We start from the raw sequence: 112,399 nt of genomic DNA, 5'->3' as shown, positions 1-112,399 counted from the left end.
GCGCGATGGACGAGCTGCGCCTGCCCGACGAGTCGAAGGTCTCGATCGCGCTGCTGCTCATGGGCTACATCGGCCTGTTCGGCGAGTCGGGCCACGAGACGCGCATCGACGACGACATGCGCGGGGCGCTGCGCGAGCTCGTCACGGTCGAGCGCTTCCCGCATCTCGCAGGTGCCGTGCAGGACGGCATCCTCGACGAGCCGCTCGCGAGCACCGACCGGGCGTTCTTCTTCGGCCTCAACCGGCTGCTCGACGGCCTGCAGGCGTGGATGGACCACGGTGGTCACGACGACGCCGCGATCGATCGCATCCCGCCCGCCGTCGTCGCCGACCGCAAGGTGAAGGATGCGATGAAGGCGGTGCGCGAGGCGGAGGCGCGGCTCGCGGAGGCCAGGCGCGAGGCGCAGAGGATCGCCGAGCGGGCCATCGAGCGCGAGGCCGCCGCCGAGGAGCGCACGCGCGAGCGCGAGGCGAAGGCGCAGGAGAAGGCGGACGCGAAGGCGCGCAAGCGGTCCTGAGGACCACGGACGCCGCGTCCGTCGGACGTGCGAATGCCCGCCTCGGTTGGGCTGCGGCGCGCGGGGGCCGCGGCCTACCGTGCGAGCATGCGCACCATCGCTCCCCTCGCCGCGGCAGTCGCGACCCTGCTGCTGGCCGGCTGCGCCTCGACGCAGTCCGGCACCTCCGCGGAGTCCGCTCCGCAGCCCATGCCCGCCGTCGAGCAGGGGTCGCCCGACGTCGCGTCGTCGGGCGGCGGCGGGTTCGACGCATCCCAGCCCGCCGTCGACGCCGACGGCCAGTCGGTCATCGTGACCGGCTGGGTGTCGATCGTCGCCGAGGCGCCCATCGAGGCGGCCGACGCGGCCGCCGACCTCGCGACCGCCGCGGGCGGCTCGGTGTCGTCGCGGTCGGAGTCGGCGGGCGCCGACGACGTGCCCGAGCGCGCCGAGCTCACGTTGCGCGTGCCCGCCGATCGGGTCGACGCGATGCTCGACGACCTGCGCGGCGTCGGCGACGTGCGCGACGTCGACGTGTCGAGCATCGACGTCTCGCAGCAGGTGCAGGACCTCGACGTGCGGGTCGCGTCGACGCGCGCGTCGGTCGACCGCCTCACGACCCTGCTCGCGACGGCGGCCGACACCGAGACCCTGCTCGAGATCGAGGGGCAGCTGACGGCGCGCACGACCGAGCTCGAGTCGCTGCTCGCCCAGCAGTCGTCGCTCGCCGACCAGGTCGCGCTGTCGACCATCACGGTGTCGATCGCGTCCGAGGCGATCGCACCGAGCGAGCCTGCGACGTTCCTCGACGGCCTGGCCGCCGGCTGGGGCTCGCTCGTCGCGGCGGCAGGCGCGGTGGCGATCGCGGCAGGCGCCGCGCTGCCGTGGCTCGCGGTGCTCGCGATCCCCGTGGTCGTCGTCGTGGTGGTCGCACGGCGTCGCACCGCGCGACCGTCCCCCAGCGCGCCTGCGCGAGGGGACGCCGCGTCGCCCATAGCATGACCGCGTGAGACGTGCGACCTCCTGGGTGACGCTCGCGGCGGCACTGCTCGTCGCTCCCCTCGTCGCGCCCGTCGCGGCGACCGCGGTCCCGGCCGCGCCCGCGGCCGCATCCGCCGATCCGCTCGAGACGCAGCGCACGCAGCTCGCGGTGCTCGACGACGTCGCGCGATGGGATGCCCTGCAATCGGTCTCGCACCTCGGCTCCACCGCGATCGTGCCCGAGACGGGCGCCATCACGATCGGCTGGGTCGGCGACGTGCCCGAGGCCGTGCGCGCGCTCGCCGTCGCCGACGGCATCACGGTCTCGTTCGTCGCCGAGGCGCAGAGCGCCGCGGCGCTGACGTCGGGACTGCTCGACGCCGCGGCATCGCTGCCGAGCGACGCGCCCCTCGCATTCGAGGTCGACGGCGAGGCGGTCACCGTGGCGGTGCCGACGCCCGAGGCCGCCGAGGCGGCCGGCGTCGAGGCGCTGCCGCTCGACGCCGCGGGCATCGCTGCCATCGAGGATGCGGTCGCCGACGCGACCGAGGCCGACGTCGACGTGGCCGTCGAGGCCGTCGACGCCGTGCCCGACACGACCGCGAGGCGCGGCGACGTGCAGGACCTGCTCGGCGGATCGACGTACGCGACGCGACTGCCGTCGGGCGCGAACCAGTGGTGCACGAGCGGCTTCCAGGCCGTGTCCGGGCACTTCCAGCACTTCATCACCGCAGCGCACTGCAGCAACTGGGCCGACGGCCTCAGCGTGCTCGCCTCCGGAGGCCAGACGCTCGGCGTGACGACGGGCGCCGACGTGCTCGTGCGCGGCGCCGACTCGCACGACCTCCAGCTCGTGCGCCTCGGGCTCGACGTGCGCAACCGCCCCGACATCTACACGAGCGACTCGACGTCGCTGCGGATCAGCGGCTGGCTGCGCTCGCTGCCCGCAGGCACGTACCTGTGCAAGTCGGGCACGACGTCGGGCAACGCGTGCAACCTGCAGGTCACGGGCCCCGGCGTCGCCTGCTACGCGCTGGCTTCGGGCGGCGCGCAGTGCGTCGACATCGTGCGCGTCTCGTCGACGAGCGGCACGGCCTTCTGCCTCGGCGACTCGGGCGGCCCCGTCTACACGTGGGGCGACGGCGGCTCCGCGCTCGCCGCCGGCGTCGTGAGCGGCGTGCGCCTGGCAGCCGCCGGCGACCGCTGCTCGACCCTCGGCTACGTCGCGCCGATCGCCGACCTCATGCGCGTCATCCCCGGCGTGCAGCTGCGCGCCATCACGTTCTGACCTCGCGCAGCCCCTTGCGACGGCGCGAGCCGCTCGCAAGGGTGGATGCATGCCCTTCGACCCGCATGCCGTGCTCGCCGCGATCGCCGAGTGGGCGCCGGGCAGGCGCTGGTACCCGCTGAAGGGCGGCGACGAGACGCTGACGCTCGAGGCCCTGTTGCCCGTCGCCGACGACGTGGCGGTCGCGATCGTGCGCGCAGGCACCGCGACGCTGCAGGTGCCGTTCGCGATGCGCGACGAGCCGGGCGAGGCGCCGATCGGCGTCGTCGACGGGCGATGGCTCGTCGACGCGACGCACGACGCTGCGGCGCTGCAGGCGATGCTGCGACCCTCGGAGGCCATCGCCATCGAGGGGGACGTGCCGCACGCGTCGACCGTGCGCGTCATCGCGGGCGAGCAGTCGAACACGTCGGCGATCGGCGCCGCCGAGCCCGCGTGGATCGCGAAGGTCTTCCGCGTCGTCGACGACGGCGAGCATCCCGACGTCGTCGTGACGGGCGCGCTCACGCGCGCGGGCTGCGATCGCGTGCCTGCGCTCATCGCGGCCTCGCACGCGACGTGGACCGCCGACGGCATCGAGCGCTCGGCCGGCCTCGCCGCGGTGTCGGAGTTCGTGGCCGACGCCGACGACGCGTGGACCCTCGTGCGCGACGACGCGGTGCGCGCGCTGCTCGGTCGGCCGCGCGACGACCTCGCGCTCGACGACCTGGGCCGCGCCGTGGCGCAGGTGCACGTGGCGCTCGCCGAGACCCTCGGCGCACGCGGCACCGACCAGCAGGCGTCGGATGCGTTCGTCGCCACGCTGCGCGAGCGCGCCGCGTGGGCGCGTGCGCAGTCCCGCGGCGCGCTCGCGCACCTCGACGCCGCGATCGACGCGCACGTGCGCACGCTCGACGCCGTGCGCGTGGGGCTCGTGCAGCGCATCCACGGCGACCTGCACCTCGGGCAGGTGCTGCGCGAGCCGAGCCGCGGCTACCTGCTGCTCGACTTCGAGGGCGAACCATTGCGACCGCTCGCCGAACGACTGCTGCCGGAGCCGACCGAGCGCGACGTCGCGGGCATGCTGCGCTCGTTCGACTACGCCGCCGGCTCGGCGGCCCTCGAGGCGGGCGTCGACGTCGCAGCTGCTGCCGACTGGTACGCCACGACCGAGGCGGCGTTCCTCGCCGGCTACCGCTCGGTGCGCGGCGAGGGCGATGCCGCCCTCATCCGCGCGCTGCTCGTCGACAAGGCGCTGTACGAGGTCGTGTACGAGGTGCGCAGCAGACCCGACTGGGTGCCCATCCCGCGATCGGCGCTCGAGCGCCTGCTCGCGTGATCGCGAGCGCGATCGATCGCGGTCAGCGAGCCTCGTAGGCCTCGACGACGTTCGCGGGGATGCGTCCGCGCGTCGCGACCTGATGGCCGTTCGCGGCAGCCCACTCGCGGATCGCCTGCACGTCCTTCGAGGCGCGCGACGAGCCCGAGCGACGCGGGCTCGATGCACGACTCGTGGCCGAGACGCGCCGCGAGGCGGCGATCCAGGGCTCGAGCGCCTCGCGCAGCTCGTCGGCGTGCTCGTGCGTCAGGTCGATCTCGTACTGCGCGCCGTCGAACGCGAACGCGACGGTCCGACCCGCGCCATCTGCGAGCCGCTCTCCGGAGATGTCGTCGACGATCTCGACGATGGTCTGCTTTGCCATGGATGAATGCTATTCGCAATGCCGCGAGAATGGAAATGCGAATGCGAAATGCGTCGAATTTCCTGGGGCATTCCCACGTGCATTCGCATATGAGGAGACGCAAAGCCGCTCACCATACGATCGACGGATGAGCATGGACGAGCACGCAGCCGACGCCACCACGGGCCGACGACGACGCGCGCCGTGGTCGCGCCGCCGCAAGGTCGTCGTCGGCATCGCCTCTGCGCTCGTGCTCGCGCTCGTCGCCACCATCGGCGTCTTCGCCATCCGCCTGCAGACGTCGTCGGCAGGCGTCGAGCGCGTCGAGGAGGCCTTCCCCGACGAGTCGGTGCGGCCCGACGCCGACGACGCCGGTGCGCTCAACTACCTGCTGCTCGGCAGCGACTCGCGCGGCGAGGGCGGCTCGCTGCTCGACTCGCTCGGCGATCGCGCGGACACGATCCTGCTCGTGCACGTGCCGCCGGACCGCCAGACCGTGCAGATCATGTCGATCATGCGCGACTCGTGGGTCGACATCCCGGGCTACGGCATGTCGAAGATCAACGCGGCGCTCTCGTACGGTGGCGTGCCGCTCATGGTGCAGACGGTCGAGCAGCTCATCGACCAGCGCATCGACGACGTCGCCATCATCGACTTCGCGGGATTCGAGGGCCTCACGGATGCGCTCGGCGGCGTGACCGTGCAGAACGAGGTCGCGTTCTCGGCGGGCCACTCGGGGCCCATCCACTCGTTCGAGGCCGGCGAGATCACCCTCGACGGCGCCTCGGCGCTCGACTACGTGCGCGAGCGGTACGCGTTCTCCGACGGCGACTACCAGCGCGTGCGCAACCAGCAGGCGTACATGCGCGGCCTGCTCGACGCTCTGCTCGAGCCCTCGGTCGTGGCGAACCCCGTCGCGATCACCGACCTCGTCGAGGTCATGGCCCCGTACATGGCGACGACCGACGGCCTCACGACGACGGGCGTGCTCGGCATCGCGGCGGAGTTCGTCGGCGCCGGCGTGCCCGAGGTGCGCACGTTCACGATGCCGACGACCGGCGTCGGCACCGTGGGGTCGCAGTCGGTCGTGCTCGTCGACGATGCCGCGCTGCAGCTCGTGCGCGAGGCGTTCGCCGCCGAGTCGATGACCGACTTCGTGGCTCCGGAGCCGGTCACGACCACCCCGTAGCGCCGATCCGCGCTGGGAGCGCGCTGAGCACTGCTCGAGCGCGCCGGGCGGACGACGGGGTACGGCGTCCCCTATCGGTTGCATCGTTCCGGGATGCCTGAACCTCCGGAATCGACCGGTTTGTACCCTCTGCCCGATGAAGCCCGTTCCGGCTGCCATGGTGTGCGCAGCCGTGATGGGCTGAGCATCTCTCAGACGCAGAGCTGCCGCCCTCCACGCCGGACGCGAAGGGGGCTTCGCCGTGCAGGACATGACCGACGTGCGAGCTCGGGTGCTGACCGAGGTCGATGCAGACGCAGGCGCGCGCATCGAGGCACCGCGCCTGCCGTGGCGCTCGCCGATCGCGACGACGACGGGGCTGCGCAGCCTCGACGCCGCGAACCCGAGCGACCGCGCCGTGTGGCTGCGCCGCTGGCGCGCGACGGGGCGCGAGCCGTTCGCGCACCCCGTGCTCGGCGAGGTGTTCGCCGCCGGCGACGACCGCGTCGTCGCCATCACCTCCGACGCCGGCGTGCTGCTGCCGCTGCGACTGCGCCCCATCCCGGGCACCCGCGGCCTGCTCGACGCCACGGGTCCGTACGGCTTCGGCGGCGCCTACCGCCCGCAGGGCTCGCCGAGCAGGCAGCCGGAGTTCTGGACGGCGTTCGCCGCCTGGGCGCAGCGGCATCGGGTCGTGACGGCGTTCGCGCGCATGCACCCGTTCGGCGACGAGGTCCTCGCGCCGCCCAGCGCCGCGCTCGTGGACCGCAGCGTCACGGTCGTGCGCTCCGTGCTCGACGACGACGACGCCGTGCTCGCCGACGCCGACCGCAAGGTGGGCAAGAACGTGCGCCGCGCCATCGCCGACGGCGTGCAGGTGCACGTGACGACGTCGACCGACGGCTTCGAGGACTTCGCCCGCATCTACGCGGCCACGATGGATCGGCGCGCGGCGAGCGCCGCCTACCGCTTCGACGAGGCGTTCTTCGAGCGGATCCACCTCGAGCTCGCCGGCAGCCTCGCCTACGCCTACGCGACGCTCGACGGCGTGGTCGTGTCGGCCGAGCTCGTGCTGCACTCCGATCGCCACGCCTACTCGTTCCTCGGCGGCACCGACGCGGCCGCCTACGCCTCCCGCCCCAACGAGCTGCTGAAGCTCGCCGTCGTGCGCTGGTGCCGCGAGCGCGGCATCGCCGACTACGTGCTCGGCGGCGGCGCGACGTCCGGCGACGGCATCGAGCGCTACAAGCGCGCCTTCGCGCCGCGCGGCGTGCAGCCGTTCCGCACCCTCGAGCTCGTGCTCGACGCCGACGAGGAGGCGCGCCTCTCGCACGGCTGCGAGCGGGGCTCCTTCCCCGCGTACCGCGGCGCGACCGGGGCCGCAGCGACGACCGGGGGGCGAGCGTGATGCCGCTGCGCGCCTCCCACACCCGTCTGCGACGACGCGTCGTCGCTGGGATCGCCGTGGGCCTCGTCCTCACCGCCGTCGCGGTCGTCGGCACGACCACCGCGCGCGTCGGCGCAGCGATCGAGCGCATCGAGCGCGTGCCCGACGCCTTCCCGGCCGAGTCCACGCGCCCGGCACCCCATCCCGTCGGCACCGTCGCCCCGCGCAACTACCTGCTGCTCGGCAGCGACTCGCGCGGCGAGGTCGGCTCGCCGCTCACGAGCCTCGGCGACCGCGCGGACGCCATCCTGCTCGTGCACGTGCCCGCCGATCGCGAGACGGTGCAGGTCATCTCGATCATGCGCGACTCGTGGGTCGACATCCCCGGCGTCGGCATGGCGAAGATCAACGCCGCGCTCGCGTACGGCGGCGTGCCGCTCATGGTGCAGGTCGTCGAGTCGCTCGTCGGCCAGCGCATCGACGACGTCGCCATCGTCGACTTCGCCGGCTTCGCGGCGCTCACCGACGCCGTCGGCGGGGTCACGGTGCAGAACGACGTGGCGTTCTCCGTGCTCGACGCGCACTTCGCGCAGGGCGCGATCACGCTGACCGGCGCCGACGCCCTCCCGTACGTGCGCGAGCGCTACGCGTTCCCCGACGGCGACTACCAGCGCGTGCGCAACCAGCAGGCGTACCTGCGCGGCCTGCTGGCCGCGATCCTGCAGCCGTCGACGCTCGCGAACCCGTGGGCCGTCGCGGGCCTCGTCGACGCCATGTCGCCCTACCTCGCAGCCACCGACGGGCTGTCGGCGCAGGCCGCCGTGCAGCTCGCCGCCGAGCTGGCGTCGGCGGGCACGCCCGAGGTCTCGACCTTCACCCTGCCGACGGCGGGCACGGCCACGATCGGCGACCAGTCTGTCGTGCTGCTCGACGCCACGGACGTCGCGGTCGTGCAGGCCGCGCTGCAGCAGGACTCCATGACGGGCTTCGTGCCCCCGGCAGAGCGCTAGCGAAGGGATGCAGCGATGAGCACGATGCGAACGGCCACCACGGCGAGGACGCCGCGCCGTGCGGAGCTCGCCGACGCCGCCACCCACCTGCGCCGCCTCGTGGAGCGCGTGCTCATGCGCGACGGCGTCGCGCGGCCCGTGCCGTCGATCGTGGGCGACGCGCTCGCGTGGACCATCGCGATGCCCATCGCGATCTGGCTGCGCGAGGACCTCGTGCTCGGCTGGCTGCGCCCGCTCGCCCTCGTCGGCGTCATCGCCGCCGTCGTGCTCGCGCAGGTGCTGGTCGGGCACGCCGTCGGGCTCTACCGCGGCAGGCACGGCTACGGCAGCGCCGAGGAGGTCGCGACCGTCGTGGGGGTCGCCACCGCGGCGACCCTGCTCGTGGGCGCCCCGCTGCTCGTGCTCGCGCCGGCGCTGGGCCTCCCCCGCACGGCGCTCGTCATCGCCGCACCCATCGCGCTGCTGCTCATGGCCGGCACCCGCTACGCCCTGCGCGTCCTGCTCGAGAGCGCCCACCGGCCGACGCCCACGGCGCAGCCTGCGCTCATCCTCGGCGCCGGCTACGCGGGCACGCACCTCGTGCGACGCATGCGCACCGACGAGCACTCCCCGCTGCGCGCCGTCGGCCTCGTCGACGACGACGCCAGGCTGCGCGGCGCCACGCGCTGCGGCGTGCGGGTGCTGGGCACCCGCGCGGACCTCGCGCGCATCGTCGCCGACACGGGCGCCTCGCGGCTCGTCGTCGCGATCGCCCGCGCCGACGCGGCGCTGCTCGGCGAGATCGAGGCGCAGACGAGCGCGCTCGGCGTCGAGGTGCTCGTCATGCCGCCGTTCGCCGACATGATGCGCGGCACGGCGCAGGTCACCGACCTGCGTGCCCTGCGCATCGAGGACATCGTCGGGCGTCGTCCCATCGACACCGACGTCGAGCGCGTCGCGGGCTGCGTCACGGGCCGCCGCGTGCTCGTGACCGGCGCGGGGGGATCGATCGGTGCCGAGCTGTGCAGGCAGCTCGCGAAGTGGTCGCCCGCCGAGCTCATCATGCTCGACCGCGACGAGTCGGCGCTGCAGGCCGTGCAGCTCGACGTGCACGGCAACGGCCTGCTGGCGACGCGCGACGTCGTGCTCGCCGACGTGCGCGACGAGCAGGCGATCGCCGAGATCTTCGCCGATCGTCGCCCCGAGGTCGTCTTCCACGCGGCAGCGCTCAAGCACCTGCCGATGCTCGAGCAGTACCCCGACGAGGGGTGGAAGACCAACGTGCTCGGCACGCGCTCGGTGCTCGCCGCCGCCGAGGCCGTCGGCGTCGAGACGTTCGTGAACATCTCGACCGACAAGGCCGCGAACCCCACGAGCGTGCTGGGGCACTCCAAGCGGCTCGCCGAGCGCCTCACGGCTGCGACCGCCGCACGCGCCCGGGGACGGTTCCTGTCGGTGCGGTTCGGCAACGTGCTCGGCAGTCGCGGCTCGATGGTGCCCGTGTTCGCCGCGCTCATCGAGGCCGGCGGGCCGCTCACCGTCACGCATCCCGACATCACGCGGTACTTCATGTCGATCCCCGAGGCGTGCCAGCTCGTCGTGCAGGCCGCCGCCATCGGCCGACCGGGCGAGGTGCTCATCCTCGACATGGGCGAGCCCGTGCGCATCCTCGACGTCGCCAAGCGCATGATCGCGATGTCGGGCAAGCCCATCGACATCGTCTTCACGGGGCTGCGCCCGCACGAGAAGCTGCACGAGGAGCTCATCGGGCCCGACGAGTGCGGCGAGCGGCTGCTGCACCCGCTCATCACGCAGGCGCCCGTGCCGCCGCTCGCGCACGACGACCTCGACAAGGACGCGTGGGATGCGCGCTGGCGCCGCACGCCGTCGCCGTCGACCACCCCCGCGCCCGTCGCCGCCCGCGCGATCGCGCCCGTCGGTGCCGTGTCCCGCTTCCTCGACCGGACGGAGACCCTCCGATGAGCCCGCGCATCCTGCTGTCCGCCCCCGACGTCGGCGCCGCCGAGGAGCGCGCGGTCGTCGCCGCGCTCCGCTCGGGATGGGTCGCCCCGCTGGGGCCCGACGTCGACGCCTTCGAGCGCGAGCTCGCCGCGCGCGTCGGCGTCGCGCACGGCGTCGCCCTCTCGTCGGGCACCGCGGCGCTGCACCTCGGCCTCCTCGCCCTCGGCGTGCAGGCGGGCGACCGCGTCGTGACGTCGTCGATGACCTTCGCCGCCACGGCGAACGCCATCGCATACGTCGGCGCGCATCCGGTCTTCGTCGACTCCGATCCCGAGACCGGCAACCTCGACGTCGGCCTGCTCGCCGAGGCGATGGCGACGCTCGAGCGCGAGGGCACGCCCGCCCGCGCGATCGTGCCCGTCGACCTGCTGGGCCGCGTCGCAGACCACGACGCCATCGAGGCCATCGCGGCGCGGCACGGCGCGCGCGTGCTCGTCGACGCCGCCGAGTCGCTCGGCTCGATGCGCGACGGCCGGCCCGCGGGGTCGTGGGGCGACGCGTCCATCGTCTCGTTCAACGGCAACAAGGTCATGACGACGTCGGGCGGCGGGATGCTGCTCACCGACGACCGTGCGATCGCCGACCGCGTGCGGCACCTCGCGACGCAGGCCCGCATGCCCGTCGAGCACTACGAGCACGACGAGGTCGGCTACAACTACCGGCTGTCGAACCTGCTGGCCGCGCTCGGCCGCGCGCAGCTGCAGCGCCTGGACGCCATGATCGCCAGGCGTCGCGCGATCCGCGCCCGCTACCGCGCCGTCGTGGCCGGCATCGACGGCCTCGCGCTGCTGGGCGACGGCGACGGCGACGACAACGCGTGGCTCACCGCCGTGCTCGTCGATCCCGCCGCCGCGCTCGTCGACGCCGGCGCCGTGCGCCGCGTCCTCGACTCCCGCGGCATCGAGACGCGACCGCTGTGGAAGCCCATGCACCTGCAGCCCGCGTTCGCCGGCGCTCGCGCGTTCACGACGGGTACGAGCGAGCGGCTCTTCCGCACGGGCATCGCGCTGCCGAGCGGCTCGGCGCTCGACGACGCGAGCATCGACCGCGTCGTCGAGGCGCTGCGCGCCGCCGTCGCGCCGCGCTCGTGCCGGCGTCCCATCGGCTCCGACTTCCCCCTCGACGTCGCCATGAGCGCCGCGCGCCCGCGGCGACGCCCGTGGAGCGACACGACCGTCATGGTCGAGACGGGCAGGCAGGCGATCGCCGCGATCGTCACGGTGCTCGAGCGATCGGGCGCGAGCCGCATCGCCGTGCCCGCGTTCGTGTGCGACAGCATGCTCGCCCCGATCCGGGCCCGAGGATGGCGCATCCACGACTACCCCGTGCTCGACGACCTCTCCCCCGACCTGTCGGTCGCGCGTCGCATGGCCCAGGCCGGTCGGGTGGATGCCGTGCTCGTCATGCGGTACTTCGGCGCCGCCCCGACCTTCGCCGAGCTCTCCGACGTCGCGGCCATCCGCGCGACCGGCGTCGCCGTCATCGCCGACGAGACGCACCTGCCGTTCTCGATGAACCAGTGGGGCGCCGACTTCGCCTACGCGAGCCTGCGCAAGGTGCTGCCGACGACCGACGGCGCCTACCTGCACATGCCCGCAGGCACCGAGGTGCCGATGCTGCGCCGCGCACGCGAGACCGGCAGGTACGCGGCGATGGCGTCGTTCGACTCACGGCGCGGCATCACGCAGCACTCTCGCATCATGCTCGACGCGTCGATGGCGCTCATCGAGCGCGACGCCGCGCCGCGCCGCATGAGCAGGCGCGGTCGGTCGCTGCTCGACACGCTCGACCTCGACGCGATCGCCGAGCGGCGCATCGCGAACGCCCGCGCGCTCGCCGCCGCGCTCGACGACGTCGGCATCGCGACGGCCGTGCCCGTGCGGTCGCTCGAGGTGCCCTCGCACCTGCCCGTGCGGGTCGCCGACCCCGTCGCGACCCAGGCGGCCCTCGCGCGCGCCGAGGTGTACTGCCCCATCCACTGGCCGAGGCCGCAGGGGTTCGCGACGCAGGAGGCGTGGCCCGACGACCTGCTGTCGCTGCCGGTCGACCATCGCTACGACCACGTCGACATGCAGCGCATCGCCCAGGAGCTGCAGCACGCGGCGTTCGACCTCGCGGGGGTGACGCGATGAGCCCCTCGCGCTACCTCGCGGTGCGCGCCGTCACCGACCGCATCGTCGCAGGCACGGCGCTCGTCGTGCTCTCGCCGCTCATGCTCGCGATCGCGGCGTCGATCCTCGTCGCGATGGGCAGGCCCGTGCTGTTCCGCCAGCGACGCGTCGGCACGGGCGGCGAGGACTTCTCGATCGTGAAGTTCCGCACGCTCGTGCGCGACGCCGAGCGCCTCGGGGCCGGCTACGTGCTGCCCGGCATGGACCTCGTGCCGCCGCTCGGCCACGTGCTGCGGTCGACGAGCCTCGACGAGCTGCCGCAGCTGTGGAACATCCTCGTCGGCGAGATGGCCTTCGTCGGGCCGCGCCCCGCGATGCGCGACCAGTACGAGCGCTACACCGACCGGCAGCGCGGCCGCGTGTCGGTGCCGCAGGGCGTCACGGGCCTCGCGCAGGTGCGCTACCGCGACGCCGCCACCTTCTCCACGCGCATCGAGGCCGACCTCGAGTACGTCGCGACCGTGAGCCTGCGCACCGACGTGCGCCTGCTCGTCGCGACCATCAGCGCGGTGACCCGGCACGACGGCATCGTGCAGCACCAGACGCCCGAGGACATCGACGACCTCGGCGATCGCAGGACCAGCGTCGCACCCGACGCGACCACCGAGGGGAAGAGCAGATGACCGCCACCATGCAGCTCGCCGACGCACCCGCCGGCCGCCGACTGCGCGTGCTCGTCGTGACCCAGTACTACTGGCCGGAGCACGCCTTCATCCCGACGCTCCTCGCCGAGGAGCTGCAGCGTCGCGGCCACCACGTGCGGGTGCTCACGACCTTCCCCAACTACCCCACCGGACGCCTGCCCGACGGCCAGCGGCAGCGGCCGCACGTCGTCGAGACCGTGCGCGGCGTGCGGGTGCACCGCGTGCCGATGGTGCTCGACCGGTCCGAGCGCACGCTGGCCAGGGCAGCGAGCTACGCGAGCTTCGCGCTGTCGAGCGCGCTGTGGGGTCGGCTCGGGATGTCGGCCGACGTCGTGTACGTGTACGCGACGCAGATGACCCCGGCGCTCGGCCCCGCCGTGTGGCGTCGCAACGGCGGTCCGCCGTTCGTGCTGCACGTGCAGGACCTGTGGCCCGACGCCATCGTGGGCGCCTCGTTCGTGCGCTCGGGAGCCGGCAAGGCCATCGCAGGCTCGCTCGAGCCGCTGCTGCGCCGCGCATACCGCGAGGCGTCGGCGACCATCGGCATCTCCGCCGAGATGGCCGCGACGCTCGTCGAGCGCGGCGCGCCCCGCTCGCGCGTGCACGCCGTGTCGAACTGGGCCTGGGAGCGCGAGGCGCCCGCGCCGGAGCGCAGGCACAAGCGCGGTCGCCGCTCGACCTCGTTCCTCTACGCGGGCAACCTCGGCGACGCGCAGCAGCTCGACGAGGTGCTGCGCGCCGCCGCCATGGTCGACGGCGATCCGCGCTTCTCGCTCGACGTCTACGGCTCCGGCAGCGCCGAGCATCGCCTCCGGGCGCTCGCGACGCTGCTGGGCCTGCGCTCGGTGCGGTTCCGCGGCCGCGTGTCGGCCGAGACGATGTCGGAGGTCTACCGCGACCACGACTTCCAGGTCGTGCCGCTGGCCGAGACGCCCGCGCTGCGCGCCGCGGTGCCGTCGAAGCTGCCCGCGAGCCTCATGCACGGACTGCCCGTCGTCGCCTCGGCGCAGGGCGCCGCGGCCGACCTCGTGGCCGAGCACGGCGCGGGCATCGTGGCGGCGAGCGCCGATGCGCAGGGCATCGCCGACGCGTTCCGCGAGGCGATGGATCTCGACGACGCCGAGCACCGCGCCATGTCGCGCCGCGCGCGATCGGCCTACGAGCGGTCGATGTCGCTCACGGCAGGCGTCGACGCGATCGAGACGATCCTGCGCAACGTCGTGCGCGAGGAGACCCTGCGACCCGGCGCCGCCCGCGGTCGCCCGAACCCGAGCGGCACCGGCGGCCGCACCCCGTCGCGATCCGCGGCACGAGCGAAGGCGAGCCACCGATGACGTCAGGGCACGAGGACGCGACGGTCCTCATCACGGGAGGCACGGGCTCCTTCGGTCGCACGGTCGCGGCACGTCTGCTGCGTGACGGCGTCGGCCAGGTGCGCATCCTGAGCCGCGACGAGGCGAAGCAGGACGACATGCGCCACGCGATGGGCGACGATCGGCTGCGGTTCTACCTCGGCGACGTGCGCGACGAGGGCAGCGTCGACAAGGCGATGCGCGGCGTCGACCACGTGTTCCACGCGGCCGCGCTCAAGCAGGTGCCGTCGTGCGAGTTCTTCCCCATGGAGGCGGTGCGCACGAACGTGCAGGGCAGCGAGAACGTCGTGCGCTCCGCCGACCGTGCCGGCGTGCGCTCGGCCGTCTTCCTCAGCACCGACAAGGCCGTCTACCCCGTGAACGCCATGGGCATGAGCAAGGCGCTCATGGAGAAGGTCGCGCGCTCGCACGGCCTCAACAACCCGACGACCGCGACGACGATGGCGTGCGTGCGCTACGGCAACGTCATGTACTCGCGCGGCTCCGTCATCCCGCTGTTCCTGTCGCAGATGCGCGCGGTCAAGCCCATCACGATCACGAATCCCCACATGACGCGGTTCATGATGTCGCTCGCCGACTCCGTCGACCTCGTCGAGTTCGCCTTCCACAACGCCAGGCAGGGCGACCTGTTCATCCGCAAGGCGCAGGCGTGCACCATCGCGGACCTCGCCACGGCGATGCTGCGGCTGTTCCGGTCGGACTCGCAGATCGAGATCATCGGCACGCGGCACGCCGAGAAGGTGTCGGAGGCGCTCGCGAGCCGCGAGGAGCTGTCGAAGGCCATCGACATGGGCGACTACTTCCGCATCCCCCTCGACTCGCGCGGCCTCGACTACGAGCTGTACGTGGCCGAGGGCGACGCCAGGCAGGCGGAGTTCCTCGACTACGACTCGCACACGGTGCCGCGCATGACCGTCGAGGACGTCGAGGAGCTGCTGCTGACGCTGCCCGAGATCCGTGCGGAGCTCGCGCTCGCTGGCCTGATGAGCAGCCGGGTGTGATGCGCGTCGCGGTGACGGGCGCGGGCGGCTTCCTCGGGCTGCACGTGCGAGGGGCGCTGCTCGAGGCCGGCGTCGAGGCGGTGCCCGTCGCGCTCGGCGAGCGCTTCGACGAGCGCGCGGCCCTCGCCGCCGTCGACGGCGCGGATGCCGTGCTGCATCTCGCGGGCGTGCATCGTGCGCCCGAGGCGCTCGTGCGCGACGGCAACCGCCTGCTGGCGAGGCAGCTCGCACGCACGGTGCTCGACGTGCCGACGCCGCCGCGCACCGTCGCCTACGCGAGCACGACGCAGGTCGGCAACGGCTCGGCGTACGGCGAGGCGAAGGAGCAGGCGGGCGACCTGGTGCGGGCCGCGGCCGATGCCGTCGGAGCGCGGTTCGTCGACCACCGGCTGCCGAACCTGTTCGGCGAGCACGGCCAGCCGTTCACGAACTCCGTCGTCGCGACGTTCTGCCATCTCCTCGCCACCGGCGGCCGCCCCGAGGTGCACGAGGACCGCACGCTCGACCTGCTGCACGCGCAGGATGCCGCCGACCTGCTGCTCGGCGACGCCGCAGCGGCCGACCGCGTGCACCGCGCGAGCGTGACGGGCGTGCTCGCGCGCCTCGAGCGCATCGCCGCCGCCTACGCCGTCGGCGAGGTGCCCGACATCGCCGAGCGCCTCGACCGCGATCTCTTCAACACGTACCGCTCGCACCTCGTCGCCCGGCGTCCGTCGATCCGGCTCGCGAGCCGCGCCGACGAGCGCGGCGCGTTCATCGAGCTCGTGCGCGCCCGCGGCGGCAGCGGCCAGGCGTCGATCTCGACGACGGCGCCGGGAGTGACGCGCGGCGATCACTTCCACCGCCGCAAGTTCGAGCGCTTCACCGTCGTGTCGGGCCGCGCCGTCATCCGCCTGCGTCGCATCCTCACGGCCGACGTCGTCGCGATCCGCGTCGACGGCGACGAGCCCGTGGCCGTCGACATGCCCACGCTGTGGAGCCACAGCATCGAGAACGTCGGCGACGGCCCGCTGCACACGAGCTTCTGGACCGACGACCTCTTCGACGCCGCGAAGCCCGACACGATCCCGGAGCGGGTGCTGCCGTGAGCGAGCGCATCAAGGTCATGACGGTCGTCGGCACCAGGCCCGAGGTCATCCGCCTCGCCGCGACGATGCGACTGCTCGACCGCATCGCCGACCACGTCGTCGTGCACACGGGGCAGAACTACGACTACGAGCTCAACGAGCTGCTCTTCGAGGACCTCGAGCTGCGCCGCCCCGACCGCTTCCTCGACGCCGACACGTCGTCGCTCGGCGCCGCGCTCGGCACGATCCTCGCCCGCATCGAGGTCGCGATCCGCGAGGAGCAGCCCGACGCGATGCTCGTGCTCGGCGACACGAACAGCTGCATCGCCGCCGTCATGGGCAAGCGCATGCGCGTGCCCGTCTTCCACATGGAGGCCGGCAACCGCGCGTTCGACGAGAACGTGCCGGAGGAGACGAACCGCAGGCTCGTCGACCACGTCGCCGACTACAACCTCGCCTACACCGAGCACGCGCGCCGCAACCTGCTCGCGGAGGGGCTGCATCCGTCGCGCATCCTCGTGACGGGCTCGCCGATGCGCGAGGTGCTCGACCAGAGCCGCGAGCGCATCGCGACGAGCGACGTCGTCGCGCGCCAGGGACTCGTCGCCGGCGGCTACCTGCTCGTGAGCCTGCACCGCGAGGAGACGGTCGACGACCCCGCTCGGCTGCGCCAGGCGCTGCAGGCGCTCGACGCCCTCGCGATCGAGCACGACATGCCCGTGCTCGTCTCGACGCATCCGCGCACCCGCAAGCGGCTCGCCGACCAGGAGCCCGAGCTGCAGCGCAGGCTCACGCTGCATCCGCCGTTCGGATTCCACGACTACGTGGCCCTGCAGCGGTCGGCCCTCGTCGTGCTGTCGGACAGCGGCACGATCGGCGAGGAGTCGAGCATCCTGGGCTTCCCCGCCGTCACGCTGCGCGACGCGATCGAGCGACCGGAGGCCCTCGACGTCGGCGCGCTCGTGACGTGCGGCGTCGACCCCGACGGCGTCGTGGAGGCCGTGCGGGCGACGCTCGCGATGCACGACGCCATGGGGCCGCCGAGCGCGCCCGCCGACTACGGGCCCGACGACGTGTCGCGGCGGGTCGTGTCGTTCATCCTCTCCAGCACGCGATCGCACCGGGCGCGCGCGGGCCTGCGACGGTGATCGTGGTCGCGCCGCCGCGGGCACCGAGCATCGCGCGCTCGGTGAGCACGACGCTCGTCGACCAGGCCGCGTCGAGCGGCGCGAACCTGCTCATGGTCGTCGCGGTGGCCCAGCGGCTCGCGCCCGACGCGTTCGGCGCGTTCGCGATCGCGTACGCGGGCCTCGTGCTCGTGCTCGCGTGCTGTCGCGCGTGGCTGGGGCTACCGCTCGCGCTGTCGACGTCCGCGGATGCGACCGAGCGGCGCAGGCTGCTGGGCGGCGCGTGCCTGCTCGTGCTCGCCGCGGCACCGCTGATCGTCGGGGGCATCGGGTTCGCGCTGCCCGGCGTGCTCGCGCTCGTCGGCACGACGACGTCGGCGTCGACGGCGCTCGCGGTGGCCGTGGCAGCGCTGCTCGCGTGCCTGCAGGACCTCGCGCGCTACGCCGCGGTCGCCGACGATCGGCCCGGCCGCGCGCTCGCCTCCGATCTCGTGTGGCTCGTCGGCGTCGCGCTGCTGCTCGCCGCGCCGGTCGCGCTCGACGAGCGTCAGGTCATGCTGGCGTGGTTCGCCGTGATCGCGGCGAGCGCGGCGACGGGGCTCGTGCTCACGCGGCCGATCCTCTCGCTGCGGCACGCGAGCGCGCTCGTGGAGCGCGGCGGCGGCGCTCGGGGCGGGTCGACGATCGTCGCGCTGCTCGCGAGCGGCACGGCGCTCGCCCTCTCGACGCTCGTCGGCGCGGCGTTCGGGGCAGCCGCGAGCGGCAGCCTGCTCGGCGCCGGCACGCTGCTCGGACCCGTGAACCTGCTGCTCGCGCTGCTCGACCTCGCGGTGCTCGGCCGCATCGTGGGGCTGCCCCCGCCGCGTCGTCGCCACGTGCTCGTGCGCGTGCTCGCCGCGCTGTGGGTCGTGCAGCTCGCGTGGACCCTCGTGCTGGTCGCGCTGCCGAGCGCGGTCGGCGAGGCGGTGCTCGGCGCGACCTGGCCGGGGGCGCATGCGCTCGTGGCGCTCGTGAGCGTCGAGTACGCCGTCGCCGCTGCCGTGGCCGTCGTGTCGCTCGACCTCAAGGTGCGCGACGTCGGCGGCGCCATGGTGCTCGCGCGCGTCGCGGCGGGCGTCGTCGTGCTCGGCGGCACCGCGATGCTCGCGGCGCTCGCCGCACCGGTCGTCGCCGTGCCGCTCGCGATGCTCGCGGGCACCGTCGCGGCCCTCGCCATCGTGCTCGCGGGCGTCGTCCGCGCACCGGAGCGCCTCCATCGGCGCACGATCGCGAGGGCCGCCTCGTGAGGGTCGATCGCAGGATCGCGCTCGAGGCGATCGCCGTCGGGCTCGTCGGCGCCGTCCTGGCCGCCGTGGGGCTCGGGCCCGCTGCGCTCGTCATCGCCGGCGCGGTCGCCGCATGCGCGTGGCTGGCGAGGCAGGGGCTCTTCCGATTCGCCCTCGGGCTCGTCGTCATCACGACCCTCGGAGCCGCCTCGTCGGTCGAGCTCTGGGCGTCGGCGTCGACGTACGGCCGGCTCGTGGCCCTCGGGCTGCTCGCGATCGCCGTGCTGCGCGAGCCCACGGCATCCGACGCCCCGACGGCCTCGCAGCGCTGGGTGCTCGGGGCCCTCGTGGCCATCGCGGCCACGGCGACGGCGACGACGCTGTGGTCGATCGACGTCTCGACGACGCTCGAGCAGGTCGTGCTGCTGTGGACGATGATCGTGATCGCCGGCGTCGCGTCGCGCCGTCGGTGGCGCACGGTCGACGTCGTCGTCGGCGACGTGCGCGTCATGGTGGCGGTCATCGCCGTCGTGCTGCTCGCAGGGCTCGCCGGGCACGCGCTCGGGGTCGTGCCCCTGCCCTACGGCGGCCGGTTCCAGGGCCTCATGGCGAACCCGAACATGGCCGCGCAGGTGGGCACGCTCGCGATCTTCCTCGCGCTCGCGGTGCTGCGCCGCCGCCGCTCGTGGAGCGCCCTGGCGTGCATCGCGGCGTCGGGCGCGACGATCCTGCTGTCGGAGTCGCGGACCGCGATCGTGGCCGTCGTGATCGGCGTCGTGTGGATGGCGGTGCTCGCGGGAGCGCGAGGGCTCGTCGCCGTCGTGGGCCTGGGCATCGCGGGCCTGTGCGCGGCGACGCTGCTGGGCCCGAGCCCGCTGCAGCTCGCGCTCGGACGCTTCGGCGAGGTCACGGCCGGCGACGGGCTCTCGGGCCGCAGCTTCATCTGGGCGGCCGGCCTCGACGCGGTCGGCGACCGCATGCACGGCTGGGGCTGGGGCACGAGCGATCTCGTGCTCGCCGGCGCATACCGGGCCGGCGCGACGCGCGAGCTCGCGCTCACCTTCCACAACAGCCTGCTGCAGGTCGCCGTCGAGGGCGGCGTGCTCGCGGCGGTGCTGCTGCTCGTGGCCTACGCCGGCATCGTCGTGCCGATGCTGCGCACGCGGCGCTCGAGCGTCGCCGCCGCACTGTCGGGGCTCGCGGTGGCGGGCATCGTCGCGCAGATGTCGGAGTCGGGAGTGTTCGGCACCGGCCAGGTGTTCCCGTACCTGTTCTGGTTCGGGGTCTGCGCGCTGCTGGGGCTCCACGCCGCCGGGCGCGGCGACGCCGGCGGCGTCGGCCTGCCCGCCGACGGCGCTGCGCGGATGGTGGCGCGATGAGCGGGGCGGCGCACGTGCGCCTGCGCGTGCTCGTCTCCGCACCGCTGTTCCCGCCGGCGTTCCGCGGCGGTGGGCCCATCCGCACGCTCGCGGCCCTCGTCGAGACGGCACCGCACGACGTCGCGGTCGCCGTCGTGTGCGGCGACCGGGACCTCGGCGCGGCCGAGCCGCTGCCCGTGCCGCGCCGCGACTGGCTGCCGCAGGGCCGCGCGCGCATCCGCTACGTCGATCGCCGTCGACCCGACGCGGTGCTGCGCGCGCTCGCCAGCTCGCCGCCGCCCGACGTCGTCTACGTCAACGGCCTCTTCGATCCCGTCTTCTCGATGCTCGTGCGGGCGTGGGCTCGACGCCGCGGGCTGCAGGTGCTGCTCGCGCCGCGCGGCGAGCTCGCGCCGGCTGCGCTGGCGATCCGGGGCGGGCGGAAGCGGGCGTTCCTGCGCGTCGCCGCCGCCTCCGGGCTCGACGCCGGCGTCGTGTGGCACGCGTCGTCGGAGCGCGAGTCGCGGGACATCCGCGCGGCGGTCGGCGACGACGCGACGGTGCTCGTGCGCGAGGACGACCACGCGCTGCCGCGCCACGCCTCGCGCGCGGCCGCACCGCCTGGCCCGCTGCGGCTCGTGTTCGTGAGCAGGCTCGTGCCCAACAAGGGCCTCGACGTGCTGCTGGAGGCCCTCGCGCTCGTCGACGAGCCCTGGACGCTCGACGTGCACGGGATCGCCGAGGATGCCGAGCACGCCGAGCGCTGCCGGGCGCTGGCCGAGGCTCCCGGGATGCGCGGCCGGGTGGCGTTCCACGGGCCGCTCGAGCCGCACGAGGTGCGCGACGCGTTCGCGGAGCACGACCTGTTCGCGTTCCCCACCGCCTTCGAGAACTTCGGCCACGTGATCGCCGAGGCGCTGTCGGTGGGCTGCCCCGTGCTCGCACCGGACACGACGCCCTGGACGCCCCGGCTGGACGCCGGCGCCGGCGGCGTCGTCGACTCGCTCGAGCCCGCGGCCTGGGCCGACCGCATCCGCGCGTGGGCGAGCGCCGACGCGACGGAGCGCACGACGCGTCGCGAGGCTGCGGCCGACGCGTACGACCGCTGGCGCGACGACGCCGCGCCGCACGTGCTCGCGATGCTGCGGGATCGCGTGGGCGGCGCCTGACGCGCCGCCCCCTCAGCGATCGCGGGACGGGCGCTCGCGCTTGGGCCGGGGCGCGCGCCGCGTGCGGGTCTTCGCGGGCGTCGCGGTGCCGCGGCCGCGAGCGGGGGTCGGCTCGTCGGCGGGCTCGGGCGCCACGACCTCCGGTGCCGCGGCTGCGGCGCCCTCGTCGGCGACGGGCTCGTCGTCCGGCGTCCCGTCCGCCGGCACGTCGCCAGGCACCGCCGCGCGGGCGGCGGACGACGAGGCATCGCGCTCGACCCGATCGGACCCGCGGGCGAGCGCCGAGCGCTCGCCGACCCGGTCGTCGTGCGCAGCCGAGTCGGTGCGCGCACCGTCGCCGTCGTCGTCGGCGGGCGCCCCGGGCCCGTATCCGTACCCGTAGGCGTAGGCGTACGCGTGGGCCGTCGACGTCGGCAGCATCGTGAGCAGGATGCCCGCGATGCTCACGTCGACCGTGCCGAGGCGCGTGAGCGCGCCATCGAGCTGGCCACGCGTCGTCTTGCCGGAGGCGGCGACGACGATCGCGCCGGCCGTGCGCGTCCCGAGCACCGCGGCGTCGGTCACGGGCAGCAGCGGCGGCGCGTCGATGAGGATCCAGTCGAACTCGTCCTCGAGCCCGCGCAGCAGCGACTCCATCGCTCGCGATCCCAGCAGCTCGCTCGGGTTCGGCGGCACGCGACCCGCAGGCAGCACGAACAGGCCCGTGCCGCCCCAGTCCTGCACGGCGTCGTCGATGTCGGCCTCGCCGATGAGCACGGTCGTGAGGCCGATGCGCCCCTCGATGGCGAGCGTGTCGGCCACCTTCGGCTTGCGCAGGTCGGCGTCGATGAGCAGCACGGTCTCGCCCGACTGCGCCAGCGCGATCGCGAGGTTCGCCGTGGCCGTCGTCTTGCCCTCCCCCGCGACCGACGACGTGACGACGAACGTGCGCTGGCCGCCCTCGACCTCGACGAACAGCAGGTTCGTGCGCAGCGAGCGATACGCCTCGGCGCGGAAGTCGTGCGGCGCGTCGTGCACGACGAGCGGCCGATCGCCCGCGCGCTCGTCGAAGGCGATCGTGCCGATGACGGGGTGGTGCGTCGCGAGCTCGACGTCGTGGGGCGAGCGGATGCGCGTGTCGAGCAGGTCGCGCAGCACGACGAACCCGGTGGCGAGCACGAGCGCGGCCAGACCGCCCAGCAGCATGTTGAGCGGCCAGCTGGGCGAGCTCGCGGACTCCGGCGGCCGCGCCGCCTCGACCGTCGTGAGGCGCACGGGGCTCGCCTGCGTCGAGGTGCCCTCGATCTCGTCGACGACGTCGGCGAGGCTCGTCGCCGTCGCGTTGGCGATGTCGGCGGCCCGCTGCGGGTCGCCGCTCGTCGCGGTGATCTCGATGATGGTCGTCTCGGGCACGGGCGTCGCCGTGACCCGTCTCGCGAGGTCGCGCACGTCGACGTCGAGGCCGAGGTCGGCGACGACGTCGGCGAGCACGCGCTCGCTGCTCGCGAGCTCGGAGTACGTCAGCACCCGCGACAGCGTGTACGCGTTGCTCTGCGCGAGGTCGTTGCTCGTCTCGCCCGTCTGGGTCGACACGAAGACCTGCGTCGTCGACGCGTACGACGGCGCCTGCAGCGCCGAGACGCCCGCCGCGGCGCCCACGCCGACGACGCCGGCGGCGACGATCGGGATCCATCGGCGACGCAGGATCCTCACGAGATCGGTCAGCTCCATGCGCGTCCCCAGACGTCGTGGCGGGCGATCGTCGCCCTCGGTGGCGAGATCATGACACATCCTCGGGTCCTGGCGGCTGGCAGCCGCCTGCCAGTTCCAGCAGCCGAGCCGCGACGCGCGTCGCGGACGCGTCCACGAGGTCGGCGACGCCGCGGTGCAGCGTCGGCGATCCGCCGTACGGGTCCGGCAGGTCGATCGAGACGCCGCGCACCACGGGACCGCGGTCGCGGCTCGCCGCCCGCACGACCGTCGCGAGGCGCTCGCCCACGCTCGCATCGGCATCCACGCCCACGTCGTCGGCGTCGAGATGCGCGAGCACGGCGTCGAGCTCGAGCAGCGTGAACGTGCGTCGCAGGATCGACGGTGCGAGCTCCACCGCGACCGACCGCTGCCGCCGCGTGGCGACGACGACGAGGTCGGCGGCCGCCGCCTCGTCGGCAGCGAACGCCCGACCGCGATGCTCGGCGACGTCGACGCCGAGCCGCGCGGCCTCGGCGGCGACGGGCGGGTCGATCGGCTCGCCCTCGAGGGCGCGCAGGCCCGCGCTCGCCACGACGACGTCGGCGCCGCACGATGCGAGTCGCGCGCGCAGCACCGCAGCGGTCAGCGGCGAGCGGCAGACGTTGCCCGTGCAGACGGCGAGCACGCGAAACGGTCCGTCGACGAGCCCCTCGTCGGGAGGACTGCTCGGCAGCGGCATGGCCCGATGCTAGGCGCGCAGGGCTCGCCGCTGCGTCCCCCGTCTCGTCGAGCGTTCCTCAGTCGAGGGTCGCGACGAAGTCGCGCAGCCACGCGCGGAACGCGGGGCCGACGTCGTCGCGCTCGCTCGCGAGCGTCACGGTCGCCTCGAGCATCCCCTGCCGGTCGCCCGTGTCGAACCGGCGACCTGTGAACACGACGCCCACGAGCCCATGCGCCTCGTGCCCCGCGACGACGCGGAGCGCATCCGTCAGCTGGATCTCGCCGCCGACGCCGGGCCGCGTCTCGTCGAGCACGTCGAAGATCTCGGGACGCAGCACGTAGCGGCCGATGACGGCGAGGTTCGACGGCGCCGTGCCCTTCGCGGGCTTCTCGACGAGATCGCGCACGCGCACGACGTCGTCCTCGTCGGTCGCCTCGACGGTGGCGATGCCGTACCGGTGCGCGTGCTCCGGGTCGACCTCCATGAGCGCGACGACGTGCATGCCCATGGATGCGTGCACCTCGAGCATGCGCTGCAGCAGCGGCGTCGCCTCGTCGATGATGTCGTCGCCCAGCAGCACCGCGAACGACTGGTCGCCGACGTGCGGCCGCGCGCGCAGCACGGCGTGGCCGAGCCCCAGCGGGTCGCCCTGCCGCACGTAGTGCATCTGCGCGAGCCCCGTCGACTGCCGCACCTGCGCGAGCTGCTCGGCGTCGCCCTTGGCGATGAGGGTCGCCTCGAGCTCCGTCGCGCGGTCGAAGTAGTTCTCGAGCGCGTTCTTGTTGCGGCCCGTGATCATGAGCACGTCGTGCAGCCCGGCCTCGACGGCCTCCGTCACGACGTACTGGATCGCGGGCCGGTCGACGACGGGCAGCATCTCCTTCGGCAGCGACTTCGTGGCAGGGAGGAAGCGCGTGCCGAGGCCGGCAGCGGGCACGACGGCCTTGGTCACACGATGCATGCGCGAATCGTATCGAGCGCAGGTGGCGCGTCCGTGCCGCCCGGTGGCAGCACGACGAAGGCCCCCGCTGCTCGCGGGGGCCTTCTGGTGGTGGACCCGGGGGGAATCGAACCCCCGACCTTCTCATTGCGAACGAGACGCGCTACCAACTGCGCCACGGGCCCGGACCATGGACGAGCATAGCCCCTGCGAACGGGCGGTGCGAAATCGTGGCGTCGTGTCAGCCGACGCGGCGGCGGAACGCGGCCGAGACGTCGAACGACGCATCCTCGTCGCCGACCATGCCCATGCTCGCGAAGCGCGACGGCGGCGCGGGCACCGGCACGTGCACCGGCTCCTCGACGCGCGCGGCCGGGGCGGATGCGCGCGCCGCGACCGGCGCGGGCTCGGCGACGCGGCTGGGCGTCTCGTCGACCTCGACCTCGCCCGTGACGAGCTGCTCGAACGAGGCGCCGATCGGCGTGATCTCGGCGCCCTCGCCCTCGGCGACGATGCGGCGCGCGTGATCGCGCAGCACGTCGATGGGGGCGCGCGCCGCACGCTGCGTCGGCACGGGCACGGGCTGCCATGCACGCGATGCGAGCTCGGCCTCGAGCGTGCGGTCGGCGTGCCGGCGCTCGACGACGAGGCGCTCGTGCTCCATCGTCTGCGCGACCTCGCGGATCGACGTGTTCGTGCGGTTCACGGCGACGAGGCCGATCACGGCGAGCGTCGCGACGATGCCGGCGAGCGCGAGCAGCAGCATCGCCTGCGGCAGCAGCGCACCCGCGACGCCGACGCCGACCGACGCGAGCAGCATGAGCGTGCACGCGAGGCGCGTGCGGCGCAGTCGCTGGTTGCGGGACACGCTCGTGGCGACCGCGGCGCGCACCTCGCGCTCGATCCGCTTGATCTGGTCGTCGAGCTCGCGTGCCTTCGACACGGCGGCGGCACGGGCGATCGCCTGCTGCAGCCGCGCCTCCTTCGCCACGACCTTCTGCTGCCTGGCGATGTCGCGCGCGGTGGCCGCGATCGCGACCTCGGGCGGCGCCTCGGCCGTCTCGGCCATGATGCGCAGCGTCTGCTGCAGACGCACGGCGTTGCGCTCGGTCGCGAGGTACTCGCGCCGGCGCACCCAGACGGGCACGAGATACGCGAGCCAGACGAGGGCGGCGAGCGCGAACACCACCGTGGTGCCGAGTCCCGCGAGCTGCATGCGTGCGACGCTACGGCCGCCGTCCCCCGACCGAGGTGAGCCGCGCCGCGATTCGCGACAGAAGTCGAGCGATCGTCCCACTCGGCTCCCGGGTCAGGCGGTGCGCGCCTCCGGCGGCCCGATGCGCACGGGATACACCGACCGGTCGAACGGCGGCACCCTGCCGTGCCGCCACCGCGACAGCACGCCCTCGGCGAGCTCCTCGCGCACGAGCGCGAAGCACAGGTGGTCGCGCCAGTCGCCGTCGATGTGGATGTAGCGCACGCGCAGCCCCTCGAAGCGGAAGCCGAGCTTCTCGACGACGCGCAGCGACGCGACGTTCTCGGGGCGGATGCAGATCTCCATGCGGTGCAGGCCGAGGCCGAAGAGGCAGTGGTCGGTCGCGAGCGCCACCGCTGCCGGCGTGACGCCGCGACCCGCGAAGCGCTCGGCCACCCAGTAGCCGAGCGTCGCGCTCGAGAGCGCTCCCCCGGCGATGCCCGACACGTTCAGCTGGCCGGCGAGCTCGCCGTCGACGTCGATGGCGAACGGGATGCCCGTGCCCTCGCGCTCGGAGTCGAGCAGGCTGCGGATGCTCGAGCGGGTGTCGAAGCGACCCGTCGGCGCACGGCCCGGCAGCGTCGCCTCCCAGCGCTGCAGCCACTCGCGGTTGTCGACGAGCTCGCGCTCCAGCGCGCGCGCATCGCGCATCCGGATGCCGCGGATGACGACGCCTGCGTCCTCGAGCCGAGGCGTGCTGCCGATCACGCGCCCGAGCCTATGCCTACGATGGGCGCATGGTGGACGCGCAGGGCGAGAAGCGGGCGATCCGCGCGCAGGTGCGCGCATCGCGGCTCGCGCGCACCGACGACGAGCGCCGCGCCGCCGACGACGCGATCGCCGCCGCGACGATCGCCTACCTGCAGGAGGTCGGCGCCCGCGACGTCGCCGCCTACCTGGCGCTGCCCGAGGAGCCCGGCACCGACGGCATCCTCGCCTGGGCCCGCGCGCACGACGTGCGCGTGCTGCTGCCCATCGTGCGCCAGGACGGCCTGCTCGACTGGGCCGAGCAGGGCGACACGATCGCCGAGGGCGCCTTCGGGCTGCCCGAGCCGACGGGCGAGGTGCTGCCGCCCACCGTGCTGTGCGACGTCGACGTCATCCTCGCGCCCGCATCCGCCGTCGACCGTCGCGGCATGCGGCTGGGATGGGGCCGCGGCTTCTTCGACAAGGCGCTCGGCGCCCTCGGCCGCCGACCCCCGGTGTACGCGCTCGTCTTCGACGATGAGATCCTGGATGCCGTGCCCGCCGAGGCGCACGACCAGCCCGTCGACGGAGCCATCGCGCCGTCCGGGCGACTGACCTTCTGAACAGGACACACGCCATGCCCGTCTACGCCTACCAGTGCACCGCCTGCGGCACCGCCATCGAGGTTCGCCAGTCGTTCACCGACGACGCCCTCACCGTCTGCGAGGCGTGCGGCGGTCGCCTGCGCAAGCGCTTCGACGCCATCGGCGTCACGTTCAAGGGCTCGGGCTTCTACCGCACCGACTCGCGCGCGAGCGGCTCGGGCGGCTCCGGCGGCTCGGGATCGAAGGAGTCGGGCTCGTCGTCGAGCTCGTCGTCGACCTCGAAGGCGAAGTCGGAGGGATCGTCGTCGTCGGGATCCTCCGCGTCCTCGTCGTCGAGCTGACCAGACGCGTCCGCCGGGCGCACCCCCTACGAATGGAGCAGGCCATGCAGGGCTTCAAGGAGTTCATCCTCCGCGGCAACGTGATCGAGCTGGCGACGGCCGTCATCATCGGCACCGCCTTCACCGCGATCGTCACGGCGCTCGTGGAGGGCATCTTCACGCCGATCATCGCGAACCTCTTCGACACGTCGGACATCGCCGAGGCGACGTGGAACGTCACCGACACCCTGAAGTTCGGCACGGGCGCGGTCATCGCGGCCGTCATCAACTTCCTGCTCATCGCAGCAGTCGTCTACTTCGCGCTCATCCTGCCGATGGCGAAGTTCAAGGAGCGTCAGGCGAAGCGTCGCGGCACCACCGAGGAGGCCGCGAAGGAGACCGACGTCGACGTGCTGCAGGACATCCGCGAGCTGCTCCGCCAGCAGGCGCAGGCGACGCCTCCGGCGACGACGCAGCAGTAGCCGAACGACGACGACGAAGGCCCGCGCACCTCGGTGCGCGGGCCTTCGTCGTGCGGTGGGCGTCCCACCAGCTGGTCGAGGAGCGTGCGAGCCCCTGGGCGAGCCCGCGTCACGAGACCACGCGACCGCCGCTCCCACCCAGCCACGCACATGGTCGCGGCGAGCGGGCGTCGCGCGGTCTCGTGACGGCTCCTCGCTGCGCTCGGGGCCTCCTCGACCAGCAGGTGGGAAGAGGCCCGACCAGGTACGAATGGTCGAGGAGCGGTCCAGTCCGTGTCAGGCCGCGTGCCACCCCAGCGCCGGCGCGACGTGCGTCGCGAACGACTCGACGATGCGCAGGTTCAGCTCGACGCCCAGCTGCGACGGGATCGTGAGCAGCAGCGTGTCCGACTCCATGACGGCGCGGTCGGCGCGCAGCTGCTCGATGAGCACGTCGGGCTCGGCCGCGTAGGTGCGGCCGAAGGTCGAGCGGAAGCCGTCGATGACGCCCACCTGGTCGCGACCGGCGGCGCCGCCGAAGAGCAGCGCATCCTGCTGCGAGGTGATGGGGAAGACGCTGCGGGACACGGACGTCTGCGGCGTGCCCGCGTGGCCCGCGGCAGCCCACGCGGCGCGGTAGGCGGCGAGCTGCTCGGCCTGCAGGTCACCGAACGGCATCCCGCGATCCTCGGTGAGCAGCGTCGACGACATGAGGTGCATGCCCTGCTGGCCCGTGCGGATCGCGGTCTCGGTCGACCCGGCGCCCCACCACACGTTGCCGCGCAGGGTGGGCGACTGCGGCTCGATGCGCTGCATGCCGCGGCCGCCGCCGAACGGGCTGTCGGGGTCGCGCTCGGCGATGCCCTCGCCCTCGACGGCGCGCAGGAACAGGTCGAGGTTGCGGGCGGCGAGGTCGGCGCCGCGCTCGTCGTCGCCCCGGTACCCGAAGTGCTCATAGCCGCGCACGACGGTCTCGGGGCTGCCGCGCGAGATGCCGAGCATGAGCCTGCCGTCGGCGATGAGGTCGAGCGCCGCGGCCTCTTCGGCGAGGTACAGCGGGTTCTCGTACCGCATGTCGATGACGCCGGTGCCGACGTGGATGCGCCGCGTGCGCGCCGCCATCGCCGTGAGCAGCGGCATGGGTGCCGCATGCTGCCGGGCGAAGTGGTGCACGCGCAGCGCGGTCACGTCGACCCCGAGCTCGTCCATGCCGACGGCGAGGTCGATGGCCTGCAGCAGGTTGTCCTGCGCGGTCAGCTCGCGGCCGCCGCCGAGGGGTCCGTAGTGGCCGAAGGAGAGGGTGCCGAAGCGTCGCACGATCGCAGCCTACTCCGGAATCCGTAGCGATGGATGCGGCGTTCGCCGAGGGCGCTCAGCCCCAGTGCGGCGGCTTGTCGCCGCGCAGGCGATCGTCGTTGTCGGTCGACTGCCGTCGCTCGGGTGCGGGCTCGTCGGTCGCGCCGTCGACGGGCTCCGTCGACACGCGTCGACCGCGCCGGCGCACGACGAGGGGCTCCGCCGCCCGATCCTCGAGCAGGCCGTCGTCGCGTACGCGCGGCTCGTCGGCCGCGCCATCCATCGGCTCGGTCACTCGTCGCCGTCGGCGCCGACGAGCCTCGCGATGCGGGTCGCGACGGCCTCGGGGTCCGTGAAGAGCTCGAACGCGTGCACGCGCATCGTGTGCCAGCCCAGCCGGCGCAGGTGCTCGGGACGCACGCGCAGGCTCTCGCGCAGCGGTCGGTCGTCGTCGTGGTCGGTCTCGATGGCCGCGCAGACCCCGCCGTTGGCGACGACGAGCGGCAGGCCCGCGTGGTCGACGGCCGTGCGCAGGCCGCGCGCCTCGAGACGGCGGGCGAGGTCGACGAGCAGCGGGTCGCCGCCGTGCGTCGATCGCGGCCGCTGCGGCCGCTCGGCCTCGAGCAGCACGTCGCGCAGCACGGCCGCGCCGTGCTCGAGCTGCTGGCCGTCGAGGTCGGAGGCCTGGAATCCCGACACGAGCGTCATGGCCTTGCGCGCCCTCGTCATGGCGACGGCGAGCATGCGGTCGCCGCCGGGGTCGGCGAGCCTGCCCAGGTCGAGCGCGCGCCCGTAGCGGGTGCGGGCGTAGCCGATCGAGAAGATGACGCGGTCGCGGCTCAGCGCGTTGGCGTGCGCGACGTCCGCGACGACGAACGGCTCGTCGCTCTCGGCGACGACGAAGTCGGTGAACGCGCCGGGCTGGCCGAGCGCCTGCACGACCGCCTGCTGCACACGCACCTCGTGGCGCTCGTTGCCGGTGACGACCATGAGCGACTCGTGCGGGCGCGACCTCGCGTGGTGCGTGACGAGGGCGATGACGCGCTCGACCTCGGCGTCGGGGCTCTCGACGAGCGCCGACTGCTGGTCGGGCAGGCCGAACGCATCCTGCACCGTCGAGACCGTGAGCGATGCGTGGCCGAGGAACGTGCCTGCCCACGGCAGCGTCTCGATGCCGCCGTCGTAGAAGCGCCGCGAGACCGTCTCGATGAGGTCGGCGCCGCCCGTGCGGTACGTGCGGGCGAGGCGGTGCACCGGCAGCACCTCGGCGAGGCGTGCGAGGGCGGACTCGCCGTGCAGCTCGTCGGGGCTGCCGAGCTCGTACGAGGGCCGCACGCCGAGGGCCGAGATGCCGACGTCGAACGGCGACGGGATCTGCGTGGCCGGGTCGCCGATCGCGACGACCTGCGGCGCGCGCGTGAGGGCGCCCACCGACTCGGCGAGCGTCACGGCGCCGGCGTCGAGCACGATGACGACGTCGAACGGGATCGAGCGGGCGACGCGGTGCACGTCGTACGGGCTCGCGAGCCACACGGGTGCGATCGCGCGCGACACGTGCGGCGCACGACCCTGCAGCGTCGCGGGGTCGAGGCCGCCAGAGCGCAGCAGCGCGCGCAGCGCCTCGGCCTCGTCGGCGTGGTCGGCGATCGCGAGGCGCCACGACTGCGCGAGCTGCCATGCGAGGCGCGCGGACGCCGCGTCGACGTGCGCCTCGTCGACGAGCGCGAAGTCGGACTCGAGGCGCTCGAGCACCGTCGTGTTGCCTCGCAGCAGCGCCCGCTCGCGCTGCAGCAGCTGCTCGAGGGCCGACTGCCACCATGCGAGGTCGAGCTCGTGCGCGACCTCGTCGTGCTCGACGTGCCGCGTCGCGAGGTCGGCGACGAGCGGCTCGAGCTCGAGCTCGGCGAGCGTCGACATGAGGGTCGCGCGCTCCTGGATGCTGTCGAGCGCCTCCGACGGTGCAGCGAGCTCGTCGAGGCGCTGCTGCAGCGCGTCGAGCGGCAGGTCGACGAGGCTCGGCGCGTCGGTGCCCACGAGGGCCGCGTCGATGCGCTCGAGCGCCGTCAGCGCATCCCGATGCAGCGCCTCGAGGGCGCCGAGGCCCGTCGGCACGCTCGGCACCGCGCCGTCGGGCGCCCAGCGGGCCCACTGCTTGCGCTGGCGCTGCACGCCTTCGAGGGCCGCGTGCAGGTCGGGGATGATCGCGCCGGCGCGGGCGTACTCGAGCGCGTGCTTGCGCAGGCGGCGGCGCTGCATGCCGCCGAGCGCCGCGTTCGCCTCGCGGCGCGGCCCCGTGGCGGTGATGAGCTCGCCGAGCGGCCGGTCGAAGACCGACGGCACGAAGCGATCGAGGGTGTCGCGGATGTCGGCGAGCAGGCGCAGCTGCGCGCCGAGCTCGGCGATCGAGGCGAAGGGGCGCAGCTTCGTGCCGCCCAGCACCGTGCGTCCCTCGGCCACGACGCCGGCGAGCCCGCCGGACGAGAGGCGCTCGGCGTCGGCGCGCGCGGCGGCCGCGTCGCCGTCGTCCGTGAAGTTCGCCCCGTACCAGGGCGTGTCCTCGGGGCCGAAGCGGAACTGGCCGAGCGACGCCGCCTGCACCATCGTGGCGGCCGTGCGGGGCCGATCCTGCGCGAGCGCCGCGACGGTGTCGGCCGACAGGCGCGCCTGCGTCTGCGGCGGCGTCGGCAGCATCGCGAGGCGCGAGAGCTCCTTGAGGCAGTCGAGCACCGAGACGCCGAGCACGTCGTCGACGCGGCGCAGCGCGCGCCGGTAGTCGAGCAGCACCTTGCGCAGCCGCTCGAGCGCGTCGTCGATCTCGCCCGTGTCGGGGCGCTGCGCCTGCTCGGACCGGGTGATGGCGGCGATGAGGTCGCGGCGCAGCGTCTGCGGCCGCACGGCGAGGCCGGGCAGGCCCGTTGCCGCGAGGCGGTCGACGATGCCCTGCGTCGTCGCGCGGCGCGGGCTCACGACGAGCACCCGCCGGTCGTCGTCGACGAGCGCGCCGATCGCGTTCACGACCGTCTGGGTCACGCCCGTGCCGGGCAGCGCCTCCACGACGATGGAGTTGCCGGCCACGATCTCGCCGACCACGGCATCCTGCTCCGCGTCGGCATCGAGCACGAGGCGGTCGGCCTGCGGCGAGCGCTCGTCGAGCGGCAGCTGCGACACGGCCGAACGGCCCTCGCGCAGCCGCCAGCGGGCCGCCTCGTCGCCGGCGACGGCGTCGAGCACCGTGTGCGGCACGGGGCGCAGGTCGGCGGCCATCGCCGGGCCGACCTCCGCGAACGTCGACACGACGAGCCGCGGCAGCACCTGGAAGCCGGGCACATGCGCCGCAGCGAGACGGATGCGGTCGAGCACGGGGTTGGGCGTGAACGTGCCCTCGTGGTCGGCGAGCGACACGAGCGCGAGCTCGTCGAGCTCGACGCCGTGCTCGGTGCGCAGCACGTGCGCGAGCCGCGGGTTGAGGAAGGGGCGGCCCTGCAGCTGCAGCTCGAAGTCGCGGCCGCGGCGGCGCACCACGAGGGGGCGCAGCAGCACGGGGCCGTGGATCTCGCCGTGCTCGTGCGGGAAGCGGGCGATGCCGATGCCGAGATGCACGGCGTCGATGGAGCGCGACGCCGCGAGGTCGATGCCCTTCGACGCGATCGCCGCGGCCGCGTTGCGCGCGGCGCGCAGGGCGAGGTCGTCGCGGATGAGGCTCGACAGGGCCGTCGGACGCCCGGTGATGAACTGGGCGAGGCCGCCGGGATGCGTCGTCGACAGCTCGATGCGCGTCGCGGTCGTGTCGACGAACGACGCGAGCGGCGAGCGTCCGCCGATGCGCTCGACCTCGAGGCGCCACGACTGCCAGTCGCGGCGGCGCGTGCCGGCGTCGGGGGATGCCGCGGGCGCAGCCGCCGCGACGGGCTCGGGGGTCGCCGCGGCAGCCGTCGTCGATGCCGCCTCGGCGCCGGCGGCTGCCGCCGCTGCCGAAGGCGCGGCTGCCGACGGCGCAGACGCCGATGGGGCCGGGGCCGACGCGCCCATGAGCTCATGCCCGGCGTGCTGCGGCGCCGCCACGGGCTCGTCGGCATCGCCGGACGGTGCCGGGGCGTCGGGCGTCACGGCCTCGTGCTCCGTCGTCCAGAAGGGCTGCTCGGCGTCCGCTGCACGGTCGCCGGCGTCGCCGGGTCCGCCCGCGCTGTCGTTCTCTCGCCGCACAGCCTCACGATACGAGCGGATGCGCGCCGATCCGGGGAGGCGGGCGGGGTGTTCCGGGTTTCCCTCGTCGGCTAGCGCCAGGCGCGCGCCCCGCGGGCACCCCAGTACGCGTCCGGAGCCTGCACGAGCGCGGCCGTGCCGCGCGCCACCGCCGCGCCGTCGACGTCGACCGCGCGGAGGTTGGCCGCGAGCTGCTCGAGCGTCACGGCACCCGAGAGCACGATCGCGCGCTCGTCGATCGCGAGCGCCGCCGCGATCGCATCGGCGTCGGCGCGCGGGCCGGGCAGCGCGTCGAGCACGGCGCCGTTCGCGAGCGCCTCCTTCACCACGACGAGCCAGCCGGCGTCGGCCGCGCGCACGAGCGCGTCGCCCGCCGACCGCTCGAGCACGTTCCAGGTCGCCTGCACGGCCGCGAACGGCGGCGTCTCGAGCGCACGCCGCAGCACCTCCGCCTGGCGCGGCCCCGACGTCGACAGGCCCACGCGCACGCCTGCCTCCGACAGCCGGCGCAGCCGAGCGAGCACGGCGTCGTCGCCGAGCACGGGGCTGTCGGGCGTGACGGAGTGCACGAGGTAGGCGTCGGGCACGGTGCCGAGCGCCTCGCACGTCTCGCCCCACTGCTGCTCGAGCATCGCGAGCGAGTGGTCCTTGCGCTCGTGCTCGTCGGCGTCGATGCGCCAGCCCGCCGTGTACGCGTAGCCCCACTTCGACTCGATCGTCAGCTGCTCGCGACGGCCGGGATGCGCGGCGAGCCACTCCCCCAGGAACCGCTCGGCGAGCCCGTAGCCGCGCGCGGCGTCGACGAACCGCACGCCGGCGTCCCACGCCGCGTCGAGCATGGCGTGCGTGCGCACGCGCATCCCCTCGACCGTGCGGTCGGGCAGGTCGACGTCGTGGCCGCGCGTGATGTAGCCCGGCCGCCCGAGCGCTGCGAGGCCGAGTCCGACGCGCATCAGTACCAGGCGTCCTTCGTGCGGCGCGTGTAGAGCGCACGGAGGTAGCGGCCCGCCCGCTGCCACAGCGCGTAGCGCCCGTTGAGCGGCAGCTCGAACGACGGCATGTACCGCACGGGCTCGGGCGCCCAGGCCGTCTTGAACACGTAGAGGCCGCGGATGTCGCTGTCCTCCCACGACGCCGGGTCGGGGATGTTCGCGAGCTCGTAGCCCGTGACGCCCTCCTCGTGCAGGCGCTGCATGATCGCCCACTGCATCGCGTAGGGCGCGAACAGCTTCGGGTTCTCGCGCTGCGAGCCCGCATCCTTGTACCAGGCGGTGTCGCCGAAGCGGATGACGAACGCGCTCGCCACGGCGTCGCCGCCGTGTCGCGCGTAGAAGAAGCGCCCCTGGCCCTCGGCGTCGTAGACGTCCCAGATGCGCTGGAAGTACGAGTGCGGTCGGAAGTAGCCGCCGGTGCGCTCGCGCACCTCGTCGATGAGCTCGTGCATGCGCGCCGTCGACTCGGGCGTCATCGGCACCTCGTCGATCGTGACGCCCTGCTTCGCTGCCGAGCGGTACGAGTTGCGCGCGCGCTTCTTGAAGCGCGCGGCCACCTCGTCGAGCGTGCCCGACAGGTCGACCATGACGGCGTGCTCGTACTGGCTCGAGACGGTGCGCACCCAGCCGGCGGCCTCGAACGCGTCGACGAGCGTCTGGTCGTACTCCTGGAAGACCTCGGCCTTCACGGCGAAGACGCGCTTCGGGTACGAGCGGGCGCGCTCGGTGAGCGCTGCGACGTGGGCGGGCGTCACGCCGGCGATGCGCGCCGCGTGGTAGATCGTGCCGGCGAGCGGCGCCGTCCTGGCGAAGAGCTGCACGGGGTAGTCGGCACCGTCGACCTGGATGCGATCGCGCAGCGCCGTCCACGGCGACCCCGCTCGCGTGCGCGCCCACGCCGACGACTGCATGTAGTGCGCTCGAGCCTGCGCTGCGAGCACCTCGGCATCCCACGCCTCCGCGTCGTCGGGGCGGGCCGGGGCGGGCTCGATGACGGTCATGCAGTCCTCGCGGTCGGGTGCCGGCCAGCGCGACGGCGGCCGTGGCCGCCTGGCTCGGCGACGCCAGCCCAGGCTACCCGGCACGGACCGGCCGCGACGGGTCGCTAGGCTCCACCCTCGTGAGCACCGACGAGCCAGGCGACGCATCCGCGGGGGCGGGCGCCGCGCCGCGCGGCGCCGCTCGCAGCGACCGGCTGCACCGGCTCGCGGAGGCCGTGCTCGAGGCGGGCTCGCTGCCCGTCGACGCGATCGTCGACCGCTTCGGCGTCTCGACCATGACGGCGTACCGCGACGTCGCCGAGCTCGAGCGCCAGGGCGTCGTCGTGCGCTCGAAGGGCGTCGTCGTCGCGGCGGCGTCGTCGCTCAACGAGACGACCGCGCGCTTCCGCCTCACGCAGCAGGTGGAGGCGAAGGCCGCGATCGCGCTGGCCGCGCGCGAGCTCGTGCGGCCCGGCATGTCGCTGCTGCTCGACGACTCCTCGTCGGGGCTCGCGCTGCTGCGCGCCGTCGCCGACCGGGTGCCGCTCACGATCGCGACGCACTCGCAGGTCACGGCGCGCGAGGTCGAGGCGCATCCGGCGCTCGAGCTCTTCGTCGCCGGCGGGTCGTACCGGCGCGCGACGGAGTCGTTCTACGGGCCGGCGACGACCGCCGCGATCCGCGCGCTGCACGCCGACGTGTCGTTCATGTCGGTCACGGCCATCCGCGGCGACACCGCCTACCACCCGTACGAGGAGGTCGCCGAGGTCAAGCGGGCGATGCTCGAGTCGGCGCAGCTGCGGGTGCTGCTCGCCGACCACTCGAAGTTCGGCAGGCACGCCCTCCACGTCATCGGCCCGGCCTCGCAGTGGGACGTCGTCGTCGTCGACGAGGCCACCCGCGCCGAGCACCTCGCGCCGTTCCGCGACGCGGGCGTGCGCGTCATCACCGCCCAGAGCTGAGGTCTTCGGCCCGATGCGAGGTCACATCGGGCCGAAGGCCTCTCCTCCCTCAGAACTCCTCGTCGACGGCCGGGTCCTTGCCGGCGCGCTCGCCCGTGGCGAGCGTCGCGATGGATGCGCGCTCGGCGGTCGTGAGCGCGAAGCCGAACACGTCGAGGTTCTGCCGTCGGCGTGCGGCGTCGCCCGACTTCGGCACGGGCGGGGCGCCGAGCTCGACGAGCCAGCGCAGCGCGACCTGCGCGGGCGTCACGCCGTGCGCGCGCGCGGCGGCGACGATGGGCTCGGCGTCGAGCAGCCCCTTGCCGCGACCGAGCGGCCCCCACGCCTGCGCGACGACGCCGCGCTCGGCGAGCCCGGCGCGCAGCGCCTCCTGCGGCAGCCGCGGATGCAGCTCGACCTGGTCGACGACGGGCGCGACGCCCGTCTCGGCGACGAGCCGGTCGATCTGCTCCACGGAGAAGTTCGAGACGCCGATCGACCGCACGACGCCCTCGCCCTGCAGTCGCACGAGCGCGCGCCACGTGTCGACGTACCGATCGAGCCGCGGCAGCGGCCAGTGCACGAGGCACAGGTCGATCGCGTCGACGCCGAGGATCCGCCGCGACGACTCGACGGCGCGCAGCGTCTCGTCGTAGCCCTGGTCGCCGCCGCGCACCTTCGTCGTCACCTGCACCTCGCCCGGCGCGAGCCCCGCATCCCGGATGCCCTGCCCCACGCCGAGCTCGTTGTGGTACCTCGCGGCGGTGTCGACCTGCCGGTAGCCCGCGCGGATCGACGCCGCGACGGCCGCGCGGGCGGCGTCGTGGTCGAGCCTCCAGGTGCCGAGCGAGACGCCCGAGAGCCAGCCGCCGTCGGCGAGCGGGATGCGCGGTGGCACGCGCGACGGATCGGGCGACGACGTCGCCGCCCCGGTTGACATCGTGTGATCGGGATGGGGATGATTCACACCAAGAGTTGTTACCAGTAACCACTCCCTCATGGCTACGTCGACGTGCCGAACACGCCGACGCAGGGTCCGTGCGGAGTGGCCCGACCCGGGAGGACCGCCGTGCACGGCACCGACATCCGACTCGCCCGCCTGTTCGACGACGAGAGCGGCCGCTCGCTCATCACGGCGTACGACCACGGTCAGTCGTTCCCGCTCGGCGCACGCTCCGGCTCCCCCAGGCGCACGCTCGAGCAGATCGTCGCGGGCCGGCCCGAGGGCGTGCTGCTCACGCCGGGGATGCTCGCGCAGCACGCCGACCTCTTCGCACGCCGCGGCGCCCCGAGCGTCGTGCTGCGCGCCGACTGGACGCTGCTCGACGAGCCCGACAAGCACGAGCTCGGCGAGCGCTACCGCGTGCTCGTCGACCCCGCGGAGGCCGTCGCGCTCGGCGCCGACGCCATCGTCATGTACCTCATCGCCCGCCCCACCGACGGCGGCATGTTCGCCGACAACGTCGCCGCCGTCGCCACCGCGGCGCAGCAGGCGAGCCGCGCCGGCATCCCCCTCATCGTCGAGACGACGCTGTGGGGCCTGCGCAACGAGGACCGCAAGGATCCCGAGCGCCTCGCGACCGTGTCGCGCATCGCCGCCGAGATCGGCGCGCACGCCATCAAGACCGAGTACGTCGGCGACCCCGAGGTGCAGCGCGGCATCGTCGAGACCGTCGGCGACGTCCCCGTGCTCACGCTCGGCGGCGCGCGCGGCGACGACGACGCCGTGATCGCCGCGGCGCAGGGAGCGATCGACGGCGGCGCGAGCGGCCTCATCTTCGGCCGCAACATCTGGATGGCCGACGACGTCGTGGGCACCACGCGGCGGCTCTCCGACGTGACCCACGGACGCACGCGATGAGGGCGCTCGTCTTCGCCGGTCCCGGCGAGGTCCGCGTCGAGGAGGTGCCGACCCCGACGGCGGGGCACGGCGAGCTGCTGCTCGACGTCGGTGCGAACACCGTGTGCGGCACCGACGTGCGCATCATCCGCGGCGAGAAGACCGCAGGCATCGACCACGGCGTCGTGCTGGGGCACGAGGTCGCCGGGCGCGTCGCCGAGGTCGGCGAGGGCGTCGAGGGCTACGCGGTCGGCGACCTCGTGGGCCTCGCACCCGTCGTGACGTGCGGCACGTGCCACGCGTGCACGCGCGGCATGGAGCAGATCTGCCCGAACGCCTCCATCGTCGGCTACCGCATCGACGGCGGCCTCGCCGAGCGCATGGTCGTGCCCGCCCACGCCGTCGCGCGCGGCAACGTCGTGCGGGCGCCGAGGGAGGTGCCGGTCGAGCACCTCTCGCTCGCCGAGCCGCTGTCGTGCTGCCTCTCGGCGCACCGCACGTACCGCGTCGAGATGGGCGACACCGTCGTGATCCTCGGCGCCGGCCCCATCGGCCTCATCCACACGCAGCTCGCGCTGCGCGCAGGCGCACGTCGGGTGATCGTGTCCGACCCCTCCGCGCCGCGCCGCGCCGTCGCCGAGTCGTTCGGCGCCACGACCGTCGACCCGACGACGGTCGACCTCGGCGAGCACGTGCGGGATGCGACGCACGGCCTCGGCGCCGACGTCGCCGTCGTGTGCATCGGCATGCCGAGGCTCCTCGCCGACGCGCTCGGCATCGTGCGGCTCGGCGGCCGCGTCAACGCCTTCGCGGGCTTCCCGTCCGGCGCGATCGCCGAGATCGATCCGAACCTCATCCACTACCGCGAGCTCACCGTCACCGGTGCGGCGAACTCGCGCCGCAGCGACTACCGCGACGCCGTGCAGCTCATCGCCGACGGCGCCATCGACGTCGCGAGGCTCGTGACCCACCGATTCCCCCTCGACCAGGCCGTCGAGGCCATCGAGGCGTCCGCCTCGGGGGATGGCATCAAGGTCGCGGTCATGCCTACCCTCTGAACCACCCCTGGCCGGCGCAGCGGCCACCACGCAGGACTCGCAATTCGATGAAGAAGGAGCGACCAATGTCCGCAACCCGTCCACCGCAGGGGCCCTACGTCCTGGGCATCGACTTCGGCACCGAGAGCTGTCGCGTGTCGATCGTCGACGTCTCGGGCAGTCCCGTGACGTTCGCCGCCACCCCCTACTCGACGACGCATCCGAAGTCGGGATGGGCGGAGCAGAGCCCCGAGGACTGGTGGGACGCGCTCGAGGCGTCGACCGCGAAGGTGCTGCAGCAGTCGGGCATCCCGGCGCATGCGATCGAGGGCATCTCGTACGACGCGACGTCGATGACCGTCGTCGCGCTGCGCAAGGACGGCCGTCACCTCGCGCCGGCGATCATGTGGATGGACGTGCGCGCCGTCGAGCAGGCCAAGCGCGCCGAGGGCTCGTCGTCGGTCGCGCTGCGCTACAACGGCGACGGCGCGGCACCCGCGAGCCCCGAGTGGTTCCCGTTCAAGGCGGCGTGGCTCAAGGAGCACCAGCCCGACGTCTACCGCGACGCCGACTACCTCGTCGATGCGCCCGACTGGATCACGCACCGCCTGACGGGCGAGTGGACGCTCAACATCAACTCGGCCGCGCATCGCATGTACTTCAACCGCGACGAGGGCGGCTGGCCGACGGACTTCTACGAGGAGGTCGGCGCCGGCGACGTCTTCGAGAAGATCCCGACGAACGTCGTCGACCTCGGCGTGCCCGTCGGCGGGCTGTCGCAGAAGGCCGCACGCGCGCTGGGCCTCACGCCCGGCACGCCCGTGGCGCAGGGCTGCGTCGACGCGTGGGCGGGCCAGATCGGCCTCGGCGTCGTCGAGCCCGGCACGTTCGCGCTCATCACCGGCTCGAGCCACGTGCTCACGGGCCAGACCGCGAAGTCGGTGAGCGGCAAGGGCTTCTTCGGCGGCTACACCGACGGCGTCATCCCCGGCCAGTACACGGTCGAGGGCGGCCAGGTGTCGACGGGGTCGGTGCTGAAGTGGTTCAAGGACAACTTCGCCCGCGACGTCGTCGCCGCCGCCGAGCGCACGGGTCTCAACGCCTACGACGTGCTCAACCAGCAGTCGCGGCACCTGCCGCCCGGCTCCGAGGGGCTCATCGTCAACGAGTACTTCCAGGGCAACCGCACGCCCTACACCGACGGCCAGGCGCGCGGCATCCTGTGGGGCCTCAGCCTGCGCCACGGACCCGAGCACATCTACCACGCCATCCAGGAGTCGGTCTGCTACGGCACCGAGCACAACCTGCGGGCGATGCGCGAGGCGGGCATCGACGTGCAGAAGATCGTCGCGTGCGGTGGCGCGACGAACAGCCCCGAGTGGATGCAGATGCACGCCGACGTCACGGGCGTGCCGATCACGCTCACCGAGGTGGGCGACGCGGTCGTGCTGGGCTCGGCGATCCTCGCCGCCACCGGCGCAGGCCTGTTCGACTCGGTGCCAGATGCTGCCCGTGCCATGGTGACGGAGACCGAGACGATCGAGCCCGACGCCGAGCGGCACGAGGAGTACCGCTACTTCGTCGACGCCTACATCGACACGTACCCGCGGCTGCGCGAGCGCATCCACGACATGCAGGACCACATCGCCTGACAGGGCGGATGGAGGAGAGCGCCATGACCACCCTCATCGAGCGTGCCGTGGAGCGCGCCTCCGACACTCGGGCGATCGTCGTCGGGGTCGACGTGCTGGCGCGCGTCGGCCCCCTCGTCGCCGAGCTGCTGCCGGGCCGAACCGCGATCGTCGTCGCCGACGAGACGACGTGGGCCGTCGCCGGCGAGGCGACGACGACGTCGCTGCAGGCGGCGGGCGTGCCGCTCGTCGACCCGTTCGTCTTCGACGGCACGCCGCCGCCGTACGCGGGCTACGAGAACGTCGAGCGGCTCCGCGACCATCTCGCGCCGCTCGACGCGATCGTGGTCGTCGTGGGCTCCGGCACGCTGGGCGACATCGCGAAGCGCGCCTCGAGCGAGCTCGACCGGCCGTACGTGTGCGTCGCCACGGCGCCGTCGATGGACGGGTACGCCGCGTTCGGCGCGTCGATCGCGAAGGACGGCTACAAGCAGACGCTCTCGTGCCCCGCACCCATCGCGGTCGTCGCCGACCACCGCATCCTCGCGGCCGCTCCTGGCCGCATGATCGCGTCGGGCGTGGGCGACCTCGTCGAGAAGCTGCCGGGCGGCGCCGACTGGATCCTCGCCGACGCGCTCGGCGTCGAGCCGCTCGACGCCGACGTGTGGGCGCTCGTGCAGGAGCCGCTGCGCGACGCGCTCGCCGACCCCGAGGGCCTGCGCGACGGCGTCGTCGAGGCGACCGTCGGGCTCGCCGACGGCCTCGTGCTCTCGGGCCTCGCGATGCAGGCGCACGCGTCGTCGCGTCCCGCGTCGGGCGCCGGCCACCAGTGCTCGCACCTGTGGGAGATGGAGGGCCTCGGCGTGCACGACGACCCGCCGCTCAGCCACGGGCTCAAGGTCGGCCTCGGCACGATCATGCTCACGGCCCTGTACGAGGAGGCGTTGCGGCACGACCTCGGCGCGCTCGACGTCGACGCCGCCGTCGCCGCCTTCCCCGAGTGGCCCGAGCTCGAGCCCCGCATCCGCGCCGAGGGCTTCTCCCCCGAGCTGCTCGCGGCGGCGCTCGCGCAGTCGCACGCGAAGCATCCGACGCCCGGCGACCTGCGCCGCCGGCTCGAGACGCTGCGCGACGGCTGGCCGGCGATCGCCGAGCGCCTGCGCGCGCAGCTGCTGCCCGCCGTCGAGGTCGAGCGCATCCTCGCCACGGTCGGCGCCGTGACGCATCCGTCGCAGATCGGGCTCACGCCCGAGCGCTTCCGCGCCACCTACACGCGCGCCATGCGCATCCGCAGCCGCTACACGCTGCTCGACGTGCTGCACGAGGCGGGGCTGCTCGACGCCTGCATCGACCGGGTCTTCGCGCCGGGCGGCTTCTGGGCCGAGCGCCCCTTCCCCGCCTGATCGCTCAGCGGCGCGGCGCGGGCTGCGCGGGAGCGCGCAGCCCGCACCATCCGATGCCCGCCACGAGCAGCGTCTGCACGAGATCGCTCGCGATCGTCGCAGCACGCGGCAGCAGCTCGAACGGCACGGCCGCGAACACCGCGAGGGAGGCGAGCCCCGCGATCGCGAGCCAGCGCGGCAGCGCGCGGGTCACGAGGCTCGTGACGAGCAGCACGAGCATGCCGAGCGCCACGGCCGCCTGCGAGCCGACGATGCCGGGCGCGACGACGTCGAGATGCGCGTTCAGCAGGTCGAAGGCGGCGCGCCCGTCGGCCTCCGAGAGCACGGCCGGATCCGCGGCGAGCGCGAACGGCAGCGCCTCGGCGGTCACGACGAGCGCGAACAGGATGCCGCCGACCGCGATGACCACCGACGCCGCGATCGTCACGATGGCGCTGCGGCCGCGCGCGAGTCGCGCGGCGAGGATCGCGACGGCGACCCACGTGATCGCGAACGACGGCCCGCCCACGAGCAGGTGCATGCCCCAGTACGTGCCGCGGAGCGGCGCCACGGCGTCGTAGTGCATCGAGCCGTCGAACGGCGGCTCCCAGAGCAGGAAGGCCGTGCGTGCGACGAGCGCGACGGCCAGGAGGCCGAGCACGACGGCTGCCGCGAGGGCGTGCGGATGCGGCGATGTCGAGCGTCGCGCTGCGACGTCGACGACGGGCGAGGTGGATGCGGTCACGAGTGCCTCCGTGGGTCGGGGACGTCGAGCGACGTCGACGCCACGATCGCCCCGACGCCCCGCATCGGGCATCGGTGCTGGCACCTATTCCGGGATCCGATGGCCGTCGAGCCACCTCCTGGCCGCCTGCACGCGCCGATTGACGCCCGCGTCGACCTCGAGGCCGAGCTTCGTGAAGATGGCGCGCATGTGCGCATCGACGGTCCGCTCGCTCACGACGAGCTGCGCCGCGATGCCCGCGTTGCTCGCGCCGTCGGCGAGCAGCGCGAGCACGTCGCGCTCGCGCGGCGTGAGCTCGGGCATCCTCGGGTCCGCGTCGACCGTCGCGGGCTCGACGGCGATCGGAGCCTCGCCGCTCGCATCGGCGAGCAGCGCTGCCGCGGCCCGTCCCGCACCGGTCCAGGCGACGAGCGTGACGCCGAGCGCGAGCGCGGCGGTCACGAGCGCCGCGACGGTCGGCGGCCAGGTGGCCGCGACGGCGATCGTGCCGACCGCCGCCACGACGAGGACGGCGACCGCGAGGGCCACGGCGCGCAGGAGCGGCAGCACCATGCGCCGCTCGGCGTCGCGTGCGAGCACGCCGGCGCACGCCGCCGGCAGCGCCGCGGAGGCGGCCACCGCGACCTCGAAGGCGACGGAGCCGGCCGTCGGGTCGACCTCCCCCGGGTCGCGGGCGACGGCGAGCAGGAGGCAGAAGGCGACGACGATGGGTGCGGCGCTCGCGCCCGCGGCGGCGATGCCGAGTCGCACGCGCGCGCGGGACCGCGAGCGAGCGGCGGCACGCGCGAGGACGGTCGGCAGCACGAGCAGCGCGAGCGTCGCAGCCGAGGCCACGACGTCCCCGACCACCGCCCAGCGCTCCGGCCAGGCCTCCGGGGCGATGGGCGCGACGCCCGCGAACGGATCGCTCGGCATCCACAGCACGACGCCGGCGAGCATCGCCGCTCCGCTCGTCACCACGACGAGCACGTGGGCGCGCGCCACCGACGTGCCTCGACGGATCGCCGACGATGCGAGCAGCTGCCCGAGGGCGAGGGGCGCGATCCACGTCACGCTCCAGGCCGAGACCGCCAGCGACGCCAGCGGGTGGTCGATGCCGACGAGCCCGACGGCGAGCGATGCGGCGCCGAGCGTCGCCAGGAGCGCGACGCTCAGCGCACCCGCGACGACTGCCGAGCGTCGGTCGCCGATCGCGACGAGCGCCCGCCGCGCGGCGTCCACCACGATGGCGGCCGTGGCGATCGCCACCGTGGCGACCGGATGCGTGGGGAAGCCGTCCGCCCCGCCGGCGCGGGCGACGAGCAGCACCGCGACGCCCACGGCGCCCACCACGGCGACCAGGACGGTCGAGACGGGCAGGCGGTGCGGCACCGCGAAGGTCGACACGGCGCCACCGTAGCCCTCGTGCGGCTGCAGCCACCAGGGCCGAACGCCACCGGTGCCCCTGGAGGGACTCGAACCCCCAACCCTCTCCTTAGGACGGAGCTGCTCTTCCATTGAGCTACAGAGGCCGGGCCGCGCGCTGCGCGGCGACCCCCTCAGCCTAGCGAAGGGGCGCGGACGCGACGACGCCCGCGACCGAGTCGGTCGCGGGCGTCGTCGAGACGGATGGGCGTCAGCCCACGTCGATGAACACGGGAGCCGAGGCGCCCGGGATCGTGGCGCCGGCGACGACCGTCTGGTTGCCGTTCCAGCCACCGTGCACGGCCTGGCCGTTGCCGATGTACACGGCGACGTGAGCGGAGCCGAAGCCGCCGTTCGAGTAGTAGATGATGTCGCCGGGCGTCGCCTGCGAGGCAGGGATCGTCGGGCCGAGGTTGAACAGGTTGCCCATGCCCGTGTACGCGATGCCGACCGCGGCCAGCGAGTCCGCGACGAGCTTCGTGCAGTCCTGGATCTCGCCGATCTGCGCGAGCGCGGCGCTGGCGATGGTGCTGCCGCCCGCACCGACCGAGACGGCCGTGCTGGTGGCTGCCGACGAGCCGGTGCCCGCGTTCGCGGCGGCCTCCTGCTGTGCGGCAGCCTCGTCGGCGGCGGCCTGCTCGGCTGCTGCCGCGTCGGCCTGCGCCTGCAGCTCCGCCTGCAGCGAGGCGAGCTCGGCGGGCGTCGTGGCGTAGAGCTCCTGGCGCTCGGCCTCCTGCTCGGGCGAGCCGGCCGTGGAGGTCGCGGTCACCGACTGCGAGTCGGCGGCCTGCGCTGCGAAGCCCGGCTCCTGCGTCTCACCCTGGGTGCTCGCGAAGGCGGGCAGTGCCAGGGGCATCACGAGGGCGACGGCGACGCCGGCGACGCCGATGCGACGGAGGTGGGTGGCGCGAGAGGTCCTGCTCGCCTTGGGGGTCTCGTCGGTCGTGCCGACGGTCTCGGCGATCTCAGTGCTTCGAGTCACGAATTCAATCTCCTGAAGTCCTACGGCATGCGTCCGACGGACAGCATGCCGCGTCGACGTTACCAAAACGTTACGAGAATGGCCAGCCACGGGACACGATCCGTCCCCGTCGACCGTCTAGAAGCGGCGCACCTGCGGCGTGCCCATCGCGGCGACCATGCCCGAGAAGCTCGAGTACTTCACCGGCTTGCCGGCGGTCGCGGCGTGGATGATCGAGTCGCCACCGACGTAGATCGCCGTGTGACCGTTCCAGATCACGAGGTCGCCGGGCTGGATGTCCGAGACGGCGACGGGCGTGCCGTAGCCGAGCTGGCCGCGGTCGGAGTGCGGCAGGTACACGCCCACCTGGCCGTACACCCACTGGGTGAAGCCGGAGCAGTCGAAGCCGGTCGAGGGGCTCGCGCCGCCCCACACGTAGGGGACGCCGAGCTGCGACTGGGCGATGCCCACGATCGAGCCCGACGACGCGGACGCGACGGACGAGCTGGCTGCCGCGGGCGTCGCGGCCGCCGCGACGGGGGCCGCGCTGGCCGCCTCGACGGCGGCCGCCTCGGCCTCCTGGCGAGCGGCCTCGGCGGCTGCTGCCTCGGCCTGCGCCTGCGCGAGCTGCTCGGGGGTCGTGGCGGCGAGGCCGTTCTCGGCGATGGACTCGACCAGCGGCGACTGCTGCACCTCGACCTGCTGCTGCGTCTGCGCGAGCAGCTCGGCGATCGAGCCGTCGAGCACGGCGGGCTGCGCCTGCGCGCTCTGCAGCGCGGCTGCGGGCAGCGCGACGGTGCCGAAGAGGGCGATCGCGACGGCTGCCACCCCGACCCGCTTGGCCATCGAACGACGGGCCCCGGTCGTGGTGCGCGGCGTCGGCTGCGCGACGATCTCGGTGCTGGTCGTGGACTGCTGCATGCGGTGAGGATTCCTGCTCGTTGGGCGCTGAAGGGCGCTTCGTGCTCGTGCGAGCGTACGACACCGTTGCACGATTGTCACCTTCTCCACGCCGCACCCTCAGGAAGGACACGAACCCTGGACGTCCCCCGGACGCGACCTGACCGCGTGGGGATGGGACGGGTCACGCGACGTAGACGTGCTGCGCGAGCTCGACCGGCAGCACGACCTCGGTGCCGCCGTCGACCGCGAGCGAGCGACCGCGGCCCGCGGCTGCGATGGCGACGGTCGCGCCGGGCACGAGCCCCGCATCCCGCAGCTGCTCGAGCGTGGCCACCTCGAACTGGATGGGCTCGCCGAGGCGGCGCACCACGAACGTGCCCTCGACCTCCGTCGCACGGCGCACGCCGTCGAGGAAGCCGTCCGCGCGCGCGAGGCCCAGCTCCTCGAGGCCGGGGATCGGGGTGCCGTACGGCGACTCCGTCGGGCGGTCGAGGATGTCGAGGAGCCTGCGCTCGACCTGCTCGCTCATGACGTGCTCCCAGCGGCAGGCCTCGTCGTGCGCGAGCGTCCAGTCGAGGCCGATGACGTCGGTGAGCAGGCGCTCGGCGAGGCGGTGCTTGCGCAGCACGCGCGTCGCGAGCGCACGACCCTCGTCGGTGAGCTGCAGGTGGCGGTCCTCCGCGACGACGACGAGGCCGTCGCGCTCCATGCGCGCGACGGTCTGCGACACCGTGGGACCCGAGTGGCCGATGCGCTCGGAGATCCGAGCGCGCATGGGCACGAAGCCCTCCTCCTCGAGGTCGAGGATCGTACGCAGGTACATCTCCGTCGTGTCGACGAGATCGGTCATGCGCACCCCTCCTCTCCCATGCGGATGGACACAACCCTAGTGAGCGAAGGTGGACGCGAGCGACGCGACAGGCGCTCGTAGACTGACGCGGTGAGCGACCTCGTCATCCCCGCCTCCCTCCTGCCCGCAGACGGCCGCTTCGGCTGCGGCCCCGCCAAGGTGCGCCCCGCTCAGGTGGAGGCGCTCGCCGCCTCGCGCCTGCTGGGCACGAGCCACCGCCAGGCACCCGTGCGCGGCCTCGTCGGCTCGGTGCGTTCGCGCCTGGCCGACCTCCTCTCGGCACCCGACGGCTACGAGGTCATCCTCGGCAACGGCGGCTCGACGACCTTCTGGGACGCGGCGGCCTTCGGCCTCGTCGAGCGTCGTGCCCACCACCTGGCGTTCGGCGAGTTCGGCGCCAAGTTCTCGAAGGCGACCGCCGCGCCGTGGCTCGAGGCGCCGAGCGTCGCGAGCGCGCCCGCGGGGTCGCGCCCGGTGCTCGAGCCCGTCGACGGCGTCGACGTGGTGGCCTACCCGCACAACGAGACGTCGACGGGCGTCATGCATCCGGTCGTGCGCGCCGCGCACGGCCTCACGGTCGTCGACGCGACGAGCGCGGCGGGCGGCATCGACTTCGACGCGAGCGCCGCCGACGTCTACTACTTCGCGCCGCAGAAGAACCTCGGCTCCGACGGCGGCCTGTGGCTCGCGCTCGTGTCGCCCGCGGCGATCGAGCGCATCGAGGCGATCGCGGCCTCCGACCGCTACGTGCCCGAGTCGCTGAGCCTCAAGCAGGCCCTCGACAACTCGCGCCTCCAGCAGACGCTCAACACCCCCGCGATCGCGACCCTCGTGCTGCTCGACGAGCAGCTCGGATGGATGCTCGAGCAGGGCGGGCTCCCCGCGATGGCCGCGCGCACGCGCACGTCGTCGGACACGCTCTACGCGTGGGCCGAGGCGCGCACGGACGCCCAGCCGTTCGTGGCCGACCCCGAGCACCGCTCGCAGGTCGTCGTCACGATCGACTTCGACGACGCGGTCGATGCGACGGCCATCACGAAGGCGCTGCGGGCCAACGGCATCGTCGACACCGAGCCGTACCGCAAGCTCGGGCGCAACCAGATCCGCGTCGCGACGTTCGCGGGCATCGAGCCCAGCGACGTCGAGGCGCTCGTCGCGAGCCTCGACTACGTGCTCGAGCGCATCTAGCGCTGCGGCGACGGGCGCGAGCCCGACTCGACCGAGACGGTCGGATGCGTCAGCGTCCGGCCGTCTCGCCGTCTGCGTCGTCGGGCGCCGCGTCGTCGACCTCGAGGCCGTCGTCGGCGTCGTCGTCGCTCGCGAGGTCGGACTCGTCGAAGTCGTCGAAGCCGTGATCGTCGTCCGACTCGTCGTCCTCGTCGGAGTCGTCGTCGTCCGACTCGTCGTCGGCGTCCTCGTCGTCTGCGGCCGCCGACTCCTTGGCAGCGAGGTAGTCCGCGAGGCGATCGGCCCACGGCACCCACTCGGGCGCGATGAGCGAGCCCTCGCCGGGCAGCAGCGCGACCTCGAGCACGGTCTGCACGCCCTCGTCGTCGGTCGCGAGCGTCACGGTCCACAGCCAGTCGGGGTAGCCGCCCAGCTGCGAGCGGTAGCGCAGCGCGAGCACGCCCTGCTCGTCGACCGCGTCGACGACCTCGCCGACCCCGCCGGCGGGCGCGATCTCGTCGAGGGCCGACTCGGCCAGTCGCAGCGCCTCGGCGCTCGGCACGGTCGTCATCACGCCTCCAGGTCGTCGGCGACGCGACGCAGCACCGTGGCCACCTTGCGGGCCTGGTCGGGGCTCGGCTGGCGCCCATGGCGCAGCGCCTCTCCCACGCCGTCGAGCAGCTTCACGAGGTCCTCGACGATCACCGCCATGTCCTCGCTCGAGCGTCGCGCCTGGCGCACGGCCGAGACGCGCGGCGCCTCGAGCACGCGCAGCGACAGCGCCTGCGCGCCGCGCTGACCCTCGGCGACGCCGTACTCGACGCGCGTGCCGCCCTTGAGCGTCGCGCCGTCGGGCACGGCGGATGCGTGCACGAAGACCTCGACGCCGTCGTCTCCGGCGATGAAGCCGAAGCCCTTGTCCTCGTCGAAGAACTTGACCTTGCCAGTGGGCACGATGCTCCTTGGGGTGCGCGGGTGGTGCAGCCTCCAGGCTATCGCCCGCTGGTAGTCTCGTCGGATGCCCACCACGCGTGCAGGCGAGCGCCACGCCGATCCCATCGGCGTGATCGAGCGCATCCTGGCCACCGCCGCCGCCGTGCTCGTGGGTCTCGCGCTGCTCGGCTTCGTGGTGACGCTCGTGCAGATCGCGCTGCAGGATGCGTGGCCGTGGCTCGCCGAGGGCCCCTGGCCGTACGCCTTCCTCGTGCCGACGTTCGCGCTGCCCGCCGGCCTCCTGTGCGTCATCGCGCTGCTCGTGCTCTCCGCGGTGCGCAAGGGACGCGGACGGGCCTGACGTGCCGACCACGGTCGAGCTCGCGGGCGCGCTGCAGGCGCTGACCGACGACGCCCTCGATCGCCTCGTGCGCGCGCGGCACGTGCCGCAGCACGCTGCGACGTACTTCGACGTCGCCGAGCAGCTGCTCCGCGACGAGTCGATCGCCGTGGCGCTCGAGACGGTCGACGCGGATGCGCTCGCCCTGCTCGCGACGGGCGCGACGACCCCGACGCTCGACGCCATCGGGCTCGGCGTCGCGGGCGTCGCGTTCGACGGCGTGCGCAGGCACGCCGCGACGGCTCCTCGTCGCGACCCGATCGCGCCGCCCGTCGCCGACGACGCCCGCGCGGCCGAGCGCGCGTTCGCGACGACCCTGCTCGTCGGCGAGGTCGTGCGCGGCGCGGCGGCGCAGCCCGTGCAGGTGCTCGCGCGCGGTGCAGTGGCGATGTCGGATGCGCGTAGGATCGCCGAGGCGCTCGGCGCGCCGCTCGAGGCCGTGCTCGACGCGATCGCGATCGCGCGAGGCGCACGCCTGCTCGCGGCGCGCGACGCGACGCTCGTGGCGGCGACGGGCGCCTCGACGTGGCTGGAGGAGCCCCTGCCGCAGCGATGGGCGACCGTGCGCGACACGTGGCTCGCGTCCCTCGACGACGCCGAGCGCTCGATCGCGACCGATGCTGGCGACGCCGCGGCCCGCTTCCCGCTCGCGGGGGCCGCGACCCTCGAGCGCCTCGCGATCGCCGAGCGCCGCGCGACGCAGCTCGGCCTCGTCGACGGAGCCACGACGTCGCTCGCGGGCGCCGACGGCGCCACGCGGCTCGCGGCACTCGTGCCCGGCGAGGTCGACAAGGCCTACGTCCAGCCCGACCTCTCGATCGTCGTGCCCGGCCCGCTCGTGCCCGCGCTCGAGTCGCGCCTGCGGCTCGTGGCCGACCTCGAGCAGCGCGGCACGGCATCGACGTACCGCATGTCGCTCGCATCGCTCTCGCGCGGCCTCGCCGCGGGCGAGGACGAGTCCGGCATCCTCGAGCTGCTCGGCGCCCTGTCGCTCACCGGCGTGCCGCAGCCCGTCGCCTACCTCGTCCGCGACGCCGCCGCCCGCTTCGGCTCCGTGCGGGTGCTCGCGCTCGTCGACGGACCCGACCGAACGGCGGTGCGCGGCGAGCCCGGCGTCGTCGCCGAGCTCGCCGTCGACCACGGCCTCGCGCCGCTGCGCATGCGCGAGGAGTCGGCGCGCAGGCTCGTGACGCGCGCCGAGCCGTCGACGGTGCTCGGGGCGCTCCGCGCCCGTCGCTACCCGGCCGCGATGGAGGACGCCGACGGCGCGCTGCTCGCGCCCGTGCGCCACGAGGCCGACGTGCTGGCGCCGCCGCCCACGCCGCTCGTGCAGCGACTGCGCGGCTCGGGCTTCGACGTCGGCGGCGAGGAGCGCGCCTGGCTCGAGCGGCGCCTGCAGGTCGCGGCACGCGACCGCGTGAGCGTGCAGGTGCGCATCGAGGTCGGCGGCGAGGAGCGGGAGCTGTCGCTGCTGCCGCTCGGCGTCGCGAACGGTCGGCTGCGCGCCCGCGACCTCGGCAGCGACGTCGAGCGCACGCTGCCCGTCACCGCCATCACGCATCTGGCGGGCGTGCCGTGACGCACAGCCGGCGGGGCTAGGCTCGAACGTCGTGAACGACGGCCCGCTGATCGTCCAGAGCGATCGAACCGTGCTGCTCGAGGTCGCGCATCCCGCTGCTGCGGATGCCCGCCACGAGCTCGCGGTCTTCGCGGAGCTCGAGCGCGCGCCCGAGCACATCCACACGTACCGGATCACGCAGCTCGGCCTGTGGAACGCCCGCGCCGCCGGTCACACGGCCGACGAGATGATCGGCACGCTCGAGCGCCACGCGCGCTTCCCCGTGCCGTCGGCGGTCGCGCTCGACGTGCGCGAGACCGTGGGCCGCTACGGCAGGCTCACGATCGACCGCGACGACGAGGGGCTGCGCCTGCGCAGCGAGGACCGACCCGTGCTCATGGAGGTGCGGCGCTCGAAGCGCATCGCTCCCCTGCTCGCCGAGGACGTCGAGGGGGGCATCCGCGTCGTCGACTGGGCGCGCGGGCAGCTGAAGCAGGAGCTCGTGAAGATCGGCTGGCCGGCCGAGGACCTCGCGGGCTTCACGCCCGGCACCCCGTTCGACATCGACCTCGTCGAGGACGGCTGGGAGCTGCGGCCCTACCAGCAGGACGCCGTGCGGCACTTCGCCGACGCGGGCTCGGGCGTCGTCGTGCTGCCCTGCGGCGCCGGCAAGACGCTCGTCGGCGCCGCGGCCATGGCCGCGACCGACACGACGACGCTCATCCTCGTGACGAACACGGTCTCGGCGAGGCAGTGGCGCTCCGAGCTGCTCGCTCGCACGACCCTCACCGAGGACGACATCGGCGAGTACTCGGGGCAGTCGAAGGAGATCAGGCCCGTCACGATCGCGACGTACCAGATCCTCACGGCGAAGCGCAGCGGCGAGCTCGCGCACCTTCGGGTGCTCGACGCGCTCGACTGGGGCCTCGTCGTGTACGACGAGGTGCATCTGCTGCCGGCCCCCGTCTTCAAGCTCACGGCCGACCTGCAGGCCAGGCGTCGACTGGGCCTCACGGCGACGCTCGTGCGCGAGGACGGCCGCGAGTCCGACGTCTTCAGCCTCATCGGCCCCAAGCGCTTCGACGCGCCGTGGAAGGAGATCGAGGCCCAGGGCTTCATCTCCCCCGCCGAGTGCTTCGAGGTGCGCATCGACCTCACGGAGGGCGAGCGGCTCGAGTACGCCGCGAGCGCCGATCGCGAGCGGTACCGCATCGCGGCGTCGAGCCCGGCGAAGGTGACGGTCGCGAAGCGCATCCTGCGGCGGCACGAGGGCGAGCAGACGCTCGTGATTGGGCAGTACCTCGACCAGCTCGACGTGCTCGCCGACGCGCTCGACGCTCCGCTCATCACGGGCCAGACCCCGGTCGACGAGCGCGAGACGCTCTTCCAGTCGTTCCGCGAGGGCACGATCGGCACGCTCGTCGTGTCGAAGGTCGCGAACTTCTCGGTCGACCTGCCGGATGCGTCGGTCGCCATCCAGGTGTCCGGCTCGTTCGGATCGCGGCAGGAGGAGGCGCAGCGCCTCGGGCGTCTGCTGCGACCGAAGTCCGGCGGCCGCAGCGCGTCGTTCTACACGCTCGTGGCCCGCGACACGATCGACCAGGACTTCGCCCTCGGTCGGCAGCGGTTCCTCGCCGAGCAGGGCTACTCGTACGAGATCCTCGACGCCGCCAACCTGTAGGGCGTCGAGGCGTCCTCAGGCGCACCTGTACCCCGATCGCCTGGCGTCCAGGATTCGATCAGGCTACGGTCAGAGAATATGGCCATGAGCGACCAGTCCCCCAAGATCCTCGTCGTCGACGATGAGCCCCACATCCGCGATCTGCTCACCACGAGCCTGCGCTTCAGCGGGTTCGACGTGCGCTCCGTCGGCGCCGGTGCCGCAGCCATCTCCGCGGTGCTGGAGGACGAGCCCGACCTCATCCTGCTCGACGTCATGCTGCCCGACATCAACGGGTTCGGCGTCACGAAGCGCCTGCGCGCCTCGGGCTTCACGTCGCCCATCCTCTTCCTCACGGCGAAGGACGACACCGACGACAAGGTCACGGGCCTCACGGTCGGCGGCGACGACTACGTCACGAAGCCCTTCTCGCTCGACGAGATCATCGCCCGCATCAAGGCCATCCTGCGCCGCACGCGCGCCGAGGACGACGACGCGACCCTGCGCATCGGCGAGGTCGTCATGAACCAGGACACGCACGAGGTCACGGTCGGCGACGAGGAGATCGAGCTCTCCCCCACCGAGTTCAAGCTGCTGCGCTACCTCATGCTCAACCCGAACCGCGTGCTGTCGAAGACCCAGATCCTCGACCACGTCTGGGAGTACGACTTCAACGGCGACGTGGGCATCGTCGAGTCGTACATCTCGTACCTGCGACGCAAGGTCGACGGGCACACGAGCGAGCCGATGATCATCACGAAGCGCGGCTTCGGGTACATGCTCAAGGCTCCGAAGACCGCGTAGTCGCGTGCGGTCGCTGCGCACGCGGCTCGGCAGCGTCTCGCTGGCAGCCAGGATCACCGTCCTGATCGTCGTCGTCATGACGATCGGGCTGCTCATCGCCGGCGTCGGCACCATGACCGTCGTGCGCCAATCCCTGCTCGACGGCACCGACCGCGACCTGCAGTACGCCCTGGCGACGTACGACGACCTCGAGGTCGGCGGGCTCGACCTCGACTCGGGCGAGTGCCAGCTCGACGGCATCCCCGCGACGTACTACCTCGCGGTGCTCGACGCCGATGGCGGGGTGCTGTGCCGCAACAGCCCGGGCGGCGAGCGCGCGCCCGGCCTGCCCGAGCTCGACGGCGTCACGCTCGCCTACGTCGCGAGCACGACCGAGCCGTTCACCGCGCCGTCGCACAACGGCGAGAGCAGCTGGCGGGTCGACGTGCTGCCGATGCTCGTCGACGACGAGGGCGAGCTCGCGACGCTCGTCGTCGCCGTCGGCCTCGACCGGGTCGAGAACACCTGGCGCAGCTTCGTCATCGTCTACGCGGGCTTCGCGCTGCTCGCCGTGCTGCTCGGCGCGGCCTTCACACGCGTGCTCGTCGACACGGCCCTGCGCCAGCTGCGCACGGTCGCCCAGGTCGCCGAGCGCTTCGCCGACGGCGACTACGAGACGCGCCTCGACGCCGGCGACCCCCGCACGGAGGTCGGCAGCCTCCGACAGTCGCTCAACGGCATGCTCTCGCGGGTCGAGACGGCGCTCGAGGAGCGCGACGAGTCCGTCACGCAGATGCGCCAGTTCGTCGGCGACGCGAGCCACGAGCTGCGCACGCCGCTCGTCTCGGTGCGCGGCTACGCCGAGCTGTACCGCATGGGCGCCATCCAGCGGCCGGAGGACGTCGCGAGCGCCATGGATCGCATCGAGCGCGAGGCGAAGCGCATGGGCTCGCTCGTCGAGGACCTCCTGACGCTCGCGCGCCTCGACGAGCGCCGACCGCTGCAGCTGCAGCCCCTCGACCTCGTGCCGCTCGTCAACGACGCCGTGAACGACGCGCGCGTCTCGGCGCAGGATCGCTCGTTCCAGACGCTCGCGATCGATCCCGACGCGCAGACCGCCGTCGACCCCTCCGCGGCGCCGGCCGAGCTGTTCGCGCCGCCGCCCGTCGCCCCGCCCGCCGTCGTGCTCGCCGACGAGAACTCGATGCGCCAGGTCATCGCCAACATCGTCGGCAACGCGCTGCGGTACACCGACGAGGGGTCGCCCATCGAGCTCGGCGTCGGCGTCTCGTGGCGTCGCCGCGAGGCGATCGTGCACGTCATCGACCACGGCGAGGGCGTGCCGCCGTCGCTGCGACGCAAGATCTTCCAGCGCTTCTACCGCGCCGACAAGTCGCGGGCGCGCGACACGGGCGGCTCGGGCCTCGGCCTCGCCATCGTGCAGGGCATCGTCGCGGCGCACGGCGGCCGCATCGACGTCATCGAGACCCCCGGCGGCGGCGCGACGTTCCGCATCGCCATTCCGCTCGCCGACGACCATGCCCTCCTGGAGCTGACGGAGCGCATCCGTCCCGACCAGCCCGTGTCGACCACGACTCCTCCACAGCGGCAGCGCCGCGACCGCGAGGCGACCACGCCCGACGCCTAGCCTCGCCACACCCCGGCTCGACCGGGACAGCGAGGAGGACCGATGAGCAGGTACGTCGTCGACAGCGACGCCATCGACAGCGCACGGGCGGCGGCGCACGCGACCGTCGGCCGCATCCAGACCGACGTGGCCGCCCTGCTGGGGCAGCTGCAGGCGCTGGAGGGGTCGTGGACGGGCGGCGCGTCCGTCGCGTTCCAGGGCGTCGTCGCGACCTGGCGCGGCACGCAGGCGAACGTCGAGGAGTCGCTGCGCCAGATCACGATCGCGCTGCAGCAGGCCGGCCAGCAGTACGCCGACGTCGAGTCGGCGAACACGAGGCTGTTCGCCGCGTGAGACCTCCGGCGCGGGCGGCGCGCACAGGAGGGAGCGGCCGCCGCAGCCGGACATGCGGGAAGGGCCCCGAGCGGATGCTCGGGGCCCTTCCTCGCGCTCGCCGGGCGGTCGAGGAGCGCGAGCCCTCCCCGCGCGAGGCGCCGCCCCACCTGCTGGTCGAGGAACGCGCGCGCTCCCCACGCGAAGGCGCCGTCCCACCAGCTGGTCGAGGAGCGCGCGAGCCCGAAGGGCGAGCACGCGTCACGAGACCCGCCATCCCTGCAGGGCGACGGGCTCGGAGACGCGGGAAGGCCCCGAGCGTGTGCTCGGGGCCTTCCTTGCTGGACAGCTGGGTCTCGTGACGCGAGCGACTTCGTCGCGCGCTCCTCGACCCTGAGTCCTCCGCGCTGCAATCGCTGCGCGATCGGAGCGCTCCGAACTCAGAAGTCCATGCCACCCGTGGGGTCGCCAGCGGGCATGGCGTTCTTCTCGGGCTTGTCCGCCACGACCACCTCGGTCGTGAGGAACAGACCAGCGATCGACGAGGCGTTCTGCAGCGCCGAGCGCGTGACCTTCACGGGGTCGGCGATGCCGGCCGCGAGCATGTCGACGTACTCGCCGGTCGCGGCGTTGAGGCCCCAGCCGGGCTCGAGCGAGCGCACCTTCTCGGCCACGACGCCCGGCTCGAGGCCGGCGTTGAGGGCGATCTGCTTCAGCGGCGCGTCGATCGCGACGCGCACGATGTTCGCACCCGTCGCCTCGTCGCCGACGAGCTCGAGCGTCTCGAACGCGACCTTGCCGGCCTGGATGAGCGCGACGCCACCACCGGCGACGATGCCCTCCTCGACGGCTGCCTTCGCGTTGCGCACGGCGTCCTCGATGCGGTGCTTGCGCTCCTTGAGCTCGACCTCGGTCGCGGCACCGGCCTTGATGACGGCCACGCCACCGGCGAGCTTCGCCAGGCGCTCCTGCAGCTTCTCGCGGTCGTAGTCCGAGTCGGTCGCGTCGATCTCCGAGCGGATCTGGCGCACGCGGCCGGCGATGGCCTCGGCGTCGCCGGCACCCTCGACGATCGTGGTCTCGTCCTTCGTGATGACGACCTTGCGAGCGCGGCCGAGCTGCGAGAGCTGCACGCCCTCGAGCTTGAGGCCGAGCTCCTCGGAGATGACCTCGCCGCCCGTGAGGATGGCGATGTCGGCCAGCTGGGCCTTGCGGCGGTCGCCGAAGCCGGGAGCCTTGACGGCGACCGACTTGAAGATGCCGCGGATCTTGTTCACGACGAGCGTCGCGAGCGCCTCGCCGTCGACGTCCTCGGCGATGATGACGAGCTGCTTGCCCGCCTGGATCACCTGGTCGACGATCGGGAGGAGGTCCTTGATCGCCGAGATCTTCTGGTTGGCGATGAGGACGTAGGCGTCCTCGAACACCGTCTCCTGGCGGTCGGGGTCCGTGACGAAGTACTGCGACAGGAAGCCCTTGTCGAAGCGCATGCCCTCGGTGAGCTCGAGCTCGGTGCCGTAGGTGTTCGACTCCTCGACGGTGACGACGCCCTCCTTGCCGACCTTGTCGATCGCCTCGGCGATCAGACGGCCGATCTCGGGGTCGGCGGCCGAGATGGACGCGGTGGCCGCGATCTCGTCCGTCGTCTCGATCTCCTTGGCGTGGGCCACGAGCTGCTCGGAGACCGCTGCGGTCGCCTTCTCGATGCCGCGCTTGAGGCTGATGGGGTCGGCGCCCGCTGCCACGTTGCGCAGACCCTCGCGCACCAGCGCCTGGGCGAGCACCGTCGCGGTCGTCGTGCCGTCGCCGGCGACGTCGTCGGTCTTCTTCGCGACCTCCTTGACGAGCTCCGCGCCGATCTTCTCGAACGGGTCGTCGAGCTCGATCTCCTTCGCGATCGACACACCGTCGTTCGTGATGGTGGGGGCGCCCCACTTCTTCTCGAGCACGACGTTGCGGCCACGGGGACCGAGGGTGACGCGCACGGCGTCGGCGAGCGTGTTGAGACCACGCTCGAGGCCGCGTCGGGCCTCCTCGTCGAATGCGATCATCTTTGCCATTGCTGTCTCGTCCCTCCTGGACACGTCGACACGTCTGCTGGCACTCGGCGGTCCTGAGTGCCAGGGACGAGTCTGGCACTCAGGCCACGCGAGTGCAAGCGAGCGCGACGCGCGGCGCCGACGTTCGCCGAGGGCCTACGAGACGGTCGCGGAGCCCTCGTTCGGCACGAGCTCGACCCAGGTGTTGCCGGGCGTCAGCACGACCGGCTGCCCCGAGGCGTCGAGGATCTGGATGGGCGTCGCGATGTCGGGCTTCGACCAGGTGACGGGCACCCACGAGCAGCCGCTCGCGACGAAGCCGTCGCCGTAGTAGCCCTCGAGCATCGTCTGCGGGATGTCGCCGTTCGGGATGACCTGCACGCGCAGGACGACGACGTTCGCGGCGCTCAGCTGGTTGCCGCTCGCGTCGAGGTCGGCGACGCCCTGCTGGCCGCGCGCCCAGCGCCCGCTGCTCGCGTCGCATCCCCACTGACGCGACTGCGACTGCGAGAACGCGAGCGACAGCTGCGATGCGGGGCCGCCCGCGGCCTGCGACGTCGGCGAGGCCTCGTCGTCGGCGTACGCGAACTGCGGCTGCGGCGGCGCGATCTGGGCGTTGTCCGCCTGCAGCTGCGCCGCCTGCAGGATCACGTTGTGCGGTGCGGCGTGGGGGCCGCCGCGCGAGTAGTACGCGTCGTAGGTGCCGCCGCCGTGGATGACGCTCGTCGACGTGCTCACCGCCTGCATCGCGGCGACGAAGTGCGGCTGGCCGCCCGAGAACGCCATCATGCCGCCGAAGGGGCCCGCGATGCCCGGATCCATCGGACGGATCGAGCGCACGGGGCCGATCTGCTGCGGCACGTTCGAGTGCCAGACGGCGACGTAGCGCGTGAGGCCGCCCTCGACGAGCTCCTCGTACACGATGTCGGTGGTCTCGAGCCCGAACTGCGGACGGGCGTCGGGGTGGTCGTCGATCTTCGCGAGGATCGCAGGCAGCTGGATCTCGGCGTCGACCTCGATGCCGGTGAGCGGTGCCGTGATCGGCTCGGGCTCCGGCGACGGCGTGGGCGTCGGCGTCTCGCTGGTGCTCGGGCTCGGCGACGCCGACGGCTCCGGGTCGCCGCCGCAGGCCGTCAGGAGGCCGCCGGCGACCATGAGGATCGCGACGGTGCGGATTGCTCGAGATGCTCGCATGCGCGACAGACTAGATGCCCCCGCAGGCGGTCAGCGGCGTGGCTCGCCGGGCACGACCGCACGTGCCTGGGGTCGCTCGCCCACGTCGAGGTCGAAGTCCACGCGCTGCCCCTCGGCGAGCACGCGGAAGCCGTCCATCTCGATGTCGCGGTAGTGCACGAAGACCTCGGCGGCGGACTCGTCGACGACGATGAAGCCGAAGCCCTTCTCGCGATCGAACCACTTCACCGTGCCGCTGGGCATGCGCCGTCTCCTCCACCTCGCCGAGTCGTGCGGGGGAGGCTACAGGGCCGCCCTGGGGGACGGGTGGGCGTGGCCGAGCGCCGCTCAGCGGCCCTAGGGCGTCGAGGACGGCTCGGGTGCGGCGCCCGACCCGACGATGACCGTGATCGTGGAGCCCGAGAGCGCCTGGTCGGTCGCCTCGGTCGCATCCACGCCGATCGCCTGCGCGACGCCGAGCGCCGCGGCCTCGAGGTCGGCGCCCTGGTAGTAGACGGTGGTCGTCGCGCGCTGCTCGCTCGCGTCGGCGACGGCCGCGACGGGCCAGCCTCCCGACTGCAACGTGGCGGCCACCGCGTCGGCGGCGCCGGTGCCGGAGGCGTCGAGCAGCGTGATGGAGGTGCCCTCCGGCAGCGCCGACGGATCGGTGATCGCCTCCGGGCCGGTCGGCAGGCTCGTGTCGACGCTGCCGACCTGCAGCAGCTGCAGGGCGCCGAGGCCCCCGACCACGAGCACGACGCATGCGGCGGCGGCGACGATCGCCGTCATCCACCACCGCCACCAGGTGCGCTCGGTCGATCGGTGCACGCCCACGCGCCCCATGCGCGGCGCGTCGTCGAAGCGGTCGGTCACGATGCCTCCCCGCGATCGCGGATGCGCTGGAGCCTGCGCACGAGCATGGCGTCGTATCGCAGGGCGGCCTCCGTGTCGATGAGCGCGTTGAGCAGCTGGTAGTAGCGGGTCGTGGACCATCCGAACCGTGCGCGGATCGCGCTCGCCTTGGCTCCCGCGTGCGTGCGCGCCGACCCCTCGAAGTCGAGGATCGACCGTTGCAGCGCCGTGAGATCGTCGGCGTCCTCCGGCTCGGACATGAGCACCGATCATACCTTCGCCGACGGCGTAGCCCGCGCTGCGGCGCCGAGCCGACCCGGCGCGTAGCATCGAGGCATGAGCGACTTCCAGGCCCCCTCCGACGACCAGTGGCGCGAGCGCCTGTCGCCCGAGGCGTACCAGGTGCTGCGCGAGGCGGGCACCGAGCGCCCGTGGACGGGCGCGCTGCTCGACGAGAACCGCCACGGCGTGTACTCGTGCGGCGCGTGCGGCCAGGAGCTCTTCAGCGACGAGGTGAAGTTCGACTCCGGCTGCGGCTGGCCGAGCTTCTACCAGGCGGACCCGGGTGCGGTGACGCTGATCGAGGACCGCTCGCTGGGCATGCTGCGCACCGAGGTGCGGTGCTCGCGCTGCGGCAGCCACCTCGGCCACGTCTTCGACGACGCGCCGCAGACGCCCACGGGCGACCGCTTCTGCATGAACTCGGTGGCCCTCGACTTCACGCCGAAGTCCTGACCGACCCGCGCAGCTGACGCGGCGACGCTGCGGCGTCAGGCCGCGGCGGGCGGCCGACGGCGGAGCGTCGACACGGCGACGCCGGCGATCGCGAGGCCGGCGCCGACGTACGACAGCACCGACACGGGATGCCCCGACGTCGGAGCCACGAGGTCGAGCACCAGGGCCATGACGACCTGGCCTGCGATCGAGGCGAGCCCGAGCGCGAGCACGCCGATGCGGTGCACCGCGACGGCCGCGATCGCGATGAAGGCGCAGCCGAGCGGGCCGCCGAGGTAGAGCCACCACTCCCCCGGCAGCGCCTGGAGCTCGACGCCGGACGCGAGGCGCACGGCGACGACGACCGCGAGCGCGAGCGTGCCGACGAGGAAGTTCGACGTCGTCTGCGTCAGCGCCGACTGCGTGTGGTGGTGCACCTGGCCCGCGAACGCCTGCTGCAGGGCGATGAGCATGCCCGCGACGAGCGGCAGCAGCACGAGCAGCATCGACGACGCCTGGAAGCCGCCCGCGGCGGCACCCACGCCGACGGCCGCGATCGTCACCAGCGCGCCGAGCACCCGCTGCGGCGTGATGCGCTTCGCCGCGAGCACGCCGATGCCCATGCGGTCGACTGCGAGGCCCGAGAGCGTCTGGCCGGCGACGATGCCGACCGTGAAGAGTGCGACGCCGAGCGTCGGCACCGCGAGTCCCTGCGACGCGACGACGACGGCGCCGAAGAGGCCCGTGAGCGCGTACCACCAGCGCAGGCGGCCCTCGCGGAGCGCGACGACCATGCGTCGCGCCCCGGCACGACCCGCGGGGAGCAGGATCGAGAGCAGGCCGACGAGCGCGAGGCCGATGCCGAACGAGATGAGCGCCGCGGTCGTGCCGTCGCCGATCCGCACGGCGAGCTCGCCGTTGACGCGGCTCTGCGCGGCCATGGCGAGGCCGCCCACGAAGGCGGCGAGGATCCACACGAGGCGCACCGAGCCAGCCTACGCGCGGCACGTGCCGCCGCCGGCACCTCCCGCATCCGTGCGGCGGGCGCGCCGCGGGGTGCCGAAGCCGTGCGAGGATGCTGCGAGCGCCTCCTTAGCTCATCAGGTAGAGCACCGCACTTGTAATGCGAAGGTGGCCGGTTCGAGTCCGGCAGGAGGCTCGACGGCGCCGCTCGCTCGAGCGCCGCCTCCCCGCCGGCTGCGCCGGGCGAGCGTCAGCCCGCTGCGACGAACGCCGCGAACGCCCCGGCGTCGGCCACGTCGCCCGAGTACAGACGGTCGCCCACGTAGACGCTCGGCACGCCGCCGAGCGGCTGGTCGTCCGGGAGCGCCCCCGCGAGCGCGCGCTCGGTCGCCTGCCGCGTCCACCACGCGAACGTGCCCTGCGTCACGCAGTCCCCCGCGCCGTCGAGGGCCTCGTCGGCGAGCTCGACGACGCCGGCAGCATCGAGGTCGACGTTGCGCTCGAGCATCGCCTCGATGAACGGCAGCGCCGCATCGGGCTCCGCGTCGGCGACGCACGCGAGCGCCGCGACGCCGAGCGACGACGCGTAGCCGGACTCGACGGCGTCGTCGATGGCCACGGGCACGTAGGCGATCGTCGCGGTGCCGTCCGCCGCCCACTCGGCGAGCTGGTCGCCGTTCGCCTCGAGGAAGCGCGCGCAGTACTCGCACGTCGGGTCGACGACCACGGTCACGACCGTGCCGTCCGCCGGCACCGCGTCGGGCTCGCCATCCGCGGGAACGGCATCCTGCTCGACCACGCCGTCGGCGTCGACCACGAGCGCGTCGGCGAGGTTCGCTGGGCCGTCGGCCGGCTCGAGACGGGCGATCTGACCGCCGATCGTCTCCTGCAGCGCCTCGACGTCGGCGTCCTGCACCATCCATCGACCCGACCACAGCACGGGCACGTCGTGGAGCAGGGCACCGGTGCGCAGCCGCGAGGCCTGCGCGTCGTCGGCGGCGAGCGTCAGCACCGTGTCGGTGCCGCACGTCGCGACGGCGGGGTCGTCGTCGGATGCGCGGTACTGCTCCACGAGGTCGGTGCACGCGCCGCCGGCGTCGACGTAGGCGGCGGACAGCTCGCCGAGCGACTGGGGCCCGATGGGCTCGACGCCCTGCGCGCAGCCCGCGACGAGCAGCAGCGCCGCGCACCCGACCAGGCCGGCGCCGGCCCGTCGGGTGCGCAGGCGCATCAGCCCTCGCTCGGCGCGGGCGTCGACTCGCTGGGCGCCGGCGACTCGCTGGGCGCCGGCGACTCGGTGGCCGTCTCGCCGGTGACCTGGCCGAGCGCCGCCTGCACGAACGCGGTGAAGGAGGCGCCGTCGCCGGGCTGGCCGCGGTACTGCTCGCCGTTCACGAGCACCGTCGGGGTGCCGGTGATCTGCACGCCGTCCTCGCCCGACGGGCCGGGCTCGAGCTGCGCATCCTGCGTGGCTCGCTGCACCCACGACTCGAACTGCACCGACTCCACGCACTCGGTGAACGCCGCGTTCGTGTCGACGCCGGCCTGCTCGGCGAGGCCGATGATCTCGTCGTCGGTGAGACCCTCGGTGTTCTCGCCGGGCTGGTTCTCGTACATGAGCGTGTTCCACGCGTAGAAGCTGTCCGGGGACGCCTCGGCGACGCAGGCGGCGGCGTTCGCGGACCGCGTCGAGTACTCCTCGCCGAGCGAGAGCCGGTCGAGGAACGACACCGGGTGGTACTCGACCGTCGCGACGCCGTCGGAGATCAGCTGGTCGATCGCCTCGCCGTTCGTGGTCTCGAAGAGGCCGCAGTACGGGCAGAGGTAGTCCTGGTAGATGACGATCTGCACGACGTCGTCGCGCTCGTCGGTGGCGACGGGCGCCTCGTCGGCGGCGAGCGCCGGCGTCGTCTCGGCGACGTAGCCCTGGCCGACGACGATGCCGTCGGACGCCATGTTCTCGGGGCCGGGGCCCGGCGGGCGGATCGCGTTGACGATCACGAGCGTGACGATCGCCACGATCGCGATCGCACCCACGAGGATGCCGCCGATCGTGAGCCCCTTCCTCAGGCGCTCGTCGCGCTGGCGCTTCTGCTGCTGCGCCTTGGCAGCCTCGCGCGCCTGCGTGCGTCGCTCGTTCTTCGTGAGTCGTCGATCGTTCGTCATCGGTCCTCGTCGGGGTCGTGGGGCCGCAGACCAGGATACGGGCGAACGCTATGAACTTCCGCCGCGCCTATGCAAGAGTGTCAGCACACGGGACTACGAGGTCCCGCTTCCATTCACGAAGGATCGTCCGGCACGTACCTGCCGGTGAAGGAGGATGACGATGGCGTCTGTCACGTTCGACAAGGCAACCCGTCTCTACCCGGGTGGCACCCGTCCCGCAGTCGATGCGATCGACCTGGAGGTGGCGGACGGCGAGTTCCTCGTCCTCGTCGGCCCCTCCGGCTGCGGCAAGTCCACGACCCTGCGCATGCTCGCCGGGCTCGAGGAGGTGAACGACGGTCGCATCCTCATCGGCGACCGCGACGTCACCGACATGCCTCCCAAGGACCGGGACATCGCGATGGTGTTCCAGAACTACGCCCTCTACCCCCACATGACCGTGGCGGAGAACATGGGCTTCGCCCTCAAGATCGCGGGCGTCGGCAAGGACGAGCGCGCCGAGCGCGTGCTCGAGGCCGCGAAGCTGCTCGACCTCGAGCCCTACCTGTCGCGCAAGCCGAAGGCCCTCTCGGGTGGCCAGCGGCAGCGCGTCGCCATGGGTCGCGCCATCGTGCGTCAGCCCCAGGTGTTCCTCATGGACGAGCCGCTGTCGAACCTCGACGCGAAGCTGCGCGTGCAGACGCGCACGCAGATCGCGTCGCTGCAGCGTCGCCTGGGCGTCACGACGGTCTACGTCACGCACGACCAGACCGAGGCCCTGACGATGGGCGACCGCATCGCGGTGCTCAAGGACGGCATCCTGCAGCAGGTGGGCACGCCGCGCGACCTGTACGCGAGCCCCGCGAACGTGTTCGTGGCCGGCTTCATCGGCAGCCCGGCGATGAACCTGCTGCAGCTGCCGACGAACGACCAGGGCGTGCTGTTCGGCGACCACGTCGTGCCGATCCCCCGCGAGACGCTCGCGAAGGCGAAGCAGATCACGGTCGGCATCCGCCCCGAGGACCTCACGATCTCGCCGACGGGCTCCGGCCTGCCGATCAAGGTCGACCTCGTCGAGGAGCTCGGCGCCGACGGCTACCTGTACGGCACGGCGCAGTCGTCGAAGATCGTCGACGTCTCCGAGGCGGTCGACACCGAGGCGGAGGCGACTGGCGGCGTGAGCCTCGTCGCCCGCGTCGACGGCCGCAGCCACCCGCACATCGGCGACCAGGTGTTCGCGGTGCCCGACGCATCGCACCTCCACCTGTTCGACGCGGAGACCGGCGAGCGGCTCTAGCGCGCAGCGCACGACGAAGGGGCGGGGCCATGGGCTCCGCCCCTTCGTCGTGCGCGCGGCTCAGCGGTGCGCGGCGACGAGCGCCTCGAATGCGGCCCCGTCGGTCGGCGCGCCCGTGAAGCGCTCGCCGTCGACGAGCACGGTCGGCGTGCCCGTCACCATCTCGTCGGTGCCCGGGATGGGGTTCGTCGTCGCCCACTCGGTCGCGAGCGCGGCGAACTCCTCGAACTCGCCCGTCTCGATCGCGGCGATCGTCGCCTCGTCGAGGCCCACGCCCTCAGCCGCCTGCACGAGCCGCTCGAGGGGGAAGCCGCCCGGATGCGCGTCGATCGTCGGCAGGAGCAGCACGATGAGGGCCCATGCCATCGCCGGGTCCTCGTCGACGGCCGCAGCGATCGCCGCGACGGCTCGCGACGACGCTCCGCCGGTCGACGCATCGAGGATCGCGATGGGATGCACCTCGACGGCTGCGACGTCGTCGGTGATGAGCGTCGCCAGCAGGCTGGCGTTCGTCTCGACGAAGTCGCCGCAGTGCGAGCAGCTGGGGTCCAGGTACAGCTGGATGTGCACGACCGAGTCGTCGACGACGCTCGGCACGGGCGTCGGACCCGCCTCGGGCGTCTCCACGGGGCCCGAGGGCAGCAGCAGCAGCCCATGGCTCGCCATGTTCGCGGGCATGCTCGCGCCACCGGTGGCCGTGCCGGCCGGCGGCTGCGGCGCCGGCGGCAGCGCGACGCACCCCGTCACGAGCAGCACGAGGGCGAGCAGGACGGAGGCACGGCTGCCGCGAGAGCGCATGGGGTGCACGCTAGCCCGGCGACCCGAGCGTCGGCTGGCTAGGCTCGCAGCATGAGCGGCAACCTGCGCATCACGTCCGCCCTCATGGACGCGACCCTGCTCGAGATGCCGTGGCACCTCCCCCTCGACCAGTGGCCCGACGACGTCGTCGTCACCCTGCCGAAGGGGATCTCGCGGCACCTCGTGCGCTTCGCCCATCTCTCGGGGCGCGTGGTCGCGCTCAAGGAGACGAGCGACGAGATGGCGCGCGGCGAGTACGACATGCTGCGCCGGCTCGGCCGCCTGCAGGTGCCGTGCGTCGAGCCCCTCGCGGTCGTCGCCGGTCGCGTCGACGAGCACGGCGAGCCCCTCGAGACCATCCTCGCGACGCGGCACCTGAAGTTCTCGATGCCGTATCGCGCGCTCTACTCGGGCTCGCTCAAGGTGGCGACGGCGCAGCGGCTCGTCGATGCGCTGGCGCTGCTGCTCGTGCGCCTGCACCTCGTGGGCTTCTTCTGGGGCGACGTGTCGCTGTCGAACACGCTCTTCCGGCGCGACGCCGGTGCCTTCGCGGCGTATCTCGTCGACGCCGAGACCGGCAAGCTCTACCCCGGCGGCCTGTCGCGCGGGCAGCGCGAGAACGACCTCGAGATCGCGCGCGTCAACATCGCCGGCGAGCTGCTGGACCTGCAGGCGGGCGGGCGCCTCGACGAGGGCCAGGACCCCGTGGACGTGGCGGGCTCGATCGTCGCGCAGTACCGCGAGCTGTGGGCGCAGCTCACGGCGGTCGAGCAGTTCGACCAGGCCGAGCGGTGGCGCATCAACGAGCGGGTCGAGCGGCTCAACGCGCTCGGCTTCGACATCGACGAGCTGCAGATCCGCACGGATGCGGACGGGACGAGCGTGCGCATCCAGCCGAAGGTCGTCGACGCCGGCCACCACCACCGGCGCCTGCTGGGCCTCACGGGCCTCGACGCCGAGGAGAACCAGGCTCGGCGCATGCTCAACGACCTCGACCAGTTCGCGGCCGCGCAGCGCCGACGTGAGAGCGACGCCGACGACGAGCAGCTCGCGCACGACTGGCTCGTGTCGCGATTCGAGCCCATCGTGCAGGCGGTGCCGCGGCACCTGCGCGGCAAGCTCGAGCCCGCGGAGGTGTTCCACCAGGTGCTCGAGCACCGCTGGTACATCGCCGAGCGGGAGTCGCGCGGCGTGCCGCTCGCCGAGGCCGTGCAGTCGTACATCGTCGACGTGCTCGAGCACCGGCGCGACGAGGCGGCGGTGCTCGAGGTGTCGACGCAGACGGTGCCCATCCCGATCATCGGCCCCAACGGGCAGCCGATCGGCGACGAGGACCTCGAGGTCGACTGGCGCGACCTCGTCTGAGGCTCAGCCCTTGCGGCGCTTCGCGACCTCGTAGAGCGTCACGGATGCGGCGATCCCGGCGTTGAGCGACTCGGTCGCGGCCGTGATCGGGATCGAGACGATCGCGTCGCACGTCTCGGCGACGAGCCGCGACAGCCCCTTGCCCTCGCTGCCGACGACGATCGCGAGCGGGCCGTCCGCCAGCTCGAGCTCGTGCAGGTCGACGTCGCCGTCGCCGTCGAGCCCGACGACGAAGACGCCCTCGGCCTTCAGCTCCTCGAGCGTGCGCGTGAGGTTCGCCGCCATCGCGACGGGCGTGCGCGCCGCGGCGCCCGCCGACGTGCGCCATGCCGACGCCGTGACGCCGACCGACCTGCGCTGCGGCACGACGACGCCGTGGGCACCGAACGCCGCGGCCGAGCGGATGATCGCGCCCAGGTTGCGGGGGTCGGTGATGCCGTCGAGCGCGACGATGAGCGCGGGCTCCTTCGCCTTCGCCGCGCGGTCGAGCAGGTCGCCCGGGTGCGCGTACTCGTACGGCGGCACCTTGATGGCGATGCCCTGGTGCACGGTGTCCGGGCCCGACATGCGGTCGAGCTCGGGGCGCATGACCTCGAGGATCGGGATCTGCCGCGACGTCGCGATCTTCAGGATCTCCTGCACGCGCTCGTCGACCTCGATGCGCGCCGCGACGTACAGCGCCGTCGCGGGGATGCGCGTGCGCAGCGCCTCGAGCACGGCGTTGCGACCGGTGACGAGCTCGGAGTCGTCCTTCGCGCTCGACGGCTTGCGGTGGCGCGGCGGCTGCGACTGGGCGGGGCGGCCGCTGCGCGACTGCGCCGCGGCGAGGCGCTCCTTGGCGGCCTTGCGCTGACCGGCGGGGTGCCAGGAGCGGTCCTCGGCCTTCGGCGTCGGGCCCTTGCCCTCGAGCGAGCGACGGTTCTTGCCGCCGGTGCCCTTCGTGGCGCCCTTCTTGCCTCGGGGCCGCTGCGGCTTGTTGTTGCTGCTGCTCATGCGATGCTCCAGGTGGTGTCGTCCTTGCCGTCCGCCACGGCGATGCCCGATGCTGCGAGGGCGTCGCGGATGCGATCGGCGGCTGCGAAGTCTCGTGCGTCGCGCGCGGCGCGACGATCGGCGATGAGCGTCTCGACCAGGCGGCCGAGGGCGGCGTCCGCCGCTCCCCCGCCCGTCGGACCCCATGCGGGATCGGCGGGGTCGAGGCCGAGCACGCCCAGCATGCCGCGCACGGCGGAGGCTGCCGCGAGCGCCGCGTCGCGCTCGTCCGCGTCGATCGCGGCGTTGCCGGCGCGCACGGCGTCGTGCATCGCCGCGACGGCCTGCGGCGTCGAGAGGTCGTCGTCCATGGCGGCGGCGAACGCATCCGGCACGGCGCCGACCTGCACCTCGCCGAGCCTGCCGGCGCGCTCGAGGAAGCCCTCGATGCGCGCGAACGCCGCCTCGGCCTCCGCGAGCGAGCCGTCGGCGAGCACGCCCTCGACGGTGCGGATGTCGATCGCCGAGCGGTAGTGCGGCGTCGCGAGGAAGTAGCGCACGACGATGGGCCTGGCGGAGGCGAGCAGATCGTGGGCGAAGATCGAGTTGCCGAGCGACTTCGACATCTTCTCGCCGTCGACGTTCACGGTGCCGTTGTGGCTCCACACGCTCGCGAAGTCGAGGCCCGCGGCGGTCGACTGCGCGAGCTCGTTCTCGTGGTGCGGGAAGCGCAGGTCGAGGCCGCCGCCGTGCACGTCGAACGCGTCGCCGAGGTAGCGGCGCGCCATCGCCGAGCACTCGATGTGCCAGCCTGGCCGGCCGTCGCCCCACGGCGAGGCCCACGAGGCGGTCGTCGGCTCGTCGGCCTTCGACGCCTTCCAGAGGGCGAAGTCGCGGGTGTCGCGCTTGCCGCGCGGGTCGGCGTCGCCTGCCGGCTCGAGGTCCTCCAGGCGCTGGCGCGTGAGCGAGCCGTACTCGGGCCACGAGCGCACGTCGAAGTAGACGTCGGCCGAGCCGTCGAGGGCCGCGTACGCGTGCCCCCGCTCGATGAGCGTCTGGATGAGCTCCTGCATCTGCGGGATCGACGCCGTCGCGCGCGGCTCGTAGGTGGGCGGCAGGATGCCGATCGCCCGGTACGCGGCGGTGAACTCGAGCTCGATCCGGTACGCGAGCGCGAACCAGGCCTCGTCGTCGGTCGCGTTCGCGAGCACCTTGTCGTCGATGTCGGTGACGTTGCGCACGAGCGTCGTGCGCAGCCCGCGGTGCTCGAGCCAGCGACGCCACACGTCGTAGGCGAGCGCGCTGCGGAGATGCCCCACGTGCGGGCTCGACTGCACCGTCGGCCCGCACACGTAGAACGACACCTCGCCCGCGCGCACGGGCGCGAGGTCGACGGTGCGCTGCGCGCGCGAGTCGTGGATGCGGATGGTCACCGTGAGAGCCTACGGTGCCCGCGGCGTCGCTGCGCTCGTGCGGGCCGTGCGCGCCATAGGATCGGCGCACGCCGTCTCGATGAGGGAGTCCGATGCCGTCCGCCCGCTCGCAGGAGATGCTCGTGCGAGCAGCGACCCTGTACTACGTCGACGGGCTGTCGCAGGCGGAGGTCGCCGACGCGATCGGCGTCTCCCGCTCGAACGTCTCGCGCGTGCTCGCGGAGGCGCGCAAGGCGGGCATCGTGACGATCACCATCACGGATCCCTTCGGCCGAGCCTCCGACCTCGAGACGCTGCTGCAGCAGCGCTTCGGGCTGCGCGAGGTGCGCGTCGCGCGCGGCTCCGACGACGACCTGGGCCGCGTGGGCCTGCTCGGCGCGGAGTGGCTCGAGCGCGAGCTGCCGCACGAGGGCGCGATCGCGCTGTCGTGGGGTGCGAGCGTGCAGGCGGTCGTCGACGCGGTCGAGTCGGGCCGCTCGCGGCCGCGCCTCGAGGTGCTGCCGCTCGTCGGCGGCCTCTCGATCGTCGACTCGGCGCAGGACGGCAACGTGCTCGTGCGCTCGCTCGCCACGCGGCTCGGCGCGAACCACCGACGCCTCTACGCGCCCGCGGTCGTCGAGTCGGCGACGCTGCGCGACGGGCTGCTGCGCGAGTCGACCATCGGGTCGGTGCTCGAGTCGGCGGCGAAGGCGCAGATCGCGATCGTCGGCATCGGCGTCGTCGGCTCCGGCGCCTCCGCGGCGATCGTCGAGTCCACGAACCTCTCCGCCGACGAGCAGGCGTCGTTCGAGGAGTCGGGCGCCGTCGGCGACTGCTGCACGCGCTTCTTCGACGCGGCCGGCCACCCCGTCGACTCCCCCGTCGACCGCCGCGTCGTCGCGATCGAGCTCGACGCGCTGCAGGGCGTGGACACGGTGGTCGCCGTCGCGGTCGGCGCCCGCAAGGCGCCCGCGGTGCGCGCGGCGCTCGCGGGCTCGCTCGTCGACGTGCTCGTGATCGACGAGCCCCTCGCGACGGCGCTGCTCGCCGAGGCGTAGACGCTAGCCGGCGAGCAGCGCGTCGAACGCCGCCGCGAGCTCGGCCGGCGTGCGCGCCGCGCGCAGCGGCGCATCCCAGCCGTCGCGCTGCACCCTGTCGACGAGCGAGGCGAGCACCTCGACCTGCGCGTGCGCCTCGGTGACGAGCAGCACGACGACGATGTCGAGGTCGACGCGGTCGTCTGCCGTCCCCATGACGCCGAACGACACGGGATGCGCGAGCGTCGCGACCGCGAAGCCCGCCTCGAGCACGTGGCCGGGATCCGCGTGCGGGATCGCGACGGGCACGAGCGTCGGCAGTCCCGTCGGATGCGCGCGCTCGCGCGTCACGAGCGCGTCGCCGAACGACGGCGCCGCGTGGCCCGCGCGGATCGCCAGGTCGGCGACCTGTCGCAGCACGCCCACGGCATCCGCGGCGACGACGCCCACGGCGCATGCGTCGGGCAGGGCTCGCATCGTGTCGGTCATCGCTCGCTCCTCGCAGCTCGTCGCTCCATCCTGCGGCACCGATGTGCGCGCCGCACGCACATCCGCCAGATCGGTGGGAGGATCGGCAGCACGTCGTCCCGCTGCGAAGGAGCATCCGAATGAGCAAGCGCATCCTCGTCGTCTGCGGCACGGGCGTCGCCACCTCCACCGTCGTCGTGCAGAAGGTGCGCGCGTTCGTCGAGGCCGAGGGCATCGACGCCACCATCACGCAGGGCGCCGTCGCCGACCTCGTCTCGGGCGGCACGAACGCCGACGTCATCGTCGCCACCACCCAGGTGCCTGCCACCGTGCAGGTGCCCGTCGTGCAGGGCCTGCCCTTCCTCACCGGCGTCGGCACCGACGCCGCCCTCGCGCAGCTGCGCACCCATCTCGCCTAGCCGGGGCGCGCCGCCGCATCCGCGGCGGCATGATCGGCCACCGTAGGAGCAAAGGAGCTCTCATGGACTGGTTCACCGACACGCTCGCAGCGGTCAGCGGCTACCTCTCGGCGCTCGGCGCCTCGATCACGCTGCCGTTCCTCATCGCGATCTTCGGCCTCATCCTCGGCCAGAAGGTGCCGCAGGCGATCCGCGCCGGCCTGCTCATCGGCGTCGGCTTCATCGGCATCAACCTCGTCATCGGCCTCATGGGCACGCAGGTCGGCCCCGCCGCGACCGGCATCGCCCAGAGCCTCGGCGTGAACCTCACGACGATCGACGTCGGCTGGCCGTCGTCGGCTGCGATCGCGTTCGGCTCGACCGTCGGTGCCATCATCATCCCGCTCGGGCTGCTCGTGAACATCGTGCTGCTCGCCACGGGCATGACCCGCACCTTCAACATCGACCTCTGGAACTTCTGGCACACCGCGCTCGTCGGCGCCCTCGTCGCCGCCGTCACCGAGTCGTTCTGGCTCGGCATCGCCGCCGCCGCCGTGCACATGACCGTCGTGCTCGCGCTCGCCGACCTCTCCGCGCCGTGGATCCAGAAGTACTTCGGCTTCCCCGACATCTCGTTCCCGCACGGCACCGCCGCGCCGTACATCGTGTTCGCGGTGCCGCTCAACTGGGTCTTCGACCGCATCCCCGGCTTCAACCGCCTGCACGCCGACCCCGCCACGATCCAGAAGCGCTTCGGCGTCTTCGGCGAGGCGATGATCCTCGGCTTCGTGCTCGGCCTGCTGCTGGGCATCCTCGGCTTCGGCTTCGACGACCCGCGCGCCGACTCCATCGCGATCCTCACCCTCGCGGTGTCGCTCGCCGCCGTCATGGTGCTGCTGCCGCGCATGGTGTCGCTGCTCATGGAGGGGCTCATCCCCATCTCGGAGTCGGCGAAGGCGTTCGTCGAGCGTCGCTTCCCCGGCCGCAAGTTCTACATCGGCCTCGATGCCGCGATCGCCGTCGGCCAGCCGGCCGTGCTCGCGACGTCGCTCGTGCTCGTGCCCGTCACGGTCATCGTGGCGGTCGCGCTCGCGCCGCTCGGCAACACCGTGCTGCCGCTCGTCGACCTCGCGACCATCCCGTTCATCGTCGCGATCATGGTGCCGCTCTTCCGCGGCAACATCGTGCGCTCGGTCATCGGCGGCGCGATCGTCATCGGCATCGGCCTGTTCATCGCGACCGCCACGGCGGGCTCGTTCACGCAGATCGCGCAGTCGGCCGGCTTCGAGCTGCCCGACGGCGCGACGCGCATCTCGTCGCTCGTCGACGGCGCCAACCCGCTCACGGGCCTCTTCTTCGGCGCCTCGCAGCTGGGCGGCTGGACGATCGCCGTCCTCGCCGTGCTCGCCATCGCGTTCGCCTTCTGGGTCTCGCGCGTGGAGCGACGACGGGATGCGGTGCGCGCGGCGGAGGCTGCGGACGCCGAGGCTGCAGCGGCAGCCGCCGATGCCGAGCGGCAGCGACCGGCGGAGGCGTAGGGGTCTTCCCGCGGAATCGGGGTCGCTCCTCCACCAGCTGGTCGAGGAGCGCGCGAGCCCGAAGGGCGAGCCCGCGTCACGAGACCACGCGACGGCCGCTCCTGCCCAGCCACGCGCGTGGCCGCGTCGAGCGGGCACGTCGCGTGGTCTCGTGACGGCTCCTCGCTGGCGCTCGGGGCCTCCTCGACCCGCTGCTGGGGAGCCGACCATCTCGTCGGGCACGGACGAGGGGCCCACCGCAGCTGCGGTGGGCCCCTCGTCCGTGCCGGAGCCGGCTCAGGCCAGCAGCGCCGGGTTCGCCGCGAGCTCGCGCATGCGCTGCAGCACGCGCGCCGCATCGGCACCGTCGGCGACGCGGTGGTCGAGCGTGAGCCCGACCGTGCACTGCAGGCGCGACCCGAACGATCCGTCGGGCGCGACGAGCAGGCGCTGCGCGATCGAGCCCGTCGACAGCGCCGACGAGTGCGGCGGCGTGATGAGCGCGTTGAAGCGCTCGATGCCGAAGCCGCCGAGGTTCGACAGCACCGTCGTGCCGCCCTGCAGCCGGTCCGCCGACAGCGTGCCGGCGCGCGTGTGCTCCACCGTCTCGGCGATCGACGCCTTGAGGTCGGCGAGCGGCTGGCGGTGCGGGTCGACGAACACGGGCGCGATGAGGCCCGTGGGGCTGTCGACCGCGAGCGCGATGCCCACGTGCGGGTTGGCGACGGGGCCCTCGTCGGTCCACGTCTGGTTCACGGGGGCCGACTCGGCGAGCGCCTGCGCCTGCATGCGCATGAGGATCGCCGTCCAGCTCGCGCCGCCCAGCTCGGTCTTGCGCACGGCGTCGAGCCTCGAGAGGTCGAGGTCGACGTAGGCCGTGAACTGCGGCACGAGCGCCGACTGGTCCATGACCTTCGCGACCGCCATGCGCGTGCGCCGGCGCCGCGTCGCGGCCGGATCGCTGGGCGACCTCGGCTTCGACGGCGCGGGGGCTGGGGTCGCGGCCGGCACCGGCGCGGATCCGCCGGCAGGGGGTGCTGCCGGTGCCGGCGCGACGATGGGCTGCGGCGACGCTGTCGCGGACGCCGCCGCAGGCTGCTGCGACGACGCCTCGACGTCGCCGACGGTGATGGCGCCCCAGCGGCCCGTGCCCTGCACGGCCGCGAGGTCGACGCCGCGCTCGCCCGCGAGCGTGCGGGCAGCGGGCACGGCGGCGGGCCAGTCGGCGGCACCGGTCGAGGGTGCGGCGCCGGTCGACGGCGCCGCACTCGTGGCGGTCGCGCCGGGCGCCGCGGGCTCGGCCACGGCATCCGCCACGGGCTGCGCCTCCTCGGCGTCGCCCGCGGGCGCGTCGAACAGGCCGCCGAGCAGGTCGTCGGAGTCCGACGTGATGTACGCGATGGGCTCGCCGACGGGGATGACGTCGTCGGGCTCGGCGACGATGCGCGCGAGCACGCCGTCGTACGGGCTCTCGACCTCCATGTCGACCTTGTCGGTCGTGACCTCGGCGATGGCCTCGCCGTTCTTCACGGGGTCGCCGGGCTGCTTGAGCCAGGCGACCATGGTGCCCTCCTCCATGGTCATGGACATCTTGGGCATCGTCAGCGCGAGCTCGGGCACGTCACCACTCCTTCACGAGCGCGGTGGCCGCTACGACGATGTCGTCGACCTGCGGCACGACCGCCTTCTCGAGCTGCGGCGCGTACGGGATGGGCACGTCGAGGCCCGACAGGCGGCGGATGGGTGCGCGCAGGTGCACGAACGCCTCCGACTCGGCGATGATCGCCGACACCTCGCTCATGAAGCCGCCGGTCTGCACGGCCTCCTGCACGAGGAGCACGCGGCCGGTCTTGACGACCTCCGCGAGGATGGTCGCGGAGTCGAGCGGCGTGAGCGTGACGGGGTCGACGACGGTCGCCTGGATGCCCTGGGCTGCGAGCAGCTCGGCGGCCTCGAGCGAGCGCTGCACCTCGACGCCCGTCGCGACGATCGTGAGGTCGCCGCCCGTGCGGCGCACGGCGGCCTTGCCGATCGGCGTGCGCACGTCGCCCGTGCGCACCTCGAACGTCTGCTTGTAGAGCAGCTTGTGCTCGAGGATCATGACGGGGTTCGGGTCGTCGAGCGCCGCGAGCAGCAGGCCCTTGGCGTCGTCGCCCGACGCGGGCATGACGACCTTGAGGCCGGGGATGTGGGCGAACCACGCCTCGAGCGACTGCGAGTGCTGCGCCGCCGCACCCGTGCCGGAGCCGCCGGGCGCGCGGATGACGAGCGGCACGTTCGCCTCGCCGCCGAGCATGAAGTGGATCTTCGCCGCCTGGTTGGCGATCTGGTCCATCGCCTGCGCAGTGAAGTCCGAGAACTGGATCTCGACGATCGGCTTCATGCCCGTCATGGCTGCACCCACGCCGAGGCCGACGATGCCGAGCTCCGAGATCGTCGTGTCGCGGATGCGGTCGGTGCCGAGCTCGTCGACGAGCGTGCCCGTGACGCCGAACGCGCCGCCGTAGCGACCCACGTCCTCGCCCATGAGGAACACCGACGGGTCGGCCTCGATCGCGATGCGCAGGGCGTCGCGGATGGCCTCGGCGTACGTCATCTCGGCGGTCTCGGCACCCGGGCGGGCGCCGAGCCCCGTGGGGTGCTCGAGGCCCTCGTGGATGCTCCGCTGCTCCTGCATGGTCATCGGGCTGCTCCCGTCGTCGGTGCGAACACGGCGTCGAGGAGGCCCTCGGGCGTCGCGTCGGGCGCGGCGGCAGCGCGCTGCACGGCGCCGCGCAGGTCGTCGCGCACCTCGTCGCGCACGGTCTGGATGTCGGCCTCCGTGAGCGTGCCCGCCTCGAGCACGCTCTTCTCGAAGCGCGCGATCGGGTCGTTCGACTCGCGCCACGACTCGATCTCGTCGCGCGTGCGGTAGAGGTTCTTGTCGCTCTTCGAGTGGCCGCGCCAGCGGTACGTCTCGGCGACGATGAACGTCGGGCCCTCGCCGGCGCGAGCGCGCGCGACGGCCGTCTCGACGGCGTCGTGCACGGCCTGCACGTCGTTGCCGTCGACGGTTACCCCGGGGATGCCGTAGCCGTTCGCGCGGTCGGAGAGCTGCTCGAGCGGGAAGGCCTTCGCCGACGACATCGACATGCCGTAGAGGTTGTTCTCGCACAGGAAGACGACGGGCAGCTTCCACATGGCCGCGAGCACGACGCCCTCGTGCCATGCGCCCTCGCCCATCGCGCCGTCGCCGTGGAAGCAGACGGCGACCTGGTCGGTGCCGCGCATCTGCGCCGAGAGGCCCGCGCCGGCGGCGATGGGCACGCCGCCCGCGACGATGCCGTTCGCGCCGAGGTTGTTCGTCGCGGCGTCGGCGATGTGCATCGAGCCGCCGCGACCGCGGCAGTAGCCCGTGTCCTTCGCGAGCAGCTCGGCCATCATGCGCTCGAGGTCGGCGCCCTTCGCGATGCAGTGCCCGTGGCCGCGGTGCGTCGACGTGATGTAGTCGTCGCGGCGCAGCGCCATGCACGCACCCGTCGGCACGGCCTCCTGGCCGATCGACAGGTGCATGGTGCCGTGCATCATGCCGCGGCCGTAGAGGTCCTCGACGGCCTCCTCGAAGCGGCGGATGCGCCAGAGGGTGCCGAGCGCCTCGATGGCGGCGGACCGGTCGGTGACGATCTGCATCAGCGGGCACCCGCCGTCACGAGGGCGCCGAGGTCGATGGGGGCGTCGCCGCCGTCGAGCACGCCGGCGGCGAGCAGCGCATCCTGCAGCTTGCGCAGCAGCACGATCGTGCGCGTCTCGTCGAGCGCGACGTCGTCGTACGTGATCGCGGTGCCCTTGGCGACGTCGCGCACGAGGGTGGCGGCGCTCGCGAGGCCGATGGGCAGCTCGCGGTTCTGACGCGCCTCGGCCGCCGGCACGGCGTCGCCGTACACGTGCTCGCCGCCGATGCCGTCGATGCGCTCGCCCGCGACGAGGTCGCGCTTCGCCATCGCCGACACGTCGGCCTTCCACGCGCGCGGTGCGAGCGAGGGCTGGCCGTCGACCATGACCTCGCCGATCGACAGCACGGCCTCGACGGATGCGAGGTGGTACGGCCGGTAGAACGAGAAGTAGGGGCCGTCGCCCATCTTCAGGTACGAGAGCTCCTCGTGCACGACGGGGTGCGTGGCCTTGCCGATGACGAAGACGCCGGGGGCGACGTCGCCCGTGGCGTAGTCGACGACGCCGGAGGCCTCGAGGATGCCGCCGTCCTCGACGGGCTTGAACACGTCCTGCAGCGTCTTCACCGACGCCTCGGGGCCGTGCATCGAGCGGCGCGTGAGCTCGAGGCCCGTCGCGTTGGCGAGGTCCGCCATCTCGATCATGGTCTTCGTGCCGTCGACGAACGAGCACAGCATGCGGGGGTTCATGCCCTTCTGCTGCGCCTCCTCGGCGAGGCTCGTGGGGGTCGCGTCCTGGCGCAGGGGGTTGTTCTTGCCCTTGCCCGCCATGACGACCTCGAGGCCGATGTCCTCGACGAACTCGACGAGCTTGAGGCACTCGACGGGCTCGTCGCCGCGGCACACGGTGTAGATCGCGCCGGTCTGCTTGGCGACGGCCTGCAGCAGGAGGCCCACGGTGACGTCGGCCTCGACGGTCATGAGGGCGACGTGCTTGCCGGCGAGCAGCGAGGCGAGGGCGATCTTCGCGGCGACCTCGGGCACGCCCGAGACCTCGATGACCATGTCGACGGGCAGCTTCGTGAGCGCGAGGCCGTCGTCGAGCACGACGTGCCCGCCGGCCTCGATCGCGGTCACGAGCTCGGCGTGGTCGCCGCGGGTCACGTCGTCGATGCCGGCCTTGCGCAGCGCCGACTCGGCGCGCTCGATGGCGACGTCGGCGACGGCGACGACGTCGACGCCCTTCTGGCGGGCGATCTGGGCGATGAAGCCCGTGCCCATCTGCCCTGCGCCGACGAGTCCGACGCGGACGGGGCGGCCGAGGCGCTGCTCGCGCTCGGTGAGCCGTGCGGTGTATCCCATGGTGTCGACCTTCCTCGGTCCTGATTCCGCGTCATGCACATCGGTGCGTATTGACGCGCACATTGTTGCTCTCACGATAGCAGGCTGTCGCCAGCCCGCAGGTGGATGGCTGCCGTCGCGCACGCGACGATCGCCCGAATGGTGCGGCCCCGCCGCATGCGCGACTTCGGCCGCGGCTCAGCGCTTCTTGCGCATCGAGCGGTACTGCGCGATCGCCGACTCCACGGCATCGCCCAGGCGCTTGTCGCCCGCACGGTCACGCGCGTTCGACACGGATCCCAGCAGCTCGGGGCGAGGGCGGAAGCGCGCGAAGACCGTCGCTCCCACCATCGCCTCGGCCGCCTCGATGCGCGACGAGGCGGAGTCGACGACGAGCAGCACGACCGCTCCCCGCATCCAGCCCTTGCCGCGCCCCGACACCAGGAACGACTCCCTGGCGCCCTCGTGCTCGGCGACCATGCGCTTCGTCACGCGCTGGTAGTAGAAGTGCTGGTAGAGGCTCAGCCCGATGCCGAGCACGAGCGCCAGCCCCAGCACGACTGCGAAGCGGCCGTCGAGCTCCATCGTCAGCCTCGGCGCTCGAGGGCGACGCGGTCGCCGGCGGCGACCGCACCGATCTGCCCGTCGACGAACACGGCGCCCGGCAGGAGCGCCTGGTCGTCGGCGGGGTCGCAGTACAGCACGATGTGCCCGAGCTCGCGCAGGTTCGAGCCTGCGAGGTCGCCCGCGGCCCGCACCGTGAGCTCGGTGGTGCCGAGCACGACGACGTCGCCGCGCTCCGGTGCGAGGCCCTCGTCGGCGGCACCGCCCTGGTGGACGATGCTCACCTCCGCGAGCGCATCCGGGCACGGCTCCCCGAAGAGGATGACCACCCCCGCATCGATCATGTCGGCGGCGTCCGCCCCGATCCTCGTCACCGTCGCCTCGTAGAGCGTCGTCATCGTGCTCGACATCCTTCCGTCCTTCTCTCTCAGTCTCGTCGTTCGTCGCCGCTGCGGCTAGACCAGCAGGAAGCTGACGAAGTACGCCAGCACCACGGCCAATGGCGATGTGACGAGCCTCGAGAACAGCACCGCTGGCACGCCGATCGACACCGTCTCGGGCTTCGCCTCGCCGAGCGCGAGGCCCACGGGCACGAAGTCGCAGCCGACCTGGCCGTTGATCGCGAACAGCGCGGGCAGCGCGTAGGCGACCGGCAGCGCGCCGACGCCGATCTGCGTGCCCATGAGCACGCCGACCACCTGCGCGATCGCGGCACCCGGGCCCAGGATGGGCGACAGGAACGGCAGACCCGTGATGACGCCGAGCAGGATGAGGCCGCCCGGGTTCGACGCGAGCGGCGTGACGCCCTGTGCGATGAGGTCCGACAGGCCCGTGTAGGTGACGAAGCCGATGAGCAGGCTCACGTACGCCATGAACGGGATGATCGTCTGCAGCACGAGCGTCAGCGCCTGGCGGCCCGACGACAGCAGCGTGTTGATGATGCCGCCGATGACGCCGCCGAACGACGTCGCGATGCGCGAGAAGACGCCGATGAAGCCGCCCTGCTGGTTCGCGTTCGCCTCGGCCTTCGCCGCCGCGATGCGGTCGGCGCCGACGCGGCTCGCCTTCGGGTCCGCCGACATGTCGAGCGCGTTCGTCGCCTGCGCGGGCGCTGCCGACGCCGTGACGTCCGCCCCCTCGCCTGCGAGCGCGACCTGCTCGACGCCGACCGCCGACACGAAGACGTCGGGGGTGATGAACTGCGCGAGCGGGCCCGAGGGCTCACCGGGGTAGACGTCGACCGTCAGCAGGCGCTTCTTGGGGTAGACGCCGATGCGGGCGGTGCCGCCGCAGTTGATGACCACGGCTGCGACGCGGTCGTCGGCCACCGAGTTGGTGAAGCCGTCGACGGCCTCGGCACCCGTGAGCTCGGCGATGCGGGCTGCCACGGGGTGGATGCCGCCGCCGGTGACCGAGAGGATGACGTTCTTCTCGCCCTCGGGCGTCACGGTGAGGCCGGGGCCCCAGCCGCCGTTGCCCGCGCTGACGCGGACGCTCTGGAAGTCGCTCATGGTCAGGCCGCCTTCTTGGCCAGGCGAGCCGCACGTGCCTCGGCGAACTCGCGGTCGTAGCCGTCGAACACCTCGGTGAGGCCCTGACGACGGATGAGGAAGCGGGTGATCGCCTCGGTGATGAAGCCGCGGAAGAAGATCACGACGATGCCGGTGAGGAAGTAGAGGATCGCGAGGACCGGGTACTTCTCGGGCGCCGCCTGCAGCACGCCCGCCGAGACGCCCGCCCAGACGAACAGCTCGCCGCCGTTCGCGTGCGGGAAGAACGTCGTGACGGGGTGCACGAACGAGACGGCCGAGTCGTAGAAGGCGGGCTTCTGCCGCTCGGGCAGGTAGACGCCGAACGAGTAGCACATCGGGTTCGTCAGCAGGATGACCGCGAGGATCGGCATGAGCGTGTAGCGCGTGATCGCGAAGCGCGACGAGAACTGCACCGCTCGCGTCATACGCGCCTCGCCGACCCACGTCGTGACGGCGTAGAGCAGCGTGAGCAGCACGATGAGGGTCGGCAGGATGCCGGTGACGAGGCCGACGAAGGCCTCTCCCGACGCCTGGAAGAGTCCGATGAAGTGCGTGGCGATCCACGTCAGCACCTGCATCACGGGGTTGTCGCTAGCGGGCACCGGCGGAGCATCTGCTGCCGCGAGGTGACCGAGGGACGCTGCTTGGAGCATCGGCCCGCCTTTCCGCCGACGCGTCGTCGCGCCGGAGACCAGGTCGTCGAGGGAATCGACGACACGCCGTTGTGTGGAGTGTTCATGCACATCCGTGCAGACGATGCTTCACGAACGTGCTGCGCATGTCTACCACGTCGCACGAGCGACGACAACACCGGCGCGCGGGACACGCCGCCGATCGACCCCGGGGTCAGGCGCCGTGCGGTCCGGCGGGCTGCGAGGTCGCCGCGCGCACGAGCGCCGTGGCGATCGCCGCGACGCCCTCGCCGCGGCCCGTGAAGCCCAGCGCGTCCGACGTCGTGCCCGCGACGCTCACCGACGCGCCGAGCACGGCGGAGAGGTGGGCCTCGACCTCGCGGCGCCTGGCCGAGATGCGCGGCCGCTCGCCCACGACCTGCACCGACACGTTCACGAGCTCGTAGCCGTGCTCGTGCACCAGCTGCAGCGTCTCGGCGAGGAACACGTCGCCGCGCGCACCCTCGAGCCGCGGGTCGGCGGTGCCGAAGACCTCGCCGACGTCGCCGAGGCGCACGGCCGAGAGCATGGCGTCGCAGATCGCGTGCGCCACCACGTCGCCGTCGGAGTGCCCCGCGAGCCCCGCCTCCCCCGGCCAGAGCAGCCCGCCGAGCCAGAGCTCCGCGTCGGGATGGAAGGCGTGCACGTCGGTGCCCGTGCCGACGCGGATGGTCGAGGCGGGATCGCGCTGCAGCATCTCCTCGGTGCGGCGCAGCTCCCACGTCGTCGTGATCTTCGACGCGAGCTGGTCGCCGGCGATGACGCGCACGGGCCTGCCGAGGTCGCTCACGAGGGCCGCGTCGTCGGTGTGATCCTCCGTCGCGCGCGCGTGCCCCTCCTCGAGCCACGCGCGCGGGAAGCCCTGCGGCGTCTGCACGGCCGTGAGCTGCGAGCGGTCCAGCGTCTCGGCGACGCGATCGTCGGGCCCGAGCCGCTTGATGGTGTCGGACACCGCGAGCCCCGTGATGACGCCCTCGCCCGTGCGCTCGACCTCTGCGGCCACGGAGTCGAAGATGACCGCGGGCGTGAGCGGCCGAGCCGCGTCGTGCACGAGCACGGTGGCGACGCTCGGCGCGAGCCGCTCGAGCGCGATGCGCACCGACGCCTGCCGCGACTCGCCACCCACGACGATCGTCGCGTGCTCGGCGTCGAGGCCCGGCACGCCGCGCAGCAGCTCGCGCGCGATGGCCTCGTGGCTCGGTGGCACGGCGAGCACGATCTGCGGATGCGCGCGCATGCCCGCGAGCGACTCGAGCGCGTGCGCGAGGATGGGCCGCCCCGCGAGGTGCACGAAGGCCTTGGGCTCGCCTCGGCCGAGACGCAGGCCCTCGCCCGCCGCGAGCAGGATGACCGCGACGGTGGGCGCGGGCGCGATCGAATCGGTCACGCGCTCGACCCTACGCGTCGCGCCGCGCATGCACGCGCAGGCATGCATGCGCGGCGCGCACGTGGTCGGATGCGGGATCCGGCCGTGGCGTCGTGACGCGAGCCCGCTGGGCTCGCGCGCTCGACGACCACGAGCCCTCGACGCGGAGATCGCGTGCGCCCTGCGGGCTCACGCGACGCTCAGCGCTGCGGGCTCAGGAGGCCAGCACCTCGTCGAGGACGTTGCTCGCAGCCTCCTCGTCGGTCTTCTCCGCGAGCGCGAGCTCGGAGACGAGGATCTGACGCGCCTTCGCGAGCATGCGCTTCTCGCCCGCCGACAGCCCGCGGTCCTGGTCGCGACGCCACAGGTCGCGCACGACCTCGCTCACCTTGATGACGTCGCCGGAGGCGAGCTTCTCGAGGTTCGCCTTGTAGCGGCGGCTCCAGTTCGTGGGCTCCTCAGTGAAGGGCGCCTTGAGCACCTCGAACACCTTGTCGAGGCCCTCCTTGCCGATGACGTCGCGGACGCCAACGAGCCCGACGTTGTCGGCAGGGACCTCGATCGTGAGGTCACCCTGCGTCACGTTGAGCTTGAGGTAGACCTTCTCCTCACCCTTCACCTTCCGCTTCTTCACCTCGGTGATGGTGGCCGCACCGTGATGCGGATAGACGACGGTCTCGCCGACCTCGAAGTTCATAGGAATTGGCTCCTCGATTGCACAGACTCTTGATTCTACCACCGCACGCTGGCATGATCCGCGGGGCTCTCGGCGGGGTCTGCTCGGACGCCGTGCGAGCCCCCACTAGACTCGGTGGCGTCCCGTGCGCGGAATCGAAGGAGCAGCACCCGTGAAGTCCCGCCTCGCCGCCGCAGCGGCAGCCGTCATCGCGACGGCGACGCTCGCAGGCTGCAACTTCATCACGCCGCAGGCCACGCAGTTCCAGTACGACGCCGCAGACGGCGTCTCGGGCGCCTCGGGCGCCGTCGAGATCCGCAACGCCGTGCTCGTCGTCGACGGCGACCTCTCGAGCCTCGCGGTCACGTTCGTGAACGACGGCCCGGCGACGACGCTGCAGGTCACGGTCGGCGAGGAGTCGCAGACGGTCGACCTCGACTCGGGCCTCACGCCCTTCGGCTTCCCCGACCAGCAGCTCGTCTTCACGGCTCCCGTGACGGCCGGCACGCTCGAGGACGTCGTGTTCTCGGCCGACGCCGCCGAGCGCGCCTCGCTCCCGGTGCCCGCGTTCTCGGTCGACACCGCGAACTGGTCGGAGTACGGCCCCGTCGCCCCCGAGGAGGACGACGCCCCCGAGGCGTCGGAGCCCGTGGAGACGCCCGCGCCGTAGCGCGCACCGACGACGTCGTCAGGGGGCGGCATCCATGCGGATGCCGCCCCCTTCGTCGTGCGCCTGCCGCAGGGCGCGCCGCCGCTATCCCTCGAAGCGGTAGCCGAGCCCGCGCACCGTGAGGAGCTGCTGCGGCTCCGACGGGTCGGTCTCGATCTTCGAGCGCAGGCGCTTCACGTGCACGTCGAGCGTCTTCGTGTCGCCGAAGTAGTCGCTGCCCCACACGCGGTCGATGAGCTGGCCGCGCGTCAGCACGCGACCTGCGTTGCGCATGAGGTACTCGAGCAGCTCGAACTCCTTGAGCGGCATCGACACCGACTCCCCCGCGACCGAGACCGTGTGCCGGTCGGCGTCGAGGCGCACGCGCCCGGCCTCGACGATCGCATCGTCGAGGTCGCCCTCGGCGTCGACGCGACGGCGCAGCACGGCGCGGATGCGGGCGAGCAGCTCGCGCGACGAGTACGGCTTCGTGACGTAGTCGTCGGCTCCGAGCTCCAGGCCCACGACCACGTCGACCTCGGAGTCCTTCGCGGTGAGCATGATGATCGGCACGGTCGAGCGCGTGCGCAGCGTGCGGCACACCTCGGTGCCCGCCATGCCCGGCAGCATGAGGTCGAGCAGCACGAGGTCGGCGCCGTCGGCGTCGAACGACTCCACGGCCTCGAGGCCGTCGGGCACGTGGTGCACGTCGTAGCCCTCGCGACCGAGCAGGTACGCGAGGGGCTCCGCGAGGGCGATCTCGTCCTCGACGAGCAGGATGCGGGTCATGCGGCTCCCTGAGCCTCGGGCTGCGCGACGGGGAGGCGCAGCGTGAAGGTGGATCCCTGGCCGAGCCTCGACCAGAGCTGCACCTCGCCGCCGTGGCTGACGGCGATGTGCTTCGTGATGGACAGGCCGAGGCCCGTGCCGCCCGTGACGCGCGAGCGGGCGGGGTCGACGCGGTAGAAGCGCTCGAAGACCCGCTGCGCGTCGGCGGGCGCGATGCCGACGCCCTTGTCGGTGACGCTGACCTCGACGAGGTCGTCGCTCATGCGCACGCCGACGCCGACGTGCGAGCCGTCGGGCGAGTACTGCACGGCGTTCGACACGAGGTTCTGCAGGGCCATGACGAGCATCGCCTCGTCCCCGAGCACCGACGGCGCATCGGCGACGCGCGTGGAGATGCGGATGCGCTTGGCCTCGGCGGCGACCCGCACGGCGTCGACGGCACGCTCGACGACGCGCTCGACCTCGATGCGCTCGGGGTCGTCGAGCGGGTCGTCGTCCTGCACGCGCGACAGGTCGATGAGCTCCTGCGTCAGGGCGCCGAGGCGCGCGGCCTCGACCATGAGCCGCTGCGCGAAGGCGCGCACGCGCCCGGGGTCGTCGGAGGCGGCGTCGATGGCGTCGGCGAGCAGCGTGACGGCGCCGATGGGGGTCTTCAGCTCGTGGCTGACGTTCGCGACGAAGTCGCGGCGCACGCCCTCGAGGCGGATCTCCTCGGTGCGGTCCTCGGCGAGCAGGAGGATGAAGCGCGCCCCGATGGGCGCCGCGCGCGCCGAGAGGTGGCGCACCTGGCTCTCGTCGAAGCGGCTGCGGCGCAGCTCGACCATGCGCTCCTCGGCCTGGCCCGACGAGCGCGCGTCCTGCACGAGCTCCATGAGCTCGGCGTTCGCGAGCGCACGGTCGGCGACGAGGCCCAGCGTCATCGCGGAGTCCGAGGCGCGCAGCACCGTGTTGGAGGCGTCGACGACGACGCCTGCCGACTCGAGCGCGCCGACGACGTCGGCGATGCCGTCGGGGATGGACTCGTTCGCGAGCTGCAGCGCGCGCTGGCCCCTCGTCGCGGCGACGCCGCCGAGGTGCACGACGAGGGCTCCGAGCCCGAACCCGAACCCGAGCGCGAGCAGCACGATCCAGGTCGCATCCACGTCGCTCACGATACCGGCGCGCACGAGCCCGACCCCCGCCGGTTCGCGTGCTGTTCAGCAAGGGGGCATGCGGTGTTCACCTTCGTCTGGGATGCTCGTCCGGTATGCCCGCACGGGGGATGAGGAGTGTCATGCGCGAGGTCTTCAAGCAGGAGATGGCCGAGGTCCAGGATCGCCTGGTCGAGATCGCGGAGGACGTCGCGAGGTCGATCACGCGCGCCACCGAGGCGTTCGGGGAGTCGAACGTGCAGCTCGCCGAGCAGGTGATCGCGTCGGACGCCGACATCGACGACAAGGCGAACGCGCTCGACGAGCTCGTCATCGACATCATCGCCAGGCAGGGCCCGGTGGCTCGAGACCTGCGCATCGTCATCTCGGCGCTGCGCATCTCGGCGTCGCTCGAGCGCATGGGCGACCTCGCCAGGCACATCGCGATGCTCACGCGCTACCGCTTCCCGGCGAACGTCGTGCCCGAGACGCTGCAGCCCACGTTCGTGCAGATGGGTGCCGCCGACGTCGAGATCGCGAACCTCCTCGTCGAGCTGCTGCGCACGCAGGACGTCGCGATCGCCGAGCAGATCGCCGGCTCCGACGTGCGCGTCGACGCCCTGCACAAGTCGGTGTTCGAGCACGTGCTCGGCTCCGAGTGGGAGGGTGCCGCGCACGCGACCGTCGACGCGACGCTCGCGAGCCGCTACCACGAGCGCTTCGCCGACCACGCCGTCGGCATCGGCAAGAAGATGGCCTACCTCGCCACCGGCGACTGGCAGGCCGAGCTGCACGAGGTCGTCTCCGACTGAGTCGCATCCCCTGTCATGCGACGAGGCCCCCGGCATCCGCCGGGGGCCTCGTTCGTGCGTCGTGCGCGGGCGGGGCTCAGCCCTTGCCCTGGCTCGCCACCGCGGCGGCGCCGGCGGCAGCGGCCTCGGGGTCGAGGTAGACGCCGGGGCCCGTCGCCTGCAGATCGGCGTCGAGGCGGTAGACGAGCGGGATGCCCGTGGGGATGTTCAGCGCGGCGATGTCGTCGTCGGAGATGCCCTCGAGGTGCTTCACGAGCGCGCGCAGCGAGTTGCCGTGGGCGGCGATGAGCACGGTCCTGCCCGCGCGGATGTCGTCGCTGATCGCGCCCTCCCAGTAGGGCAGGAAGCGGTCGATGACGTCCTTGAGGCACTCGGTGGCGGGCACGTCGCCGTCGATGCCCGCGTAGCGCGGGTCGTCGGCCTGCGAGTAGGCGTTGTCGTCGGAGATCGCCGGCGGCGGCACGTCGAACGAGCGACGCCACAGCATGAACTGCTCCTCGCCGTACTCCTCGAGCGTCTGCGCCTTGTCCTTGCCCTGCAGGTCGCCGTAGTGGCGCTCGTTGAGCCGCCACGAGCGGTGCACGGGGATCCACGCGCGGTCGGCGGCGTCCAGGGCGAGGTTCGCCGTCTGGATCGCACGCGTCAGCAGCGACGTGTGCACGACGTCGGGCAGGATGCCCTCCTCCTTGAGCAGCTCGCCGCCGCGCGCCGCCTCCTGGCGGCCCTGGTCGGTGAGGGCCACGTCGACCCATCCCGTGAACAGGTTCTTCTGGTTCCAGTCCGACTGTCCGTGACGCAGCAGGATCAGGGTGTGCTCGCTCATGCCCTCAGCCTATCGAGGCCGCATGGCCGGGCGATGGCGCGCGGACGTCGCTCCGACGCGCTGCTGCGACGATGGAGGCATGGCTCCCATCGGTCGCATCACGCGCGGCACGACCGGCGTGAACCGGCTGCGTCGCGTCGACCGGTGGATCGCCGACCTGCCTGCGGCACGCGTGCCGGGCGCGCTCGTCGTCGACCTCGGCTACGGCGCGAGCGCCACGACGTCGCTCGAGCTGCACGAGCGTCTCGCGCGCCGCTCTCCCGACGTCGAGGTCGTGGGGCTCGAGATCGACCCTGCGCGCGTCGCGATCGCGTCGCGCGAGCTCGCGGAGGCGCTCGCCGCCGGCCCTCAGCGGCACGGCCGCGCGCTCGCCGCCGACGTGCGGGTGTCGTTCGCGCTCGGCGGGTTCGAGGTGCCGACCGCCAGGCCGCCGCAGGTCATCCGCGCCATGAACGTGCTGCGGCAGTACGACGAGCACGAGGTCGAGGCCATCTGGGCGCGCATGCTCGCGCGGCTCGCACCCGGCGGCGTGCTCGTGGAGGGGACGTCGAACGAGGTCGGGCGCGTGGCGACGTGGGTCACCCTCGACGCCGCCGGCCCGCGCACCCTCACGCTCGCGCTGCGGCTCGGCTCGATCGGCACGGATGCGATGCCGACGCCGAGCGTGCTCGCCGAGCGGCTGCCGAAGGCGCTCATCCATCGCAACGTGCCCGGCGAGCGCATCCACGACCTGCTGGCCGCGCTCGACCGCGCATGGGAGCGCGCCGCGCACGTCGGCACGTTCGGCGCCGAGCAGCGATGGGGCGCCGTGGTGCGCGCGCTCGCCGACGACGGCTGGCCGATCGACCGCGCCGCGCTGCGCAGGGCGAGGCTCGGCGAGCTCACGCTGCCGTGGTCGGCGGTCGCGCCCCGCTGAGCCGAGTCGGCGTCAGGCGGTCGGGCGGCGCACGGCGCCGAGCCTCGGCAGCCGCGGCGGGCGGTGCGCGTGGCCCGCGGTGGGCGGCACGAGCATCTGCTGCGCCGCCGCGACGGGCACGTCGTCGTCGCCCGCGAGCACGACGAGGGATGCGTCGACCGGCGCCGAGCGCTTGAGCACGGCGAGGGCCACGGGGCCGAGCTCGTGGTGCTGGGCGGCGGCGGTGACGCGGCCGACCTCGGCCCCGTCGGCGGTCACGACGTCGCCGGCGACCGGCAGCGTCGACTCGCTGCCGTCGAGGTGCAGCAGCGCGAGCCGGCGCGGCGGTGCGCCGAGGTTGTGCACCTTGGCGACCGTCTCCTGCCCGCGGTAGCAGCCCTTCGCGAGGTGCACGGCCGTCGCGAGCCAGTCGAGCTCGTGCGGGATGGTGCGGTCGTCGACATCGGCGATCGTCGGACGCCCGGCCGCAGTGCGGCGCGCGTCGAGCGCGAGCGTGCCCGCGACAGCGGGCGGCGTGCCGACCTCGCCCGTCACGACGGTCTCGTGCCAGTCCCACGGGCCGAGGTCCTCGCCGGAGCCGTAGCGCACGCCGCCCTCGGCGACCGTGGGCCACGGGTCGTCCCACGTCGCACCCTCGGGGGCGACGGAGCCGGTCCAGCCGACGACGGGCGCGTCGACCCGCGCGATATCGACCTGCGCCCAGAACCGCATGCGGGTGAGCCACGCCTCGAGCGCCTCGCCGCGGCCGGCGTCGAGGATCGCCCACAGCGACTCGCCGTCGTCGACGAGCCGCATCGCGTGCTCGACGCGGCCCTCGGGCGAGAGCACGAGCGTCTCGGTCGAGACGCCGGGCGGCAGCTGCGCGATGGCCTGCGTCGTGATCGAGTCGAGCCACGTGAGGCGGTCTGCGCCCGTGAGGCGCAGCACGTCGCGCGGCAGCAGCACCCACGCGCCCGCGTCGAGCAGCCGTCCCTCGGCGATGGGGTTCCCGAGGTGCAGCGGCACGCCGTCGTCGCCGAGCACGGCGCCGGGCACGTCGACGAACGCGCTGGCCATCAGTCCTCCTCGGGTGCTTCGAGCCGGCGCACGCGCGACAGGCGTGCGGAGGCGTGCGTGGCCAGCGGGCGGCCGAGCGCCGCAAGATCCCACGCCCACAGCAGGTCGCCGTCGACGAGGCCGAGCATGCGCGTCGAGGCCGAGTGCGCCTTGGCGCTGGGCGAGCGCAGGACCGCGTCGGTCGCGAGGTCGATGCGGGGGCCTGCGATGCGACCCAGGTAGAGCTCGGCGACGCCCGTCGGATGCGCGATGAGCGCCTCGATCTCGAACGCGCCGTCGTCGCCGCGCAGCGACTCGACGTCGTCGATCGTGCGCGGCGCGGCGGTGCGCGGCAGCATGCCGGGGCCGTGGTCGCGGTCGTCGGCCTCGCGGGCGAGCGACCAGTAGCCCGACTCGGTCGCGAGCGGCGTGAGCTCGTCGTCGAGCAGCCACGCGTACGCCGAGTACGCGAGGTACGGCAGGCCGTGGTGCGCGAACGTCACACGCTGGCCGAACGCGTGCTCGCGCACGTCGTCCTCGTCGACCGCGAACTGCACGTGACCCGTGCCCTCCCAGTCGCCGACGAGCCACTGCAGGGGACCGAGCTCCGCCGGGAGCGTCGGGTCGATGTCGAGCACTGGCTAGCGCTGGCCGCGGAAGAGGTTGCGGATCACGACGAACGAGAGGCCCGCGATCGCGAGGGACGCGAGGCCCAGGAGGCCGAGGAAGAAGATCTCGAGCGCGACGACGGGGATGTCCATGCCCCACATCCTACGCGCGCACGAGCGGCGCGCGCTGCGGGCGCGTCACGCGGCGATGCTGAGGGCCTTGAAGACGACCGTGGCACCCGCGAGCACGACGACGGCGCCGCCCACCGAGGCGAAGAGACGGTCGACGAGACCCTTCTGGTTCGGGAAGCCCAGCTGCACGCCGAACGCGGCGAGCACGCACGTGCCGAGCACGATCGGCAGCCACACGGTGCGGTCGACGGGCACCAGCGCGGCCACGACGATCGCGCCGACGACGGCGAGCGCCCAGATCGGCCAGATGCTGTGCCAGCGCATCGCTGCGGCCATCGCTCCCCCGTCCGTGCCCATCTCCACGCCACCCTAGACTGTCCCGCGGGAAGGAACTCTTTCGTGGCACAAGTGCTGATCCTCACCCGGCGCAGCGGCGACGTGCTTCCGAGCCTCGACCTGCTCGACCACCGGGTGACGCGCCTGCCTGCCGAGACGGGATCGCTCACGCAGGCCAGCGACGCCGAGCTGGTCGTGGTCGACGGCGTCGTCGAGCTCGCCACCGCCAAGACGCTGTGCCGCATCGTCGAGCAGACGCTCAAGACCCCCGTGCTCCTCGTGCTGGGCGAGGGCGGCCTCGCCGCCGTGCAGCTCGACTGGGGCATCGCCGACGTCGTGCTCGACGCGGCGGGACCCGCCGAGGTGGATGCGCGCATCCGCCTCGCCCTCGCCCGCTCGGCGCCGCGCGACCAGCCCATCGTCGCCGCCGGCCTGCGCATCGACGAGGCGAACTACCAGGCGTCGATCAACGGCAAGCCCCTCGACCTCACCTACAAGGAGTTCGAGCTGCTGCGCTTCCTCGCGTCGCATCCCGTGCGGGTGTTCACGCGCGAGCAGCTGCTCAGCGAGGTGTGGGGCTACGACTACTTCGGCGGCACGCGCACCGTCGACGTGCACGTGCGCCGCCTGCGCGCCAAGCTCGGCGACCTCGAGTCGGCCATCGGCACCGTGCGCAACGTCGGCTACCGCTTCGAGCTCTCGCATGACTGACCTCGCCGCGCTCGCGTCGCTCGTCGAGCGGTGCGCCGCGGCCGACGGGGCGAGCCCCGTCAACGACCAGGCGATGCTCGAGACGCGACGCGGCGAGCGCGCCATCGTCGACCTCGACGGCTCGGGCGTCGCGATCGCCGTCGTCGCCACCGGCGAGCAGGCGGGCGACGCGCCCGCCGAGGTCGAGCTCGCCGTCGACCCCGACCGTCGGGGCGCGGGCCTCGGCGCGCGCCTCGCCGAGCGCGTCGCGACCGAGCATCCCGGCTTCGAGGCCTGGGCGCACGGCGACCTGCCCGCGTCGCGGGCGCTCGCCGCGAGCCTGGGCATGCAGCGCATCCGCACCCTGCTGCAGCTGCGCGCCCCCGTGCCGGCCGACGCCGTGGTCGACGCGCGGCTGCGCCCGTTCGCCGAGTCGGATGCGGACGCGTGGGTCGCCGTGAACGCCGCGGCGTTCGCGAGCCATCCCGAGCAGGGCCGTCTCACCGCTCGCGACCTCGCCGATCGTCGCGCGGAGGCGTGGCACGACGACGCGAACCTGCTCGTCGCCCCCGGCACCGATGGGCTCGACGGCTACGCGTGGATCAAGCCCGACGGCGACGTCGCCGAGCTCTACGCCCTCGGCGTCGCACCGCACGCGCAGGGCACGGGCCTCGGCGGCGTGCTCATGCGGGCGACGTTCGCGCGGATGCACGCGCTCGGCTTCGCCACGGCGCACCTGTACGTCGAGGGCGACAACGCCCCGGCGCTCGGGCTGTACCGCTCGCGCGGCTTCGTCGACCACGCACGCGACGTGCGGTGGCGACACATCCCCTGATCGCACCGTCACGACCCCATCCGTTCACCTGCCGGTGCCAGGATGAGTGCATGGAAGAGCAGTCCGAGCCCACGCCCACGACGTCGATGCCGACCGTGACGATGGCGCCCGAGCTCGCAGAGGGCGCGAGCTTCGCGCAGGCCACCGAGGCCGACCTCGACGACTTCGACGACGACGACGAGTACGACCTCGAGACGCACGGGGGCGAGACCGAGGACGGGCTGCCCGCCGACCGCTTCCTCGATCGCGAGCTGTCGTGGCTCGCCTTCAACCAGCGCGTGCTCGAGCTCGCCGAGGACGAGACGGTGCCGCTGCTCGAGCGCGCCAACTTCCTCGCGATCTTCGCGTCGAACCTCGACGAGTTCTTCATGGTGCGCGTCGCCGGCCTCAAGCGCCGCATCGTCACGGGGCTCGCGGTGCCGACGAACGTGGGCGTCTCGCCCGTCGACATCTTCAACCAGATCGTCGAGCGCGCTCACGAGCTGCAGCTGCGGCACGCCGACTGCTGGCGGCACTCGGTGCGCCCGCAGCTCTCGGCAGCCGGCATCGACATCGTGCGCTGGGGCGAGCTCGACGAGGACGAGCAGCGGGTGCTGCGTCAGCGGTTCCACGACGACGTCTTCCCCGTGCTCATGCCGCTCGCGGTCGACCCCGCCCACCCGTTCCCGTACATCTCCGGGCTCTCGCTCAACCTCGCCGTGCGCGTGTTCAACCCGCTCACGGACTCCGAGGAGTTCGCGCGCCTCAAGGTGCCGCCGGTGCTGTCGCGCCTCGTCGCCGTCGAGGGGCCGGGCACGCGCTTCATCCCGCTCGAGGAGCTCATCGCCAACAACCTCGAGGAGCTCTTCCCCGGCATGCGCGTCGTCGACTGCGACGTGTTCCGCGTCACGCGCAACGAGGACGTGGCGATCGACGAGGACGAGACCGAGAACCTCATCCAGGCGCTCGAGAAGGAGCTCTCGCGCCGCAAGTTCGGCCCGCCCATCCGCCTCGAGGTGTCGGAGGACGTCGACCCCGACTCGCTCGACCTCCTCGTGCGCGAGCTCGGCATCACCGAGCACGAGGTCTACGCGCTGCCCGGGCTGCTCGACCTCACGGGCCTGTTCCAGATCTCGGGCCTCGAGCGCCCCGAGCTGCGCTACACGAAGCGCGTCCCCGTCACCGCCGCGGCCCTCAAGCCCACGGACGCCGAGGAGCAGGAGTCGATCTTCGACGCGATCACGCGCAAGGACGTGCTCGTGCACCACCCCTACGAGACCTTCGCGACGAGCGTGCAGGCGATGCTCGAGCAGGCTGCCGACGACCCCGACGTCCTCGCGATCAAGCAGACGCTCTACCGCACGAGCGGCGACTCCCCCATCGTCGCCGCGCTCATCCGCGCCGCCGCGAAGGGCAAGCAGGTGCTCGCGCTCGTCGAGGTGAAGGCGCGCTTCGACGAGACGAACAACATCCAGTGGGCGCGCACGCTCGAGCGTGCCGGCGTGCACGTCGTCTACGGGCTCGTGGGCCTCAAGACGCACTGCAAGCTGCTCGTCGTCGTGCGTCGCGAGCGCGGGCGTCTGCGGCACTATTGCCACGTCGGCACCGGCAACTACAACCCGAAGACGTCGCGCATCTACGAGGACTTCGGCCTCTTCACCGACAACGACCAGGTCGGCCTCGAGATCACGCGCCTCTTCAACCAGCTCTCGGGCTTCGCGATCGAGCGCAAGTTCAAGCGCCTCCTCGTCGCACCGCTGCACCTGCGCAAGGGGCTGCTGAAGCGCATCCGTCGCGAGACCCGCAACGCGCAGGCGGGCAGGCCCGCGCGCATCCGCATCAAGGTGAACTCGATCGTCGACGAGCAGATCATCGACGCGCTCTACCGCGCCAGCCGCGCCGGCGTCGAGGTGCAGGTGTGGGTGCGGGGCATCTCGTCGATCAAGCCGGGCGTGCCCGGGCTCTCCGAGCGCATCCAGGTGCGCTCGGTGCTCGGCCGCTACCTCGAGCACTCGCGCGTCTTCTGCTTCCTCAACGACGGCGACGAGGAGGTGTGGATCGGCTCGGCCGACATGATGCACCGCAACCTCGATCGTCGCGTCGAGACGCTGATCCGTCTCACGTCGACGGAGCACATGGACGACATCACGGCGCACTTCGACACGGCGATGGCCGACACGACCGCGTCCTGGTGGGCCGAGTCCGACGGCACGTGGACGCGCCACGCGTTCGACGACGCCGGCAGGCCGCTCGCCGACCTGCAGCGCGACCGCATGATCGCGATCCAGCGGCGGCGGCGCCGATGACCCCGCAGCTCGCCGCCGGCGTCGGACTGTGGCGTCGCGCGGACGACGGCATCGAGGTGCTGCTCGTCGAGCGCACGAAGCATCGCGACCTCTCGCTCCCCAAGGGCAAGCTCGACCCGGGCGAGGCGCTGCCGGCGTGCGCGGTGCGCGAGCTCGAGGAGGAGACGGGCTACCGCGCGACGCTGCAGGCACCGCTCGGCACGAGCGAGTACCGGCTGCCGACCGGCCAGGACAAGGTCGTCTACTACTGGCAGGCCGAGCTGCGCGACGGCGACCCCGCGCACGCGTTCGAGCCGAACGACGAGATCATGGCGCTGCACTGGCTGCCGCTCGCCGAGGCCGTGTCGCGCTGCACCTACGAGCACGACGCCGCGCTCGTGCGCAGGCTCGCCGAGCGCATCGACGCCGGCGAGGCGGACACGTTCGCGATCATCGCGCTGCGGCATGCGAAGGCCGCCGACCCGTACGCGTGGGACGGCGACGACGCCTCGCGCACCCTCACGTCGCGCGGCGAGCGCCAGGCGCGCCAGGTGGCGCCGTCGATGGCGGCGTACGGCGTCGAGCGCGTGCTGACGTCGACGGCCGTGCGCTGCCGGCAGACGGTCGCACCCCTCGCCGCGCTCGCCGGGCTCGAGCCGCGTGCAGTGCGCTCGCTCGCGCAGGACACGTACATGGGTCGCGGCGATCGGCTGCTGCGACGCGTCACGAAGGCGCTGCGGCACCGCCGCACGACCGTGCTGTGCAGCCATCTGCCGGTCATCCCCGTCATCGTCGACGCGGTCGCGTCGGCGACCGCGACGCCCGACACGCCATCGCTGCATCGCGGCTCGATGCTGCACACGGCCGACTTCACGGTGCTGCACGTCGGCGGCGCCGACGGCCGCGTGCTCGCCGTCGAGACGCACGGCGCCCCGCACTGACGACTCGCGCGCGCTCGACGCGACCGCGCTCGCACCGTCCGCTCGGCTTCCGCGGAGGTTGGTCGGATACCGTCCGACACGACCCTCGGAGGTGATCCCGCATGCGACGCGCACGAGCGACGACGCCGCTCGCAGCACTGCTGCTGGTGCTCGCCGGCTGCGCCGGCACCGAGCAGGGATCCGCCGACGCGTCGCGCGTCGACGTCGCCGCGACCACCGAGTCGCCGCGCGCCGGCGAGGAGCTCGTGCCCACCGTCGAGGTCGACGGCGATGCGATCCTCGTCGAGGTCGCCGCCGCGACCTGGCAGCTCGCGCTGCTCGAGTCCGGACCCGTCGACCTCGACGACGTCGCGATGTTCGACGGCACGACGACCGAGGCCCCGTCCGAGGGCACGCACGTCGTGTGGGTGTGCATGGATGCGACGCAGCTGCGCGGCGAGGCCGGGGCCTGGCTCTCCGACGCCGTGCGCGTCGAGGTGTGGGCGTCCGACGACGGCCCCAGGTACGACGACCTCTCGGGCTTCGACTACGAGCCCGCCGGCCGCTCGCTCGACGTCTACGAGGCCTCCGGCAATGCGATCGGCGAGCCCTACGAGCGCGTGTGCCCGATCTTCGTGGTGCCCGACGACGTCGACGCGTCGACGATCGCGCTCGTGCCGAACGGCGGCGAGCCCGTCGTGCTCGAGCGCTGAGGCTCGAGCGCGACGGGCTCGCGGACGCTGCTGCGGTCCCGGATCAGCCGAAGCGGCCGGAGACGTAGTCCTCCGTCGCCTGAACGGAGGGGTTCGAGAAGATCGTCGTCGTCTCGTCGTACTCGATGAGCCTGCCCGGCTTGCCGGTGCCCGCGATGTTGAAGAACGCCGTCTTGTCGCTCACGCGCGCAGCCTGCTGCATGTTGTGGGTCACGATCACGATCGTGTACTCCTGCTTGAGCTCCTCGATGAGGTCCTCGATGGCGAGCGTCGAGATCGGGTCGAGGGCCGAGCAGGGCTCGTCCATCAGCACGACGTCGGGCGAGACCGCGATCGCGCGAGCGATGCACAGACGCTGCTGCTGACCACCCGAGAGGCCGGAGCCCGGCAGGTTGAGGCGGTCCTTGACCTCGTTCCAGAGGTTCGCACCGCGCAGGCTGCGCTCGACGAGGCCGTCCTGGTCGGACTTGGACATGCGCGCGTTGTTCAGCAGCACGCCGGCGAGCACGTTCTCGCGGATCGACATGGTCGGGAACGGGTTCGGCCGCTGGAAGACCATGCCGATCTGGCGACGCACGAGCACGGGGTCGACGCCCGCGCCGTACAGGTCCTCGCCGTCGAGCAGCACGCTGCCCTCGACGCGGGCGCCGGCGATGACCTCGTGCATGCGGTTGAGCGTGCGGAGGAAGGTCGACTTGCCGCAGCCCGACGGGCCGATGAACGCCGTCACCGAGCGGGGGGCGATCTCGAGGGACACGCCCTCGACCGCGAGGAAGTCGCCGTAGTAGACGTTGAGGTCGTCGACCTCGATGCGCTTGGACACGGAAGTGGTCTCCTGGTTCCTGCGGCTCAGCCGCGCAGCTTGGGGGCGAAGATCTTGGCGATGAGGCGCGCCGCGAGGTTGAGCGCCATGACGATGAGGATGAGCGTCAGCGCACCCGCCCACGCCCTGGCGACGGCCTCGTCGGGGTTCGTGCCCTGGTTCTGGTACTGGTTGTAGACGAACACGGGCAGCGTCATCATGCGCCCGTCGAACAGGTTCATGTTCAGGCTCGTCGTGAAGCCGGCCGTGAGCAGCAGCGGGGCCGTCTCGCCGATGACGCGCGAGATCGACAGCATGATGCCCGTCATGATGCCCGCGATCGTCGTGGGGAGCACGACCTTCACGATCGTGCGCCACTTCGGCACGCCGAGCGCGTACGAGGCCTCGCGCAGCTCGTTGGGCACGATGCGCAGCAGCTCCTCGCTCGAGCGCACGACGACGGGGATCATGAGCACGGCGAGGGCGAGCGCGCCCATGATGCCGATGGATGCGCCGGGCCCGAGGAAGATCGAAAAGACGGCGAAGATGAAGAGGCCGGCGACGATCGACGGGATGCCCGTCATGACGTCGACGAAGAACGTGATGGCCTTCGCGATCCGGCCCCGGCCGCCGTACTCGACGAGGTAGATCGACGTCATGAGGCCGATCGGCACCGAGATGATCGTCGCGGCGAGCGTGATGAGGATCGTGCCCCAGACCGCGTGGATCGCGCCGCCGCCGGTGCCGACGACGCCGCGCATCGACGACGAGAAGTACTCGATGTCGAAGCGCTCGATGCCCGACGAGACGACGGTGTAGAGCAGCGAGACGAGCGGGATGATCGCGATGATGAACGCGCTCGTCACGAGCGCCGTGACGAAGCGGTCGATCGCGTGGCGCGGGCTCTCGCTGAGGCGCGAGAGCACGTAGATGACGACGAGGTAGAGGATCGCGCCGACGACGAGGGTGCCGGCGACGTTGAAGTCCGACGCGGCCGAGCCCATGTTGATGAGCGCGAACACGACGGCCGACACGACCATCGCGGCGACGAGCGTGACCCAGGTGGCCCACTTGGGCAGGCGGCCTGCGGCGAGCGAGCTGGTCCCGCGGGTGACGACGGCGGTCATCAGTTGGCTCCGGAGAACTGGGCGCGACGGTTGACGATCGCGCGGGCGATGGCGTTCACGAGGAACGTGACGACGAAGAGCACGAGGCCGGTGGCGATGAGCGTGTTCACGCCGTTGCCGTGCGCCTCGGGGAACTGCAGCGCGATGTTCGCGGGGATGGGCGTCGGGTTCGTCGACGTGAGGAGCTCGACGCTGATGACGCCCGAGACCGACAGCACCATCGTCACGGCCATCGTCTCGCCGAGCGCGCGGCCGAGCGCGAGCATCGCTGCCGAGACCATGCCGCCGCGGGCGAAGGGCAGCACGGCCATGCGGATCATCTCCCAGCGCGTCGCGCCGAGCGCGAGCGCCGCCTCCTCGTGGAGGCGCGGCGCCTGCAGGAAGACCTCGCGGCAGATGGCGGTCATGATCGGCAGGATCATGACCGCGAGCACGAGCGATGCCGTGAGGATCGTGTTGCCCGTCGCCGACGCCTGGCCGCTGAAGAGCGGGAACCATCCGAGGTTCTGGTTGAGCCACGCGTAGAACGGCTGCACGAACCCTGCGAGCGTCAGCGCGCCCCAGAGGCCGAAGACCACGGAGGGGACGGCGGCGAGCAGGTCGATGACGTAGCCGAGCACCGCGGCGAAGCGGCGCGGTGCGTAGTGCGAGATGAACAGCGCGATGCCGATCGCGATGGGGGCCGCGATGACGAGGGCGATGAGCGATGCCCACACGGTGCCGAACGCGAGCGGCACGACGTACTCGAGGAACGAGCGGTCGCGGAGGATCGTGTTGTCCTCGCTCGACAGGCCGGGGATGCTCTGCGCGACGAGGAAGATGGCGACCGCCGCGAGCACGAGCAGGATGATGATGCCTGCGCCGAGCGCGGTGCCGGAGAAGATCGAGTCGCCGAGGCGACGGACTGCTGGCCGCGTCTGCTGCGTGGCCTTCGGCGGCTGCGCAGGGTCTTCCTGCTGCTGCTGCGCCGTGGAGCTGGTCGTCATGCCGCGTCGGCCCTTCGTGTCATCGAGCGGTGGCAGTGGTGTGGGGCTGATGACCAGGATGCCCTGCATCCCGGCCATCAGCCCCAACGGCGATCAGGAGATCAGCCCTCGACCTGGATCAGGGCGATGGCGTCCTCGATCTGCGAGCGCAGGTCGTCGTTGATCGGAGCCGAGCCGGCGTTCTCGGCAGCGGCGTCCTGGCCCTCGGCCGAGGCGACGTACGAGAAGTACGCCTGCACGGTCGCGGCGACCTCGGGGTCCTCGTACGAGGTGCAGCCGATGAGGTACGAGACGAGCGCGATCGGGTACGCGCCGTCGGCGGCAGCGGCCGGGTCGACGTCGAAGACGAGGTCGGCGTCGCCGCGGCCCTCCTCCTGCGTCGCGCCGGCGACGAGCTCGGCAGCGGCCTCGGGCGAGAACGGCACGTACTCCTCGCCGACCTGCACCGCGACGGTGCCGAGGTCGCCGGCCTGCGACGCGTCGGCGAAGCCGACCGTGCCCTGGCCGCCGCCCACGCGGTCGACGACGCCCGAGGTGCCCTGGGCCGCCTCGCCGCCCTGGATGGGCCACTCGTCGGAGGCCTCGTAGGTCCACACGTCGGCAGCGGTCGCCTCGAGGTAGGCCGTGAAGGTCTCCTGCGTGCCCGACGCGTCCGAGCGGTGCACCGGCGAGACCGCGAGGTCCGGGAGCTCCGCGTCGGGGTTCTGCTCGGCGATCGCCGGGTCGTTCCAGTTCGTGATCGTGCCCGCGAAGAGGCCGGCGATCGTCTCGGCGTCGAGGTTCAGCGAGTCGACGCCGTCGATGTTGAAGATGACGGCGACGGGCGAGATGTAGACGGGGATCTCGATGATGTCGTCGGTCGTGCACGAGCCGAAGCCGCCCGCGGCGAGCTCCTCCTCGTTGAACGCGCGGTCCGAGCCGATGAAGTTCGACGCACCGGCGAGGAAGTTGTCGCGGCCCACGCCCGAGCCGGTGGGCTCGTAGATGACGTCGGACTCGGGGTTCGCCTCGAGGAACGCGGCGACCCATGCCTCCTGCGCTGCCGTCTGCGACGACGCGCCCGTGGCCTCGATGGTGCCGGTGACGCCACCCTCGACGGCCTCGCCGCCCGAGGTGCCCTCGTTCGCGGCGCAGGAGGCGAGGAGGATGCTGCCGACGCCGGCGATGAGCGCCGCGCGGCCGAGCTTCGTGATCTTCACGCTGTGATCCCTTTCGGAATGTGGGGAGTGCGGGAGGGCCCCGCATCGTCAGGCGCAGCGAATGCGCCTCGCCCACGGTAGGGATCGGTCATGGCTCGTTCGGCGTTCGGAGGTGAACGGCAGGTGAACGCACCCGGAACGTCTCGCTCGCTGGTGGCGCGCATCCAGGTGCGGAGACGATGATGCCGGGCCGCGGAACGCCTCTCGGCGGTAGGCCGCTCGAAGCGGCGAAGATTGGAGCCCGGGGTTCGCGGCCCGGCGACGACCACTGTAGCGAACCCGGTCGCAGGGTTCGAGCCCGTTCGCGCGCCGCGAAGGCTCGGGCGTGTCCGATCCGGCCGTCAGACGACGGGCACCTGCACGACCCACTCCTCGCCGGTCTCGTTGCAGACGATGCGCCAGTTCGAGATGTCCCAGCCCTCGGGGAGCTGGAAGATGGCGTCGGCGTTCGTGAACGACTCCTGCCGCCCTACCGTGAACAGGTCGTCCTCGGCGTAGAAGGAGCTCGCCGAGCTGAGTCCGATGGTCTGGCTCGTCGCGGGGTCGTAGGCCTGCACCGTGAACTGGTAGTAGAAGTCGGGCGATCCCGAGAGCAGCTGCCCGTCCAGGTGCAGGATCACGAGCTGCTGGCCAGGATCGGCGACGTTCCCGATCGAGTCGGTGTCGACGCGCTGGGCGTCGACGGGCTCGAACGACCACACGACCGCGGCCGCGTCGTCGTTCTGCAGCTCGTACGCCGCCTCGGCGGGCGGGTCGCTCGCGGGCGGGTCGCTGGCCGGCGGGTCGCTCGCGACGGGAGGCTGGGTCGACGCGGGCGGCTCGGAGGTCTGCGGCGCGCTCGGGGCCGGAGCCGGGATCACGCATCCCGCGAGCGTGGCGATGGCGATCGCGGCAGCGCCGACGAGGCCGAGTCGACGGAGTCGAAGCGTGGTGTCCATGGAACCTCCCGGTCGTCGCGCCAGGATAGCCGCGACGAGTCCGCCATCCTTGGACCTCCGCTGGACGCCGCCCGAGCGCGTCAGTGCAGGGCGTCGCGTCGCTGCAGGGCTGCAGACGCGGCGAGGTCGTCGGCGAGGGTCGCGAGCCGCGACGCTCGCCGCGTGAGCCTCGTCGCCGCGTCGGCGTCGTACGCGTCGCGCGCATCCGCCTCCGCGAGCGCGCCGGCGCCGGCGATGCGGCTGAACGCGGCGGCGCGGTCGAGCGCGAGGGCGAGGTCGCCCGCGAAGACGCCGCGCAGGATCTCGTCGGCGAGCACCGCGATCTCCTCCGGCCCCGTGGGCGTCGCGGCGCCCGCGACGACGGGGTCGGCGGTGCGCAGCCGCTCGGCGCCGACGGTGAAGTGGGCGGCGACGTCGACCGCCTGCTGCGCGACCATCGTGCGCAGCAGGTGGATGCGCCACAGGGCACCGGGCAGCGTGTGCGGCCGCGCGTCGGCCCAGAGCTCCGCGACCGAGTCGATGCCGTCGTCGGCGGCGAGGGCGAGCAGGCGCTCGACGACGTCGGCGTCGACGTCGGTGCGCACGCGCGCCAGGAGCGCGGCGGCGGTCTCGTGGGCGAGCTGCACGCGGGCGACGGGATCCATGTCGCCGACGAACTGCTCGAACCATCGCGACGCGTACCGCGCCGGTCGTGCGTGCTGGGCCATGCCCCTCCTTCGACAGCCTCGGGATGCAGCGTCCAGGGTACCGACGGCATTCCCGACCCGGGATGCGCACCACGGCGGGGCCCGTGCCACATCCGTCCCCCGACTTCCATCGTTCGGGGGATCCGCGACGTGCCCGGCGCTGGATAGGAAGGAGGGCATGCGAAGCAGCAGACACCCCAGACCACCGGTCCGCACGATGTCGGCGATCGGCGCAGCAGCGTTGCTCGTCGTCGCCTCGCCCGCCATCGCGAGCGCGGCGCCCGCCGCCGAGCCCGCATCCTCGTCCCCCGCCGCGCAGGTCGCGGCACCCGTGCCCGATCTCGCGTGGGCGGCGTGCGAGGGCGAGGGCCTCGAGGCGTTCGAGTGCGCGACGGCCGCCGTGCCGTCGGACTACGACGAGCCGACGGGCGACACGACGTCGATCGCGCTCACGCGCCTGCCTGCGACCGACCCGGCGCAGCGCATCGGCAGCCTCTTCCTCAACTTCGGCGGGCCCGGCGGGCCCGGCGTCGCGACGCTGCACCAGCTCGGCGCCTTCCTCGACCCGCAGGTGCACGCGCAGTTCGACGTCATCGGCTTCGACCCGCGCGGCGTCGGCCTCTCCGACCCCGTCACGTGCTTCCCCGACGCCGCGTCGGAGCAGGCGTTCCTCGCCGAGGGCGTCGCCGTGCCCCTCACCGCCGAGGAGGAGGCGTCGACCATCGCCCAGTTCGGCGCCATGGCGCTCGCCTGCGAGACGCTCTCGGGCTCGCGCATCGAGCACGCCTCGACCGCGAACGTCGCCCGCGACATGGACCTGCTGCGGCAGGCGGTGGGCGACGAGCAGCTGAGCTACCTCGGCTACTCGTACGGCTCGATCCTCGGCGCGACGTACGGGATGCTCTTCCCCGACCGCGTGCGGGCCCTCGCGATCGACGGCACCCTCGAGCCCTCGCGCTGGTCGGGCGGCGACGGCTCGATCGGCGTGCGCACCGGCCAGGGCCTCGCAGCGAGCCAGGTGCTCGACGAGTTCCTGGCGGTCTGCGCCGAGGTTGGCCCCGCATCCTGCTCCCTCGCGGCGACGGGCGACCCGCGTGCCGCCGTCGAGACGCTGCTCGCGCGGCTGCAGCAGCAGCCCGTCGAGATCCCGAGCCCCGACGGCACGACGCTGACGGTCGACTACGGCACCGCCGTCGCAGTCGCGTTCCAGTCGCTGTACTCCCCCGCCGGCTTCGGACCGCTCGCCGACACGTTCACGCAGCTGCTCGCGCTCACCGAGCCGCAGCAGGCCATGACGACGCAGCAGCGCGGCGTGCAGCTCAGCGACATCGGCGACTGGCTGCGCGAGCTCGGCCTCCTCGAGGACTACTCGGGCGTCGGCTCGGCGCTCGCATCGATGTGCGTCGACGGCGAGCACCCGCTGCAGCCGTGGGACTACCCGGCGCAGGCCGATGCCGCGGACGCCGAGGCGCCGCACTTCGGCCGGTTCCGCTCGTGGGTGGGCGCGCAGTGCGAGTTCGTGCCGTTCGTCGACGAGGACGCGTACATGGGCCCGTGGGACCAGTCGACGGAGGCGCCCGTGCTCGTGATCGGCACGCGCCACGATCCCGCGACGCCGTACGACCAGACGCAGCCGTACGCCGACCGCTTCGCGAACGCGAGCGTGCTGACGGTCGAGGGCTACGGCCACACGACCCTCGGCGTCTCGGCGTGCGCCAACGCGGCGATCGCCACCTACCTCGCGACGCCCAGCGCATCCATGCCGGCCACCTGCGGGCAGGACGTGGCCCCGTTCGCGGCGGCACCCGGCACGCCCGGCACGGCACCGGCGTCGCTCGTCGGCGCCCCCGAGGCGCTGGCTCCCGGCCTGTGACGTGATTGGTCACTAGATCCAGCTGATTGGGCAGTAGTTGCAGTCGACACGCCGTGAAGACTGCAACTACTGCCCAATCGACGTGATGGGTGAGTGGGAGGATCGAGGTTCGCGGGCCTCTAGCTCAGTCGGTAGAGCATCGGACTTTTAATCCGTAGGTCGTGGGTTCGAGCCCCACGGGGCCCACCAGTGATGCGCCGACGACGCGGCGGCGAAGGATGCGCGACGCGCCGGTGAACGATCGCCGATCCCGCCGTCGAACGGCCACGATCGCGTCGCGGGCACGCCACGCTGGACGCGTCGACGTGAAGGAGACGCGATGTTCGCCAGCATCCTCTCGGGCTTCGGGGGCGCGGGCCTGGGCCAGATCCTGAAGGTGGGTGGCGGCGTCCTCACGGTGCTGCTCATCGTGCCTGCGCTGCTGAGGCTCTTCATCGTCACCGTCGACGAGGGATGGGCGGCCATCCGCACGCGCAACGGGCGGCCGATCATCCGCAAGCGCGAGCACGCCGTGCGCTACACGCGCGGGCCGAAGGCGGGGCAGCTCAAGCACGCGGCGAGCCCCGAGGGCGAGCTCGTGGTGCTGCGGCCGGGCACGCACGGCGCCTTCCCGCTGCTGCTCTGGTACCGCATGGTCGACGTGCGCACGCGCGCCGCCGACCTGCCGGCCCGCCACCTCACGACGGGCACGGGCCACACCTACCTCGTGCAGGCGTCGATCGAGTGGCGCCCCGAGGTGACGGGCAGGGCGCTGCGCGTGTTCGAGCTCGAGGTGCTGAACGTGCACGAGCGCGTGTCGAACGTCGTCGGCGCCGCGCTGCGCGACGTCATCCGCGACCTCGGCGCCCCGCCGCTGCCGTCGAACGCCGACATGTCGGACCTCGTGCTCGCCGAGTGCAGGCAGCAGGTGCTCGAGGCGTGCGGCGTCGAGCTGCTCCGCGTCACGCTCACGGGCGACGCGCTCACCGAGGGCTACATGCTGGCCGAGGCGATCCGCACGCGGGATCCCGGCGACGTCGTGGTGCCGCTGGCTCGCTGACTCCAGATGGCGCATCCAGCGCGGATGCGTAGCGTGGAGCCATCGCACCCGACGCGAGGAGCACCACGATGACCGCGTTCCCGGCCTCCACCTGGACCCGACCGCCGAGGCAGCGCACGGGCGTGCTCGGGCTCGGCATCCTCGCGATCGCGGTCTCGACATGGCTGCTCGCGCCGCAGACGCTCGCGGCCATCGGCCTCGTCGCGACGCCCGACCTCGGCGTCGTCGCCGAGGCGGCGATCTCGGCGGCGGTGCCCGCATCCCTCGTGCTCGCGCTCGGCGCCATCGCGTCGCGCGTCGCGTGGCTGCTCGTGCTGGCGATCCCCGTCCTCGCGCTCCACGGCCTCATGCTCGTGGTCGTCGCGATCGTCGTCGGCGCCGACGGCGCGCCCGGCGTCGTCGTGCTGGGGCACCTGGGCGACGCCGCCGCGACGGGTCTCGCGCTCGCGGCCGTCGTCGTCGCGCTCGTCGCGACCGCTGCCGCCCGCGCGGGCGATCGCCGTGAGGGCACCGCGTGGATCGGGGCCGTCGTGGTCGCAGCCATCGCCGGTGCGATCGTCGTCGCGACGCCGTACGTGCGCTCGCCCGACGGCGACGCCCTCGCGCTGCTGCTGTCCGACACGCTGGTCGTCGCGCCGCTGCTCGTCGTCGCCGGCGTCGCAGGCGTTCGCCACGCCGCCGCTCGCTGGGTCGCAGCCGGCCTCGCGGTGGCCGTCGCGACCTGGATCGTGATGCTCGAGACCGTCGTGCTGCCGTGGGGCACCGCGGGCATGATCGCGATCGCGATCGTCCGGGCGCTCCTGCTGCTGCTCGCGGGTGCGCTCGTCGCGCTGTCGACGCGCTGGCTCGAGGGGCCCCAGGGCGTCGCCCCGCCCGTCGTGCCGACGCACCCGTCGCACCCGGCTGCACCCCAGGTCGCACCGCCGGTCGTGCCGGCGGCGCCCGTGACGCCGCCCGTCGCGAACGGCCCGATCGCCGGAGCCGCAGCGCACGCGTCCACCACGGCTGCGGAGACGCGGGTCGAGCCGCGCACGCACGCTCCCGGCGTCCCCGAGGATGCGGACGCCGCGATCGACCAGAGCGATCAGGAGGTGCCGACGGACGCCTCGGCGCCGATTGGCCACGAGCAGCCGGTCGACGACCACGGCGACGGCCCCGCGCGACGCTGACCGGACGCCGGGGCCACCGGCGCAACCCCTTCGCGTCGCTGCGTGCATCGTCGCCGATGCTCCGTATGGTTCGAGGATGGAACATCCCATCGCGGAGGTCGTCCTCCCCTGCCTCGACGAGGCGACGGCGCTCCCCGGGGTGCTCGCCGCCCTGCCTCCTGGCGTGCGGGCGATCGTCGTCGACAACGGCTCCACCGACGGATCGGCGGAGGTCGCCGAGCGACTCGGCGCCATCGTCGTGCATGAGTCCCGCCGCGGCTTCGGCGCCGCCGTGCACGCGGGCCTCCTCGCGGCGACGGCCGACATCGTCGCGGTCTGCGACGCCGACGGGTCCTTCGACACGGCGCAGCTGACGCGCGTCATCGGTCCCGTCGCCGAGGGCCGCGCCGACCTGGTGCTCGCCCGTCGACGCCCGGTGCGGTACTCGGCGTGGCCGACGCACGCGCGCATCGCCAACCTGGCCCTCGCGCGCATCATCCGCCGCGCCACGGGGCTGCCGGTGCACGACCTCGGCCCCATGCGCGCCGCCAGGAGGGACATGCTGCTGTCGCTCGACCTGCAGGATCGCCGCAGCGGGTATCCGCTCGAGATGCTGCTGCGCGCCGTGCAGGAGGGATGGAGGGTCGAGGAGACCGAGGCGAGCTACCTGCCGCGCACCGGCCGATCCAAGGTGACCGGCACCGTGCGGGGCACGATCACGGCCATCCGCGACATGCGCGGCGTCATCGCCCGCGTCGGCGAGGTGCGCGCATGACGACGCTCATCGTGCTCGCGAAGGAGTGCATCCCCGGCAAGGTCAAGACGCGTCTGCACCCGCCGTACACGCTCGAGCAGGCTGCGCGGATCGCGGCCGCGAGCCTCGACGACACGATCGCGGCCGTCGCGTCCCTGCCGGCGAGCCGGCGCGTGCTGTGCTTCGACGGCACGGTCGCCCCGGCCTCCGCGGCCGGCTTCGACGTCGTGCCGCAGGTCGACGGCGGGCTCGACGAGCGGCTCGCAGCCATCTTCGACGCAGTCGATGGGCCCGCGGTGCTCGTCGGCATGGACACCCCGCAGCTCGAGGCCGCGATGCTCGCTCCCGTCTTCGCGCCGTGGCCGGAGGGCGTCGACGCCTGGTTCGGCCCCGCCGTCGACGGCGGCTTCTGGACCCTCGCGCTCGCCGACCTCCCGCACAGGGGCGACCTCATCCGCGGCGTGCCGATGTCGGAGGACGACACCGGCGAGGTGCAGCGGGCACGGCTCGTCGCCGCCGGGCTCGGCGTGCGCGACCTCGAGGCGCTGCGGGACATCGACGACGCCGAGGCGCTCGCCGCGGTCGTCGCCCGCATCCCCGAGAGCCGCACGGCCGCGGCGGCCGCGGCAATCCGTCCGGTCGCGACGGAACGAACCATCGGCACGCCCAGCGACGCACGACCGGGGACCCGGCCGTGGACGACTCGCCAGGAGCGTCCGACGAGAGGGAGCTCGTGACCGACTTCGGCGAAGGTGGCCAGGCGCCGTACGAGCGCGCGCTGGCCTCCGGCAGCACCGCGATGCTGCGCCTTCGCGAGGTCGGCGGCGCGAGCGACGGCGTGACGAGCCTCATCGACGTGGCGCGCTTCACGGCGTCGGCCGACGACGTGGACCTGGCGATCGTCGAGCGCGGCGAGGGCCCCGTCATCGACCTCGGCTGCGGGCCCGGCCGCATGGTCCGAGCCGCGATCGACCTGGGTCGTCGCGCGCTCGGCATCGACGTGTCGGCCTCGGCCGTCGCGCTGGCGCGCAGCCAGGGGCTCCCCGTGCTGCAGGCGTCGCTCTTCGACCCGCTGCCCGGCGAGGGCATGTGGGGTCAGGCGCTGCTGCTCGACGGCAACGTCGGCATCGGTGGCGACGTGCCGAGCCTCGTGCGACGCGCGATCGAGCTCGTGCACGACGACGGCACCCTCGTCGTCGAGGCGCATCCCGTCGCCGGCCACTGCAGGCGCTTCCAGGCCGTGCTGGTCGACGAGCACGGTGGCGCGAGCGAGACGTTCCCGTGGGCCGAGATGGGCTGCGACCCGCTCGTCGCCGCGGTGCGCGACGCCGGGCTGATCGTCAGGGACCAGTGGTCGGCGGAGTGCCGGACGTTCGTCGAGATCGCACGAACCCGATCGCGGCCGCGAGCAGCGTGACGGCGGCGACCGCCGCCCACAGCAGCACCAGGTCGCGCACGTAGTCGCCGGCGAGCACGCTGTCGTTCCTCGCTCCGCGTGCCTGCGCGATCACGAGCGGCACGGCAAGCAGGGTCAGGCACGCGCCGACGCCCCATGCCATGCGGATGACCGTGAGCGAGCGCTCGGGCAGCACGCGACCGACGCGGTCGAGCCCGCGGGTCGTGAGGGTCGTCGCCGGGGCGAGGACGCCGTCGTGCACGATGATCGCCCCCGCGAGCCACGCGCCCAGCGACAGCAGCTGGTCGAAGCGCTGGGTGACGAGCAGCAGCACGACGCCGAACGCGGTCGCGCCGACGCCGGCGGCCACGAGTGCGATGCGCGCGATCCTCACGACAGCACGTCGATCCGTGCGAGCCACTTGGTCTGCAGCACCCCTGGCCGACCGGGGGCGATGATGCGCGCCGGGTAGCCGTGGTCGAGCGACAGCGCCTCGCCGTTCAGCTCGAGCGCCACGAGCGTCGTCGGGTCGTCGACGAACTCAGGCCCCATCTCGGTCACCCGGTAGTTGCCGTCCGGCTGCAGGCTCGTGATGCGCACGCCGCGATGCGGCTGCCCTGTCGCGGCGACGAGCTCGAGCAGGCGCACGCCGCGCCAGTCCGCCGTCGTGCTCCACCCCTCGACGCAGGCGATGGGCAGCCGGGAGGCGGTCTGCCCCCGACCCAGCAGCTGGTCGCGAGTGAACGAGAGGGTCGAGCCGCCGCCGCGCACGATGAGCGCCCAGGTCGATGCCGTGGCGAGGTCGAGCACGCCCGCCTCCTCGGCGGTGCGATTGATGGGCACGCCCTGCGGTCCGGCGCCCGCTCGACGCGGCGCGAACGCCGCGAACGGCGCGAGCGGTGCGATCGTCTGGCCCGCGGTGACCGCGGTGACCGCGAGCGTCGCGAACCCCACGCCGGTGAGGAAGCGGCGTCGGCTGCGCTGGTCGTCGGTCATGCGTCGTCTCGCGCTCTCGGGATCGCGGTCGCGGATGCGTCCGCGGCGACCCGGTCGTCCGGCGCCGACGCGGCGGCGTCGTCTCGTCGCACGATGCGCGGCGTCGGCCGCGGCGACTCGCCGCGGTCGCGGCGCCAGTGCTCGACGATCTGCGGCAGCTTCGCGGCGACGTGCACCGCGAGCGATCCGATGATCACCCAGGCGAGCGCCAGGTGCACGCGTCGGAACGAGAACTCCCACGGGTACCACTGGAGCGTGTTGAGGAATCCGATGGCGACCTGCACGATCGAGCTCGACACGAGCATCGCGATCGACAGCCGCTCGAGGCCGTGCAACGGGGAGTCGACGGGCGGCCACGAGAACAGGCGCGGGTAGACGACCCACAGCTTGCCCAGCAGCAGCGGGATCGCGGCCGTGCCGGAGATCACGTGCAGCCCCTGCGTCCACTGGTAGATCCACGTCGGCCGCGTGGGGAACGCCATCCACGGCAGCGGGTCCTGCAGCGCGTGGCTGTACATGCCCGTGGCGAAGCAGACGACGAAGGCGAGGCCGAGCAGACGGCCGACGACGACGGCCGTGCGGGTCGTGCGCGCCGGGGAGCCGAGCGCCGCTCGCGCCCAGGCGAAGCGCGACTCGAGGACCCGCGTGACCATCGTGGGCACGCGGCGCGGTCCTCGTACGGTGCGCATGTCTCAGTATCCGTCGCGCCGGGCCCAATCGGATCGCGCCGAGCGCAGCGAACGCCGATCGGATCGGCGCGTCGCCGCCGCATCCGCGTGCGACGCGCGGCGCATCCCGCCGGTCGCAGGCGCATGCGGCAGCAGACTGGGCGTCGACGACCCACGAGGATCGACGAAGGTGAGCATCATGGCAGGCACGGGCATCGAGCCGAGGATCGGCGTCATCGGCGGCTCCGGCCTCCAACGGCTGCTGGCCGACGGCGCGGGCGAGGAGATCGTCGTCGAGACGCCGTTCGGCGCGACGTCGGGACCCATCACGGTCGGCGACCTCGACGGCGTGCCCGTCGCATTCCTCGCACGGCACGGCGCGGGCCACTCCGTCGCCCCGCACGAGATCCCCGCGAAGGCGAACGTCTGGGCGCTCGCGCACCTGGGCGTGCGCGCGATCGTGTCGTCGACCGCGGTCGGCGGGCTCCGCGAGGAGCTCGCACCCGGCAGCCTCGTCGTGCCCGACCAGCTCATCGACATGACCAGATCCCGCGGAGGCGACGAGCGCCGCGACACGTACTTCGGTGCAGGCGTCGTCGAGCATCTGACCTTCGCCGACCCGTTCACGCCCTCGCTCGTGCTCGCTGCACGCGACGCGCTCGCGGGCATCGGCGAGTCGGTCGAGAGCCCCGCCACGACCGTCGTCATCGACGGACCGCGGTTCTCGACGCGCGCGGAGTCCCGGTGGTATCGCTCGCTCGGCGGCGACATCGTGAACATGACGCAGTACCCGGAGTCGGCGCTCGCCGCCGAGCTCGGGCTCGGCTACGTCAACCTGTCGTTCGTGACCGACACCGACGCCGGCGTCGCGGCGGCGACCGTCGACGACGACGCCGTCGACGCCTCGCGCGTCTTCGAGCGCCTCGCGGCGGCGCAGCCGCGCATCGTCGCCGCGATCGCCGCGATCGTCGCCGCCGTGCCCGACGACCTCGGGCTCTCGTCGGGCATCGCGCGCGAGCACGTCGACGCGGTGCTCGCCCTGACGCCCAGGAGGTCGGCGTGAGCGCCCCCACGACGCTGCTCGTCACAGGCGGCGCCGGATTCATCGGATCGCATGTCGTCGAGGCCGCGCTCGCTCGCGGCTGGCGCGTGCGCGTGCTCGACTCGCTGCGCCGCGACGTGCACGGCGACGGCGGCATGCGCGTGCCGGAGCAGGAGGGGCTCGAGGTCGTCGTCGCCGACGTCGCGCGCGAGCGCGCCGTCGCAGCCGCGCTCGACGGCGTCGACGTCGTGTGCCATCTCGCGGCGAAGGTGGGGCTCGGCGTCGACTTCCGCGACGCCGCCGACTACGTCGCCAGCAACGTCGGCGCGACGGCCGTGCTGCTGCAGGCCATGCGCGAGGCGCAGGTGCGCAGGCTCGTGCTCGCGTCGTCGATGGTCGTCTACGGCGAGGGCGCGTATCGCGATGCCGAGGGCCCCCTCGCGGTGCCGCCGCGCGCCGCGGTCGACCTCGAGGCGGGGCGCTTCGAGCCGATCTCGCCGCGCACCGGCGAGCCCGTCGAGCCCGAGCTCGTCGACGAGTCCGCGCCGAGCGACCCGCGCAACGTCTACGCCGCGTCGAAGCTCGCGCAGGAGCACCTCGCGGCCGCATGGGCGCGCGGCGGCGACGGCACGGCCGCGCTGCTGCGCTTCCACAACGTCTACGGCCCGCACATGCCGATGGGCACCCCGTACGCGGGCGTCGCATCCCTCTTCCGCTCCGCGCTCGAGCGCGGCGAGGCTCCGCGCGTCTTCGAGGACGGGCGGCAGCGGCGCGACTTCGTGCACGTGCGCGACGTCGCCGACGCGAACCTGGCGGCGGCGGACTGGACCGCCGACGCCCCCGCGGGCTCGGCGCGCGCGTTCAACGTCGGCAGCGGCGTCGTGCACACGATCGGCGAGATGGCGACGGCCCTCGCCGACGCGTTCGGCGGCCCCGCTCCGATCGTGACCGGCGAGTACCGGCTCGGCGACGTGCGCCATGTCACCGCGTCGTCGCAGCGAGCAGCGGACGAGCTCGGCTGGCGTGCGGCGATCGACTTCGATGCGGGCATGCAGGAGTTCGCGCATGCGCCGCAGCGCCCGCCGGCGAGCGAGGTCGGGGCGTGAGCGAGGAGCCGACGGCAGCCGCCGGCACCGCGACGCGTCGACGCTCGCGCGTCGCCGCGGCGCTGCGCCACCCGGTGACGCTCACGCTCGTCGGCGTCGCCGTGGTCATCACGATCATGGTCCTCGCGCACGTGCTGCCGAAGGAGCTCGACTGGGACGTGCGGTCGCGCAACTACCCGCCGCTGCACGCCACGTGGATGCCGCGCACCGGCCCAGGCACGCCGTACGCGATCGCGACGGCCGTGCTGCTGCTCATCGTCGGCGAGCGCGTCGCGCGCACGCTCTCGTGGCGATGGCTCCTCGTCGTCAGCGGCGTCGCCGCCTTCGTGTGGATGCTGTCCCTCGCGCTCGTCGACGGCTGGGCCGGCATCGCCGACGTGCTGGACGCCGACATCGAGTACCTGCAGACCGCGCGACGCATCGACGACGTCGGCAGGATGCTGCACCAGTTCGTCGACCGCATCCCCATGGACTCCCCAGGGCAGTGGGTCGTGCACGTCGCGGGCCACCCTCCGGGGGCGCTGCTCACGTTCATCTTCCTCGACCGCGTCGGGCTGGGCTCCGGCGGCGCCGCGGGCATCGTCGTCATGGTGCTCGCCGCCTCCATCCCGGCAGCGGCCATGCTCACGCTCCGCATCCTCGGCGCCGAGCGGCACGCTCGCCTCGCCGCCCCGTTCCTCGTCGCCGGCCCGTCGGCGATCTGGATGGCGGTGTCCGGCGATGCGCTCTTCGCCGCCGTCGCCGCATGGGCGACGGTGCTGCTCGCCGCCGCCGCGACGACGCAGCGACGCTGGCATCGCGCCGCGCTCGGCGTCGCGTCGGGCCTGCTCTACGGCTGGTGCGTGTTCCTGTCGTACGGGCTCCTGCTGCTCGGCATCCTCGCCGTCGGCGTGCTCGTGGCCGCGCGGGCGTGGAAGCCGTTGCCGTGGGCCCTCGGCGGGGCCCTCGCCGTCGTCGCCGCGTTCGCCGCCAACGGGTTCCTCTGGTGGGAGGCGTATCCGGTGCTCGTCGAGCGCTACTACGCGGGCATCGCCAGCGACCGGCCCTATTCGTACTGGGTGTGGGCGAACCTCGCGGTCTTCGGCTTCAGCGCCGGTCCGGTCTTCGGCGCGGCGGTCGCGCTCTCGCTGTCGCGACTGCGGTCGCTGCGCGACGGCGGCGCGCTCGGCGTGCTCGTGACGCTGACCGTCGCCGGCGTCGCGATGGTGCTCGCCGCCGACCTCTCGGGCATGAGCAAGGCGGAGGTCGAGCGCATCTGGCTGCCCTTCGTGCCGTGGGTGCTGCTGGGCACGGCGCTGCTGCCGAGGTGGCTGCGCATCCCCGCGTTCGCGCTGCAGCTGGGCACCGCGCTGCTCATGCAGCACATCGTCTTCTCCCAGTGGTGACGCGGCCCTGAAGGTCACGAAACGGTCACGAACGAGATCCATCCGATCCGTCGAGGCTCGGGCACCGAACCCAGGTCACGACATTCGCGAACACGTGAAACGGAAGGAACTGCCATGAAGATCATGAACAGCACTCTCGGCAAGACCACCCTGGGCGTGCTCGCCGCAGGCGCTCTCGCCTTCTCCCTCGCAGCCTGC

General features: G+C 73.1%; 111 protein-coding genes and 4 tRNA genes (1 of these 115 cut by a window edge). 57 read left to right on the top strand and 58 right to left on the bottom strand.

The features are described from left to right. The 4 genes from FS793_RS14120 to FS793_RS14105 form a co-directional block, all read left to right on the top strand. Positions 1-518: the 3' portion of a TetR/AcrR family transcriptional regulator gene (locus FS793_RS14120; protein ID WP_144721425.1), read on the top strand. It extends 442 nt beyond the left edge of the window; 518 of the gene's 960 nt are visible here — the last part of the coding sequence; the start codon falls outside the window, past its left edge; it ends in the stop codon at positions 516-518. An 87-nt stretch (positions 519-605) separates the two neighbouring features. Continuing rightward, on the top strand, positions 606-1,499 hold the full coding sequence (locus FS793_RS14115; protein ID WP_186329538.1) for a DUF4349 domain-containing protein: 894 nt from the start codon (positions 606-608) through the stop codon (positions 1,497-1,499). A gap of 4 nt (positions 1,500-1,503) precedes the next feature. Continuing rightward, a complete protein-coding gene (locus FS793_RS14110; RefSeq protein WP_144721421.1) occupies positions 1,504-2,766 on the top strand; it encodes a trypsin-like serine protease in 1,263 nt (420 codons plus the stop codon). Positions 2,767-2,815: 49 nt separating this feature from the next. Further along, entirely contained in the window at positions 2,816-4,084 is a 1,269-nt protein-coding gene (locus FS793_RS14105; RefSeq protein ID WP_144721419.1) for a maltokinase N-terminal cap-like domain-containing protein, read from the top strand. A gap of 22 nt (positions 4,085-4,106) precedes the next feature. Here FS793_RS14105 and FS793_RS14100 read toward each other — a convergent pair whose 3' ends face one another. Then, complete coding sequence (locus tag FS793_RS14100) at positions 4,107-4,448, bottom strand: histone-like nucleoid-structuring protein Lsr2 (protein WP_144721417.1); 342 nt, start codon at positions 4,446-4,448, stop codon at positions 4,107-4,109. Between the two features lie 127 nt (positions 4,449-4,575). Here FS793_RS14100 and FS793_RS14095 point away from each other — a divergent pair, with 127 nt between their 5' ends. The 13 genes from FS793_RS14095 to FS793_RS14035 all read left to right on the top strand — a co-directional run bounded on the left by FS793_RS14095 (position 4,576) and on the right by FS793_RS14035 (position 21,168). After that, entirely contained in the window at positions 4,576-5,616 is a 1,041-nt protein-coding gene (locus FS793_RS14095; protein WP_186329537.1) for an LCP family protein, read from the top strand. A 250-nt stretch (positions 5,617-5,866) separates the two neighbouring features. Beyond that, the gene (locus FS793_RS14090) at positions 5,867-7,003 is read left to right on the top strand and encodes a GNAT family N-acetyltransferase (RefSeq protein ID WP_144721413.1); all 1,137 of its coding nucleotides are present in this window, start codon (positions 5,867-5,869) and stop codon (positions 7,001-7,003) included. Between the two features lie 56 nt (positions 7,004-7,059). After that, complete coding sequence (locus FS793_RS14085; RefSeq protein ID WP_186329536.1) at positions 7,060-7,992, top strand: LCP family protein; 933 nt, start codon at positions 7,060-7,062, stop codon at positions 7,990-7,992. Between the two features lie 15 nt (positions 7,993-8,007). After that, positions 8,008-9,954, top strand: coding sequence for a polysaccharide biosynthesis protein (locus FS793_RS14080; protein ID WP_260980177.1), 1,947 nt, complete (start codon positions 8,008-8,010; stop codon positions 9,952-9,954). Further along, on the top strand, positions 9,951-12,125 hold the full coding sequence (locus FS793_RS16745; RefSeq protein WP_144721409.1) for a DegT/DnrJ/EryC1/StrS family aminotransferase: 2,175 nt from the start codon (positions 9,951-9,953) through the stop codon (positions 12,123-12,125). The genes FS793_RS14080 and FS793_RS16745 overlap by 4 nt, the downstream gene beginning before the upstream one ends. Then, complete coding sequence (locus tag FS793_RS16315) at positions 12,122-12,787, top strand: sugar transferase (protein ID WP_186329535.1); 666 nt, start codon at positions 12,122-12,124, stop codon at positions 12,785-12,787. Before FS793_RS16745 ends, FS793_RS16315 begins: the two co-directional genes overlap by 4 nt. Continuing rightward, on the top strand, positions 12,784-14,142 hold the full coding sequence (locus FS793_RS14065; protein ID WP_144721407.1) for a glycosyltransferase family 4 protein: 1,359 nt from the start codon (positions 12,784-12,786) through the stop codon (positions 14,140-14,142). The genes FS793_RS16315 and FS793_RS14065 overlap by 4 nt, the downstream gene beginning before the upstream one ends. Beyond that, positions 14,139-15,182 (top strand): polysaccharide biosynthesis protein, encoded by a 1,044-nt coding sequence (locus FS793_RS14060; RefSeq protein WP_144721405.1) that lies wholly within the window; start codon positions 14,139-14,141, stop codon positions 15,180-15,182. The genes FS793_RS14065 and FS793_RS14060 overlap by 4 nt, the downstream gene beginning before the upstream one ends. Then, positions 15,182-16,270, top strand: coding sequence for a polysaccharide biosynthesis C-terminal domain-containing protein (locus FS793_RS14055; RefSeq protein ID WP_144721403.1), 1,089 nt, complete (start codon positions 15,182-15,184; stop codon positions 16,268-16,270). The genes FS793_RS14060 and FS793_RS14055 overlap by 1 nt, the downstream gene beginning before the upstream one ends. Positions 16,271-16,287: 17 nt before the next feature. Beyond that, positions 16,288-17,397 (top strand): non-hydrolyzing UDP-N-acetylglucosamine 2-epimerase, encoded by a 1,110-nt coding sequence (gene wecB / locus FS793_RS14050; RefSeq protein WP_144721678.1) that lies wholly within the window; start codon positions 16,288-16,290, stop codon positions 17,395-17,397. Between the two features lie 41 nt (positions 17,398-17,438). Continuing rightward, positions 17,439-18,662, top strand: a complete 1,224-nt coding sequence (locus tag FS793_RS14045; protein ID WP_144721401.1) for a hypothetical protein — start codon at positions 17,439-17,441, stop codon at positions 18,660-18,662. Beyond that, a complete protein-coding gene (locus tag FS793_RS14040; protein WP_144721399.1) occupies positions 18,659-20,020 on the top strand; it encodes an O-antigen ligase family protein in 1,362 nt (453 codons plus the stop codon). The genes FS793_RS14045 and FS793_RS14040 overlap by 4 nt, the downstream gene beginning before the upstream one ends. Continuing rightward, positions 20,017-21,168 carry a glycosyltransferase gene (locus FS793_RS14035; RefSeq protein WP_144721397.1) on the top strand — a complete coding sequence of 384 codons (1,152 nt, stop codon included), beginning with the start codon at positions 20,017-20,019 and terminating at the stop codon, positions 21,166-21,168. The genes FS793_RS14040 and FS793_RS14035 overlap by 4 nt, the downstream gene beginning before the upstream one ends. A gap of 12 nt (positions 21,169-21,180) precedes the next feature. On the opposite strand, the gene FS793_RS14030 is transcribed toward FS793_RS14035, so the two are convergent. The 6 genes from FS793_RS14030 to FS793_RS14005 all read right to left on the bottom strand — a co-directional run bounded on the left by FS793_RS14030 (position 21,181) and on the right by FS793_RS14005 (position 26,463). Further along, positions 21,181-22,878 carry a polysaccharide biosynthesis tyrosine autokinase gene (locus tag FS793_RS14030; RefSeq protein WP_186329534.1) on the bottom strand — a complete coding sequence of 566 codons (1,698 nt, stop codon included), beginning with the start codon at positions 22,876-22,878 and terminating at the stop codon, positions 21,181-21,183. Between the two features lie 49 nt (positions 22,879-22,927). Continuing rightward, positions 22,928-23,578 (bottom strand): arsenate reductase/protein-tyrosine-phosphatase family protein, encoded by a 651-nt coding sequence (locus FS793_RS14025; RefSeq protein ID WP_144721393.1) that lies wholly within the window; start codon positions 23,576-23,578, stop codon positions 22,928-22,930. Positions 23,579-23,636: 58 nt separating this feature from the next. Beyond that, positions 23,637-24,521, bottom strand: coding sequence for a UTP--glucose-1-phosphate uridylyltransferase GalU (gene galU / locus FS793_RS14020; protein ID WP_144721391.1), 885 nt, complete (start codon positions 24,519-24,521; stop codon positions 23,637-23,639). Between the two features lie 88 nt (positions 24,522-24,609). Further along, positions 24,610-24,685: transfer RNA gene (locus FS793_RS14015), tRNA-Ala, on the bottom strand. A 56-nt stretch (positions 24,686-24,741) separates the two neighbouring features. Then, positions 24,742-25,716 carry a hypothetical protein gene (locus FS793_RS14010; protein WP_144721389.1) on the bottom strand — a complete coding sequence of 325 codons (975 nt, stop codon included), beginning with the start codon at positions 25,714-25,716 and terminating at the stop codon, positions 24,742-24,744. 93 nt (positions 25,717-25,809) lie between these two features. Further along, entirely contained in the window at positions 25,810-26,463 is a 654-nt protein-coding gene (locus tag FS793_RS14005) for a GNAT family N-acetyltransferase (RefSeq protein ID WP_440130468.1), read from the bottom strand. A 29-nt stretch (positions 26,464-26,492) separates the two neighbouring features. Between FS793_RS14005 and FS793_RS14000 the strand changes: the two genes are divergently transcribed. The 3 genes from FS793_RS14000 to mscL are packed head-to-tail and all read left to right on the top strand — an operon-like array spanning position 26,493 to position 27,849. After that, entirely contained in the window at positions 26,493-27,065 is a 573-nt protein-coding gene (locus FS793_RS14000; RefSeq protein WP_144721385.1) for a 5-formyltetrahydrofolate cyclo-ligase, read from the top strand. 14 nt (positions 27,066-27,079) lie between these two features. Beyond that, positions 27,080-27,388, top strand: a complete 309-nt coding sequence (locus FS793_RS13995) for an FmdB family zinc ribbon protein (RefSeq protein ID WP_144721383.1) — start codon at positions 27,080-27,082, stop codon at positions 27,386-27,388. 44 nt (positions 27,389-27,432) lie between these two features. Continuing rightward, on the top strand, positions 27,433-27,849 hold the full coding sequence (mscL, locus tag FS793_RS13990; RefSeq protein WP_144721381.1) for a large conductance mechanosensitive channel protein MscL: 417 nt from the start codon (positions 27,433-27,435) through the stop codon (positions 27,847-27,849). A 276-nt stretch (positions 27,850-28,125) separates the two neighbouring features. On the opposite strand, the gene FS793_RS13985 is transcribed toward mscL, so the two are convergent. The 5 genes from FS793_RS13985 to FS793_RS13965 form a co-directional block, all read right to left on the bottom strand. Then, complete coding sequence (locus FS793_RS13985; RefSeq protein WP_144721379.1) at positions 28,126-29,145, bottom strand: LLM class flavin-dependent oxidoreductase; 1,020 nt, start codon at positions 29,143-29,145, stop codon at positions 28,126-28,128. Between the two features lie 55 nt (positions 29,146-29,200). Beyond that, on the bottom strand, positions 29,201-29,419 hold the full coding sequence (locus tag FS793_RS13980) for a hypothetical protein (RefSeq protein WP_222123767.1): 219 nt from the start codon (positions 29,417-29,419) through the stop codon (positions 29,201-29,203). Continuing rightward, the gene (locus tag FS793_RS13975) at positions 29,416-33,327 is read right to left on the bottom strand and encodes an AAA family ATPase (protein ID WP_144721375.1); all 3,912 of its coding nucleotides are present in this window, start codon (positions 33,325-33,327) and stop codon (positions 29,416-29,418) included. Before FS793_RS13975 ends, FS793_RS13980 begins: the two co-directional genes overlap by 4 nt. Positions 33,328-33,398: 71 nt before the next feature. Continuing rightward, a complete protein-coding gene (locus FS793_RS13970) occupies positions 33,399-34,280 on the bottom strand; it encodes an aldo/keto reductase (protein ID WP_144721373.1) in 882 nt (293 codons plus the stop codon). Next, the gene (locus tag FS793_RS13965; protein ID WP_186329533.1) at positions 34,280-35,320 is read right to left on the bottom strand and encodes a lipid II:glycine glycyltransferase FemX; all 1,041 of its coding nucleotides are present in this window, start codon (positions 35,318-35,320) and stop codon (positions 34,280-34,282) included. Before FS793_RS13965 ends, FS793_RS13970 begins: the two co-directional genes overlap by 1 nt. A gap of 119 nt (positions 35,321-35,439) precedes the next feature. Between FS793_RS13965 and FS793_RS13960 the strand changes: the two genes are divergently transcribed. Next, positions 35,440-36,261: a DeoR/GlpR family DNA-binding transcription regulator gene (locus tag FS793_RS13960; protein ID WP_186329532.1), complete on the top strand. Its 822-nt coding sequence runs from the start codon at positions 35,440-35,442 to the stop codon at positions 36,259-36,261. A gap of 49 nt (positions 36,262-36,310) precedes the next feature. Here FS793_RS13960 and FS793_RS13955 read toward each other — a convergent pair whose 3' ends face one another. Further along, the gene (locus tag FS793_RS13955; RefSeq protein ID WP_260980176.1) at positions 36,311-37,138 is read right to left on the bottom strand and encodes an aldo/keto reductase; all 828 of its coding nucleotides are present in this window, start codon (positions 37,136-37,138) and stop codon (positions 36,311-36,313) included. Between the two features lie 171 nt (positions 37,139-37,309). Between FS793_RS13955 and FS793_RS13950 the strand changes: the two genes are divergently transcribed. The 4 genes from FS793_RS13950 (at position 37,310) to FS793_RS13935 (ending at position 42,151) form a co-directional block, all read left to right on the top strand. Then, a complete protein-coding gene (locus FS793_RS13950) occupies positions 37,310-38,101 on the top strand; it encodes a class I fructose-bisphosphate aldolase (RefSeq protein ID WP_144721365.1) in 792 nt (263 codons plus the stop codon). Continuing rightward, complete coding sequence (locus FS793_RS13945; RefSeq protein WP_144721363.1) at positions 38,098-39,138, top strand: zinc-dependent dehydrogenase; 1,041 nt, start codon at positions 38,098-38,100, stop codon at positions 39,136-39,138. The genes FS793_RS13950 and FS793_RS13945 overlap by 4 nt, the downstream gene beginning before the upstream one ends. Before the next feature lie 65 nt (positions 39,139-39,203). After that, a complete protein-coding gene (locus tag FS793_RS13940; RefSeq protein ID WP_144721361.1) occupies positions 39,204-40,769 on the top strand; it encodes an FGGY-family carbohydrate kinase in 1,566 nt (521 codons plus the stop codon). A 23-nt stretch (positions 40,770-40,792) separates the two neighbouring features. Then, positions 40,793-42,151: a sn-glycerol-1-phosphate dehydrogenase gene (locus FS793_RS13935; protein ID WP_144721359.1), complete on the top strand. Its 1,359-nt coding sequence runs from the start codon at positions 40,793-40,795 to the stop codon at positions 42,149-42,151. 4 nt (positions 42,152-42,155) lie between these two features. On the opposite strand, the gene FS793_RS13930 is transcribed toward FS793_RS13935, so the two are convergent. The 6 genes from FS793_RS13930 to FS793_RS13905 all read right to left on the bottom strand — a co-directional run bounded on the left by FS793_RS13930 (position 42,156) and on the right by FS793_RS13905 (position 46,993). Then, positions 42,156-42,875: a hypothetical protein gene (locus tag FS793_RS13930; protein ID WP_144721357.1), complete on the bottom strand. Its 720-nt coding sequence runs from the start codon at positions 42,873-42,875 to the stop codon at positions 42,156-42,158. Positions 42,876-42,959: 84 nt separating this feature from the next. Next, positions 42,960-44,261, bottom strand: coding sequence for a helix-turn-helix transcriptional regulator (locus tag FS793_RS16655; RefSeq protein ID WP_260980175.1), 1,302 nt, complete (start codon positions 44,259-44,261; stop codon positions 42,960-42,962). 53 nt (positions 44,262-44,314) lie between these two features. Beyond that, positions 44,315-44,386 (bottom strand) — tRNA-Arg (locus tag FS793_RS13920). A gap of 104 nt (positions 44,387-44,490) precedes the next feature. Further along, the gene (locus tag FS793_RS13915; protein ID WP_260980174.1) at positions 44,491-45,261 is read right to left on the bottom strand and encodes an NlpC/P60 family protein; all 771 of its coding nucleotides are present in this window, start codon (positions 45,259-45,261) and stop codon (positions 44,491-44,493) included. A gap of 117 nt (positions 45,262-45,378) precedes the next feature. Then, entirely contained in the window at positions 45,379-46,161 is a 783-nt protein-coding gene (locus FS793_RS13910; RefSeq protein WP_144721355.1) for a C40 family peptidase, read from the bottom strand. 163 nt (positions 46,162-46,324) lie between these two features. Beyond that, complete coding sequence (locus tag FS793_RS13905; RefSeq protein ID WP_144721353.1) at positions 46,325-46,993, bottom strand: metal-dependent transcriptional regulator; 669 nt, start codon at positions 46,991-46,993, stop codon at positions 46,325-46,327. A gap of 90 nt (positions 46,994-47,083) precedes the next feature. On the opposite strand from FS793_RS13905, the gene serC reads away from it, so the two are divergent. Further along, the gene (gene serC, locus FS793_RS13900; RefSeq protein WP_144721352.1) at positions 47,084-48,181 is read left to right on the top strand and encodes a phosphoserine transaminase; all 1,098 of its coding nucleotides are present in this window, start codon (positions 47,084-47,086) and stop codon (positions 48,179-48,181) included. A gap of 49 nt (positions 48,182-48,230) precedes the next feature. Here the strand turns inward: serC and FS793_RS13895 are convergent, their stop codons facing one another. Beyond that, positions 48,231-48,731 (bottom strand): DUF3027 domain-containing protein, encoded by a 501-nt coding sequence (locus tag FS793_RS13895; protein WP_144721350.1) that lies wholly within the window; start codon positions 48,729-48,731, stop codon positions 48,231-48,233. Then, on the bottom strand, positions 48,731-49,114 hold the full coding sequence (locus FS793_RS13890) for a cold-shock protein (protein ID WP_144721348.1): 384 nt from the start codon (positions 49,112-49,114) through the stop codon (positions 48,731-48,733). The genes FS793_RS13895 and FS793_RS13890 overlap by 1 nt, the downstream gene beginning before the upstream one ends. A gap of 64 nt (positions 49,115-49,178) precedes the next feature. Here FS793_RS13890 and FS793_RS13885 point away from each other — a divergent pair, with 64 nt between their 5' ends. From FS793_RS13885 to FS793_RS13860, 6 genes are all read left to right on the top strand, one after another. After that, positions 49,179-49,454, top strand: coding sequence for a hypothetical protein (locus FS793_RS13885; RefSeq protein ID WP_144721346.1), 276 nt, complete (start codon positions 49,179-49,181; stop codon positions 49,452-49,454). Position 49,455: 1 nt separating this feature from the next. After that, positions 49,456-51,072 (top strand): helicase-associated domain-containing protein, encoded by a 1,617-nt coding sequence (locus tag FS793_RS13880; RefSeq protein WP_144721343.1) that lies wholly within the window; start codon positions 49,456-49,458, stop codon positions 51,070-51,072. Between the two features lie 31 nt (positions 51,073-51,103). Continuing rightward, positions 51,104-52,732: a DNA repair helicase XPB gene (locus FS793_RS13875; protein WP_144721341.1), complete on the top strand. Its 1,629-nt coding sequence runs from the start codon at positions 51,104-51,106 to the stop codon at positions 52,730-52,732. Between the two features lie 84 nt (positions 52,733-52,816). After that, positions 52,817-53,515 carry a response regulator transcription factor gene (locus tag FS793_RS13870; RefSeq protein ID WP_144721339.1) on the top strand — a complete coding sequence of 233 codons (699 nt, stop codon included), beginning with the start codon at positions 52,817-52,819 and terminating at the stop codon, positions 53,513-53,515. A 76-nt stretch (positions 53,516-53,591) separates the two neighbouring features. Beyond that, positions 53,592-55,142, top strand: coding sequence for a sensor histidine kinase (locus FS793_RS13865; protein ID WP_144721336.1), 1,551 nt, complete (start codon positions 53,592-53,594; stop codon positions 55,140-55,142). A 42-nt stretch (positions 55,143-55,184) separates the two neighbouring features. Continuing rightward, positions 55,185-55,475, top strand: a complete 291-nt coding sequence (locus FS793_RS13860) for a WXG100 family type VII secretion target (protein WP_144721334.1) — start codon at positions 55,185-55,187, stop codon at positions 55,473-55,475. Positions 55,476-55,894: 419 nt separating this feature from the next. Here FS793_RS13860 and groL read toward each other — a convergent pair whose 3' ends face one another. From groL to FS793_RS13835, 5 genes are all read right to left on the bottom strand, one after another. Beyond that, on the bottom strand, positions 55,895-57,514 hold the full coding sequence (gene groL, locus FS793_RS13855; RefSeq protein WP_144721332.1) for a chaperonin GroEL: 1,620 nt from the start codon (positions 57,512-57,514) through the stop codon (positions 55,895-55,897). Positions 57,515-57,649: 135 nt separating this feature from the next. Next, the gene (locus FS793_RS13850) at positions 57,650-58,687 is read right to left on the bottom strand and encodes a DUF3048 domain-containing protein (protein ID WP_144721330.1); all 1,038 of its coding nucleotides are present in this window, start codon (positions 58,685-58,687) and stop codon (positions 57,650-57,652) included. Positions 58,688-58,717: 30 nt separating this feature from the next. After that, on the bottom strand, positions 58,718-58,930 hold the full coding sequence (locus tag FS793_RS13845; RefSeq protein ID WP_144721328.1) for a cold-shock protein: 213 nt from the start codon (positions 58,928-58,930) through the stop codon (positions 58,718-58,720). Between the two features lie 93 nt (positions 58,931-59,023). Next, a complete protein-coding gene (locus FS793_RS13840) occupies positions 59,024-59,539 on the bottom strand; it encodes a LytR C-terminal domain-containing protein (protein WP_186329530.1) in 516 nt (171 codons plus the stop codon). Then, positions 59,536-59,778: a DUF3263 domain-containing protein gene (locus FS793_RS13835; RefSeq protein ID WP_092502632.1), complete on the bottom strand. Its 243-nt coding sequence runs from the start codon at positions 59,776-59,778 to the stop codon at positions 59,536-59,538. Before FS793_RS13835 ends, FS793_RS13840 begins: the two co-directional genes overlap by 4 nt. Before the next feature lie 76 nt (positions 59,779-59,854). Here FS793_RS13835 and msrB point away from each other — a divergent pair, with 76 nt between their 5' ends. After that, positions 59,855-60,253 (top strand): peptide-methionine (R)-S-oxide reductase MsrB, encoded by a 399-nt coding sequence (gene msrB / locus FS793_RS13830; protein WP_144721324.1) that lies wholly within the window; start codon positions 59,855-59,857, stop codon positions 60,251-60,253. Between the two features lie 35 nt (positions 60,254-60,288). Here the strand turns inward: msrB and FS793_RS13825 are convergent, their stop codons facing one another. Continuing rightward, positions 60,289-61,218, bottom strand: a complete 930-nt coding sequence (locus FS793_RS13825; protein ID WP_144721322.1) for a DMT family transporter — start codon at positions 61,216-61,218, stop codon at positions 60,289-60,291. A 100-nt stretch (positions 61,219-61,318) separates the two neighbouring features. Here FS793_RS13825 and FS793_RS13820 point away from each other — a divergent pair. After that, a tRNA-Thr gene (locus FS793_RS13820) sits at positions 61,319-61,391 on the top strand. Between the two features lie 54 nt (positions 61,392-61,445). Here FS793_RS13820 and FS793_RS13815 read toward each other — a convergent pair. Both FS793_RS13815 and FS793_RS13810 read right to left on the bottom strand, forming a co-directional pair. Next, positions 61,446-62,426, bottom strand: coding sequence for a DsbA family protein (locus FS793_RS13815; protein WP_144721320.1), 981 nt, complete (start codon positions 62,424-62,426; stop codon positions 61,446-61,448). Then, complete coding sequence (locus tag FS793_RS13810) at positions 62,426-63,361, bottom strand: DsbA family protein (protein ID WP_144721318.1); 936 nt, start codon at positions 63,359-63,361, stop codon at positions 62,426-62,428. The genes FS793_RS13815 and FS793_RS13810 overlap by 1 nt, the downstream gene beginning before the upstream one ends. A gap of 160 nt (positions 63,362-63,521) precedes the next feature. On the opposite strand from FS793_RS13810, the gene FS793_RS13805 reads away from it, so the two are divergent. Next, positions 63,522-64,637, top strand: coding sequence for an ABC transporter ATP-binding protein (locus tag FS793_RS13805; protein WP_144721316.1), 1,116 nt, complete (start codon positions 63,522-63,524; stop codon positions 64,635-64,637). Positions 64,638-64,697: 60 nt separating this feature from the next. On the opposite strand, the gene FS793_RS13800 is transcribed toward FS793_RS13805, so the two are convergent. Then, a complete protein-coding gene (locus FS793_RS13800) occupies positions 64,698-65,435 on the bottom strand; it encodes a DsbA family protein (protein WP_144721314.1) in 738 nt (245 codons plus the stop codon). A 51-nt stretch (positions 65,436-65,486) separates the two neighbouring features. On the opposite strand from FS793_RS13800, the gene FS793_RS13795 reads away from it, so the two are divergent. Beyond that, positions 65,487-66,800 carry a DUF4032 domain-containing protein gene (locus tag FS793_RS13795; RefSeq protein WP_144721312.1) on the top strand — a complete coding sequence of 438 codons (1,314 nt, stop codon included), beginning with the start codon at positions 65,487-65,489 and terminating at the stop codon, positions 66,798-66,800. Positions 66,801-66,803: 3 nt separating this feature from the next. Here FS793_RS13795 and rlmB read toward each other — a convergent pair whose 3' ends face one another. After that, positions 66,804-67,793, bottom strand: a complete 990-nt coding sequence (rlmB, locus tag FS793_RS13790; RefSeq protein WP_144721310.1) for a 23S rRNA (guanosine(2251)-2'-O)-methyltransferase RlmB — start codon at positions 67,791-67,793, stop codon at positions 66,804-66,806. Further along, positions 67,790-69,205, bottom strand: a complete 1,416-nt coding sequence (cysS, locus tag FS793_RS13785; RefSeq protein ID WP_144721308.1) for a cysteine--tRNA ligase — start codon at positions 69,203-69,205, stop codon at positions 67,790-67,792. Before cysS ends, rlmB begins: the two co-directional genes overlap by 4 nt. Positions 69,206-69,297: 92 nt before the next feature. Between cysS and FS793_RS13780 the strand changes: the two genes are divergently transcribed. Further along, positions 69,298-70,242, top strand: a complete 945-nt coding sequence (locus tag FS793_RS13780) for a sugar-binding transcriptional regulator (RefSeq protein WP_222123766.1) — start codon at positions 69,298-69,300, stop codon at positions 70,240-70,242. 3 nt (positions 70,243-70,245) lie between these two features. Here FS793_RS13780 and FS793_RS13775 read toward each other — a convergent pair whose 3' ends face one another. Continuing rightward, positions 70,246-70,710 (bottom strand): PTS sugar transporter subunit IIA, encoded by a 465-nt coding sequence (locus tag FS793_RS13775; RefSeq protein ID WP_144721306.1) that lies wholly within the window; start codon positions 70,708-70,710, stop codon positions 70,246-70,248. Between the two features lie 119 nt (positions 70,711-70,829). On the opposite strand from FS793_RS13775, the gene FS793_RS13770 reads away from it, so the two are divergent. Together FS793_RS13770 and FS793_RS13765 are read left to right on the top strand one after the other, a co-directional pair. Next, a complete protein-coding gene (locus FS793_RS13770) occupies positions 70,830-71,108 on the top strand; it encodes a PTS sugar transporter subunit IIB (RefSeq protein ID WP_144721304.1) in 279 nt (92 codons plus the stop codon). Between the two features lie 62 nt (positions 71,109-71,170). Continuing rightward, positions 71,171-72,625, top strand: coding sequence for a PTS galactitol transporter subunit IIC (locus FS793_RS13765; protein WP_144721302.1), 1,455 nt, complete (start codon positions 71,171-71,173; stop codon positions 72,623-72,625). Between the two features lie 276 nt (positions 72,626-72,901). Here the strand turns inward: FS793_RS13765 and FS793_RS13760 are convergent, their stop codons facing one another. The 10 genes from FS793_RS13760 to FS793_RS13715 all read right to left on the bottom strand — a co-directional run bounded on the left by FS793_RS13760 (position 72,902) and on the right by FS793_RS13715 (position 82,425). Further along, entirely contained in the window at positions 72,902-74,224 is a 1,323-nt protein-coding gene (locus FS793_RS13760; RefSeq protein ID WP_144721300.1) for a dihydrolipoamide acetyltransferase family protein, read from the bottom strand. 1 nt (position 74,225) lies between these two features. Next, complete coding sequence (locus FS793_RS13755) at positions 74,226-75,287, bottom strand: alpha-ketoacid dehydrogenase subunit beta (RefSeq protein WP_260980173.1); 1,062 nt, start codon at positions 75,285-75,287, stop codon at positions 74,226-74,228. Then, positions 75,284-76,273 (bottom strand): thiamine pyrophosphate-dependent dehydrogenase E1 component subunit alpha, encoded by a 990-nt coding sequence (locus FS793_RS13750; protein WP_144721298.1) that lies wholly within the window; start codon positions 76,271-76,273, stop codon positions 75,284-75,286. Before FS793_RS13750 ends, FS793_RS13755 begins: the two co-directional genes overlap by 4 nt. Continuing rightward, complete coding sequence (locus FS793_RS13745; protein WP_144721296.1) at positions 76,273-77,616, bottom strand: NAD(P)H-dependent oxidoreductase; 1,344 nt, start codon at positions 77,614-77,616, stop codon at positions 76,273-76,275. The genes FS793_RS13750 and FS793_RS13745 overlap by 1 nt, the downstream gene beginning before the upstream one ends. Positions 77,617-77,793: 177 nt before the next feature. Then, entirely contained in the window at positions 77,794-78,180 is a 387-nt protein-coding gene (locus FS793_RS13740) for a transcriptional regulator GutM (RefSeq protein WP_144721294.1), read from the bottom strand. 2 nt (positions 78,181-78,182) lie between these two features. Beyond that, entirely contained in the window at positions 78,183-78,557 is a 375-nt protein-coding gene (locus FS793_RS13735) for a PTS glucitol/sorbitol transporter subunit IIA (protein WP_144721292.1), read from the bottom strand. 57 nt (positions 78,558-78,614) lie between these two features. Then, a complete protein-coding gene (gene srlE / locus FS793_RS13730) occupies positions 78,615-79,670 on the bottom strand; it encodes a PTS glucitol/sorbitol transporter subunit IIB (RefSeq protein ID WP_144721290.1) in 1,056 nt (351 codons plus the stop codon). A gap of 2 nt (positions 79,671-79,672) precedes the next feature. Continuing rightward, entirely contained in the window at positions 79,673-80,293 is a 621-nt protein-coding gene (gene srlA / locus FS793_RS13725; protein WP_260980172.1) for a PTS glucitol/sorbitol transporter subunit IIC, read from the bottom strand. 244 nt (positions 80,294-80,537) lie between these two features. Next, positions 80,538-81,749: a 2-C-methyl-D-erythritol 4-phosphate cytidylyltransferase gene (gene ispD, locus FS793_RS13720; RefSeq protein WP_260980171.1), complete on the bottom strand. Its 1,212-nt coding sequence runs from the start codon at positions 81,747-81,749 to the stop codon at positions 80,538-80,540. Positions 81,750-81,942: 193 nt separating this feature from the next. Beyond that, a complete protein-coding gene (locus FS793_RS13715; protein ID WP_092502670.1) occupies positions 81,943-82,425 on the bottom strand; it encodes a CarD family transcriptional regulator in 483 nt (160 codons plus the stop codon). A 151-nt stretch (positions 82,426-82,576) separates the two neighbouring features. On the opposite strand from FS793_RS13715, the gene FS793_RS13710 reads away from it, so the two are divergent. Beyond that, complete coding sequence (locus tag FS793_RS13710; RefSeq protein WP_144721284.1) at positions 82,577-83,074, top strand: hypothetical protein; 498 nt, start codon at positions 82,577-82,579, stop codon at positions 83,072-83,074. Positions 83,075-83,158: 84 nt separating this feature from the next. On the opposite strand, the gene FS793_RS13705 is transcribed toward FS793_RS13710, so the two are convergent. Both FS793_RS13705 and FS793_RS13700 read right to left on the bottom strand, forming a co-directional pair. Further along, positions 83,159-83,842, bottom strand: a complete 684-nt coding sequence (locus tag FS793_RS13705; RefSeq protein WP_092502674.1) for a response regulator transcription factor — start codon at positions 83,840-83,842, stop codon at positions 83,159-83,161. Continuing rightward, on the bottom strand, positions 83,839-84,984 hold the full coding sequence (locus FS793_RS13700; RefSeq protein WP_144721282.1) for a sensor histidine kinase: 1,146 nt from the start codon (positions 84,982-84,984) through the stop codon (positions 83,839-83,841). Before FS793_RS13700 ends, FS793_RS13705 begins: the two co-directional genes overlap by 4 nt. A gap of 131 nt (positions 84,985-85,115) precedes the next feature. On the opposite strand from FS793_RS13700, the gene phoU reads away from it, so the two are divergent. Next, positions 85,116-85,784 (top strand): phosphate signaling complex protein PhoU, encoded by a 669-nt coding sequence (phoU, locus tag FS793_RS13695; RefSeq protein ID WP_144721280.1) that lies wholly within the window; start codon positions 85,116-85,118, stop codon positions 85,782-85,784. A 76-nt stretch (positions 85,785-85,860) separates the two neighbouring features. Here the strand turns inward: phoU and FS793_RS13690 are convergent, their stop codons facing one another. Then, a complete protein-coding gene (locus FS793_RS13690; RefSeq protein ID WP_144721278.1) occupies positions 85,861-86,607 on the bottom strand; it encodes a phosphoglyceromutase in 747 nt (248 codons plus the stop codon). Positions 86,608-86,686: 79 nt separating this feature from the next. On the opposite strand from FS793_RS13690, the gene FS793_RS13685 reads away from it, so the two are divergent. Then, positions 86,687-87,523, top strand: a complete 837-nt coding sequence (locus FS793_RS13685) for a class I SAM-dependent methyltransferase (protein ID WP_144721276.1) — start codon at positions 86,687-86,689, stop codon at positions 87,521-87,523. A gap of 12 nt (positions 87,524-87,535) precedes the next feature. Here the strand turns inward: FS793_RS13685 and ygfZ are convergent, their stop codons facing one another. The 3 genes from ygfZ to FS793_RS13670 all read right to left on the bottom strand — a co-directional run bounded on the left by ygfZ (position 87,536) and on the right by FS793_RS13670 (position 89,661). Next, positions 87,536-88,579 carry a CAF17-like 4Fe-4S cluster assembly/insertion protein YgfZ gene (gene ygfZ / locus FS793_RS13680; RefSeq protein ID WP_144721274.1) on the bottom strand — a complete coding sequence of 348 codons (1,044 nt, stop codon included), beginning with the start codon at positions 88,577-88,579 and terminating at the stop codon, positions 87,536-87,538. Continuing rightward, complete coding sequence (locus tag FS793_RS13675) at positions 88,579-89,196, bottom strand: FABP family protein (RefSeq protein ID WP_144721271.1); 618 nt, start codon at positions 89,194-89,196, stop codon at positions 88,579-88,581. Before FS793_RS13675 ends, ygfZ begins: the two co-directional genes overlap by 1 nt. A 168-nt stretch (positions 89,197-89,364) precedes the next feature. Then, positions 89,365-89,661: a hypothetical protein gene (locus FS793_RS13670; RefSeq protein WP_440130467.1), complete on the bottom strand. Its 297-nt coding sequence runs from the start codon at positions 89,659-89,661 to the stop codon at positions 89,365-89,367. Positions 89,662-89,697: 36 nt separating this feature from the next. Between FS793_RS13670 and FS793_RS13665 the strand changes: the two genes are divergently transcribed. The 5 genes from FS793_RS13665 to FS793_RS13645 all read left to right on the top strand — a co-directional run bounded on the left by FS793_RS13665 (position 89,698) and on the right by FS793_RS13645 (position 95,056). Next, positions 89,698-90,345 (top strand): response regulator transcription factor, encoded by a 648-nt coding sequence (locus FS793_RS13665; RefSeq protein ID WP_092502692.1) that lies wholly within the window; start codon positions 89,698-89,700, stop codon positions 90,343-90,345. After that, entirely contained in the window at positions 90,338-91,159 is an 822-nt protein-coding gene (gene mshD, locus FS793_RS13660; protein WP_144721269.1) for a mycothiol synthase, read from the top strand. The genes FS793_RS13665 and mshD overlap by 8 nt, the downstream gene beginning before the upstream one ends. 101 nt (positions 91,160-91,260) lie before the next feature. Then, positions 91,261-93,444: an RNA degradosome polyphosphate kinase gene (locus tag FS793_RS13655; protein WP_144721665.1), complete on the top strand. Its 2,184-nt coding sequence runs from the start codon at positions 91,261-91,263 to the stop codon at positions 93,442-93,444. Then, positions 93,441-94,364: an NUDIX hydrolase gene (locus FS793_RS13650; RefSeq protein ID WP_144721267.1), complete on the top strand. Its 924-nt coding sequence runs from the start codon at positions 93,441-93,443 to the stop codon at positions 94,362-94,364. The genes FS793_RS13655 and FS793_RS13650 overlap by 4 nt, the downstream gene beginning before the upstream one ends. Before the next feature lie 101 nt (positions 94,365-94,465). Next, positions 94,466-95,056, top strand: a complete 591-nt coding sequence (locus FS793_RS13645) for a hypothetical protein (protein ID WP_144721265.1) — start codon at positions 94,466-94,468, stop codon at positions 95,054-95,056. A gap of 43 nt (positions 95,057-95,099) precedes the next feature. Here FS793_RS13645 and pstB read toward each other — a convergent pair whose 3' ends face one another. From pstB to FS793_RS13615, 6 genes are all read right to left on the bottom strand, one after another. Next, on the bottom strand, positions 95,100-95,879 hold the full coding sequence (gene pstB / locus FS793_RS13640) for a phosphate ABC transporter ATP-binding protein PstB (RefSeq protein ID WP_144721263.1): 780 nt from the start codon (positions 95,877-95,879) through the stop codon (positions 95,100-95,102). A gap of 26 nt (positions 95,880-95,905) precedes the next feature. Continuing rightward, a complete protein-coding gene (gene pstA, locus FS793_RS13635; protein WP_144721261.1) occupies positions 95,906-96,985 on the bottom strand; it encodes a phosphate ABC transporter permease PstA in 1,080 nt (359 codons plus the stop codon). Further along, entirely contained in the window at positions 96,985-97,971 is a 987-nt protein-coding gene (gene pstC / locus FS793_RS13630) for a phosphate ABC transporter permease subunit PstC (protein ID WP_144721259.1), read from the bottom strand. Before pstC ends, pstA begins: the two co-directional genes overlap by 1 nt. Positions 97,972-98,072: 101 nt before the next feature. Further along, positions 98,073-99,170, bottom strand: a complete 1,098-nt coding sequence (locus tag FS793_RS13625) for a phosphate ABC transporter substrate-binding protein PstS (protein WP_144721257.1) — start codon at positions 99,168-99,170, stop codon at positions 98,073-98,075. A gap of 341 nt (positions 99,171-99,511) precedes the next feature. Then, a complete protein-coding gene (locus tag FS793_RS13620; RefSeq protein ID WP_144721255.1) occupies positions 99,512-100,108 on the bottom strand; it encodes a hypothetical protein in 597 nt (198 codons plus the stop codon). Between the two features lie 80 nt (positions 100,109-100,188). After that, positions 100,189-100,815: a DNA-directed RNA polymerase subunit beta gene (locus tag FS793_RS13615; protein WP_144721253.1), complete on the bottom strand. Its 627-nt coding sequence runs from the start codon at positions 100,813-100,815 to the stop codon at positions 100,189-100,191. 157 nt (positions 100,816-100,972) lie between these two features. Between FS793_RS13615 and FS793_RS13610 the strand changes: the two genes are divergently transcribed. From FS793_RS13610 to FS793_RS13580, 7 genes are all read left to right on the top strand, one after another. Next, positions 100,973-102,667 (top strand): alpha/beta hydrolase, encoded by a 1,695-nt coding sequence (locus FS793_RS13610; RefSeq protein ID WP_186329529.1) that lies wholly within the window; start codon positions 100,973-100,975, stop codon positions 102,665-102,667. 113 nt (positions 102,668-102,780) lie between these two features. After that, positions 102,781-102,856: transfer RNA gene (locus FS793_RS13605), tRNA-Lys, on the top strand. A 130-nt stretch (positions 102,857-102,986) separates the two neighbouring features. Then, positions 102,987-103,706, top strand: coding sequence for an SPFH domain-containing protein (locus tag FS793_RS13600; RefSeq protein WP_144721248.1), 720 nt, complete (start codon positions 102,987-102,989; stop codon positions 103,704-103,706). A 68-nt stretch (positions 103,707-103,774) separates the two neighbouring features. Then, on the top strand, positions 103,775-104,875 hold the full coding sequence (locus FS793_RS13595; protein ID WP_144721246.1) for a hypothetical protein: 1,101 nt from the start codon (positions 103,775-103,777) through the stop codon (positions 104,873-104,875). A gap of 76 nt (positions 104,876-104,951) precedes the next feature. After that, entirely contained in the window at positions 104,952-105,629 is a 678-nt protein-coding gene (locus FS793_RS13590; RefSeq protein WP_144721244.1) for a glycosyltransferase family 2 protein, read from the top strand. Further along, a complete protein-coding gene (locus FS793_RS13585) occupies positions 105,626-106,345 on the top strand; it encodes a TIGR04282 family arsenosugar biosynthesis glycosyltransferase (protein WP_144721242.1) in 720 nt (239 codons plus the stop codon). Before FS793_RS13590 ends, FS793_RS13585 begins: the two co-directional genes overlap by 4 nt. Next, positions 106,342-107,025 (top strand): methyltransferase domain-containing protein, encoded by a 684-nt coding sequence (locus FS793_RS13580; RefSeq protein ID WP_144721240.1) that lies wholly within the window; start codon positions 106,342-106,344, stop codon positions 107,023-107,025. The genes FS793_RS13585 and FS793_RS13580 overlap by 4 nt, the downstream gene beginning before the upstream one ends. Here the strand turns inward: FS793_RS13580 and FS793_RS13575 are convergent. Genes FS793_RS13575 through FS793_RS16645 form a run of 3 tightly spaced genes read right to left on the bottom strand, consistent with a single transcriptional unit; the run spans position 106,949 to position 108,689 of the window. Further along, the gene (locus FS793_RS13575; RefSeq protein WP_144721238.1) at positions 106,949-107,398 is read right to left on the bottom strand and encodes a hypothetical protein; all 450 of its coding nucleotides are present in this window, start codon (positions 107,396-107,398) and stop codon (positions 106,949-106,951) included. The two genes, FS793_RS13580 and FS793_RS13575, sit on opposite strands and share 77 nt — an antisense overlap. Beyond that, positions 107,395-108,000: a molybdopterin-dependent oxidoreductase gene (locus FS793_RS16650; protein WP_144721236.1), complete on the bottom strand. Its 606-nt coding sequence runs from the start codon at positions 107,998-108,000 to the stop codon at positions 107,395-107,397. Before FS793_RS16650 ends, FS793_RS13575 begins: the two co-directional genes overlap by 4 nt. After that, on the bottom strand, positions 107,997-108,689 hold the full coding sequence (locus tag FS793_RS16645; RefSeq protein ID WP_260980170.1) for a hypothetical protein: 693 nt from the start codon (positions 108,687-108,689) through the stop codon (positions 107,997-107,999). The genes FS793_RS16650 and FS793_RS16645 overlap by 4 nt, the downstream gene beginning before the upstream one ends. A 178-nt stretch (positions 108,690-108,867) precedes the next feature. On the opposite strand from FS793_RS16645, the gene FS793_RS13560 reads away from it, so the two are divergent. Genes FS793_RS13560 through FS793_RS13550 form a run of 3 tightly spaced genes read left to right on the top strand, consistent with a single transcriptional unit; the run spans position 108,868 to position 112,201 of the window. Then, on the top strand, positions 108,868-109,731 hold the full coding sequence (locus FS793_RS13560; protein ID WP_144721661.1) for an MTAP family purine nucleoside phosphorylase: 864 nt from the start codon (positions 108,868-108,870) through the stop codon (positions 109,729-109,731). Next, entirely contained in the window at positions 109,728-110,816 is a 1,089-nt protein-coding gene (locus FS793_RS13555; protein ID WP_144721234.1) for an NAD-dependent epimerase/dehydratase family protein, read from the top strand. Before FS793_RS13560 ends, FS793_RS13555 begins: the two co-directional genes overlap by 4 nt. After that, a complete protein-coding gene (locus FS793_RS13550; protein ID WP_260980169.1) occupies positions 110,813-112,201 on the top strand; it encodes a hypothetical protein in 1,389 nt (462 codons plus the stop codon). The genes FS793_RS13555 and FS793_RS13550 overlap by 4 nt, the downstream gene beginning before the upstream one ends. Positions 112,202-112,399 lie beyond the last annotated feature (198 nt).

Origin of the sequence: Agrococcus jejuensis (assembly GCF_007679035.1) — a bacterium.
Lineage (GTDB): Bacteria > Actinomycetota > Actinomycetes > Actinomycetales > Microbacteriaceae > Agrococcus > Agrococcus jejuensis_A.
Note: the sequence above shows the minus strand (reverse complement) of the source record. Positions and strands in the feature narration are given on the sequence as shown.

Excerpts from the sequence above, each read along its gene's own strand:
- phoU (WP_144721280.1), top strand. The coding sequence starts at position 85,116 with ATGCGCGAGGTCTTCAAGCAGGAGATGGCCGAGGTCCAGGATCGCCTG.
- FS793_RS13685 (WP_144721276.1), top strand. The coding sequence starts at position 86,687 with ATGGCTCCCATCGGTCGCATCACGCGCGGCACGACCGGCGTGAACCGG.
- FS793_RS13655 (WP_144721665.1), top strand. The coding sequence starts at position 91,261 with ATGGCGCCCGAGCTCGCAGAGGGCGCGAGCTTCGCGCAGGCCACCGAG.
- rlmB (WP_144721310.1), bottom strand. The coding sequence starts at position 67,793 with ATGAGCAGCAGCAACAACAAGCCGCAGCGGCCCCGAGGCAAGAAGGGC.
- galU (WP_144721391.1), bottom strand. The coding sequence starts at position 24,521 with ATGCATCGTGTGACCAAGGCCGTCGTGCCCGCTGCCGGCCTCGGCACG.
- FS793_RS13965 (WP_186329533.1), bottom strand. The coding sequence starts at position 35,320 with ATGACCGTCATCGAGCCCGCCCCGGCCCGCCCCGACGACGCGGAGGCG.
- ygfZ (WP_144721274.1), bottom strand. The coding sequence starts at position 88,579 with ATGGCCAGCGCGTTCGTCGACGTGCCCGGCGCCGTGCTCGGCGACGAC.
- pstC (WP_144721259.1), bottom strand. The coding sequence starts at position 97,971 with ATGACGACCAGCTCCACGGCGCAGCAGCAGCAGGAAGACCCTGCGCAG.
- FS793_RS13775 (WP_144721306.1), bottom strand. The coding sequence starts at position 70,710 with ATGACCGACACGATGCGAGCCCTGCCCGACGCATGCGCCGTGGGCGTC.
- FS793_RS13870 (WP_144721339.1), top strand. The coding sequence starts at position 52,817 with ATGAGCGACCAGTCCCCCAAGATCCTCGTCGTCGACGATGAGCCCCAC.
- FS793_RS14035 (WP_144721397.1), top strand. The coding sequence starts at position 20,017 with ATGAGCGGGGCGGCGCACGTGCGCCTGCGCGTGCTCGTCTCCGCACCG.
- FS793_RS13750 (WP_144721298.1), bottom strand. The coding sequence starts at position 76,273 with ATGCAGATCGTCACCGACCGGTCCGCCGCCATCGAGGCGCTCGGCACC.
- FS793_RS13815 (WP_144721320.1), bottom strand. The coding sequence starts at position 62,426 with ATGCGCCTGCGCACCCGACGGGCCGGCGCCGGCCTGGTCGGGTGCGCG.
- FS793_RS16745 (WP_144721409.1), top strand. The coding sequence starts at position 9,951 with ATGAGCCCGCGCATCCTGCTGTCCGCCCCCGACGTCGGCGCCGCCGAG.
- FS793_RS14090 (WP_144721413.1), top strand. The coding sequence starts at position 5,867 with ATGACCGACGTGCGAGCTCGGGTGCTGACCGAGGTCGATGCAGACGCA.
- FS793_RS13590 (WP_144721244.1), top strand. The coding sequence starts at position 104,952 with ATGGAACATCCCATCGCGGAGGTCGTCCTCCCCTGCCTCGACGAGGCG.
- FS793_RS13810 (WP_144721318.1), bottom strand. The coding sequence starts at position 63,361 with ATGACGAACGATCGACGACTCACGAAGAACGAGCGACGCACGCAGGCG.
- FS793_RS13795 (WP_144721312.1), top strand. The coding sequence starts at position 65,487 with ATGAGCGGCAACCTGCGCATCACGTCCGCCCTCATGGACGCGACCCTG.
- FS793_RS13600 (WP_144721248.1), top strand. The coding sequence starts at position 102,987 with ATGTTCGCCAGCATCCTCTCGGGCTTCGGGGGCGCGGGCCTGGGCCAG.
- FS793_RS14100 (WP_144721417.1), bottom strand. The coding sequence starts at position 4,448 with ATGGCAAAGCAGACCATCGTCGAGATCGTCGACGACATCTCCGGAGAG.
- FS793_RS13645 (WP_144721265.1), top strand. The coding sequence starts at position 94,466 with ATGCGACGCGCACGAGCGACGACGCCGCTCGCAGCACTGCTGCTGGTG.
- FS793_RS13845 (WP_144721328.1), bottom strand. The coding sequence starts at position 58,930 with ATGCCCAGCGGCACGGTGAAGTGGTTCGATCGCGAGAAGGGCTTCGGC.
- FS793_RS14115 (WP_186329538.1), top strand. The coding sequence starts at position 606 with ATGCGCACCATCGCTCCCCTCGCCGCGGCAGTCGCGACCCTGCTGCTG.
- FS793_RS13735 (WP_144721292.1), bottom strand. The coding sequence starts at position 78,557 with ATGACGACGCTCTACGAGGCGACGGTGACGAGGATCGGGGCGGACGCC.
- FS793_RS13620 (WP_144721255.1), bottom strand. The coding sequence starts at position 100,108 with ATGGACACCACGCTTCGACTCCGTCGACTCGGCCTCGTCGGCGCTGCC.
- FS793_RS13850 (WP_144721330.1), bottom strand. The coding sequence starts at position 58,687 with ATGCGAGCATCTCGAGCAATCCGCACCGTCGCGATCCTCATGGTCGCC.
- FS793_RS13910 (WP_144721355.1), bottom strand. The coding sequence starts at position 46,161 with ATGCAGCAGTCCACGACCAGCACCGAGATCGTCGCGCAGCCGACGCCG.
- FS793_RS13690 (WP_144721278.1), bottom strand. The coding sequence starts at position 86,607 with ATGAGCGAGCACACCCTGATCCTGCTGCGTCACGGACAGTCGGACTGG.
- FS793_RS13715 (WP_092502670.1), bottom strand. The coding sequence starts at position 82,425 with ATGAACTTCGAGGTCGGCGAGACCGTCGTCTATCCGCATCACGGTGCG.
- FS793_RS13595 (WP_144721246.1), top strand. The coding sequence starts at position 103,775 with ATGACCGCGTTCCCGGCCTCCACCTGGACCCGACCGCCGAGGCAGCGC.
- FS793_RS14055 (WP_144721403.1), top strand. The coding sequence starts at position 15,182 with ATGCGCGTCGCGGTGACGGGCGCGGGCGGCTTCCTCGGGCTGCACGTG.
- mshD (WP_144721269.1), top strand. The coding sequence starts at position 90,338 with ATGACTGACCTCGCCGCGCTCGCGTCGCTCGTCGAGCGGTGCGCCGCG.
- srlE (WP_144721290.1), bottom strand. The coding sequence starts at position 79,670 with ATGAGCGACTTCCAGAGCGTCCGCGTCAGCGCGGGCAACGGCGGCTGG.
- FS793_RS14025 (WP_144721393.1), bottom strand. The coding sequence starts at position 23,578 with ATGCCGCTGCCGAGCAGTCCTCCCGACGAGGGGCTCGTCGACGGACCG.
- FS793_RS13835 (WP_092502632.1), bottom strand. The coding sequence starts at position 59,778 with ATGTCCGAGCCGGAGGACGCCGACGATCTCACGGCGCTGCAACGGTCG.
- FS793_RS13585 (WP_144721242.1), top strand. The coding sequence starts at position 105,626 with ATGACGACGCTCATCGTGCTCGCGAAGGAGTGCATCCCCGGCAAGGTC.
- FS793_RS16315 (WP_186329535.1), top strand. The coding sequence starts at position 12,122 with ATGAGCCCCTCGCGCTACCTCGCGGTGCGCGCCGTCACCGACCGCATC.
- FS793_RS13885 (WP_144721346.1), top strand. The coding sequence starts at position 49,179 with ATGCCCACCACGCGTGCAGGCGAGCGCCACGCCGATCCCATCGGCGTG.
- FS793_RS14030 (WP_186329534.1), bottom strand. The coding sequence starts at position 22,878 with ATGGAGCTGACCGATCTCGTGAGGATCCTGCGTCGCCGATGGATCCCG.
- FS793_RS13860 (WP_144721334.1), top strand. The coding sequence starts at position 55,185 with ATGAGCAGGTACGTCGTCGACAGCGACGCCATCGACAGCGCACGGGCG.
- FS793_RS13755 (WP_260980173.1), bottom strand. The coding sequence starts at position 75,287 with ATGACCATGCAGGAGCAGCGGAGCATCCACGAGGGCCTCGAGCACCCC.
- FS793_RS13780 (WP_222123766.1), top strand. The coding sequence starts at position 69,298 with ATGCCGTCCGCCCGCTCGCAGGAGATGCTCGTGCGAGCAGCGACCCTG.
- FS793_RS14080 (WP_260980177.1), top strand. The coding sequence starts at position 8,008 with ATGAGCACGATGCGAACGGCCACCACGGCGAGGACGCCGCGCCGTGCG.
- FS793_RS13970 (WP_144721373.1), bottom strand. The coding sequence starts at position 34,280 with ATGCGCGTCGGACTCGGCCTCGCAGCGCTCGGGCGGCCGGGCTACATC.
- FS793_RS14060 (WP_144721405.1), top strand. The coding sequence starts at position 14,139 with ATGACGTCAGGGCACGAGGACGCGACGGTCCTCATCACGGGAGGCACG.
- FS793_RS13805 (WP_144721316.1), top strand. The coding sequence starts at position 63,522 with ATGGCGTCTGTCACGTTCGACAAGGCAACCCGTCTCTACCCGGGTGGC.
- FS793_RS13615 (WP_144721253.1), bottom strand. The coding sequence starts at position 100,815 with ATGGCCCAGCACGCACGACCGGCGCGGTACGCGTCGCGATGGTTCGAG.
- FS793_RS13705 (WP_092502674.1), bottom strand. The coding sequence starts at position 83,842 with ATGACCCGCATCCTGCTCGTCGAGGACGAGATCGCCCTCGCGGAGCCC.
- FS793_RS13610 (WP_186329529.1), top strand. The coding sequence starts at position 100,973 with ATGCGAAGCAGCAGACACCCCAGACCACCGGTCCGCACGATGTCGGCG.
- groL (WP_144721332.1), bottom strand. The coding sequence starts at position 57,514 with ATGGCAAAGATGATCGCATTCGACGAGGAGGCCCGACGCGGCCTCGAG.
- FS793_RS13940 (WP_144721361.1), top strand. The coding sequence starts at position 39,204 with ATGTCCGCAACCCGTCCACCGCAGGGGCCCTACGTCCTGGGCATCGAC.
- wecB (WP_144721678.1), top strand. The coding sequence starts at position 16,288 with ATGACGGTCGTCGGCACCAGGCCCGAGGTCATCCGCCTCGCCGCGACG.
- FS793_RS13770 (WP_144721304.1), top strand. The coding sequence starts at position 70,830 with ATGAGCAAGCGCATCCTCGTCGTCTGCGGCACGGGCGTCGCCACCTCC.
- FS793_RS13745 (WP_144721296.1), bottom strand. The coding sequence starts at position 77,616 with ATGGGATACACCGCACGGCTCACCGAGCGCGAGCAGCGCCTCGGCCGC.
- FS793_RS13995 (WP_144721383.1), top strand. The coding sequence starts at position 27,080 with ATGCCCGTCTACGCCTACCAGTGCACCGCCTGCGGCACCGCCATCGAG.
- FS793_RS13650 (WP_144721267.1), top strand. The coding sequence starts at position 93,441 with ATGACCCCGCAGCTCGCCGCCGGCGTCGGACTGTGGCGTCGCGCGGAC.
- FS793_RS13740 (WP_144721294.1), bottom strand. The coding sequence starts at position 78,180 with ATGGAGCTCGACGGCCGCTTCGCAGTCGTGCTGGGGCTGGCGCTCGTG.
- FS793_RS14105 (WP_144721419.1), top strand. The coding sequence starts at position 2,816 with ATGCCCTTCGACCCGCATGCCGTGCTCGCCGCGATCGCCGAGTGGGCG.
- FS793_RS13945 (WP_144721363.1), top strand. The coding sequence starts at position 38,098 with ATGAGGGCGCTCGTCTTCGCCGGTCCCGGCGAGGTCCGCGTCGAGGAG.
- FS793_RS13935 (WP_144721359.1), top strand. The coding sequence starts at position 40,793 with ATGACCACCCTCATCGAGCGTGCCGTGGAGCGCGCCTCCGACACTCGG.
- FS793_RS16650 (WP_144721236.1), bottom strand. The coding sequence starts at position 108,000 with ATGACCGACGACCAGCGCAGCCGACGCCGCTTCCTCACCGGCGTGGGG.
- FS793_RS13865 (WP_144721336.1), top strand. The coding sequence starts at position 53,592 with ATGACGATCGGGCTGCTCATCGCCGGCGTCGGCACCATGACCGTCGTG.
- pstA (WP_144721261.1), bottom strand. The coding sequence starts at position 96,985 with ATGACCGCCGTCGTCACCCGCGGGACCAGCTCGCTCGCCGCAGGCCGC.
- FS793_RS13800 (WP_144721314.1), bottom strand. The coding sequence starts at position 65,435 with ATGCGCTCTCGCGGCAGCCGTGCCTCCGTCCTGCTCGCCCTCGTGCTG.
- msrB (WP_144721324.1), top strand. The coding sequence starts at position 59,855 with ATGAGCGACTTCCAGGCCCCCTCCGACGACCAGTGGCGCGAGCGCCTG.
- FS793_RS13895 (WP_144721350.1), bottom strand. The coding sequence starts at position 48,731 with ATGACGACCGTGCCGAGCGCCGAGGCGCTGCGACTGGCCGAGTCGGCC.
- FS793_RS16645 (WP_260980170.1), bottom strand. The coding sequence starts at position 108,689 with ATGCGCACCGTACGAGGACCGCGCCGCGTGCCCACGATGGTCACGCGG.
- FS793_RS13765 (WP_144721302.1), top strand. The coding sequence starts at position 71,171 with ATGGACTGGTTCACCGACACGCTCGCAGCGGTCAGCGGCTACCTCTCG.
- FS793_RS14010 (WP_144721389.1), bottom strand. The coding sequence starts at position 25,716 with ATGCAGCTCGCGGGACTCGGCACCACGGTGGTGTTCGCGCTCGCCGCC.
- mscL (WP_144721381.1), top strand. The coding sequence starts at position 27,433 with ATGCAGGGCTTCAAGGAGTTCATCCTCCGCGGCAACGTGATCGAGCTG.
- FS793_RS13905 (WP_144721353.1), bottom strand. The coding sequence starts at position 46,993 with ATGACCGATCTCGTCGACACGACGGAGATGTACCTGCGTACGATCCTC.
- FS793_RS14095 (WP_186329537.1), top strand. The coding sequence starts at position 4,576 with ATGAGCATGGACGAGCACGCAGCCGACGCCACCACGGGCCGACGACGA.
- FS793_RS14000 (WP_144721385.1), top strand. The coding sequence starts at position 26,493 with ATGGTGGACGCGCAGGGCGAGAAGCGGGCGATCCGCGCGCAGGTGCGC.
- FS793_RS13560 (WP_144721661.1), top strand. The coding sequence starts at position 108,868 with ATGGCAGGCACGGGCATCGAGCCGAGGATCGGCGTCATCGGCGGCTCC.
- FS793_RS14065 (WP_144721407.1), top strand. The coding sequence starts at position 12,784 with ATGACCGCCACCATGCAGCTCGCCGACGCACCCGCCGGCCGCCGACTG.